We start from the raw sequence: 107,121 nt of genomic DNA on the forward strand, positions 1-107,121 counted from the left end.
GCGTTGACCGTGGAAGGCTGGACCAACCGCTCGATCAGCGCCGATGGCACCACCGGCTGCTACATGGCCGGCAATCCGAACCTGGAGCCGGAAACCAGCACCAACTACGAGCTGGGCGTCGGCTACGACAAGAACGGCTGGTCGGCCTCGGCCACCTACTTCCTGACCGACTTCGATGACAAGATCCAGCAGGTCCCGCTGCGTGACATCCCCGGCCAGACGACCAGCTTCGTCAACGGTTTCTGGTGGACGGTCGCGCAGAACATCCAGAAGGCCCGTACCCGCGGCGTCGAAGCCAGCGTCACCGTGCCCCTGCATGAGCGACTGAACTGGATCACCAACGCCACGCGCATGCTGGAATCGAAGAACCGCACCACCGGCGCCAGCCTGCTGGTGGTGCCCAAGCTGACCGCCAATACCTCGCTGGACTGGCAGGTCACCGATGACTGGTCGCTCAACCTGAGCGCGCAGCACATCGGCGAACAGCTGGTGTCCTCCACCAGCGCCACGTTCGCCAAGGCGTACACCACCTGGGATCTGGTCACCGGCTACGACGTCAACGAGCACCTGACGGTGCGCGCGGGCGTGCTCAACCTCGGCGATGTCTCCACCATCGAGGAAGGCAACAACTACGACGGCGGCGCACGCACCTTCTTCGTGGGTGCCACGGCGCGGTTCTGACCGCGCCGGGTCGAGTGCAGACCTGAAGCAACGAAGGGCGGCGCGGATCTAACCGCGCCGCCCTTCTGCGTTGTGAAGCAGCGCGTCGTTGCGCGCCACCGTCCATGCCCGCAACCCCATCACGGCCAGGCCGACGAACACCAGATACAGCACCGCGGTCACGTGCAGTGACTTGACCATGTACATGCCGACGTAGACAACGTCGACCAGGATCCACAGCCACCATGCGGCCGTGTGACGCCGCGCCTGCCACCACTGGGCGACCAGACTCAGCGCAGCCAGCATTGCATCCAGCCACGGCAACGCTGCATTGGTGAGGAAGTGCATCGCCGCGCCGAGCGCGATGCCGAAGGCGACGCCGATGCCGAGGTCACGCCACATGGCCGCCCGCGCCAGCGGCATGATCGCGACCCGGCCATCGTCCTCCACCTGCCCACGCCAGCGCACCCAGCCGTAGACCAGGAAGCCACCGAAGACGACCTGCAGCAGCGTGTCCGAGTACAGCCGGGCCTCGGCGAAGACCAGCGCGTACAGCGCCACCGAGATCAGACCGACCGGCCAGGCAAGGGGCACCCGGCGCGTCATCAGCCACACGCCGAGCATGCTGACACCGGCCGCCGACCATTCCAGGATCGCCGGGTTCATAGCGCGAACGTGACCGACAGCCTGGCCTGACGCGGTGCGCCCGGGAACAGGTAGTAGTCGCCAGAGCTGCTGCCGGTATCGCGCCAGTAGAAGCGGTTGAACAGGTTGTCCACCGAGAGATTCCAGGTCACCGGATGCTCAGCCAGCTGATGCTTGAAGCGCAGGCCGGCGTCGAACACGCTGTAGGCCGGTGCGCTCACGCGACCATCGGCAGTGGCCACGTTGGAGGCCGCGTAACGCCATCCGCCGGTCAGCCCCAGGCCGGTCACGAACGGCAGCTGGTACTCCGCGTGCACGGTCGCGCGCGTCTTGGGCACGTTGATCAGCTGGTGGCCCTCGTAATCCGGCGTGCCGGCATCGCGTGCGCGGGCGCGCAGCACACTGGCGCTGGCGGTCAGCGACAGGCGCTCGGTGAGCTGGCCCTGCGCGGTGAGTTCCAGCCCGGTATGGGTCTGCTGCCCCTCCTGGACGAAGGTGTAGCCGGCATCACTGCCGTCCGGCTTGGCGTACTGGAACGGCTGCGAAGTGCGGAACAAAGCGGCACCCAACGTCAGCGCATCGCTGGACACATACTTGACGCCCACTTCGGTCTGGCGCGACAGCACCGCAGGCAGGAACGCGCCGTCATTGGAGGTCCAGAACGGCGCTTCCTGGCCGAGCGAAATGCCACGCACGTAGCTCACATAGGCGTTGACCTCGTCGGTCGCCTTCCAGACCAGCGCGGTCTGCGGCAGGAAGCGCGACAGGCGGCTGTGCCGCTCGGGGTTGCCACGCTTGTCGTAGGCACGCTCATCCAGGCGCACGAAACGCCCACCGGCCAGCCACTGCCACTCGCCGAAGCTCATCCGGTCCAAAGCGAACACCGCCGTCTGCGCGCTGTCCAGACGCCGCGCGGACGGGCCCGGCATCAGCGGCGACGGTTCGAACTGCGGCACCTGTGCATCGTGGATGTTGGCGGTGCCCACGTATTCGTTGACGTTGCGGCGCTTGTCCACGGTGCGCTCGAAACGGTCCGCACCCACGCTCAGCGCGTGCCGGATATCGCCGGTGGCGAAACTGCCGCGCAGTTCGCCACGGAATTCCAGGTTGCGGCGGGTATCGTCCGGGCTGCGGTAATCGTAGATGTCGTAGTCGCCGTTGGGCGCGAAGTAGTTGCCCGGCACGCTGCCATCGGCACATCCGGCGGCGTAGTAGCAGCCGTAGGCGAAGGCGACGTTGTCGTCGATCACCGAGCGGCTGTAGCTGGCCGATACCCGCGACTGCCAGCCCGGGCTGAAATCGTAGGTATGCAGCGCGGTCAGGTTGGTGCTGTCGATGCCGACCGGCCGCTGCCAGGCCTGATAGCCCAGCAGGTGTTTGCGGTCCACGCCGCGCGGCAGCTCGGTGGCCCCCAGCAGCTGATAGCCCGAGGCCGAGCGCTGCGCGCTGGTCTGGTAGTTGGCATCCACTTCCAGCTTGCCGCGTTCGCCGATCAGCCAGTCGGTGGCCAGCGAGTAGAAGTTGCGGCGGCCGTCGGCATGGTCGATGTAGGAGTCGGTGTCTTCCCACGCGGCATTGAAGCGCACGCCGAAACGCGGCGACAGCCAATGGCCGAGATCCACCGCGGTGTAGCGCGAGCCTTCCGAATCGGTGCCGAGGGTGACGTTGCGGACCTCGGCCGGGCGCTTGCCCACGTAATTGATGATGCCGCCGGGCGCCATGACGCCCGCGGCGAGGCCGGCCTCGCCTTTGAGGATCTCCACCGACTGGAGGTTCTCCAGCGCCAGGCGTTGCTCGCCGGTGATGGACAGCCCGTTGAAACGGTAGCCGGTACCGGTATCCAGCGGGAAGCCGCGGATCGCGATGTTCTGGTAGTAACCGACCGGTGCATAGCTGTCGCCCAGCGAGGCATCGTTGCTGGCCAGCTCGGACAGCGTACGGATCTGGCGGCTGTCCAGCAGGTCGCGATCCAGCACGTTCACCGACGCCGGGGTGCTCTTCCAGTCACCCGCGCCGAAACTGCTGGTCTGCGTGGCGGTGGCTGCCGGCTGGTGCGCCTGCACGCGCACGGCGGCAAGCTCGGTCGGCGAGCGCTCGGGCGCGTCCGCGAGATCGTTGGCATGAAGAGGCAGCGCGGCGCAGAGGGCGGCGGACAACAGCGTGGGGCGGAAGCAACGGTTCATTCGATTCGTCATCAGCTGGGGGAGACGAAGCGAAGGCGCGCACGCGCACCGACCCATCACGGCGGTATGCCTGCTGCTCAAAGCTCCCTACGCCGGTGCAAACCGGATCAGGTTCCAAGGGACTCTCTCAGCCTGGTTTCGCCAGGCACCCCCGCTTCTGTGACTATTTCACTACAAACCGTACGGATTTGCGAGCCTGCCCTCAGGCGGCGGCGTGCAGCGCCTTCAGCAGGCCCTGCCCCGCCGCGGTGCTGAACCAGTCAGCATGCCCGAGCAGGAAGGTGTGGTAGGCCACGTCGGCATTGGCCGGGGAGTGGGTCACGGCCTCGAAGTACTCCACTTCCGAGAGTGCGAAATCCAGCTGCACGATCGGCAGCAGATCGGCCAGCAGGTGTACGCGCTCGGCAGACAGCGGCACGATCCCGCGGTAGCCGGCCAGCAGCGCCAGTGCGATATCCACGCGCACCGCCGCCTCGCCGCTTTCCAGCGCCAGCCAGGCAATGGCGTTGCGTTCGATGGCGGTGGCCAGATCGAACAGGGCACTGGTCGGTGAGGCCAACCCGAGATCGAGCACGGTATCGACCACGGTGGACCTGCCGTCCTGGCGCCACAGCAGATTGGACACGTGCCAGTCGTTGTGCGCCCACAGGCGCGGTTCGGCCTGCAGCCGCTCGGCCAGGCCGTCATGCCATGGCAGCACCGCCCGCTGCAGATCGGCCTGCCAGTCCTGCCGCGCAAGATAGGCCGCCAACCCGGGGCGATCGTCGAGCCCGGCCTGGAGGGCGGCGATGGGATCGGCGGCACGGATCAGGTCATCGCGGGCGACCAGCAGATGGGTGCTGCGCTGGGGCGCGTGGTAGGTGGCCGATGCAAGATGCAGTCTGGCCAGCATCCGCCCTGCTTCGTGCGCCTGCGCGGTATCAGTCAACAGCGTCCAGGAGGGCGCATCGCGGTACAGATCCTGGCCATGGCCCACGCCATGCAGTTCGTAGGTCCACCCCTCGTGCTCCACCGCAGTGGCGCCATCGCGGTCACGCAGCACCTCGACGACGGGCACGCCGTGATCGGCCAGGTGCTGGATGAAACGATGCTCTTCGCCCAGGCCAGCCGCACTGCGGACGCTGCCATGGTGGCGCTTGACGAACACCCGGCCCGCGTCGCTCTCGACAATGGCCGCGGCGGACATCGGTCGCGGGCTGTGCCACAGCAGCCGGCACGCGCCCGCCAGCGGCGCGAAGCGTTCGCTGAGCCAGGTGATCTCGCGGTCGGTGATGGCGGGCCAGTCGGCGGCCACCTCATCGTTGTTGAGGCCTTGGACGCGGTGGGTGCTGTTGCTCATGGGATGACGGGTCGATGACGGCGAAAAGGCACGCTGTCACCAGACAGTGGGCGCGGCGAGGATACCAAGCCACGCCCGGCCAGGGGGGAACAGATGCGTCCCGTCAGCGCCTGCCGCTACCCTGCTTCGTTGCGGCGAGCGTGGCCGGCAGCAGCCGCGGCTGCTCCGCATACCAGTCGCGGGCCCCGGCAAGGTGCCACTTGCGCTGCTCGCCCTGCAGCTCGATGCCGGCCCCCAGCACGCCCCAGCGCAGGTAGAGATCGCCACGCCGCTTGCCATGACTCAGATCCAGCCGCGCCTGCAGGGACAGTCGCTCGTTCTCGGCCTGCAGATCCTCCACGATCAGCTCGCCACTTCGCCAGCGCAGTTGCCCACTGGCCTGCACCTCCCCGGAATCCAGCATCCCGAGCACCCAGCGCGGGTATTCGCTGCGCTGGGCGAACACGCCGAGCAACGGCCCGGCATCGCGCAGGCGCAGGTCGGCCAGGCCATCCACCTGGAACGGCGCGGCCGCATCGATGTGGCCACTGCGGATCGCCACCTTGCCCCACCAACGCCCGTCACTCTTTTCATCGCCGACGTGGATGTTGCGCAGGTCCACCGTGGTGCCACCGAGATCAAACTGGCGGCTGTCGAAATCCGCACGCTGCAGACGCGCCTGCAGCTGCGCATCGCCGCGCATCGCGATGCCCGCCACGCTGAGCCGGGCTCCGGTGCCACGAAGATCGGCACTGCCCTTGCCTACCCGGCCGGAGGCATCCAGCGACACATCACCGCTGAGCAGACCGGTACCGCCGAGCAGGCGCACGTTGTCGTTGCCCAGATAACGGTTGTAGGCGGTGAGGTCGGGCACCCGCGCATCGGTGAAGCGCAGCTGGGCGCGCATGCCGTCGCTCAACTGCTTCAACCGCGCATCCCCGCGCAGGGTCAGCGCCAGTTGGCGGCCATCGAACAACACCGCCTTCGGCGCGTTGCTTGGCGCAGCCTGGAAGCGCGGGATCTGCACCTTCAGCTCCGCCTGCGGCGGTTCGCCTTCCACGATCCGCCCCTGTGCGTGGGCGTCGCCGCGCATCCGCACCCCTGCAACCTCGGCGACGGCGGCCACCTGCGGGATATCCACCGTGCTGCCCGGCGCCAGTTCACCGTCGGCAATGACGACGTCTGCCTTGAGCAGTCCACCGCCGTCGAGATGGAACCAGGGTTTCTTCACGAACAGATCGCTGATCCAATTGAGCGACTGGAACTGCCAGGCGCCCTGCACGTTGCCAGACAGCCGTGGAAGCACTTCGGCCGGGGCCTGGAACGGAATCTTCCGGCCGGTCACGCGCAGATCGGCATTGAGTTCGCTGCCCGTTTCCGGATCACGCGGGAGCCGCGCCTGGACCCGCATGTCCTGCGCCACGTCCAGCTGCAGTGCCAGCAGACCGCGGTCATCGGCGTGGACGCCGGCATGCAGCGGCAGCCGCCAGACCAGTCGGCTGCCGGGGCGCAGCGCGCCTTCCTCCAGCGTTACATCCGCGGTCAGGCGCGCGTTGGAAACCGCGCTGCCCACCTTGACATGCGGGCCACCCGTATCGATGCGAAGGCCCTGGCTGCGCGCGTCGATCTGCAGCTGCGCCCAGGTGATGCCGAGTTTCTGCAACCCCGGCGCGTCGTCACGATAGTGCCGCGGGAAGTGGAAGCGCGCGGCGATCTGGGCATCGTCCAGCACGTTGACCCCGTCGAAACTGACCTGGGCATCATCGAAGCCGGCCGTGGAATCAAACAGCTCCGACGGCCCGCCCTTGAGCTGCTTGAGGAAACCGACATTGCCGCGCCCCTGGCCGACGATCAGCAACTTGCCGAAGCGCCCACTGCGGATCGTCTCGCTGTGGATCGCATCGAACCGCAGCGTCCAGCCGCGGTCACCCCGCGGCGGCGGTGGGATGGCCTTTTCGACACGCTCGACCTCGGCTTCAACCCCCGTGGCATCAATGCGCGGAATGCGCACTTCCTTGCGCAACAGCGCCGGCAGATCGATCCAGGCACTCGCCCGGTCGGCGCGGAACACATACTGCGTTCGATTGGCCTGGCCACGCATCCGGATATTCCAGACCACGGCCTGCCCGGGCATCAGGGTCAGCGCGGGCCCGGTCTGCATCGTGAATTTTTCAGGTTTGCGGTTGGTCACCGCATCGAACAGCGGCGTATTGAGGAACACATTGCCCGCCAGCAGGTACAGCGCATACAGCGCCAGCAGCGACAGCAACGCCACGCGCCACGGCCGGGGCCAGCGCTGCACGCGCTCGGGAATCAGGGGCATGTGGGTCCGCAACAGGAAGCAGGATGACGGCCCACTATCGGCAAGATGCAGCCGTCATCGCGTGAAGGCCCTGCCGCAAGACCTTTCATGACCCGACCACGGCTCAGGAACGTCGTGCTGCCTGCTGCGCCTGGAAGAACGCTACCGTCGGGGCCAGGCCCAGATGCGAAAGCTGGGTCGCAGCGCCCTCGGCCGAGCCCTGCGCAGCCTCGATGACGCGCTCGAACATGTGCGCCTCGTAGGCTGCCACGGCGCGCTGCCAGTCCGGCCCCTGACCGAGTTGCGCGGCCAGCTCCGCGGCATCCAGCATCGCCGCGTTGACACCCTCACCGCCGAAGGGGGACATCAGGTGCGCCGCATCGCCGATCAGGGTCAGCCCCGCACGTGGATTCCAGCGGTGTCCGACCGGCAGCGCGTGGATCGGGCGCGCCACGAATCTGGTGTTGCTGGCCCGGAACAGGTCGCGGATCGTTTCGGCGAATCCCTCGAATTCTTCCAGCAGTGACGTGCGCATCGCCTCGGGCGAGGTGAAATCGAACCGCGTCGCCGCCCAGTCGACGGGGACGCGGAACACCGCGTAGCCGCGCACGTGCGAATGGCCGTTGCGCTGGGCGATGATCATGCGGCCGTCGCCTTCGATGCCGACCTTGCCGCGACCGACCAATGCAGCCAAGCCGGGATGGGCCCGGTCGATGTCGTCGATGCCGAACTCGATGAAGGTCAGCCCGCTGTACTGCGGCCGATAGGGCGAGAGTAACGGGCGCACCCTGGACCAGGCGCCGTCGGCGCCGATCACCAGATCGAACGGTCCTTCCACACCGGTGTCGAACACCAGCTCCCAGCGGTCGTCCGCACTGCTGCGTACGTCCACCAGTCGCCTGCCCCACTGAAGGGTGTCGGCAGGAAGCGAATCGATCAACAGAGCGCGCAATGTCGTGCGATCGACCTCGGGGCGGCTGCGATCGGCGCCTTCGTTGTCCTCGAACAGCACCTGACCGGTCTTGTCGAGGAGGCGCTCGCCCTGGTCGTCGTGCCGTGCGATCGCCTCGAATGCCGCGCTGAGTCCGGCACGCTCAAGCGCCAGCAGGCCGGACTCGGCGTGCAGGTCCAGGCTGCCCCCTTGCGGGCGTTCATCGGGATCGCGCTCGGCCTCATAGACGGTACTCGGCAGACCGTGGGTGTGGAGAATCCGCGCCAGGGTCAGGCCTGCGGGGCCGCCGCCGACGATGGCAATACGAGGGGGGCTGGGCATGGCATCCATCCGGGACTAACATAGGGGCCTATATTTATAGATAGCCACCTATGGAAAGTCAATCCTCACCTCCCCCGCTGTCCACCGACAAGCCCCTCAAGCTGCTGGGCGTGGCCTACCGCGGCTTCCAGAGGATCGTGGATGCACCGTTGCGCGAACTGGGTTTCGCGATGAGCCAGCTCCCCGTCCTGGTGTCACTGAAGCATGGCAACGCCCTGCCGCAGAGCGAACTTGCCCGGATCGCCGGTGTCGAGCAGCCGAGCATGGCGCAGCTGCTCAATCGCATGGAGCGCGACGGGCTGATCCAGCGTCGCCCGGACCCGGACGACCGCCGCAGCCGGTTGATCGCGCTGACCCCGCAGGCACGCGAACGGCTGCCTGCCGCACAGGCGGTCATGGAAGCGGCCAGCGCAACAGCGACCGCCGGTTTCAGCGCCGCCGACATGGCGCAGTTGCAGTCGCTGATGGTGCGCCTCAACGCCAACCTCGAGGCGAGCGGCTGATCAGGCCAGGCTGATCGCATCCATCAGCGCGGCCGTTGCTGATCGGCCACCCGGAGGTCGGGACGCGCCTGACCCGCACGGTCCTGCGGCCAAGGCTGGATCGCAAGCCTGCTGCCACGGCAGGCATCCACGTCCTGGTAGACCTGGGTCCTGCCGTTGACGAAGGTGAAGCGCAGATCGAAGCGGCAGCCCTCGCCAGCCAGGTCCACCGTCACCGCATCGCCGCCCCCGGACAGCCTGCGCACCAACGCACGGGGCGCGAACGCGTCACTGCCGGCAGGCGCGACCTCCACCGCACTCACGCTGTCATGCGCGCGGTTGACCAGGGTCAGATAACGGGCGTTGGCAGCGCCGGCAAGCGGTACCGTCATGGTGGAGAGCAGTCCGGCAAGGGCAACGGCGCGGGTCAGGGTCATGGCAGCGGTCTCCAGCAAGGAAGGGATACCGGCAGCGGCTGCATCGCAGGGCGCGTTCCGGTCGTCCCATCTCGCCGTCGCGACGGCGGCCCGGCAACCGGTCCGGGACCAATCGTCGCCACGCGCGGACCAATCGTAATGAGGCCTCATGGCGCTTCCCGCACGCACGTCCGCCTGCCTAAGATGACGTCCGCCAGAAGCGCCTGGCCCGGAACCCACCATGCACATTCGCCTCGGCAGCACCCGGATTCGCCTGTCCCGCTACCTCGCCCTGTGGACGGCGGTGGCCGTGGTGTTCGCCCTGCAGACCTCGATCAACGCCGGCCTGCCGAACAGTCAACAACCCCTCTGGGATCTCCTGCGCTGGTCGCTGATCCAGTGGTACACGTGGGCTGCCCTGGCACCCACGGTCTTCCGCCTCGCCGAGCGCTTTCCAGTACGCGGCAGCGGGCGCCTGCACGGGCTGGGCGCACAGGTGGTGGCCAGCCTGTGCATGACGTTCATTGCGATGGTCGTGGGTGCGATGGTCTCCACCCTGTTCGAGCCCAGCGGTTTCTTTCAGCAGTTGGGCTACTTCCTGGAGCAGCACTTCGCCATCGGGCTGCTGACCTACTGGACGCTGTTCGCGATCCAGCAGGCCATCCATTTCCATGCCGAAAAAGCCCGGCGCGAACTGGAAGCCAGCCAGCTGGCCACCGAGCTGGCGCAGTCGCGGTTGCTCTCGCTCAAATCCCAGCTGCAGCCGCACTTTTTGTTCAACACGCTGCACGCGATCATTACCCTGCTCGACGAGGACAAGGTCTCGGCCGAAGACATGTTGCTGCGCCTGAGCGAACTGCTGCGCGCCTTCCTGGAAGACTACGACGGCCAGGAGATCAGCCTGCGCCAGGAACTGGACCTGATCGAGCTGTATCTGGGCATCCAACGCACCCGCTTCAAGGATCGGCTCACCACCCGCACGTATATCGCCCCGGACACGCTGGCCTGCGCGGTGCCCAGCCTGATCCTGCAGCCGTTGGTGGAGAACGCGCTACGCCATGGCATCGGCCAGCGCGTGGGCAGCGACACCATCGAGATCGAGGCTCGCCGCGATGGCGACACGCTGTGCATCGAAGTGCGCAACCGCAACAGCACCCTCTCGGCCGAACCGACCGCATCGGCGGGGCACGGCATCGGCATGTCCAACACTCGCCTGCGCCTGAAGGAACTGTACGGCGATGCCGCCGAGGTAAGGCTGGACCTGATGTGGCCGGAAGGTGTCGTGTGCCGCATCCGCGTTCCGTTCCGGGAACTGGAGAGCGCCGACGATGCACCCGAGTTCTTCCCGGGTAGTGCACCGGCATGAGTCTCACCGTGCTCGTGGTGGATGATGAGCCGATCGCGCGGCATGCGGTCATCCGGTTGCTGCGCGATGACGCGGATATCGAGATCGTCGGCGAATGCGGCGATGGCGTATCGGCGGTCAACGCCATCCGCAACCAGTCGCCGGACCTGGTGTTCCTGGACATCCAGATGCCGGCGATCACCGGCCTGGACGTGGTCGCCACCATCGGTGCCGAGCGGATGCCGGCCACGGTGTTCGTCACCGCCTACGAGCAGTACGCCGTGAAGGCCTTCGAAGCCAATGCCGTGGACTATCTGGTCAAACCGTTCAGCCGGGAGCGCTTTGCCGCCACATTGCAGCGTGCCAAAGCGCGGTTGTCCACATCCGCCGCGTTGGGCGCACAGGCCTCGACGCAGATCCTGCAGGCGCTGGATGCGCTGCGGCAGCGTGACGACTACCTGCAGCGCATCCCGGTGCGCGTGGATGAGCATGTGGTGCTGGTGGCGGTCGATGACATCGTCTGGATCAAGGCGGCGCGCAACACGGTGGAGATCCACCTGGTCGGGCACATGCATGAGCTGCGCGAGACCATGGCCACCCTCGCCGCCCGGCTGGACCCGCGGCACTTCGCGCGCGTGCATCGCTCGGCGATTGTGAATGTGCGCCGGGTCAAGGCGATCCATCCCTGGTTCAACGGTCACCACGTGGTGACCATGGACACCGGCCAGCAGCTGCGCATGAGCCGCTATCAGAACGAGGCGTTCCTCAAACTGGTGTCCACGCGTAGCGAATGAGGCCGCCGAGCATGGCCCGGCGGCCCGGTTCAGTCGGGCATCCGCTCGCCCGTGCGCAGGGTCAGCACCTCCACCCCATCGGCGGTCACAAGCACCGTGTGCTCGGCCTGCGCCGACAGCTTTCCATCACGGGTGGTCACGGTCCAACCGTCGTCGCTCATGTCGATGGCGGCGCGGCCCTGGTTGATCATCGGCTCGATGGTGAAGGTCATGCCTTCTTCCAGTTCCAGCCCATCGCCACGGCGACCGTAGTGCAGCACCTGCGGCTCTTCGTGCATCTCCTGACCGATGCCATGACCGCAGAATTCGCGGACCACGCTGTAGCCATGCGCTTTTGCATGCTGCTGGATCGCAAAACCGATGTCGCCCAGCGTCGCGCCCGGGCGCACCACGCCGATCCCCTTCCACATGGCTTCGCGGGTCACACGCACCAGCCGCTTGGCCGCGTAGTCCACCTCGCCGATCAGATAGGTCTTGCTGGAATCGGCGATGTAACCGTCCTTCTCCAGGGTGATGTCCAGGTTGACGATGCTGCCGCTGCGCAGGATCACATCCGCTGAGGGCACGCCGTGACAGACCACGTTGTCGATCGAACTATTGAGTACGTAGGCAAAGCCGTACTGGCCCTTGCTCGCCGGGCGGGCGTGCAGCTGATCGACGATGAAACGCTCGACCCAATCGTTCACCTGCAGCGTGCTCATGCCCAACAGCGGCAGCTCATCCAGCGCGTCGAACACCTGCGCCAGCAGGCGTCCCGATGCGCGCATCAGCGCCTGTTCTTCACCGGTCTTGATCATGCTTCGGCCACCCGCAACGCGCCCGGTTCGACCCCGGCGGCACGCAGTTCACGGCTGACGATCTCCTGGTAGCTCATACCCGGATTCATCTCGCACAGCATGCCGATCTTGATCCAGAACCCCGCCTGGGCATTGATCGAGCGACCCGAGACGCCGCTGGCGCGGCGCAGGTTGTCGTGCAGTTCGTCATCGATGTTGACGATACCCATGGGCGAGCCCTCTGAAGTGATATACACATCATATATGTTTCGTATATCAGATGAAAAGGCCCGCCCCGGATCGCTCAGCCGGTGTACGCCGTCGCCTCAATCTCGAACAGCATGCCTTCCAATGCCAGCCGCGGCACCGGAATCAGCGTGCAGGTCGGCGCACGGCCCAGCGGCCAGCGGCGGCCGATCTGATCCGACAGAATGCCGAGCCGGTCCTGATCGTGATCCACCACCAGCACGGTCAGCTTGGCCACGTCGGCCAGGGTGGCACCGGCCGACGCCAGTGCGAGGCTGAGGTTGTCCAGCGCCTGGGCGACCTGCGCCTCGAAGCGCGGCGACAACGCGCCATCGGCGGTCTCCCCGCCCTGCCCGGCGATGTGGATCACGCGGGCCGGCAGCCGTATCACCGCAACGTGGGAATAGCCGTTCGCGGTCGGGTCGTACAAACCGGACGGATTGATGAAGCCGAACAGGCCGGCGGGCGCAACAGGGGCATCGGTCAACATGGGGGAGACGTCGTCGGGGAGTGGGTGCGCAGTCTCCGGCCTCAACCGAGGTTGAGGTCAACGCAGCGCCTTGGAACGCTGCGGTACTGTCGTTGACGTTCCGCTTGCGCGCCTCAGGTCCAGGCGGGATCGGCCGTGAAATCGATGGTCAACCAGAACTCACTGCCGCGCGCATCCAGGCGCTCGGCGATCTCATCACGCAGCCGATCCACGTTGCCGATGGTGCCGATCACCGTTTCCGGATGGGTCAGGATATGAATCTCCACGAAGCGCATGCGGCCCATCTTGGCCACGTGGCTGGTGAAATCCAGATAGCCATGCTCGGCGACGAAGTCCTTCATCACCGCCTGGACGCGCGCATCCAGCGTATCCGGCGCCACCTGCAGCACTTCGCGCATGGCCTTCCAGGCGCTGCGCAGCGGTACCGGCAGCACCGCGACACTGATCGCGGCCAGCACCAGTGGATCCAGGTAGGGAATCCAGTGGGCATGCTCGCCACCGCGCAGCAGCAGCGCGATCGCAAACGCCAGCACCACGGCCAGGCTCATCAGCCCGCTGAGCAGCCAGGCGCGCACGTCCAGCCACAGCAGGGCCGAATGCAACTGCATCGCGCGGGTACGCACGAACGCCGCCATGGCCAGATTGCTCACGCACAGTACGGCGGCCCACAGCAGCGCAGGCCCCGCCTTGACCTCATGCCCCCCGGTGGTCAGCCCGATCACCGAGTTGGCCAACGCATAGATGCAGGCCAGCGACAGGATCGCCCCGCCAAGCGCCTCCACCATCGGCTCCAGGTGCCAGTAGCCATACTGGAAGCGCGGGCTTTCTTCCCGCGCCACCAGCCGCAGCACCGACAACGCCACCAGGGTCAGCGCCACGTCCACCAGGCTGTAGACACCGTCGAACAGAATCGCCTGCGACCCCACCAACAGGCCGCCGATGAAGCCGATGGCGCTGACCGCCATCGTCACCCCGATGGAGAATGTGAGGACCCGCTGCTCGCGTGCTGTATCCATCGCTGGCCGAGGGTCCTCCGCGCGGGCGTCAGACCTTCAGCACCTCCACCTTGTAGCTCGGCGCATCGCCGTCGGTATCGATGATAAGCCCGTGCACATCCGACTCGAAGCCCGGGAAGCGCGCATTCTGCTCGCGGGCGATCCGCAGCGATTGGATGATCGGCTCATCGCTGCTGCCGAAGCGCTCGCCCGGCATGATGGTCGGGATGCCCGGCGGGTATGGCACCAGCATGGTGCCGGCGATGCGGCCGCTGATCTGCTCGATGTCGACCCGTTCGATCTGGCCGCGGACCAGATGGTCGTAGGCCTCGGCCGGGGTCATCACCGGCTCGGGCAGGTCCACGTACATCGCGCGCATCACCTGGGCCACGCCGAACTCGTCGTTGAAGGCGTGCAGCGCATCGCACAGATCGCGCAGACCCCAGCCGGCGTAGGCGATCGGGAACTCGGCGGCGAGCTGCGGCAGCGCACGGGTCAGCGGCGCGTTGCCGTCGTAAAGCTCCTTGAAGGCCATCAGCTCGGTGACCAGGGTGCTCCACTTGCCCTTGGTGATGCCCATCGAGAACAGGAACAGCACTGAATAGAGATTGGTCTTCTCCACCGTGATGCCACGCGTCCACAGGAACTTGCTCAGTACCGCAGCCGGGATACCCCGCTTGCCCATTTCGCCGTCCATCGACAGCCCGGGCGTGAGCAGGGTCACCTTGATCGGATCGATCAGCACGTAGTCGTCGACCAGGCCATCGAAGCCGTGCCAATGCGCATCCGGCTGCAGGTACCACTCGCTGCGCTTGGCCACCATCGGGGCCGGGGCATCGCCCTTGGCCAGCGAGCGCTCCAGCTTGTCCGGCTGCCAGACGCTGAACCACCAGTCGTCGCGGCCCAGGTCCTCGCGCACGTGCAGCATCGCGCGGCGGAAGGCGATCGCTTCGTCATGCATCTCCTGCACCAGCGATTCGCCTGCCGCGCCCTCCATCATCTTGGAGGCCACATCGCAGGCCGCGATCACCCCGTAATGCGGGCTGGTCGTGGTGTGCATCATGAAGGCTTCGTTGAAGCGCTCGGCATCCAACTCGCGGGACGCCGCATTGCGCACGTGGATCATCGAGGCCTGCGAGAACGCGGCCAGCAGCTTGTGCGTGGAGTGCGTGGTGAAGATGATCGCATCCTGCTCGCGCGGCTTGCCCTTGGCCATGCCGTAATGGTTCTCGTAGAACGGATGGAACGCGGCGTAGGCGTACCAGGCTTCGTCGAAATGCAGGAAGTCCACCGCGCTGCCGATCTCCTCGGCGATCTTCTCTGCGTTGTAGCAGAGCCCGTCATACGTCGAGTTGGTCACCACCGCGATGCGCGGCTTGGACCCGGCCTTGTACGCCTTGCTGGCCAGCGGGTTGGCGGCGATGGCCTGTTGCAGCGCCGCGGGGGTGAACTGATCCAGGCTGATCGGGCCGATGATGCCGTGTGCGTTGCGGCTCGGGGTGAAGTACACCGGAATGCCCCCGGTCATGATCAGCGAGTGCAGCAGCGACTTGTGGCAGTTGCGGTCGACGAACACCACATCGCCGCGCCCCACGGTCCCGTGCCAGACGATCTTGTTGGCAGTGGAGGTGCCGTTGGTGACGAAGAAGGTATGGTCGGCGCCGAAGTTGCGCGCCGCCTCGTTCTCGGCCTCCTTGATCGGGCCGGTGTGGTCCAGCAGCGAGCCCAGTTCCGGCACCGAGATCGACAGATCGCTGCGCAGCGTGTTCTCGCCGTAGAACTGGTGGAACGCACGCCCGACCGGCGACTTGGTGAACGCCACGCCGCCGGCATGCCCCGGCGTGTGCCAGGAGTAGTTGGACTCGGCGGTGTGGTGGATCAGGGCCTTGAAGAACGGCGGCAGCAGATTGGCCATGTAGTCTTCGGCCGCACGCATCACCTGGCGCGAGATGAAGCTCTTGGTGTCTTCGAACAGGAAGATGTAGCCGTGCACGAACTTCAGCAGCTTGCTCGGTACCTTCTCGATCGTGCGCCGTTCGCCGTACAGGAAGACAGGCAGGTTGGCGCGGCGGGCCGTCTGTTCGCGCAGGAAGCCCAGCAGGCGCTGGAACTGCTCCGGATTCTCCTCGGTGCCATCGATGGAGATCAGCACTGCCGAGGCCGCCACATAGGTGCGCGCACCGGCCTGCGCGTCGGCCAGGGTCAAGCCGCACAGCACGCGCTGGTCGTTCTTGCGCAGCTCGTCCACCAGCGCACGGATCAGGATGCCGCCGATGCGCGGGGATTCGTAGTCGTCGTCGATGACGATGATCGGGTAATCAAGGGACTTGAAGTACACAGGGATTCTCCTGGGGGAAGATCACGAAAGCGTCGTGCGGACGGCGGCGTCGAGCGCGGGCAGCTGGCCGCGCTGGCGGCGACGCTCCTCGCTGAAGAACGGATAGAACACTGTGATGAACAACACGAACAGGAAGGCGTACTGCACGATGTTGCCGGCCGAGCCGAAGATCGCCCACAGGCAGTACACGACGGTGACACTGGTCAGCAGCCAGAACGCGCCGGTATGCACCAGCGTGTGCGAGCGCTCCACCACGAAATAGCAGGCCACGCACGAGTAGATGTAGGGCAGCAGGGTCAGCACCACCGCGGCCGAGGTGATCACGTCGAACTGGGCCGAGGCGGTCTTGGAGGTGGAGGTGACCAGTACCGCCAGGGTCATCAGCACGGCCACGATCAGCACGCCTTTGACCGGCACATCATCCTTGTTGGTCTTGCTGAAGATGCTCGGGAACAGGCCGTCATCGGAGGCCGCCTTGGCACTCTGCGCGGTGAGCAGGATCCAACCGCCGAGCGAGCCGGCCGCACCCACGAAGGCACACAGGCTCACCAGCGCACCGCCCCAGCCACCCACCGCATTGGCAGCAGCCAGTGCAAACGGCGCATCGGAGACCTGCAGGTCGCCGTTGGGCACCATGCCCATGATCACCGAGGAGCTGGCAATGTAGGCGATCGCCGCCAGGAACACGCCGGCCAGCGTCGCGCGGGCCACGTTCTTCTCCGGGTTCTCCACCACCCCGGCGGTGACCGAAGCCGATTCCACGCCGATGAAGGCCCACAGCGTCAACGCCGCTGCGCTGGAGATCGCGCCGAAGTTGGATTCACCGGAGACGTTGTAGGCGCCCTTGAAAATGGTCGGATCGAAGAAGAACCAGCCGAAGATCGCGATGCCCAGGATCGGTACCAGGGCGAAGCTGGTGGTCACCGTCTGCAGCTTGCTGACGAACGACGGGCCGATGACGTTGGCGAAGCTCAGCGCCCACACCAGTGCCAGCACCGCGATGCAGCGCGGCAGCGGCTCGGAGAGGATCGGAAAGAAGTAGCTGAAGTAACCCACTGCCGCGATCGGGATGGCAACGTTGCCGATCCAGTTGGCGAACCAGTAGATGGTGTTGGTCTGGAAGCCCATGTAAGGGCCGAACCAATCGCGTGCATAGGCATACGGGCCACCGGCCTTGGGCGCGAGCCTGCCGAGCTTGGCGAACACGAACGCCAGCAGCAGCGCGCCGGCCGTGGTGATCAGCCAGCCCCAGATCGAGGCGGTGCCGATCTTGGCCAGGCTGGAGGGCAGCAGGAACACCCCCGACCCCATCATGTTGCCGGCCACCAGGAAGGTGGCACCGACGACCCCGATTTTTTTTGCTTGTGCCATGACGTTTGCTCCTTTGCCAGGCAGGGACCCGGTCGTGCCGGGCGGTGGGAGTTACTTGATGAAGTTGTATTGCAGGCTGCCCTGCAGCCGCATCGTGTCGCCGCGTTGCCCGCTTTGCTGTTCCAGTTGTCCGTAGAGCAGTTCCATGCCCATCGTCCAGGACGGTGCCGGACTCCAGAGCAGGTTGAAGACGCCATAGCGGCTCTGGCGGAACGCATCGGCAGCCAGTGCCGCGTTGCGCCCGCTGGTGAGCTGGCCGTAGATCAGGTTCGAACGCCATAGCGGCGACCAGTAGTGCGTGTACCCGACGAAGCCGCCGTACAGCGACAGCGCCTGCAGGCGGCCATCGGCGGTCACCACCGCATCCATGCCCGAGCCGGTCAGGTCGGCTGTATAGCGGGCCAGGCCCTTGCCACCGAGCATCCCGAACAGCAGCAGGTCCTGCTCGCCCACCGCGGCCGAGCCACTGAGTTGCAGGCCACCGGCGAAACGGCGGCCATCCCCTGCATCGCCGTCGTAGCCCAGGCTGCGGGCGACCGCGCCCAGCTGCAGATGGCCCCAGTCGCGCTCCATGCGGGCGGTAACGGTGACATCCGGCAGTTGATCGACCGGCATGATCCCCTCGGCGGGGGTGCTCAACTGGGTATCGGGATCTTCGGCAGCCACGGTCAGCGTGTTGCCCTTGCCCATCGCGAAGCTGTGGTGGATGCCGGCCACCAGCAGGTAGCCCGCCCCACCCGGCCCGGCGAAATCCAGCGTATCGGGCAGGCTGTCGGCATCCATGAAGGTCGAATAGCCATAGCCGGCGTAGGTATTGCCGAGCTGCCCGTAAGCATGGCGCAGGCGGAACTGATAGCTGTCGCTGCTGCCGAAGAAGTCGTTCTCCAGATAGAAGCGCAGGTTGCCATGGGTGGTCGGCCGCCGCGCTTCAAAGCTGAAGCGGGTCTGCTTGGCGTGCAGGGTGAAGTTGGAGACATCCCGGTGCGCACTGCCGACGGGGATCGAGGAGGTAATGAACTGCTCCTGGTCGCCGGCCGCGCGTGAATCAGCGATCGCATCGAGCTTGGCGTAGCCGCCGATGCGGATCAGGGTGTCGGTGTTGGGGATCGCGAAGAAGCCTTTCAGCTCGGGATCGGTCGGGCCAGCGGCGCTGTCCGGGCGGGATGCGGCGGTGGACGGATCCGCAACGGAGTCGCGTTGCGGGAGGATGGCCTGGCCCATGCCGGGCACCTGTGCCTGGGCGGTCAAGGGCGCTGGCGAGGGTGCAGGACGTGAGCCCGTGCTCGGCGCAGGCGCCGCCGTGACCGTCGGTGACGCGGGCGGAGGTTTGCCGGATTCGATGGCCTGCAGGCGCGCTTCCATCTGTTCCAGCGCCTGCCGCAGCGTCTGGATGTCCTGCCGCAACGCGGCAGCCGAATCCTGCGCATATACCGGCGCCGCAGCCAAGGCTGCCACGCATGAGACCGTCAACACAGCCAAGCGCATCACGTCCTCCTTGAGCCGTACACAGTCCCGCGGGTCCACACCGGCTGACGACCAGAACGTCGCAGGTGGTGAGCACGCAGCCCGGCACTGCAATGCGGGCGACCTCTGCCGACGCGCGGTCCGGTGGCGGTCACGCCATCGGCCACATCGCCTGCATGGGTACGCTCGCACGGGATCCCCTCATCCCTGATGACCGCCGCGTTGACGCGCGGCAGCCAGCGCTCTGAGTACCAATCGCAAAGTGAGAACCCCGTGAACGTTCTCAGGCAGTTTTCTGACTGGGCGGCCACGCGTCCGCTTTGTGCGGGGAAATCCAGGAGATAGCGCATGCAGGGCAGCGTAGCGACGCAGGCGATTTCAGCCTTGATCCAAATCAAGCCGAATGCGACAGCGTGTGACGTCACCCACTACCAGGCGGATATCCGGCCGCCCAAACGCAGCGCGCCGGGCAATGCCCGGCGCGCTGTGACACTACGGTCGCCAGTGCTCAGCGCGGGCCGAGCACCACGGTCATATCATCCCCCTGCGGCATGCCGGAACGGCGCTGCACCATTCCCTGGGCGTCCTTGAACAAAATGCCCGGTGTGCCCTGGAATCCGAGCTCGATCATCAGCACCTGATTGGCATCGAGCTTGTTGGCGACCTCCGCCGTCAACGACGCTGCCGGCTTGATACCGCCCTTGTCGAACAGGCGCTCGTTCTCCAGCAGCGCAGCGCTGGGGTTGGGCGCGGTGAGGATGGCAGCCGCCTTGGCAGGGCTGTCTTCGCGGATCACACCGACCATCACGTGGCGCAGCTGCACCTTGCCCGCGTCCACCCACGGCCGCGCGGCCTCCCAGAAGCGGTGGCAGTACGGGCAGTTCGCATCGCTGAAGGTATAGACGACGCGCGGCGCGTCGGCCTTGCCGTCACGCACCCACGCACTCTCGTCGAGCTTCTTCCACGAGCGCTCGGACATCGGCTTGGCCACCAGCTTCTCCAGCGGCGCGGCGCCCACATCCTCGCCGTTGGCATCGAACAGACTGCCCACCACGACGTTCTTCCCATCAGCCGTCACATACGCCGCCGCCGGTTGTTGGCCACCGACCACACCGGCGAAACCGCGCAGGCCGCCGGGTGCGTCGAACTCGCCGATCACCTCGAACCCATGCTTTTCGATGCCCTTCAGCACCGCCGGCCGTTCACCGCCGGCCTTCTCTGCCGGGGCCTTCGGCGTCTGCGCCTGGCTGCAGCCGGCCAGTGCGATCAGCAGCGCGGCGGACAGCGCGGTGATCAGCGTGCGCGAGGATTTCAACGTCATGGAGACTCCTGGATTCATGGAATAAACGACCCGCGACCCTTACAGGTCGTCGAGCTTGGATTGCAGGCCGGCGGCCGTCAGCTCGCCCAGGTGCAGGTGCCGCAGCCGGCCCTGCCCATCGAAGAACAGGGTAGTCGGATACGCATGTACCTGCAGCCGTTCGGCAACACGTGCTTCTTCGTCGAGCAGCACATTGCGCAGCGACAGGTGTTCGGCCGCCATGAAGGCATCCACTTCGTCGCGCGTTTCGCCCTGGTTGACGAACAGGAAGCGGATATCAGGATGGCGCTGCTGTGCGCGTGCCAGTACCGGCATCTCGCGGCGGCAGGGGCCGCACCAGCTCGCCCAGAGGTTGATCACCACCGGCTCGCCCCGGGCCTCGTCAAGCGCGACGGGCGCGCCCTGCAGCGATGTCAGGGTGATCGCAGGCAATGACACCCGCGATTGCTGCAGCCAGCCGGCGCCGGTGGACAGCACGGCCCAACCGAGAAGGCCTGCCAGCGCAGCGGCAGCCACGGGGCGGCGCAGTGTGGGCCAGCGACGCAGGCGCCACCCGCCCCACCCCAGCCCGACCAGCAGTGCCGGCCACAGCACAAACCCGCCATCGCCGATACGCAGCACTGCCCAGGGATCGGCCACATAGTCGGCTGCATGCCAGATCACGAAACCTGCCCGCCCGGCGAGCAGGCCCAGCAGCAGCATGTCCACCACCACCGATCGCGGACGCGGTGCGCCCTCGATTGCCGGGGCACGCACCACACTGGCCACCAGCATCGCCATGCCCAGACCCACCAACACCCACACGACCGCAAGCGGTACCGGGCCTACACTGCTGATCATTGCTTCTCTCCGCCGTCGCCCGGGACACACCAACTGCGACGGCTGTTGCATCGGGCCCGCCCGCATGGTCCCAGCAAGGCATCAATGGATCAAGCGTGCCGGTACCGCGCGATTCAGGCCACCGAACGGATCGCCTCGACCCCTCGGCCGACCGGTCGTACTGCTGCATGCTCGCGCTGCTGCGCCGCCAGCTGGCGGCGATAGCGTGCCGGCGTCAGCCCGACGATGCGCAGGAACAACCGCCGGAACGCACTCTGGTCGGAATAGCCCACCGCACACGCCACCTCGTCCACGACCCCGCCCGCCTGCAGCAGCAACTGCGCCTTGGCGATGCGCAGGCGCTGGCAGTACTCGATCGGACGCATGCCGGTGGCTTTCAGGAACCGTCGCTGCAGCGTCCGCGGCTCCAGACCGGCCTGTGCGCAGATGTCGTCCAGCCCCACGCCGCGTGCGGCGATACCGTGCAGCCAGCGCTGTGCCTTGAGGATGCAGCGGTCGCCGTGGGCGAAATTCGGGCTGAAACGTTCCAGATCATCCAGTTCGGTGCGCGGGATCACCAGTTGCAGCTGCTGGATGACGGTGTTCATCACACCCTGCCCGTACACCCGTGCCAGCAGGCGCAGGCTGAGGTACTTCCAGGCCTCCTGGCCTGCTGCGGTCAGCAGGTCACCGTCATCGACCAGCGTGCGCTCGCTGGGCAGCCAGCTGGGCACCATCGTACGCAGCGCCGGACAGCGCGCGGGATCGGGAACGCTGACCGAGCGCCCGGCCAGCACGCCGGCGGCAGCCAGCAGCAGCCCGCCCTCGTCGCAGCCGGCGAGCAGGCTGCAGCCATCATGACATTCCCGCACCCAGGCCAGCAGGCGCTCGTCCGGCGGCGCCATGGTCCAGCTCGATTCGCTGCCTGGCACGACAATGATCGCAGGCAGGGCCTCGCCGAACAGCTCCGCCCCCGCGACCCGCTGCATGCCACGGGCGGACATCGTCCAGCGCGTGACCAGCATGCGTGGGCCGGTGCGGCGCCCGGCCGCCACGGTGCGGTTGCAGCGCTGCGCCAGCTCGGACAGTACGGGCGCGGCGGCACGCAGGCTGCCGGGGAATTCCACCACGGCGACTTCCATCAGGGTCGGCGTGTCCGGCCGGCGGTCCGGCTGCAACGTGTTGCGGGGTGCGTCCATGGCCCTTCTCCTGGGACAGTGCCTGCCGGCGTGGGGCCGGGCAGAACAGGTCGATACATAAGATCGCCTGAGGCTACGGGCGTCCCGGGAGAACGACCATGCAACTAGTTGTAAATTTCACGCCAACTGAATTTCCAGTGGGGTTTCGGCTTGACTCTGGAGCAGACTCCAAGGTTCAGAATGGAGCGTCATCCACGAGGTGCTCATGAACATTGGACAGCTCGCGCGCCAGGCCGGCGTGCCCATCGACACGGTGCGCTACTACGAACGGCAGCAGCTGCTGCCCACCGCACGGCGCAGCGCCGGCGGCTACCGGGTCTTCAGCGAGAGCGACCTGACCCGCCTGCAGTTCATCCGCCGCGCCAAGGCACTGGGTTTCAGCCTGGATGAAATCGCCGATCTGCTGGCCTTCAGCGATCAGCGTGGCCAGGACATGGCGCAGATCCGCGACAGTGCGGTGAACAAGCTCACCGACATCGAACAGCGCATCAGCGAACTGCAGCGGATGCACGGCGCGCTCAAGCAGCTGGTCGATGCCTGCCCCGGGCATGGCGATCAGCAACAGTGCCCGATCCTGACCGCGTTGACCGAGTCACGCCAATGAACGCCAGCCACGGCCACAGCAAGGTCTCCCGTGCGGACGACGGCCCTTCCACCGACCCGGTCTGCGGCATGACCGTCGACCCGGCCGCCACGGCCCACCATGCCCGCCATGACGGCAGCGACTACCACTTCTGCAGCGATGGCTGCCGGCGAAAGTTCATCGCCGACCCCCAGCGCTATCTGGAACCGGCATCACACATCGGCGACCCGGCCCCCACCGGCACGCTGTACACCTGCCCCATGCACCCGGAGATCGTGCAGGAAGGCCCCGGCACCTGCCCGCTGTGCGGCATGGCGCTGGAGCCGAAGATGCCCAGCCTGGATGAGGGCGAGAATCCCGAGTTGATCGACTTCCGTCGCCGCTTCTGGTGGAGCCTGCCGCTGAGTGTGGCGACGATGGCCCTGGCGATGCTGGCGATGACACCCGTGCTGCACGGCCTCGCGCCCGATCTGAGGGTGTGGATCGAGCTGGCCCTGGCGACGCCGGTGGTGCTCTGGGCCGGTTGGCCGTTCCTGCAGCGCTGGGCGCAGTCGATCGGCAACCGCAGCCCGAACATGTGGACCCTGATCGGGACGGGCGTACTGGCGGCCTACGGCTACAGCGTGGTAGCCACCGTCGCGCCCGGTCTGTTTCCGCCGTCGTTCCAGCAGCATGGACATGTCGGCGTCTACTTCGAGGCGGCGGCGATGATCATCTCGCTCACGCTGCTCGGCCAGTTGATGGAGCTGCGCGCACGGGCGAAGACCTCTGCCGCGATCAAGGCGCTGCTCGGCCTGGCACCGAAGACCGCGCGCGTGCTGCGCGGGGATGGCCGCGAGGAAGACGTCGACATTACCGCGCTGCAGCCCGGCGACCGCGTGCGCGTGCGCCCCGGTGAGAAGGTGCCCGTGGATGGCACGGTCGTCGAAGGCCGCTCCTCCATCGATGAATCGATGCTCACCGGTGAGCCGGTGCCGGTGGCCAAGGCCGTGGGCGACACGGTGATCGGCGCGACACTCAACGGCACTGGCAGCCTGGTCGTGCGCGCCGATCGCCTTGGCGATGACAGCATGCTGGCGCAGATCGTGCAGCTGGTGGCGCAGGCGCAGCGCTCACGTGCCCCCATGCAGCGCATGGCCGACACCGTCGCGTACTGGTTCGTACTGGTGGTGTTGTCGGTGGCGGTGCTGACGTTCTTCGGCTGGGGGCTGTTCGGTCCGGCGCCCTCATGGACACATGCGGTACTGAGCGCGGTCGCGGTGCTGATCATCGCCTGCCCGTGCGCATTGGGGTTGGCCACACCGATGACGATCATGGTCGCCACCGGTCGCGCCGCGCAGCACGGCGTGCTGTTCCGCGATGCCGAGGCGATCGAGGCACTGCGCCAGATCGACACGCTGGTGGTCGACAAGACCGGTACGTTGACCGAGGGCAAGCCAGCATTCCGCGACGTGCGGGCGGTGGCGCCCTTCGCTGCCGCCCAGATCCTGCAGTGGGCGGCCAGCCTGGACCAAGGCAGCGAGCATCCGTTGGCGGCTGCGATCGTGGCCGAAGCGCACGCGCGCAGGATGCCGCTGGCCAGCGTGGACGATTTCGATTCCCTGACCGGCATGGGTGTGCACGGCGTGGTGGACGGCAGGCGGCTGCTGCTTGGCAATACCGCGTTGATGGACGAACACGGTGTCGCACTGGAGGCGCTGCGCGAAGATGCCGAGCGCTTGCGCAGCACCGCCGCCAGCGTGATGTACCTCGCCGTCGATGGCCAGCTTGGGGGCGTGCTCGCGGTGGCTGACCCGATCAAGGCCTCCACCGCCGAAGCCATCGTGCAGCTGCACCGCGATGGCCTGCGCATCGTCATGGCCACCGGCGACGGCGCGGCCACCGCGAAGGCCGTCGCGCGGGAACTCGGCCTGGATGACGTCCACGGTGAGATGCGCCCCGCCGACAAGGCCGCCTTGATCCGTTCGCTGCAGGCACAGGGCCGCAAGGTGGCGATGGCCGGCGACGGCATCAACGACGCGCCGGCGTTGGCAAGTGCGGACGTTGGTATCGCGATGGGCAACGGCACCGATGTGGCGATGTCGAGCGCACAGGTCACGCTGGTCAAAGGCGATCTGCGCGGCATCCTGCGTGCGCGCCAGCTGTCCACCGCGAGCGTGCGCAACATGCGGCAGAACCTGGGCTTTGCGTTTCTCTACAACGGCCTCGGCATTCCCGTGGCGGCCGGCGTGCTGTATCCGCTGGGCATCGTGATGTCGCCGATGTTGGCGGCGGTGGCGATGAGCCTGAGTTCGGTCTCGGTGATCAGCAATGCACTACGGCTTCGCCATCAACGACTGCCCGGCGAGTGACAACGGATTGCATGACGATATTTCTTCACTTTTTTCTTGCCAATCGAAAACGTCGTCGCTATGATTTCGCTCCTCACGACGTGGGGCCATAGCTCAGCTGGGAGAGCGCCTGCATGGCATGCAGGAGGTCGGCGGTTCGATCCCGCCTGGCTCCACCAATCCGATCATTAGGCCGATCAGATTGCAGTGACAAAATTTGAAGTTTTCGTGCGTCCCCATCGTCTAGAGGCCTAGGACATCACCCTTTCACGGTGGCGACCGGGGTTCGAATCCCCGTGGGGACGCCAGTTTCAAACAAACAGCCCTGACTTCGGTCGGGGCTTTTTGTTTCTCACGCATCGATCAACACTCGGCATTGGCCGCCTGTTATATCGCGTGCGTGTTGATGCGCTCGCCCACGCAGACGTCGGCCTCTGCAGATGGATGCCTGCGTGCATTCTTTCTTCGGTATTTCAGAAAAAAGACTTGGCGAATGCTTCACGGCCGCGTAGAATTCCGCCTCCAGCATCGTGGGGCCATAGCTCAGCTGGGAGAGCGCCTGCATGGCATGCAGGAGGTCGGCGGTTCGATCCCGCCTGGCTCCACCACTCCGGACCTTAGGCCGTTCGGGTGTGCTGAACAATTTGATGAGTTTATGCGTCCCCATCGTCTAGAGGCCTAGGACATCACCCTTTCACGGTGGCGACCGGGGTTCGAATCCCCGTGGGGACGCCACTCATCAGAAGAACACCGAGGCCCGGCATGCCGGGTCTTTTTGTTCACCGCCTACTGCGGTTGCGATGCGGATGCCCGAAAGGCTTCCACAAACGTGAACAGGCAGATACACTAGGCGGCTCGCGGTACAACGTGGGGCCATAGCTCAGCTGGGAGAGCGCCTGCATGGCATGCAGGAGGTCGGCGGTTCGATCCCGCCTGGCTCCACCACTTCTCCGGACACAGGCCGTCCGATAGAAGCCAAAATTCGGTTTAACGCGTCCCCATCGTCTAGAGGCCTAGGACATCACCCTTTCACGGTGGCGACCGGGGTTCGAATCCCCGTGGGGACGCCAGCTTCAAACAGACAGCCCTGACCTCGGTCGGGGCTTTTTGTTTGACGAGCCCCTTCCCATTCGGCAAGACCGCCGCTATGATAGGCGGCTCGCAGCACAACTGTGGGGCCATAGCTCAGCTGGGAGAGCGCCTGCATGGCATGCAGGAGGTCGGCGGTTCGATCCCGCCTGGCTCCACCACTTCTCCGGACACAGGCCGTCCGATAGAAGCCAAAATTCGGTTTAACGCGTCCCCATCGTCTAGAGGCCTAGGACATCACCCTTTCACGGTGGCGACCGGGGTTCGAATCCCCGTGGGGACGCCAGCTTCAAACAGACAGCCCTGACCTCGGTCGGGGCTGTTTGTTTATGGGCCTACGCCACCACCTTCGCCATGCCCACCGAGCGCGGCGCGGTCACGCTGAAACCGAACTGCGCATACAGCCGGTGCGCCTGGCCATCGGCGATCAGGCTCACATAGGCACCTTGGGCATTGGCGTGCAGCCAGGCATCGAGCTCGGCCATCACCGCCTTGCCCAGGCCCTGACCCTGGCGGTCCGGGACCACGGCGATATCCACCACCTGCAGGAAGCAGCCGCCGTCGCCGATGAGCCGCCCCATCGCCAGCAACCGGTCGCCCTCGCGCAGGCTCACACCGAAGACCGTGTTGGGCAGGCCACGCGCCGCCGCATCGGCCGTTTTCGGACTCAGGCCGGCCAGCACCCGCAGCGCGCGGTATTCCTCCACGCTCGGCGCCAGGGGAATGCAATGAACACCAGCAGGCAGCAACATGAGACCGGTCCGGCAATGAATGGACGCTCAGCATGCCCGAACGTATTCGCAGCATGTGCGACCCACCGGCCTATCCTGTCCCCCTGCCCACCCTGTTATGCCGCCATGTGCTATTCCGCCCAGATCCGCGCCGATTACACCAAGCTGGTCCGTGAGTACGGCGCCATGCTGTCCCTGGACGAGTTCGCCCAGCTGTATGCCCATGACGCCGGCAAGCAACGCCCGAAAACCCCCAAGGCGATGGACGATGGCTTCGCCGGCGCGCGCACCGCGCAGGGCCAGCAGATCGTGGCGCGGATACAGCAATGGCATGCCGAGGAGATGCAGGCGCTGGATGAGGAGGTGCGCCTGCAGAGCGCCCGGCTGAAGGCGGCCGAAGAACACCTGGCCGACCGTCCCACGCAGAAGGCGCGCAATGAACTGCGCGTGGCTGGCAATCGGATTGAACGTGCGCAGACGCGCCTGTCCGATCTGCAGCGTGCCGGCCTGGTACCGCGCGACAGCCGCATTTTCCCCGGCGTCTACGCGCCGGTGATCGTGTCCGAGCAGGGCCAGCGCGTGATCAAGCCGATGCGCTACCAATGCCGGCTGCCGGACAAGCCCGCGCGCAACGACGTGCTGTATCCGGGCACCTACAACGCGCGCCGCGACAGCCTGGAGGCGTACTGGAAATCCGCGTTCGGCCACCAGCATGGCGTGGTGGTGGTGCAATCGTTCTACGAGCACGTGCCGCGGCATGCACTGGAGCAGCGCCCGCTCTCACCCGGCGAGAAAGCCGAGAACGTGGTGCTGGAATTCAGCCCGCAGCCACCGCGCGATCTGTTGATCGCCTGCCTGTGGTCGGCGTGGGAAGGACCGGAAGGCCGCCTGCTGTCGTTTGCCGCGATCACCGACGCGCCACCGGCCGATGTGGCACGCACCGGCCACGACCGTTGCATCGTGCCGATCCGGCGCGAACATCTGGATGCCTGGTTGAACCCGGACCCCCGCGACCTCGCTGCGCTGTACCGGATCCTGGACGATCGCGAGCCGGTAACACTGGCGCACGCCGAAGCGGCGTGAACGCTGCTCAGCCGGCGACCGAATCGCCTATCCGTGCCCGCCCCAGCGCGGCATTCAACTCGGCCGTCAGGTAGGGCTTGGTCAGGATGATGCCTGCCCGGAAGGCCTCGGGCAGATGCTCGGTCGCCATGCCGGTGGCCAGCACGAAGGGAATCTGGCGCGCGGCCAACGCCGCAGCAACCGCTTCACTGGTTTCATTGTTGGCCAGGCGGTAATCCAGCAGCACCACGTGTGGCTGGGTCTCGCCGAGCAGCCGCAGCGCCTCGGATACCGACGCCGCCAGCCCCACCACCACCGCGCCGGACTGCACCAACTGCATCTGCAGCAGGGCGGCACTCATTTCGTCGTTCTCCACCACCAGCACCCGAAGATCCTGCAGCGCGCTCATGACGACTCCCTGTATGGTTCAGCGCGATGAGTATAGCGTCCTGCGTAGGTGAAACCCTGACAGGAACTTAAGCATTCAGGTCTGCACAAATGCCGACATCTTGTATACACTACGCGGCCAGCCAGCCGAAGTGGCGGAATCGGTAGACGCAGCGGACTCAAAATCCGCCGCCCTTAAAAGCGTGTGGGTTCGAGTCCCACCTTCGGCACCAATGGTTTGCGGGGTTTTCGAGCGGTGGTTTTCGCTCCGCAATAAACGAACCGCTCCGCAATTCGATCAGGCCTCGCTCACGCGGGGCCTTTTCTTTGGGCGCTCAGCTCCCCTTCTCCCACCACTTCGAGCGCCCCCTGCCCGAGCGCCTGGCTGACTCTTTCAGCGACGCGGCCAGCTTTTCCTCGGGCGTGCGGGTGTCATGAAGCAGCAGGTGGGAATAGCCCGGCGCCATCTTGGTGGGGTCCGGGCGGTCTTCGGGTTCGGGGGTGTCTGGGGCGTCCATGCCATGACTCTATCCCCCAGCCGTCTCAGTGGATGTGACGCAAATCTCGTCAGGGCCGGTCGCGGGCGGTCCACATAGCTGCAACCTCGGCGGCCGAGATCGCTTTGTTGAAGAGCATGGCGCTGTTCACGTTGCCCATCAGATAGTCATTGCCGGATCGCGCACCAATCCACCCAAAGGTGGCCGCAATCGGCGTCAACGTCACAGCCGTCGTGGATTGGGCAACCACTGAGCCGTTCACATACAGCTTCAGCCGACCATCTGCCGCTGCCAGAGAGGGGTCGTATACGAACCCGACCATGGCGGGCTGGCCAACCGTGAACACTGCCGGGGCGGTCACCGTGAAAACCGAAGGCATGATCCCAACGAATTCCAATGCAGACCCGTTGTGGCGCAGCTGCCAACGACGGGCACCGGACTCATCGGCGGAGATCAGCATCTTGATGCCAGTAGCGTCTACCAGGTTGACGGACAGGAACCCAGACTGCCCCACGTCAGCCGTGATGCGCAGGCCTGGCGTCCGGATCTGGGTGCTGCCGCGCAATGCCGCCGACCTCGGCCTGGCCGCGAACACGCCGGCTCCATTCGCGGCGCTTCCTTCATACGTCCCGTTTCGCGCGTTCCCTGACGCGTCCGGAGCAGCAGCTCCACTTGCTGGGGTGGTTTCCTCCAACTTCCAGTACGCCCATGGGGAGAGTGCCACTACCGTCTGATCGAAGGTCAGGGACGGGGCAGGCGCATCTGCCATCTGAACCGCCAGGGCCGCGATGATGCTCACGCTGCGACCCCCTTCATGCTGTAGGCCCAGCGCGCTCCCTGGTCATGGCTGGTGACGATCAGCTGGGTGTAGGCGTTCGCCGCGGCCTGAACCGCCGTGTCGCTGCCGGTGATCGCCTTGAAGCTGCTGGGCAGCGCAACTGTCCGCGCACCAGTCGCGTCCTGCCGAATGCGGATCGACAGTGCTGCACCGATGCCTGATGCAGGGAGATTGGAGAACGTGATGCTGGTGACGTTGGCGGTCAGCGACAATGTGAAGTAGTCGCCCAGCGCACAGTCGATGTTGACCACGCCCGATGCGATGGCAAGGGCCGTGACAGCGCGGCGATCGCTGCCGCCCCCTCCAGCAAGCGCAGCGATCTGCCCCGCAGTTGCTTTCTTGTCGACGCCTGCCTGGACGATTTGGAGCAGATCAGCACTACCGACAGTTGTTGCGGCGGGGAAATCAGCGTACTTGGCCATGGTGTATCACCTATCGAAGTCGTAGCCGACCAGCGCGATCGACGCCGAGCCAGTCAGCAGGCCCAAGATCGGGCCGATGAGGGGGAGAGAGGCGTTCAGCAAGACGGTGAACTGCCGGTTGGCGTCGAGCGTGATGTCGAGAACCGGCGAGGAGCCAGGCACTGCCGCGTACTGGAAGTTGGTGGCCGATGGCGCGCCCACGTCGGACCGGGAGGTGTAGAGGGTGAAGTTCGTAGGATTCAGCACCTGGACGATGGCCCGATTGGCCGTCACCGGCAGCACTGCGGACAGGTCAATCGTCTGGGCCGTGGTGGCCACCAGCCCCGAGAGCAGCATGATCGGCACGCTGCCCGCGGCCGTCGCTGCGTCCAGCATCACCCGGTTCCCCATCTCGGACGGCCGGGTGTGCTTGCCGGGGCGCAGCACGGAGCTGGCGTTGGTCCGGCCGCTGATCAGGTAGCGCCGCGTCGGATCGCCAGTCTTGCACCGAGCGGTGCCAAGGTACGGAGCATCTGGGCCGATCGTGGAAGCCTCCAGCCCCATCAGGCCGCCGCCCATGTCGTAGGCATACAGGTGATAGAACGTGTTGGCTGTCGGGCTGCTCAGCGTCACAGAGGCGGTGCCATCGCTCAGCACACGGCCAGTCCCAGGCACGTAGCACATGCCGGGGGAAACGCTGACCGTCAGGCCGTTGAGGCCCACCGACGCCTGCAGGCCGCGGATGATCGAGATCGAGGGGTCGAGGGCCATCAGTTCGCGATGCTCCGGTCAGAGAAGCGGCGCCATTTCGTGCCGCTGGCCACGGTCGAGTCGTACCAGCAAGGCTCGCGCCCGCCGGCCAGGTCGGTGATCGCCACCATCTGGAAGTCGGCCACGCCAGTGAGCGCGTTGGCCACGACCAGCGTCATCGGCGGCAAGGCGTTGAGCGTGGACAGCGACCACACGCCCGATGCGTCCCGCTGGAGGAAGCCAGTGCCCGGGCCGGTGAGGTACTCGTAGGGTATGGATGGCGTGTTCTGGCGAAGCGGCCTTCCCTGCTGGTCGGTCAGCGCCTCCCCGGCCTGACTGAAGAGCTGGGGGTATAGAAAGGCCGTTGAGTCTGTCGAAATGATCGGGCGCTGCGGGTCGGACGAGTCTACCTCCACGCCCTCGCCTTCGATGATCTGCTGAACGGCACTGTCGGCCAGCGCCAGCGACTCAAGCGCTTCCGTGCTCAGGCCGACCGCCGGATTACCCGTGGCACCGTCGCCATTGGTGACCTGGACGCCGGTCCCCTGCTGAATCGTCCGAGTGTGGAACTCGCCGTCATCCGATCGAGTCACGAACCCCATGCCGATCAGCGCCGCCAGATTCTTGATATTGGTCGGCACCTCGCGGATCAGCTTCCACACAGTGGCGCCAATGGAGGAGCTGCCGCCAGATAACCCTCCAGCAGGGTTTATCACCTGCGCCGCGGTCAGCAGTTGCCCGTCGGGCCCGTACAGGTTCCTTCCCACCTGCGCGCCATTGGTCGCCTCAGTGTCGACCGTGGCGAAATTGCGCGGGTTCTGGTGGAGCGGGACGCGGACCTTGGGCATTACTTCCCCAGCGCGCGAATCTCGGACATGCGGCCATCGCAGTCCTCAAGGGTCGCGATGTTGGCGTTGTAGGCGGCGACCACGGCCTCGACGGTGCGCGACGCGGCGCGCTTGGCCGGACAGGGCTTGGTCAGACGCTCATCGACCGGGACGAGCTTCTCGACGGACACGTGCACGACCTCGGGAAGCTTGGGCTTCTCGGGCTTGTGCGCGCAGCCGGTGAGCAGCGCCAGGGCGATCAGAGCAACGGAATGGATTCGCACAGCTGCACCTCCAGTTGGGACCGGCACGCCGGCGTGGTCTTCGCGTCCTGCAGCGCCTTCTCAGCGGCAGCGGCGCGGCGCTGGCCGGCAACTGCTGCCGCCTCCGCCCGGCTGGCAGCCACTTCCGCTGCCAACTTGGCGCGGGCAGCGTCGTTGATCGAGCGCTGGGTCTGGTCGTTGATGTCACTCAGGAGCTGGCCGCAGGCGTTGGCCGCCCGCAGGTTCTCGGCGGCCTCAGCTTGGGCGCCGTCGCGCGCGCGGACCAGGTTGTCGATGCGCCCCTGATCCTTTGCCGCCTGGCGGTCCTCACCCCTGTGGCAGCCGCTGACGAACACGACCGAGACCACCAGTACGGCGGCTCCGGCCTTCAGGGCCCAGATGTACGGGCGAAGCGGATCGAGGCTCAGCATGGCGGCTTCCTCCGAGACTTGAGCACGCGCGCGACAACGCCCAAGGCGCCAAGGCCGCGGATCGACCACTTGGCAGGCTCGGGCAGCTCGTCCATCCAGCCCATCGCGGCGATCGCGTCGTAGATGTCGGGGAACACAGTCACGAGGCCGAAGACCCAAACCGACGCCAGCTTCCACGCGCGGTGCCACCCATCGATCAGTTGCAGCTTCATTTGATCCCCCTGAGCTGCTTCAGCTCTCGGATGTCCTGCTTGTTCTGTTCGGTCTGGATGGCGATCTTCGCCATTTCGATCTTCAGCGCCGGCACGTCCGCCAGCTGGGTGTTCATGACCTGCAGCTGCTGTCGCAGGCCGCTGATCTGCTCACTCGTGACCTGCTGCTGGGCCAGCATCGACTGCACCGACGTGACCAGCCAGATGCACCCGAGGAGGATTCCGGCCCCGAACGAGCCGACCATCCATTTCTCGACCGTGCCGAGCGAAATGCGGGTGCGGCCGTCCTGGCTCGGCTGGGCTTCCATGCTCATCAGGCCCCCAGACCTTGGCGGTAGACCGTCTTGCCACCCTGCTTCACTGCCGTGAGCTGCTGCCGGCGGTTGCGCGGACCGTAGCTGACGTGGGCCCAGCGGCCGAACTCCTCGATCACCTGGTCGAATGGCAGGTTGAGCAGCACGATCTTTCGGGCCAGCTCCTTCGAGCTCATGCCCTCGACGCGGATGTCCGCAGCCTGGCCGAGGCGGTGCTGGCTGGTAGCCGTGCCGCCCACCGATCGGTTCACGGCCTCAGACCGGAACGCCGAGTTGATGATGACGGGCTTACCCAGCGAATCCCGCAGCGGCTGCAGAATCTTGGCCGCCAAGGCTCGTAGGCTCGCCACCTCGGCCTCATTCGGGGTGTTGATCAGCCCCGAGTTGGTCACGGTCAGCTCTGCCAGCGTGAAGTTGGCGGAGAGCCGTACGGTTGTTGATGCTCCAGCCATTGGGCTGCCCCTGTATTCGTTGGGGCCATGCTGCCGGGGCTGGGCCGGGCTTCAACGGAGGATGGGAACTAAGCACCATCCTCCGTTGAGAATGCGTACTACCAAGTCTTCCGATGCTTTACTTGGCTAGTTGCCCAGCGGGCAACGAGCAATTCGTACTCTTGGAAGATCGTCGGCTTCCCGTACTTGCCTCGCATTGCTTCAACAAGCGGCTTCGAGTACTCAAACGTGTTGCACATCATCGTGCACCAAGCATCTTTGACCATCTTCTCATCGTAGATGTCGTTCTTGATCCCGACGCTTACTGTTTCGAAGTGATTAAGCACATACAGGATTTCGTTCGTCTCTTTTGTATGCTCCGGGTCATCGAGCATCATGCGCAAATTCTTGTTCTTGGCTTGATGGAGATCTCGGGCTACCCGGCACCCCACCTGAAGCTTGTCATCCCCGCGACTTGCGAACAACATGTCTGCAACTTGCTTCCGCTTGGCAATTTTGCGGGAAGTCAACACCGACAGAATTGCCACTACCACACCAAGCCCAATCATTGCGCCGCGAAATGCCTCACTCGCAAGCAATTCCTTAAGCCATTCCATAGCCACCCCCTGAGCAAAAAAAAACCACCCGCCGGTCAGGCGGGTGGCATGGTTAAAGTTAAGAACTACTGTTACAGGCCACCGATAACTTCACGCATGCCACTTCCTCCTTGGTGAAACCAGCTCCTGCTGGCGATTAGCGAATGCTAACACCGCTTAGGCTCTCGGTGTCGCTCTGGACCGGGCTGGTTCATGCCGCATCACCAGATGTCACGAAACAGTGACCGTGAAACATTGCCATGAACTATCGTGGAACACTTTGAGCTTGGATTTAACATCCAGCATTTCGGGCGCCACTTTCGGATCGGCTACGATGCTCTGGGCCCTGGATTGGCCGGGGCTACCAAGGAGATGGTGATGAGCGAAGTCGATCAAAGCGTTACGCGAGAGGAAAGGGAGCTGGCCAAGGCCATCTTCACGGCTGCTGCAGCTATCGCTATAGCGAACAACCACAACCCTGACTTGGCCGGCCTGGCGGAGCGTGCATTCAATGCTGCTGACGCGTTTTCCGGTTCATCTGGATCTAGGCCGAAGCCGAAAGGCGTGATGGATTACCTCTGAGTGACCCACCGGCCGCCCAGCGCGGCCGGTGGTAGGATGCCGGCCATGCCCTGTCGCCTGATTGCCACTATCGCGTTGACGCTCCTCTTTTCCGGCTGCAAGAGTGAGCCAGAGGTATGGACCGCGTTTGTCTATCCGCCGGGACAGTCACTGGCGGCTGAAGATGCGCACCGGGCCATTTACGGTAGGTTCTCAACCTTCGAAGACTGCCAGTCTGCCGCGATCGGATCATTGCGGCAGCACCAGAACGCTTTGACCGATGAACAGACTGACGAGCTGGGAATGGGCGAATACGAGTGCGGTGTTGGCTGCCGCTACGAGAGCCAATACGACCTCTACATGTGCAAGGAGACACGCAAATGAGCGCACCCTGGGATAAGCACACCGTTTCGCCCGAGGCCGAGCGCCTTGTGTCGCGCAACCAGGCCGAACTGAACCTGGAGCGCTCGATGCCTAAGCGCTGGTGGCACGACATGCTGTTCGGCTGGGCCGGGTGGGCCGTCATCGCACTGGTCGCGGTGTCAGTTTTCGCCTTGGGCTGGCTGCTGCTCTCGGGCCTGACTCAGTAGTTCCGCAGCTTCAGCGATATCTTGGTCGCCCTTCTCGGTTGCGATTCGCTTCAAAACATTGATCTGCGCCGGGAGTGCTCCGATCGGCAGTTCCGTCGCCTTCGCAAGCCACTTGACCCAGCTCGGGTTCGTAACAAGCCGCGCCGCAATATTGGAACCAACGCCGCCCGCACCGAGCCAAAGCGCCGGCGCAAGGTTCCCCGTCATGATCGAACCGCCAAGACCGCCCCAGTAGGCGAAGTTGGACCCCTGCCGCGCAGTGCCGGATGGGTTCGCCAACGCTTTACCGCCATCCTTGATCCGCTCAGCGACCTTCGAAATCTTGTCCAGGTCCTGACTGAAGCCGGGGCCGTAGCGGTCAAACAGCGCCCGGCGTGCTTCGGGGCTGGTCTTGTTCCAGTTCGTCAGGAACGTGGCGGCGCTGAACGCATCACCAGCGGCGTCTTGGGCGCCCGGATTGGCCAGGCCCATGCGGCGCAGCGCCGCCGCAGTGACCGCCTTCTGCCCCTCTTCCGGCAGCGACTGCATGACCGAACGCAGCGTGGACCCGCCATCTTTAACCCCGCCCATGACCGCCTGGTAGATTTTCTCTGGACCGCCGTTGCGGTCGATCACGCGGTCAATGTCGTCGATTCGAGTGGCGCGCGCGTTGAAGTAGCGGTTGGCGCGGTCCAGAGCCTGTCGGGCCTCTGGAGTGGTCGCCGCCGCCTCCATGTCCTGGCTCAGCGCGGCATACACGGCCTTCCACTTACTGCGCGGCACGTCGGACACCAGCGAGGTGTTCTCCAGCTCCCCGCCGACCAACGTCCGCAGCTTCCGCAGTGCCTCGTAAGGCAATTTCCCGTCGATCTGGCTGGTCAGGTAATCGTTGACCTGCTTCTCCACGTAGTCGCTGCCGAAGTTCTGTTGATTGATGGCCGAGTCCGGCGTCACACGCTGATCGATGGCCTGCGGCGACATCACCTGCGCGTCGAGGTCCGCCCGCGACATCATCTGCGCCTCGATATCAGCCTGCGTCGGCAACCGGGCATCGATGCTTGACCGGGTAGGCACCTGGCGGGCGATTTCCTCGTCGCTGATGACCGGCATGAGGGTCTTGCTGGTCTCGGGGAACATGGCGCGGCGCTGGTTTTCCGCAATGGCAGCCTGCTGCTGAGCCCGCAACTCCAGCTGCAACTCGTCCGCCTCCTGATACAGCTGCGCGCGCCGCCCCTCGATCATGCTGGCCATGCGATCGCGGACGCGATCCTGCTCTGCCGTCAGAGCATTGCGCTGGTTGCCGGCTTCGGCCACCAGATTCTGCCGCTGTACGTTCGTCTCCTGCGCAAGCTCTGCACGCCGCAGCTGTGCCTGCTCCGTCAGGTCGGCCCGCATTTGGTCCACCTGGGCGCGCATCCCCGGCCGCGACAGCACGCCTTCAATTCCGCCCGCATCCTTGGACAGGGCGCTTTCGATACCTTCGAGGCGAGCGTTCTGGAAGAAGCGCGAAACACTGGGCGCGCCCGGGATTTCCTCGTTCAGGGAGGCCAGTGCGGCGCGTACGTTGTCGATGCCCACGCGCTCGTTGTTCGGAAGCAGGCCGTCCAGCCGATTGTAGAGCTGGTCGGCGCGTTCGCGGCTGGTGCGGATAAAGCCACCCTCGCCGCGAATGCCCTGCTCGATCGCGCGACCAGCGCGTTCAGCACTGGGATTCCGGAACAGGCTATCCGCCTGCTGCTGCAGACCGGACCCGATAGCGTCAGCCTGGCGATCGGCAAATCTCGCCATGACGCCCGCGCTTGTCGGCCCAGCGCCAAGCAGCGTTTCAGCGCCCTGCCGGGACCAGGCACCCGTGCCCTGCCCGACCGAAGGCGTAGCGCCGAGCACCCCAAAATCGTCAATGGCCTGCGCCAACTGCTGGCGGTTGCTCTCACCCCCTCGCAGAGCGCCACGCAGCGCCGCAGGTGCGCCGGCCGTGACCAAGGACGGCCCAAGTCCACCCAGCAGCCCGGCGGCGATCTGCGCCCCCGCGCCGCCACCGCCCTCGCGCACTGCTCCGCTCGCACCCGCCCCGGCGCCAGCGCTGATCGCCTGCAGTACCGGCTGTGCCGTCAGAATGTCGCCGGCCCGCCCGCCGAGAGTGGGAGCGTTGGCCGCCACCTGCTGCAGCGGAGAAGCGGCCGCGCGCGCGGGATTGATCAGCGCCCCTTGGCTTGCTGCGAGCGAAGCACCGGAACGGCCAGCGTTGAGGCCGGCACCAGCGCCAAGAGTCAGGCCGGTGCCGGCGATAGCCTCACCCACATCGCCAAGCACCCGGTCGCCAGCCGTCTGTGCCTGAGGCAGACCCAGGGTGTCGGCCAGTCGGCCGGCATTGTCGCGGAAGCTGGCAACGGGACGCCCTGTTACTTTCGTTTCCAGGGCGCCGAGCGCATCGCCACCGACGGCGCCAAGCAGGCCTCCACCCGCCTGGATGATCGAGCGCAGGCCGAACATGGCGTCGCGGACCTTGCCTGCTTTCCAGCCATCCGCCTGCCGGCCGTCCGCCGTTGAATCGACAGTAGCGGTGACTCCGGAGAAGTCTGGTGGAAGGGCGTTCACCGTGCCGAGCGTGGGAATCGATTGGTCCTGGTACTCGGTCCAGGGGCCATCCGCGTACATGTCAGCCTGCTGGTTATGAAGACTCTCCGCGTAGGCGGTTGCATTCTCGGGGGTGTCGAAGACGCCGAGATTCCGCCCAGTTTTCTGGTAAGCGGCGATCGCATCCTCGTCACTCAGGATTCGGCCGTCGTCCGAAACGGTCGGGATTAGAACCTCGTTGCCATCGAAGTTTGCGGAGATCGAGCGGACAGTGGAGATTGATCCATCCGGATTGCGCACCACCGGCCGCTTCGTCAGGTCTATGTTCCCGGCCGCACGTTGGCCACGAGCTAGCTCGGGCGCAGATGAGGCCTGCTGGTACTCCTCCCAAGGCATCGGACCCGCCATTAAATCTTCTCCCAACTGTTGCGATCAGCGGGATTGCCGCCGCGGAACCGGTATCCATTGCGGACCGTTCCTGCCGCTGGCGCCCCGCCCTGAGCCGGCAAGCCCTGCGCGCGCACCGGCGCAACAACCGAGGGTTCGCCCAGTGTCGGTTGCCGCCCGTAGTTCCCATTGATCAGAGCCTGCTTTCGCTGCTGCAACTCGACAGCCCGGCGGTTGAACCCGGAGAGACGCTGAAGCGCAGATGCAACCGTCTTCTGGTCGCTTGCCCCCATGAGCTCTTCTGCTGCACGCTGCGCGTCGCCTTCGGTCTGAACACCCTTGTTGAGCCGCAGCGACTCGTTGACGATCTTGGTCAGGTCAGCTTGCCATTCCTTGCGAGCCACGTCGGCGTCAGTCGACATGTTCAGCGAAGTGCGCAAGTTGGCGCCAAGCGTGTCCGCAGGGCCAACCTTCAGCGTTCCATTTTTGATGCGCTCTGCATTCTTCTGGATGATGTCGTTCAGCACTTCGGTGCTGCCAAGAGCATCCTCAATGCCGAGCAGCTCCTTCAGCGCTCCCACCGGAAGTGTCTTGTCACCAAGCGTTCCGCCTGCCGCCTTGCCACCGGGATTCCACTGTCCAGTACGCTGCATGCCGAACTGCGCCGCGTCGATGCCGGCCGCCTGCCGAGTGCGCGCCGCGGATGCATTGGAGCTGTTGGCACTGGCGTAGCTTGCCGCCGCACGGGCAGCGTCTGCAGCCATTCCGGCCCGGCCCTGCTCCGTGGTCGAGATACCACCCCCGCCCTCGCGGAACTGGTTTCGAATGAGGTTCTGGCCTTGGACTGCGGCCAGCTCCTGCGGGCCATTCGCCACGCCGAGCATCGACGCGTTGGCGCCATCCCAATCACCCAGGGTGGCCCGATTCACAGCATCGCGCCGGTAGGTCGCCCCCTCGATGTCGCCCAGGGTCGAGAAGTCGAGCTTGTCGTTGCCCCTGATCCCAGCCGTGATGAGCTGGTTGGTAGCGTCAACGTCGCCAGCCCTGTAACGAGCCATCAGCTCTGGGGTGATCTGGAAACGCTGGTCGTTCAGATCGTTGGCGAGAATCGCATCCGATCGCGACTTGCGCGCCTGCTGCAGCGCCTGTTCGACCTTGTAGGCCCGGCCAAGCTCGTCGTTGTACGTGCCCCGGGTGTTCCCGAAGAGAGCGCTGCCGAGCACCTGCCCAGCGCTGTACGGATCGGCCATTACGCCCTCCCCATGGTCATGGGGTCGTAGACCCCGTAGTAGTTGGCGCCGAGCTGCGGCGAAGAGGCTGCACCGGCCATGCCACCACCGCCGGCCATGGCGCCGCCGGCAGCAGTAAGGCCGCCAGCGATCAGGTCAACCTCCGGGCGCCGGCGAATCTGGCGCAGGCGCAGCTGGTCGATGTAGCGCTGCCCGGCGCTCTCGCGCGCGGCCAGGCCGATATCGGTGGCGAGGTTGCCGTAGCCGAACGCCTCGCCCTGCCGCTGCATCTGCGGGGCGTCGATACGCGACATCAGGCCGGCGGTCGTCTGGGCGCTATCTGCCGCGCCGGTACGCGCCGCGGCGCTGTCTGCCTGGAACGCGGTCCCGCCCACCGGCGAGCCGAAGCTGCCGTCGGTCTGGCGCTGCCCACGGCGCAGCGTCTCCATGTACTGACCCAGCCGCTGGGCGCGCTCGTCCTGCGCGGTACTGGCTGCGACGTTGGAGATTTCGTCGTTGACGCGGCGATCGACGTCCTGCTGCTTTCGGGACTGGCTGAGCAGGCCCTGCGCCGTGGCCTCGTCCTGCTTGCGCAAGACGTTCTGGGTTTCCTGCTGCTGCATGGCGGTGCCAGCGACAGCCAGGGCGATTGGAATGAACTGACCCATGGCTCAGGCGCCTCCGCCGTAGAGATTGAAGTTGGCATCGCGGTTGGCCTGCCGACGGGCGGCCTCCTCGCGGCGCTGTTTGACGAACCCGCCGATCGTGGCGAACTGGTCGCCCAGCTGCTCGCCGTAGGCTTGCGACTTGGCGCTCTCGAAGTTGGAGCGCAGGCCGGCCGCCGCCTGAGTCGCCGCGGTGGTCGCGTCAAGGCCGGAGGTCGCCAGCTGGATCAGGCGCGCGCGTGCATCCTGGTCGGCTGCCTCCAGCTGCGCGCCGGCGCCCTGCGCCCTGCTCTCAACATTGAGCAGGCCGCGGTTGTAGTCGTCGGCCATCCGCCGGTTCTGGTCCACGTTGACGCTGCCGCCGGTGAGGCCGCCTCGCGCCAGCGAGAACCGCAGCTCGCGGCTGGCGTCGGTGTTCTGGCGATTCAGGTCCTCCAGCGCGCGCGTGCGCACCGCAGACACGAAATCGCTGATATCGCGCTCGCGGGTCGGGTCGTTGAAGACCTTGTTCACCCGCTCCTGCGTCGCCTTGATGTTGGCCTGACGCTCCATCTCCAGGCGCGCGGCCACGTCAGCGGCGGACTCGCCCTGCTTCTGGGTCTTCGTCAGGCCGAGCGGATCGAGCCACTTGCCCGCACCGGACTTCTGGATTGTCCCGGTCGGGTCGGCCCAGTTGCCCTTGCCGATATTGCCGCCGCCCGCCATCAGGCCTTCTCCTTGGTTCGGGAAAACACCACCGCGTCCGCGCCGTTGGCGCAGTAACCGCGCAGGGTTGCCTCTCGCGTGTAGCCGAGCGACCGCTCGTACCACTCGAACGTCTTTTCACGGCCGGCCAGCCCGATGAGCTGCAGTCGGTGCACCTCGGGGCGCGCCAGCATCCGGTCATTGAGCCTGCGGGTGACCTTCGTGATGGTCCGCCAGTGCTTCTCCCATCCATCCATCGTTCCGAGCTGCCAGCCCTCCCAGACGCCCGGGCGCACCTGCCAGAACCCACCGGCCACGACGGGCACGTTGTCGGCCAAGATGACGAACTTCGGTCCATACACCGCCGCCATGCGCAGGACTGCCGGCTGCGGGTCGTACTCGGTATCACCGGTGACGGCCAGGTCCTGCTCGATCTCGTCCGGACGCATGTGTCGCGCCAGATAGGCGAGGTCTTCGATCAGAACCTGTTCGGACGTGATGATATGGGTCACGGACCGTTTCCAAAGTCATAGAAGGACAGCTGCGACTGCTGCAGGCTCCAGCGCTGACCTGGCGCAAAGTCAATGCGCAGGCTGAAGGTCGGGGCGGCCATCGGCAGCGGGATCACACCACCCGGCAGTGTGTCCGGATCAATGGCATATGGCTCGGTGAAAGCTGCCAGGTTGCGCTGGTCATATCCGATGCTCACGCTCGGTGCGCCTTGGCTCACGATGTCGAACCCCTCCATCATCTTGGTCACTCCCGGCGTGCCGAAATCGAGCCATGGCCACTGGACCGCGCCGCCAAACGGGATCGCCTGGCCGCCGACGTCATCGCTGACCGCAAAGTCCGTAACAACGCTTATTTCATCGCCGTGGCGCACATACAGATCGTTGCCGAGTTGCGTGAACGCATCAACGGAGAACGGGAACAGATAGCGACTCCACGCCCCCTTTTTCCCTGATCCAACCATGGTGTAAACAAATACAGTGGAACTATGCGAATAGACCTTTCGTTCAGGCCGATATTCGATACGGCCGACCCAGTTGCGGCACTGGATGTAGCAGGACTCGTCATCGAAAAGAACTCGCGTCGCTTCGGCCCCATCCATCGACGCATGCAGGACTCGGGGACCTGCTAGCGTCCAGCTGACGATGTTGGCGAACTGAGCGCCAGCAGCCGCACCGCCCGGGATAGCCGCATATATGGCACAGATGGTGTCGCCGTCTATGCCGAACCCACGGAAAGCGCTCAGCGTCAGGCCGAACGCCCGTTCATGCACCAGAACGAGGTCTGCGGAGTACTCCTGGAACCGACCGTCCTGCGTCACAACAAAAATGCGGCCGTCGCGCGCTCTCGTCATCCAAAAGCGTGGGTTTACTGTGGTGCCGACACCTTGGACTACCGCTGATTGGGGGATGGCAGCGCCGGTAGGGCTCAACGGGAACCTGTAAATCACGTTGTTGGCCTGCGAGGTCATACGTACGCCGATGTAGACCTCCGACTCAGTCATCCAGACGAGACCGCCATACTCTGGCGCGTACCCATCCTCATTAAACCACCAGGAAGCGGCTTTCCCCTGCGGTTGGTAGTAACCGGTGTACAGACCTCCAAGAATCGTTTTGCAATAGCCAAACTGGCCATCCGCGCTGATCCCAACACGGCTCTCGTTCATCGCGCGCAGATAGAGCCGGGCATCGCCAAACGTAGAGCCATTCCAAATGACAACTTGGCTTTCGTCGTTGGGCGCGAGGAGGTAGTTGTAGTGCCTGTAGCCGAACGCTCCGCTCGGAGCCAGCGTGTCAGGCGAATAAGCAGCGCCGATCCCCCCACTCTTCAGCGGGTAGATGTAGGCGCTTTTGTATGTGCCGCTCAAGGTCAGGGTGTTTGTGACCGAAACGCCAATGACACCGGGGATTACGCCGGTCTCAGCAGGCGCGGGAACTTCGGAAATCGAAAGCCAGTATTGGCCGGCACCTGGGTAGTAGGTCCCGACCACCTTCCCCCCGTTCTGTTCGCCAACTGCCATTGCGGCACGGATCAGCGTGTCGATCGGTGCCCCGACGTCGCCCGCAGATAGATTCTCTGCTGCGTTGGCGATACCGACGGTCCTGACGCCAAGCTGGGACAGGTAGAACATGTCATTTGCAACCGGGATTGCTGCTTTTGGCCATACAGAGCCAATACCATCCATCTGGTCGAGAATTGCCATCGCCGCAGGGTCGGGATCGACTTGCCAGTTCTGGAAACTGCTGGCGTTGAAGGCGACCAGGTTGGCGCGGTACTGCTGGAGCACGGCCATATCGTTGGAGTTCGCCTGCTGCAGTCCGGTCGGCAGGTATCCGGCGTCATCAGCAGTACTCCAGTCCAAGGGGTTGGCAGTGGCACAGAACTTGACGATGTCCTTGTCCACGGCAAAAACCTTGCTCGCCACAATCGCGACCACCTTCGAATTGGGGCAGCGCTCATCCTCGACGCGCCGGGATACTGCCTCCCAATTGATAGTTCCGTCTCGCACCATGCCACCGATGCCATTTGGCCAGGTCGGCTCGGTTGCGCCGCTTACGTACCGCGGCGATGCCGTCCAAGTTATGCGACTGGTGGTGACCGCCTCCCAGATGACGTCGTTGTCCACAACCTGCAGGCCCAGGATGCCCGGCCAGGCCGGCTCATTGGCACCCGAGGTGCCCGATTCGGGCTGCACCGCGCGATACACCAGTCCATTCGGCAGTCCAGCGCTGGCCCCGGACACGGAGAGGTTGTCGCCGAAGATCGCATGGTTGTGGTCGGCGACTGACGTCAGGTGGATTGCCGCGCGCGCGTACGCCGCGCCAGCAGGACACACAGCATCGACCTTCGACTGATGCCAGGCGCCGCCCGAGCCACTGTCGACCACATTGCCCTTGTCGATCGACAGCTCGACGTTGGTGGCGCTGTACCAGCGGACCTCCGCCCAACCGGCAGTGGCACCGGCGACCGACGCGCCCTGCTGGATCATTGCCGTGGCCGTCAGCGTGGCGCCTACGGGCACAACCAGCTGCGCGTTGTTGAGCGCCACGCCATCAGGCTGATTGCCGGGGAGCTGTACGCACCCGCCGCCGCCATAGCCGCCTGACGCCGTGTAGGCGGCCGAACCGCTGAAGGTCCAGCCCGTCGCTCCGGCGAAACCGCCGTTCGTCACCTGCGGGTTATTCGGCGCCGGCGCGGTGACAGGCTGCACCAGATCGCCCGGGAGGTAGAAGTTACCGGCCTGCCAGAAGGGAGCAGCCATTATTGAGCCGCCTGGGAGCCGCTGCCGGAGCTGCCGCTGAACTTGTAGCGGTCAACGATCTGCGGCGGCAGCGAGATGTTCGGGTTTTCCGGGTCGATGGCGGCGGGAACGGCCACGTCGCTGTCCTCGAAGGTGGTGGCGCCATCCGCAGCCGGCCACGCAGGCTCCGTCGGGCCAGACTTGGGAGACGGGCCGAACACGTCGGTCGCGGTGTATTTGAAGCCGTTGTCGACGGTCGGAACGATCACATCGCCGAGCGAGCGAGCCACGTTCTTCACCCAGACCTGGAAGGACTGCGTGCCACTGGACAGACGGTAGGCGATGCCGTTGGCGGCGCTGGGCGTGACCAGCGCGCCGGGCAGATAGGACTTATTCGGCTGCCAGACGGTGCCGCGCTCGAGCCAGTAGTGGAAGACGTCGCCGTTGGCGAACTCCGGCACCACGTACAGGTAGCCGAGGAACGGCCCAGCGAAGTGGATGTCCTTGAGCGGCATGTCGGGGATCGAGGGGTGATTCAGCACTTCGCACTCGACCGTCGGCGATGCGGCGGGAATCGTGCGGGTAACGTGGCTGAAGACGATCAGCTTTCCGTCGTAGGCGCACATGCCCTTGGTCCCCTCGGGCAGCGTGATCTTGTTCTGCGTGCCAGGCCGCTGCCGGATGACGCCAGCCTGATCGACGTAGCCGTCCACCAGGTCATAGAGGGTGTTCGGGTCCGCGCCGCCCTTCGTGCGCAACCGGTTGATGCCGCCCTTGGCCGCATTGAGCGTGACGAGACGGCCGGTCATGCGAATGGCACCTCAGGCTTCGGGGGCACATAGACCCACGGCGAGCCGACCGGCGGACCCGGGATGTAGCGCGCCGTGGCGTGCGTGCCAGCAACTAGGTTGGCGATCATCACCTCCAGCTGCTGGACGTAGGTCTGCGCGTCTGCCTGCCGGTAGTGCTGCTTGCCGTTGTAGAGCGCCAGCAGGAACACGATCTCGCTGTCGATCGTGGTCTTGTCCGTGTCCTCGGTGAAGCGGTCGAGGTCGAACTTGCCCTTGATGACAAGGTTGCCCAGCGTCTCGTCCGGCGCCGGCGAAATCTCGATGCAGTTGCGGAACTCGTAGCGCTGCGGCAGGCCCGTCAGCTCGTTGGTCGTGTACGCGCGCGGGTTGATCCCGGGCAGCATCTCGCTCCACACGCCGTCGCGCTCGCGTCCGACCCACGTCACCTGGCGCGGGTTGATGATCTTGGAGCAGGACTGCGGGGCGCTCTGCTCGTCGTTGTCGGGGTAGTCGTACAGGCGCTGCCCGGCCACCAGCGGCCAAGAGAACCAGCGTTCCGTCTTGAACTCTCCGTTCGGACGGCGGTAGAGCGCCACCTGGGCGCTCTGCAGGATGTCGTTGAGCAGCTCTTTCATGCCCGGAGGCGGGTTGGCCGCCTGTGCAGCGAAGCCCAGCCGGACCATCAGCCGCTTGCGCAGCTCGGCCAGCGTGGCGTTTCCGTCATTGCTGGCGCAGGCGCACTGGATGGGATCGGTGATGCTCATGGGCCGCCTCTTGAAGGGCGGGCCAGGTTCCCCCAGCCCGCCGGATTGCTACTTTCCGCGGTGGATCAACCGCCCAGGGTGCCGTGCGCGCCGGCCTGCGCCGCGTCGTACAGCGCCTGCAGCTCGGCCTTCGGGGCGTTGCCCTTGTGCTCGACGCCCAGACGGGTCAGTTCCTCGCGGAGTTCGGCGTGGGACAGCTCCGGCTGTTCCTCGCTGACATCGGCAGTGCCGCCGGCCTGCGCCGCGTTGGCCGACTGCTGCCGACCCTTCTGGCCCGGACGCGCCGGCAGACGGCTTTCGACGACAGCCTCGGACTGCTTCGAGAACGTGTCGCGGCCCTGGACCATGCCGAGCTCCTTCGCCACGTCGGCAATGCCGCGCGGGAAGACCTGATCGACGATCGGGCGGTACTTGTCGCCGTACTTGGTGACGAGGCGCTGATACTCCTGCGCACCATTGTTCGGCAGTTCGATGGCGTGATAGTCGTCGTTGAGGACGGTGATGTTGTCCTCGCCATGGATCAGCTCGAGGATCGGCACTTCGTGCTCGAAGAACGAGTCGGTGATGGTCACCTCCGAGCTGCGCTGGATGGCGATCTGCTGCAGGGTGACAACTACGGTGTCGTTGCTCATATTCCCTCCTCGGGAATCTGTGAGCGGCCCTGTCGCGCAGGGCCGCGAAGGGGGATCAGCCGGCCGACATGTAGACCGTGCCGGCGGCGGACAACTTGATCCACTGCGGCAGGTTCTGGACTTCGGTCTGGCTGTTGGCGGCCAGGGTGGCGAGCGTGGTGTAGGTGCCGGCCTGCGTATCGGCGCCCTGCAGCGTCGCCGCGGTGCCGGTCAGGTTGGCGAACGTGGCGCTGCCGCCGCGCAGGAACGGGCTGGTGCCAGTCTTGAAAGCGGTATCGGTGACGGGAGTGGACTTCATGGGCGGTTCCTCTGTATCCGGGGGAAAGCCCCGGCCGAAGCCGGGGCTACCAGGTCAGGCGATGGACAGCACGGCGTGCGCGTTTCGCTTCTTCGCGGTCAGGCCGTACTTGCTGGTCTGGGCGTAGTAGGTCACGTAGCGATCCGGCAGCTTTTCCGGCTTGCGCTTCTTCATCCACTGGCCCGGCAGCGGACGGAACTTCAGGAAGTTCTCGTTGATGAAGTAGCAGCGCTTGGTCCACGGGTAGGTGATCGCACCCAGCTTCGCGTCGAGCAGTTCGAAGGTCGGGTCCCACACCACCTCGAGGCCCTTGTAGTAGACCGTCGAGACGCCCGGATCGAGCGCGGTGCCGCCCTTGGGGGTGACGATGATCTGCCGGTTGACCTCGATCTTCGCCTCAGCCTTGTAGGCGTTGAGGAAGGCCTGGCCGCACACGATCTTGGTCGGCAGGCCGCCGCCATAGCGCATGCAGGCGTCCCACATGGCGTCCATCGCAGCCACCACGCCATTCAGCGGGATCGCCATGCTGGCGTTGTTGCGCCAGTAGGTGCTGGTGCTGGCGTTGATGCCGCCGACCACATCGCCGGTGCCAGGGGTGGTGGAGATGATGTGGTCAAGGCCGGGGACAGCCTTGGCGGACTGCGAGCCGTTCTGCAGGACTTCCAGCGCCAGACCTTCCTGCGTGCCCTGCTTGAGGGCCTGCCAGCTGGTCTTGAACAGGTTGACCAGCTGCACCTTCTCGGTCGAGCTCGGCACGGCGACGCCCTCGTCGTCGATGCTGATGCCGTTGGCGATCAGGCGGTCCTCGTCGAACCAGAAGCCCTCGTGGTTGCTGTAGTACTGGAACTTGGCGAAGCGGTTCGGGTCACGCTCGTTGTAGGTGACCTGGTCGGCGCCGCTGTAGTTCTGGTAGTTGCTGTCGTTGGAGACAAACAGCTTCTCGTTGAAGATGCCGTTGCCGAAGATCGACTCTTCCTTGCCCTGGATCAGGATGTCGAGGGTTCGGTGGGCGACAGTGATCTGGTCGATCGGGTCGTTCTTGGCGTAGCTCTCCAACGTGTAGTTGGCGCCAGCCGCAATCTGTGCGGTGCTGAAAGGCATGAGGGTGTCCTCGAATGGGGAATGGTTTTGAGATGTCCATCCACGTTCGAGGGGGCGAGGCCTCTTACTGCCCTACCGGGCGCGACTCCGGCGTACTGCATGCGTGGCGCGGTTGTCAGCCGCAGGGGTAGATTGCCCCCACAGTGAAACGCGTCAACGGATACAAGAAACCCCGCCGGAGCGGGGTCTTGTTGGGTCAGGCTGCAGCGTTGTTCGCCTGCTCGATGCCGAAGTCCAGCGCCTTCATCGGGTCATCGAACGCCGGGGCCATCGCCGGGCGCGGACCAGTCGGACGCAGCGGGCCGGGTCGCGGCAGTGCAGGGGCGGCGGGAGCCGCAGGAGCAGCGGCCGCCGGCGCCTGGATGCGTGCATACGCAAGAGCCGTTGCCTGCGGCCACTGACTCGGATGCAGCGTGGCGCGGATGTGGGCCACGGCCTCGTTGAGCGCCGGTCGCTTGGCCAGGTAATCCGGGTCCCGCGCACGTGCATCAGCGTCGAACTCTTGCAGCCAAGCAATGCCGCCCTGCTCCGCCTGCTGCTGCGCCTGGCTCTGTTCCTGCTCACGCTGCTGGGCCTGCGTGGTGACGGCCGACTTGGCGCGCTGGCCAGCGATCTCGACCGCGCGCGCCTTGGGCAGATCACCCGCCTCGACTTCCGCGCGGAGGTCCGGATGCGCGGCAAGCGGATCGTGCACCCCCGGGACTTCCTTACCGAGCATGGTGGCCAACACGCGGAGTTCCTGCTCCATGACGGAGTAGGCCTTCTCCGCCGAGGCGACATCACCCTTGCTCGCCTTGGCGATCAGGCCCAGATAGTCCAGCGCCTGCCCGTACTGCTCGGGGTTGGCGCCGGTGTCCATCACCATCTTGACCATGTCCTCGCCCACCTGGGAGCGCTGGATCAGGTCGGGCAGCTTGGAGATGTCCTCGATGCCGGCCTGCTTCAGCGCGTCACGGATCGGGGCCAGCTCTTTGACGTCGGCGGCCAGGGCGCGGAACCGTTCGGCCGACTTCTCCTTCAGGCCGAGTTCGCCGATCTCCTTCTCGGTCTCTGCGTCCGCAGCAGGCGGCGCGGCAGGCTCGGTGGGCGGCACTTCCGGGTCCGCTGCGGGATCGGCCGGCGGCGGATCACCTGCGGGCGGGTCCTGCGGCGCCGGGTCGGCGGGTGCGGGATCAGCGGCCGGCGCCGGATCGACCGGCTCGGCTGCAGGGGCAGGATCGGGCTGGCCTTCATCGGCCGATGCGATGCCTGCGTCCAGCGCAGCCAGTGCATCGGCGGTGGCGTCTACCGGTGCCGGATCGGTGCCCGGCTGGATGTTGTCGTTCGGGTCCATCACTTGCTCCAGGTTGCGAATACCCGCCAGATGGCGAGCGAGAGTGGGTGGTGTTGCGCCGTCCAGGCGGTGTAGATGCGGCTCATGCGGCCGCCGGACTTTCGGGTCGCTCGTACTCGCCACGGGCGCGATACACACGGATCAGCAGCACATTCCAGTAGGCGATCATGCACTTGGCCTGCGTCACGAGATCGTTCCGTTCGTCCTCGGAAAGGCCGGCATAACGCTCCGTGGTCAGGAAGGCATTGAGTTTGGCGATCCGGTCGTCCAGCTCCGTCTGCTCGGCGACCATGCGTTGCACATGCGGCGGAAGGTGGCCGACGTGCCCCATGGGCAGGTATGCGGCCTCGAACGTGTCTTTCGGCGACCAGCTGATATAGCCGTCTTCGTACTTAACCGAATAGCCATCGACGCCGTCCTTCTGCGCCGGCCACGCCTCGATGATCTTGGTCCCTACGTAGTGCTGGGTCATTTCGTGCTCCTATCAGGCTGCGAGTGGATCGGCGGACGGATCACCGCCGGGAGGTGCTGATTCCATGGGCGGCTGCTGACCGCCAGGACCGGCCGCCGGCTGAGGCTGCGGCGGCTGGACAGGCTGCGAGCCGTCGTTCTGCGGGATGAGTTGGTCGATATCGATGCGCTCGCCGCTGCGTTCGGCGGTCAGGCGCATGAGCTGCTCGATGGCGTCGGCCATGGACTCGGGCGATGCACCGCGCAGCTGGCCGATCTGGGTGATGCCCTGCTGCAGCAGCGGCAGCAGGTTGGCCCACGACTGGCGCTCGAGCGCGGTGTTCGGCTTGCCGGACGAACCGGCCCGAATCTCGATGCGCACGAACTCGGTGAGGTCGTCCGGGCCCATGTACGGCGGCCAGAACGCCGACGGGCCGGCGATGAAGCGCACGTCCTCGTCGGTCAGATACACGCGCGAAATCTCGCAGGTGTACTGGGCAAGGTCGCTCAGGACCGATTCGAGGCTGTCGCGACGGCTGCTGCTGCGCGCCTGGAAGCCCTGCTGCTGGATGTCCGCCTCGGTTGCGGTCTTGGCCGTATTGACCGAGCCGGACAGCGCCTCCTGGATACCCCAGATGCGCTCAAGCTCGGTGGTGATACCGACGCGGCTGTAGACCGCCGGGTCCATCTGCGGGTAGCTGATTGGCATCAATAGGTTGCGCAGATCGACGTTCGGCTGCGTCGTCTTGATCGCCACGTACTCGCCGCTCTTGGCCTTGACCAGCTTCTGGACCTCCTCCGCCTCCATGGCGCCAGCGTTGAACCCCATCTTGGGGATGATGCGGCGGCGATGCTCAGCCTCAGCCGAGCCGATGCGGTTGTACTCGTCCATCAGCTTCGTGGAGCGGGTGACCAGGCTCTGCGGGTGGCGCTGGCCGTCGACCTCGGATGTGCACAGCACGAAATACGGATAGAACCGGGTCGTGGCCGGCGGGTTGAACCCCGGCTTGACCCAGTACGGCACGCCGGTGATGCCGGTCAGGACCGTGTTGCTTACCGAGTCCCACAGCTCGACCACACGCAGGAAGCTGGTGGCACCGGTGGTGGAGTTGGTCGTGTAGGCGTCGGCATCCGCCGCGGTGACGCCCTCGGACATGGCGCTGACGCTCTCGTCCTTGCCCATGCACGGCTTGCGCGGGTAGTACCTGGTCGCCTTGCCCAGAATCTCCTCGGCGCGGCCCTTCTCGTCGTACTGCGCGAGGTACGGGCCGAACTGCGCCAGAGCGTCCTCGTAGGAGATGAACGACAGTTCCCCGTTCCACGGCGCGTCGAGGTGGTTGGCGATGGTGAAGCCCGGCGCTACCTGGAAGTTCTCGCCGTCCACGTTGTCGATGACGTAGCCGCGGGCCACCACACGCTCGGCACCGCTTTGGATCGTCTCCAGCTGGCGCTCCAGATCAGCGATTTTGGCCTCCTGGTCATTGCCGAACACACCCTTGACCGTGTCCCAAGCACCGGCGATCACACCGGCCGAGCCATCTTCCAGCTCGGTCTGGAGCGCCCGCGCCCGCGAGATGTTCTGCTGAAGGTCGTTGATCGCCGTCTGCGTCTCGGGCGAAATCTCGGTCCGCTCCTGCCATGAGGCCTTGAGCACGCCGGGGCCGATCGTCAGCGAGGAACGCACCCACGGCCGGCCGCGGCGCTTGAGGTTGGCGTCCTTCCACATCTGGGTGCCGACCGCTTCCATCGTTTCGCAGAACTGCTTCATCTCGCGGGAGCGGCGGGCGTACTGCTTGCGCAGCTTCATCACCTCGATGCTCACCAGCTTGTCCACCCCGCCCTGCGCGGCGAATGAGTCCTGCGCCTGCTGGCTCTGGGCGAGCGCTTGGTCTTCCGGCACACCGGCGGCGACCAGCTCGACCGCCACGCGGCGACCAACTTCCATCGCCTCATCCTCAGCCTGCTGCTGCAGCTGGGCCATGAGCTGCTCGTTCGACTCGACCACGTCGCGCAGCTGCTCAGGCGTGGGCATCCGGTGCGCGGGCCCGGGCGTGACGTCGAAGTCCGGGTTGCGGGCGTAGAGGAACGACTCCTGGATGTCGATGTAGGTGCCGATGAGGTTGGCATCGACCAGGAACCCGGAGTCGCCGCGTGCCTGGCGACGGTCGCGGGCGTACTGCCGCCGGGCGTCCACGTCGTACTCCCGGGCCTCCTCAAACCGCGCCATCCAGCGCCTCACGTCCGCCTGCTCGCGGCTCAGCTTCTTGGCACGCGCAGGATCAGGGTCTGCGGCCATCGCAATGCCGGTTTCGAGGGCGGCAATCGGCTGGTCAGTCATGGCGGATTCGCGAGGTCATTTGTCCTCACGTTGCCCGTTCTGGCTATGGCTTCAACGGTAGTAGTTGGCTGCGCGCTCTTCGTCGGCGCGGTCTGCGGCATCGCGCTGGGCGAACCACTTGTCGGTGAACGCCGCCGCCGGCGCCGCTTTCTTCTCGGGCGGCAGGCTGCCGTCGCTCATCAGGTCCAGGCCGCGAGCCAGCAGGCTGCCAACGTCGACCATGTCATCCCGCTTGCCGTCCTCACCGGTGAAGGCGCACAGCTGGTCGATCAGGCGATCTCCCCAGTCGGTGTTGGGGATGTGCACCGAGCCGGTGGCCGCGCGGGCCGCGAAGCCCAGGGCGCGATCGGCCTTACTGCCGGCGCTGGCCAGGCCCTCACGGTGGATGAAGGTCTGCTTCTCCCGCATGGCCTTGTTGATGGCGCCATCGACCGCGCGCAGGATCACGCCCTTCTCCTCGAAGGCGATCAGCGGCTTGCTGCGGCGGATCATCTGGAGCCACGCATTGATCCATACGGAGGGGTCTTCCTGCCCGCTCCACCAGTCGGTGAACCAGATGTCGCCCACGTGGTCCAGACCGGCGCAGCCATGCTCGGTCCAATCGGGGTCGGCCTCAGGGTCGTCCGCGTCGGGCGCGCCGGCGTAATCGCTGGCCAGGTACTTGCGCAGTCCGCCCGGCTCCTCGCCCAGGTTGAAGCGCTTGAACCAGTGCCGCTTGAACAGGATCCCGGCCCTGGCGCGAGGCTGGCCGCCGAAGATGTGGTCGTGCAGGTCCTGCGAGATGGCCAGCGTCTTGAGCCGCTCCGTCTCCATGGCAGGGTTCCACCACGGGTTGTCCTTCCAGTTGATCTGGATGACGGTGGCGTCCGGGTCATCCCCCAGCACCCAACGCTTGTACGCGTAGTCATCTTCCTGGTCGGGGTTGAACGTCACCCAGATTTCGGCGCCGGTGGTGCGCACGATGGTCGGGATCAGCTTGTTCCAGCTGTTGGCCGAGACGTTGGACGCCTCTTCCACCCACACCAGCGTGGCCCCTTCGAACGACTTGATGCTGTCGGCCGTGTGGTCCTGCAGGCCGGAGAAGCTGAAGGTCGAGCCGGTCAGCAGGCAGGTGATCCCGTCCTCGGCCTTCTTGTTGATCTTGAAGTAGGCCGACAGCCCCATCCGGTGGATGTAGTCCTCGATCACCCGCTTGGACGACTGGCTGATCGACTTTTGGATTTCGCGCACGCACAGGATGCGGTGCTTGGCCTGCATCGAGAGCATGACCAGTATCTGGGCCACGCTGTGGGACTTGGCCGAGCCTCGCCCGCCGTACAGCACCTTGAACTGCCGCGGCTTCAGCACCGGTATCAGCTTGACCGGAAGCGTCAGCGGCGTATGCGGCTCCAGCTTCCGAGGCTGAGGCGGCTTGGCGGCCCGCTTCATTTGTCCCTGGCGGGCGGGGCCACCGGCATGATGTAGAACGGCGGCGGGGCCGGCAGCTTGTCGCCGTCAGCGTCAGCCAGCTGGACCTTCTCACCCCACTTCTTTGGCGTCCGGCGGGCCATCTGCCACTTCAGGACGTCGATCATCACCCGCTTCTGATCAGGCGGGATCTCCAGATCGAACGCGATTTCACGCATCCGCTCAGCGTCCAGCTCATCGCCCTGTTCACGCGCGCGGGCGTACATCTCGCGGAACTCGTGGCGCTCAGCCAGCCACCGATAGGCCGTAGCCTCTGACGGCATGCCCGGCTGCTTCAGCGCTTCTCGCAGAGTCTTGTGCTCAGCGATGAGGGTGCAGATGTCCGCCGCCAGCCTGGCGCTGTAGCCGTTCGGGCGGCCTACGGGCTTGGCGGCCTTCTTGGCCTTCGCGGCAGCTGGCTTTTTACTGGGCATTCCTCGCCTCGAACAGCTTCAGCGGAACCCCGCACAAGAATGCCTCACCCTTCCGGATGCTCTCCATGAAACCGCCCGGTGACCGCAAGATGCGGGTTCGCGCCGAGACGGCCTCCATCAGGCTGATCGCCTGCGTGGGCGTAACCAGGAAACACTCCGGCTTTACTCTGTGGTTCGCCTCATAGGCTCTGATCTGGTCGCACGCCCAGTCCATGATGGTGTAGGTCATGACGCCACCTGATCAGCCAGCCGCTCCCGGCCAGCCTTGGTCACAGCGAACCGGCCGCCCTTCTCCTGCACGTAGCCGTGGCTCACCAGTGCATCGAGCAGCCCGTCCCCACCCTGGTGGTGATCGCGCCACTCCTGCCGGTCTACCGAGAACTCGCCTGCGAGGTAACGCAGGGCCTGGGTGATCTCGTTCTCCATCACCGCAGGCCCTCCTCGGTCGCACGGGCGGAGATGGTCACGGTTCCGGGCTGCAACCCTTCCCCGCCGCCGCAACGCGGCAACCCGTTCCCTCGGTGCTGGCTGTTGCCCACCTGCCAGCTGGGGCTACCGATACGTCCCTCGGTAGACGGGTTGATGTGACTGGTCATGCGGCGGCGTCCATGGCGGTGAACAGATCGAGCTGCAGGGTCAGGCTGGGCGCTGCCGGGGGCGGAGGGGCGATGCCCAGGTGCTCCCGGATGTCGTCCAGCACAGATGCCGCTGCCGATGCGTCGGCCTTGGTGAATCGGTACACCCCCACGAACCAAGGCCAGTACGGCGACCGCGGCCCCTGCCGGAGCATCTCCACGGCCACCGGCTTGTCCTCGGCAAGCACGAAGGCCTGCGAGGTGCTGGGGTCGATGAGCAGGCAGCTGGTCAATCCGCATGAGCGCTGGTTCTCTGTGATCCGGGGAACGATCCGGGAAACCGCCTCGATCGGGCTGGCTGGGTCCACGACGCAAAGCGGCCGCGGCTTCCACACCTGCCTGAAAGCGACACCTGTAGTTCTACCGGGACGGGCTTTGGCTTCAACGGATTTGCCCATGTTTCGATCTCCCCTGCGGAGTGGGATCACGGTTGTCATGCACGCACCTGTCGTTCGAGTTTTCTTGCCGCCCGGCGGGACTGGAACCGCATGGTTCCCCTGTGACCGGCCGATGCCAGAATCCCTGCCGTCGCCATGTTGCTGAGGCTGCGGGCGAACTTGGCGCGCAGCGGCGCATCGCCGATCCCCAACCCATCGCACACGTCGCCGGAGAAGTGCCAGCCCGGGTTGTCGGCCAGCCACTGCCTGATCTGTGCGGCACGGGTCAAAACTCCTCCCTCACCCAACCGCCGCCGCGAGACTTCGCGACTGCCTTGAATGCGATGAAGCGGAACGGGTACTGGTCGGCGGCGACCTTGATCTTCACGCGAGCGTCGTCGGTCCAGAAGCCTTTGATCTCGTGCATCTCCATGACGCCATTTCCGGACATGACCGCGAAGTCAGGGGTGTAGAACGTGCTGTCGGCCAGGCGCAGCTTCACGCCCTCGAAGCGGAACCACTCGACATCGCCGGACAGACGCAGCCGCTCCAGGTGCGCCGCATAGGCTGCCTCGGTCTTGTTCATCTGGCCGGGCTTGAGGCGGCCGAGGGCGTAGTGCTTCATACCGCAACCTTCACAGGCTTCGCGGATGCGATCAGCTCCTTCTCCCTCGCATCGAAGACTGCGATGCAAGCGGCTGTCGATGCACGGACCATGGATGCACAGGCCACAAGCTCTGTCGCACGCTCTGGCGGAAGCGTCTTCGCGATTTCCATCACCTCTTGGTAGGCTGATTCGATCTCGCTCATGCCGCCAGCCTCCCCTGTCCGTTGAGCCTGGCCAAAGTCACCGCCAGCGCGTCGATCTCGTCCATCTTCATGACGGTCCACATCACCCGTCGGCCGTGCAGCCCGTTGGCGCTGCCCTGGTGGCAGTCCTTGCACAGGGCGACCACCGTGAAGTGCTGGCCCTGCTTGATGTGGTGGGCGTCGGATGGCGCCGGAGCGTCGCAGACCGAACATGGCAGCCACTTCACCGCCTCGATGTGGGCTGACTCGGCAGCGGTGAAGGCCTTGGAGTTCTTGGATCGCATCAGGCGGACTCCTGCACCATGCAGCCGGCCATCGACTCGATCTGCTCGGCGGTGCACTTCGGCCAGTAGGTCGCTGCCAGGTGCCGGCACAGCCCGCGCATGACCTCGCGAAACTGGCCCTCGTCCATCGACTCGAACGACAGCGACTGCGGGATTCGGGCCACGTAGGAGCCGCCGCCGCTGGGTAGCAGACAGGCGATCTCCTCGCAGCCCACGCCCGACTCGACCTGTAGCCGCTTGAGCACCTTGTGCGGGTCCATGCCGGTGAAGGCGTCCAGGTTCTCGGCGCACAGGGTGCCCAACTGGTGGGCCAGCCGGTGGAACTTCGGGTTGCGCGGCTTCTTGAACTCGGCGAATACCAGATCGCCCACGCTGTAGGAGCGCTGGCGCAGCCGGGCGGCAGTGGTGGTGTCGGCTACCCGGAAGCATCCCTTGTCGACTCGAAGGGCAAAGCGCTCGGGCGCCGGGGATTTACGGAGGGCGGTCATCGGGATATCTCTGGCGCTGCCGGGAGCGGCTGCCAGTGGGTCAGCCCCTGAATGTCGTCGTGGTGATCGCCGTCGTCCCAGGTGGCATAGCCGACGTTGAAATAGGCCGCGACCATATCTCCGTCTCCGAACAAGAGGAGACGCGTTCCGTCCCGTGGCGCGGTCTCGATGGGCTGCCACCGCAGTTTGAGCGCGGCGCGCAACGCGCGCATCACCGCATGAAGATTGATCACCGTCATCATCGAGCCGTACTCGAACGCCTCGTCCCGAATGTCCGGGCACTCGGCCTTGAGCAGCTCCCGCGCCTTCTTCTCGATGTCGCTCATGCCGCCCTCTCCCTCTTGATCTCGCTGTCTCGCTCGTCCCCGATCCACGTGCGGATGAACCACGCCACGTTGCGCCGGGCCATGTGCACCGCTGCGGCGATCTCGTCCACGCTGCAGCGCTCGGCGTGCAGCAGCCGGATTGCGGATGCCTTGCTCATCCCCGGCCTCCAACCTTGCGGCCAGGCCGCAGGTCCCAGCCCAGCTCCGCCGCTGCCGCTTCGGCACGCTCGGGATTGGCGGGGATCGGAACCTTCGCCAGAACCAGCTGCTCGCGCGGCGGCATCGCCTCCAACAGGTCGGCCGGCGTCGGCCACGTCTTGCGCTGGCGGCACAGCACAGCGAACCCGCGTTTGAACCGCGGCGAGTCAAGCTGCGCGTCGTACTGCCGGCCCTCAGTGATTGCCTCCAGCCAGACGGCGGCGGTCAGCTGGATGACCTCCGCTGCCGGCGTACGCTCCAGGCCCAAGCACATCAAGCGCTTCAGCCCCTCCGAAATTTCCCGTTTGATCCAGTCCGCCATTTCCAAAATCCTCCAATGCCATCAAGCCCTGCGCCGTTTTGCCCATCTGCTGCGGTTGTCGCCCACCGGGTCCGGCGCGCTGTTTTGCCCTCGATGCCGCCGCCATTAGCCACGGAGCGGGATCGCTGATGTCCTCGGATTCGGCTCGGTACAGCAGTGCGCCGAGCTCAACGTCACCAGCGGACTGCCGCAGCTTCCCCAGCAGGCTTCGAGCCTGTTTCTCGGGAATGCCCTTGCGCAGCAGGAAGCCGAGCCCTGAGCCCCAGATCGGATCGACCGGGACCAGCTCCACCGTGGCGACGACAGGCGCCGTAGCGTCAGCTACGGAGGAATCAGGAATCAGGAAAGGGGAATCAGGAATCAGCCCGGCTCCTTCCGGAAATTCCTCGGCTTGTCCCGGATTTTCCGGAACAAGTCCCGGACTGACCTCGGCATGCCCAGAAGGAGGCGGAAATGAGCTGGCCGCCTCTTTCTTGTGTGGGTTCTGGTGCTTGGCGAAATTCAGGATTTCGATGTAGCCCCTGTCATCAACCTCGTAGCGCACGATGAACCCAGATGCCGCCAGTGCAGAAAGCCCGGCAGCCACGTCGACGTTGTCGTAGGGGAAGATCTCCGCCTTGAGCCGCTTCGGACGGTCCTCAAGGCGGCCTTCGCGGTCGGCCTCGCACCACAAGCCTTGGAACAGGATGCGGTACTCGAACGGAAGCTCCGACAGTTCCTCGTTCTTGAAGAAGCCTGGCTTGATGTTGCGAGAGCGGCTCATATCAGGCTGCTCGCGGCGCGTCATCTGTGACGCGGGTGATCGGGAACCACGTGCAGCCGTTGCGCCCGTTGCTGGCCGAACACTTGCGAACGGCGCCCCGCACGATCAGCCCGTTGCGGGCCAGCTCCGGCAGGCGGCGGGCGAGCATGAAGCGATCGAGGCCAGTGGCGCGCGCCAGTTCCAAGCTGGTGAGGCCTGGATGCTTGCGTACTGCAGAGGCGGCGACGGAGTGCTGCTGGGCCTGCAGTCCAGACGACACGATGTGCGCAGCGGCCTCGTGGCTGCTGCTGGGATCGGCGGTACGTGCGGGATGATTCATTGCCAGCTCCTCAGCCCTTGATCGGGCGGGCATGCAGCGGGATGACACGATCGGCGCGGGCCTTCTCGGCGCCCTTCTTCAGGCTGCCGGGATTGAACGCGCGCCACGGGCGGTTTTTGGCGGGAGAGCTCACGGCCACTTCACTCCTGCCTTCTCCAGCGCGCCGGAGAGCTGGCCGACCAGCTTGGTCAGTTCCGCCATCGCCTCAGCCTGTGCAGCCTCAGGGCAGGTCAGGTACTTCTCGATCAGGTAGTGGATCGGGCTGAAATCCTTGGTCGCCGCGAAGTAGCGCTCCAGTTCGTCGATCGTCATGCCGCGCAGCTTGCCGCCGCTGTCCTGGCCGGCCAGCTTCTCGGTGAGCTTGGAAGGAGACATGTCCAAACGCCCCGCGGTCTCGACCAAGCCGCGGTCATAGACCACGGTGGTCATGTGGTCACGAAGGCTGCGGTTCCTTGTCAGGCCGGATTGATAAGTGAGGCTCAGGTGGCGCATCGGGGCTCTCTTGGGGTTCTTGGGAATTCGGGGGACGACGTGTTCCCCTGAATTCCCCTGCTTGGTCGTGAAAATGGCCGCTCACCGAAACGGAGAGCAGCCAGTTGGAGATTCAGATCAGGGACGAAGCGGCCATGTCAGGCGGCCTTCTTGCGGCGGGCAGCCTTGCGGATCTCAGTAGCGGCCAAGTCGATCAGGGCCTTCCCGGTCTCGTAGGAGGGAGTGACCACGCTCCTGCGGATACGGTTGACCGTGGTCTGGTTGACGTTGAGCTCAGCGGCGATGGCCTGTTCGGTCATCCCGCCAGCCAAGAGGATCGCGATGGCGTCGGATGGGTTCATGCGCACGATTATGCATTGTTGCATTCCCACGTCAATGCATCATTGCATTCGACCCGACGAACGGTCATGTCTCACCATCTCCGCATGACATTCCTCGCGAAAAACCTCCGGTTCCTGGCGCGTAACGCTCACATCAAGCAGGCTGCACTCGGCGAGCGACTCGGGGTTCAGCAATCAACGGTGCAGCGGATCATGTCCGGGGCCACGGAATACCCTCGCCTGGACAGCTTGCTGGCGATCACCTCTTTCTTTAACTGCAGCCTGGACGACCTGATCTATCGAGACATGGAGCTAGACGGTCCCGGCTCGTCTCAGGTTATGGGATTCGCCGATGACACCATGGCTCAGGCGGTGGAGCTGCTGCACATGCTGGCCGAGCTTAGGCCAGACGACGCGAGGTTCCGCCGGGTTTCATGGCGTGCAATCCAGGTGACAGCGAAGGCCATTACCAAGGCTGAGGGCTCTCAGAAGGATGCAGTGCGCATGATCTTGGAGGAGTTGGTAAAGGAGTGAACTTGTGGCGCTGGATTCAATAACGTTAAAGACCCTTGCTATCGAACTGGCGGCTGCGCTGCCGCCAGTTGCCCCTGATGTATCGCAGGGCGCGCCCCTAGACATCTCTTCCAGAGCCAAGAAGACCAGGTCCATCCAGCGCATCGCGGATGCTTATAACTGGCATTCCGCCATCGTCCACTTCTTGGACATGAAAGACGCCTCCTACATCTCAGACCTCTCCGAACCCCAGTTGGATGACCTTCTGGAGCGGATGACAGGCTATGTAGACGCCGCAGAGATGGGCTGCAGCCTCGCGGACAGCCTTCCCGCCTACTAAGCGGGAGCCAACCAGCTTGGCAAAACCCGGGCGAAGCTGAATCTGCAACTACCGTTCGTCGGCTCGTTGAAAATAAATGCATTGATGCATTGACATGGAAATGCATGGATGCATAATCACTCCATCGCCCCACGACACCCTCACAACGAGGCGGGGCTGGAGAACGAAGATGAGCCAGCAGTCGCAGCAGCGCTTCACCCAGACCCACGGCGGCGTGCTGACCGTCATCGATTCGACCACCGGCCTCGAGTGGATCGCCAAGCCGCTGGCTGGCGAGTTCGAACACCAGAAGGCCATCGACGCCTGCGCCGCGCTGGACTTCGCCGGCCACAAGGATTGGCGCCTCCCGACCCGCGCCGAGCTGCTCACCCTGGTCGACATCACCCGCCACGAGCCGGCGATCGATACCGCGGCCTTCCCTGACTTCCCCAAGCGCGGCTGGTTCTGGACCTCCGACCTGTGCGCCTGGTCTTCGGCGTCCGCGTGGTTCGTCCTTTTCAACTACGGCTACGTCGACAACCACCCCCGCGACTACGACGGGTTCGTGTTGGCCGTGCGTCGTGCCGGTCAGTAATTGGCCTTTCTGACATAGGGGTCACGACATGCCAGCCGACTACCAGATTGCCCGTAACGACGACGCTCCGGAGCAGAACGACGAGGCCTACCAGTTCGCCTGCGATCAGGTGGCGGCCGAGCTGGAGTCCGCGGCCGAAACCGCCGACATGGTTTCGGCGTTGAGTGGATCGCGGCACGTCGTTCACTTCCTGATGTCTCAGAAGATTCCGCCGCACCTGCTGCCCTATGCCCGTGACCTCGCCGAGTTGGTCCGCAATATCTCCGACCGCGTGGATGGGCAGATGCAGACGTTGACCAGCTCCGACATGAGGGACGCCGCATGAACACCTTCGAGAACACCCGGTTCCGCCAGCTGGTCCAGAAGCGCGCCGAGAGCTTGGGCTACTGCCCGATGACTGTCCGCCAGATCGTGCGGGTGGCCGTTGCTACCGGCCTCGGCACGCTCGCGGCGCAGGCTCACCAGGTTGTGCCCTACCCGGCCAGCTCGGCGACGTGCGGTGATGCGGCATGAGCGCCTTCGCCCTAGCGGCCATCGACACGCAGATCGAAGACTGCCGCGCCACCGGGCACACCGGCAACGTTGAGAACCTGATGAAAGCCCGCGCCGCAGTCGCCGAGCTGATCGAGGCAGATGAGACTCTGGACGCTTGTCGGGATGAAATTCGACGCCTCCGCGAAAGGATGGATAACGACCGCCCGCTGCATCCCGACACTCCAGCGCTGCACCGCCTGGAGGCAGCCATCAAGCGCCGCGCTACCGCCCTCGCCCGCGTCCGGGGTGCCGCATGACCGCCGCCGACCGCGCCGCGCACCGCTACGCCATCGGCCACATGGCCGCCTACTTCCTCGCGTTCTGCCTGGGTGTTGCGTTCGCCCTGGTGGTGGGAGCGATCGCATGACCGACACCGACTTCATCCGCGCGATGCAGCAGGGCCTGCCGCCGATTGCGCCTCCTACCACGCCCGGCCTGTCCGTCACCGAGTACCGCATGGACGGCGTGCTGCTGGGCAACTCGGATATCGAGATCAACAACCACGAGGCCCTGTGGGGCATCTGCGCAGAGGAAACGAACGATGAGCAGTAAGCGCTGGAAAATCTGCGACGAGCAATGCGTTGGCGGCCTCCGAATCGTACCGGCAGAAGGTGGCCGCGGCGTTGCTGTCGTCATCCAGCGCGACCCGGACGCGCTCGGCCAAGGCGGCATCAGCGCGGAAGAGGCGCTGATTAATGCCCGCCTGATCGCCGCTGCGCCCGAGCTTCTGGCCGAGTTGGAAATGCTTTCCAGTGTCGTTGAGGGCTGCGGCATGGCCGCGATGCCGGAGGTCGAGTGTCGCCTCGTATTCGCCCGAGCCGCCATCGCCAGAGCCACGGGAGACGCCTGATGCGCCATCTGACCGCTGCCTTCCTCTGCGCCCTGGTCGCGTCTTTCTGCGCCGCCGTGGTGCTGCGCGCCCTGATCACCAATGCCGACAGTTTCATTCTGATCGGCGGTGTCGGGGTCTTGTTCTTCACCTACCGCTGCTGGGCTGAGGTCCGCCAAGCATGGCCGGCCTTCACCCGCCATCTGGCTCACCGGCGCGCCATGCGCCGCGCCGCCCCGCTGGTCCGCATCAATCTGCCCAAGGAAGATCTGCAATGAGCGCTCAGCTCCAAACCATCGCGCCGGAAGACCACGACCGCCGCCGCTTCCTGGGTGGGTCGGACATCGCGGCGGTGCTCGGCATCAGTCCGTGGAAGACCCCGCTGCAGCTATGGGAGGCGAAGACCGCTCAGGCCCTGCCGCATGACAAGCCCACTGGTGTGAAGCGCCGCGGTCACCGCTGGGAGGCTGTGGTGGCGGAGATGCTGGTCGAGCACCTTGAGCAGCAGGGCCACACGGTCGAGATCGTGGACAGCAACAAGCGCTACATCGACCCGCAACGCCCGTTCCTGGCTGCCGAGATCGACTTCGAAGTCCGTCTGGATGGTGAGAAGGAGATCACCAACGTTGAGCTGAAGACGGTCCACCCGTTCAAGGCTGGCGAATGGGGTGAAGGCGGCACTGACGAATCCCCGGTCTGGTACACCGCGCAAGGCATGCACGGCTTGGGCGTCACCGGCCGCAACCGGTGCTTGATCGCGCCCCTGTTCGGTGCCGACGAAATCCGCGCATACCCGGTACTGCGGGACGACGAAACGCTCGATGCCATGCGCCAGCGTTGCGACGCCTTCTGGCACCTGGTCACCAGCGGCGTGCGCCCTGACCCCACCACCCTTTCCGACCTCGACCGCCTTTACAAGGGCGACGAGCAGTTGCCTGCCCTGATCGCTGACAGCGAGCTCACCCGGCACGTCCTTCGCCTCCGCGCTATCAAATCTGAAATCAAAGCCCGCGAGCTGGAAGCCGAAGTCCTTGAGTTCGACGTGAAGCAGTTGATGCGTGACGCGGTGGAGCTGGTGATCCCCGATGACGACAAGAAGGTCGCGGTGGTCTGGAAGGAGCGAGCGCATTCCTGGCTGGACCAGGCCGCGCTGAAAGAGCAGCACCCCGCCGTCCACAAGCAGCTGATGCGCAAGAGCAGCACGCGCGTTTTCACCGTCAAGTAACTGAGGATTCCGATGAGCACTTCCGCACTGAAGGCTGCCGCCACCGGCACCGCCGCCCAGACCCGAGCCGAGCGCCCGGCCACCATCGCCGGCCTGCTGACCGATCCGAAGATCAAGGCGCAGATGGCGCTAGCGCTGCCCAAGCACATCAGCCCGGACCGGTTGGCGCGCATCGCCCTGACCGAGGTCCGCAAGATTCCGAAGCTGGCGCAGTGCGACCAGACCTCTTTCCTGGGCGCGATCATGCAGTGCGCCGCGCTGGGTTTGGAGCCGGGCGGTGCGCTCGGTCATTGCTACCTGATCCCCTTCGAAAACCGCCGGCAGAACCGTACCGAGGTCCAGTTCATCGTCGGCTATCGCGGGATGATCGATCTCGCCCGCCGTTCGGGCCAGATCGTCAGCCTTGAGGCCCGTGCGGTTTACGCGAAGGACCATTTCAAGGTGCGCCTTGGGCTGGATTCGAGCATCGAGCACGAGCCGGATTGGGAGGCTGACGATCGTGGCGAGCTGACGTTCGTCTATGCGGTGGCCAAGCTTCGCGATGGCGGCGTCCAATTCGAGGTGATGAGCCGAAAGGAGATCGAGCGGGTCCGCAACGAATCGCAGGGCTACAAGACCGCTGCGCGCCTCGCCAAGCCCGGCCAGGAGCCGAACTCGCCGTGGGCCAGCCACTTCGAAGAGATGGCGAAGAAAACGGTGATCCGCCGCCTGTTCAAGTACCTGCCTGTGTCCATCGAGATTCAGCGCGCTGTCGGGCTGGACGAGCAGGCCGACGCCGGTGTGCCGCAGGACAATCCGCTGGTGATCGACGGCGAGTTCTCCCACGTCGAGCAGCAGAGCCTGCAGGACAGCGGCGAGCAGCCGGATGGGCTGACCGCGCAGGACGTGCTGGCCTCGATCACCGCCGCGCAGGACCGGGACGCGCTCGACTCCGCCTGGGACATGGCCAGCCTGTTGCCGGCCGGCCTTGACCGCAAGCCCATCCACGACGCCTACCAAGCCCGCCTGAGCGAGCTGGAAGCTAACTGACTCCCCAGCTGCCCGCTCCCCTCGGGCAGCGACACCCGCGCCGGCCGGGTTCCCCAACGCCGGCACCCACACACAGGAGTCCAGCATGAAAGGCCAGCTCGACATCTTCGACCATGATCCCGCCCGATTGGCGGCCACGCACCGTGAGGCGGCTCAGCACGCCTTGGGTGCTGGCGACCAGGGCTACTTCACAGCCCGCGAGCGCTACGAATTCCTGACGGCCGAGGCCGAGCGCCTGGAGCGTCAGGCTGGGATCAGGGAAGCCGCATGAGCAACCGGCATCCCTTCGTTTGCCCGAAAGCACCGGTCGGCCGACCAATCCTCTACCCACGCGACGTGCGCACCGTCCGCGACCACCTCCGCCGGCACCTGCGCGAGGAAGGTCAGAAGATGCAGAACCTGGCAGCAGCGTGGGGCGTCTCGAAGCACACCGTCTATGCGCTGTTCAACGTGGACCGGCCGCTGCCGCCGCAGCACGTCGAGGCATCCATCGTCCACCTCGGGCTGGACGACTTCGACGCCAACGAATTGAGGCTGCTGGCCGCCCGTGAGGCTGGCTGGCAGATCGACCCGAAGTACCTGATCGACAACACCACCAACCGTAAGGAGACGCAATGAACACCGTCACCATCCGTACCGAAGGAACCGAGATCACCGTCAGTGGCGGGAATGTCGCCGTGCAGCGCATCCAGGCCGGGCCGCAGCCGGTCAACGTAGGCGCCGCCGTGAACAGTGCCTCGCACACGAAGGTCTTCGCCAACGGCTCCCAAGCCGAAAACGGCTCAATCGACTTCAACCGCACCGACCACGTTGCAATCATCGATCACGCCACCGGCCTGATGTGGGCGGTCAAGTCCATCGGAGACAGCGACGGGGATCCGATGAGCCAGGCCGACTGCGAGAAGGCGTGCGGCGAACTGCGCCTGCTCGGCCACGACGACTGGCGCCTGCCAACCCGCGCAGAGCTGGCCGGCCTGGTCGACGACACCCGCCATGAGCCGTCCATCGACACCAACCTCTTCCCCGGCGTGCTGCCGCGCTGGCACTGGACCAGCACGGCGGCCGCCTGGTCTTCGGCGTCCGCGTGGGTCGTCGGTTTCAGCGGCGGCTACGTCTACAGCTCCCACCGCGACGGCAGCGGGTTCGTGTTGGCCGTGCGTCGTGCCGGTCAGTAATTTGATCTTCTGCTGAGGCCTATCGATGACTTCCCGCTTCCAGCTCCCGCCCATTCTCAAAGCATGCGAACGGCTCCTGCTCGAAATTGAGCAGGCCGTCCGGCAGTTCCCGCGCTATCACCGCTACATGATCGGGTCGGACCTGCGCCGCCAGATGATGTCGGTATACAGCACGGCGAACCGTGCGTGGCGCGACCGCACCAACCAGCCGAAGTTGGTCGGGCAGCTGGTGTGGGATATCGATGACCTCAAGCAGCACCTGCAGGCCGCCAAGCTGTTCAAGGCGTTCCGCAGCTTCCGGCAGTTCGAGATGCTGATCCGCCTGGCTGAAGAGCTGGGCGCACAGGCCGGCGGTTGGCGCCGCCGCCTGGTCAATCCCCAAGCCCAGAATGCGCAAGCCTCTAGCGTCGCGCAGCGTGGCAAGAAACTGAGTACCCATGGCGCCTCTGCGGGGGCCAATTCATGACGAAGCTTCGCTACCAGCACGGATGCGCTGACGGGTCGAAAGTTCATGGGGAGGCGGCCGCCTGGTCTTCGGCGTCCGCGTGGAACGTCAATTTCAACAACGGCAACGTCAACAACAACCACCGCAACAACAACGGGTTCGTGTTGGCCGTGCGTCGTGCCGGTGAGTTTCAGGGGGAAGTCTCGCTGCAGGATATCTACCGGGCATGGCGGCGTGCGCGCCGCCAAAAGGTGCCCAGCTTCAACCAGCTCCGTTTCGACGTGCGCTGGGCCGATGGGCTGCTGAGGCTCGAACGAGAGCTGATCAGCGGCACCTGGTCGCCGCGCCCGTCCACCTGCTTCATCGCCACCCGGCCCAAGGCGCGCGAGATTCACGCGCCGGACTTCGCTGACCGCGTAGTGCACCACTGGCTGGTCCCGCAGCTGGAGGCACTGTGGGAGCCGACCTTCATCCATGACAGCTATGCCAACCGTAAGGGCCGCGGAAGCCACGCCGCCGTCCGCCGGGCTCAGGAATTCAGCCGGCAGGTGCATTCGGGCCAGGGTGGCGGCTACTACCTGCAGCTGGACGTGGCCAACTTCTTCAACAGCATCCATCGGCCGACGCTGTGGGCGATGCTCCGTAAGCGCATGCAGCGCCGCGGCCTGTCCGCTACGGCGCAGAAGGCCACGCATGCCCTGCTCCGCCGGTCGCCGCTGCATGCAGGTGTCCAGTACCGGGCGACTGAGGCCGAGCTGGCGCAGGTCCCGCCGCACAAGCGGCTGGTCAACGCTCCGCCCGGGCGAGGCCTGCCGATCGGCAACCTGTCCAGCCAGTTCTTCGCCAACGTCTACCTGGACGCCCTCGACCATTTCGTGAAGCACGAGCTCAAGGCAGCGCGCTACCTGCGCTACGTCGACGACTTCGTGCTGTTCCACCAAGATCGCGAGCAGCTGGCGGCTTGGCGGGATCAGATCGAGGCGTTCCTGGCCGACCGGCTGGGCCTGCGGCTCAAGGCCGAGCAGCACCTGCGGCGGCTGACCGACGGCCTCGACTTCCTCGGATACGTGATCTACCCGACCCACACCCTCGCCCGTCAGCGGGTAGTCGGCCACGTGCGCCAGGCGCTCGCCGAATGGGAGGGTGTGCACGTCGACGGCAACAAGCTGCGCGGCCGTCCCTCTGCATTCCGTGACCTCCGGGCTCGGCTTGCCAGCTACGAGGGCCACCTGCGCCACGCGAACAGTCACCACCTTCTGGCCTCGCTGCACCAGCGTTTCCCATGGCTGGCTTGCGCTGCCACGCCACGGCGCTTCAGCTACCGAGCCGAGCGCCAGACCATTTCAATCACTTTCAAGAAGGACTGTTCTCATGGCTGATGGCTCCCGCTCGTTCAATTTCCCGCTGCCGCAGCGCTCGCGCCTGCGCGCCGGTGAGATCGTGGTCGATCTGTTCGCCGGCGGCGGCGGCGCCAGCGAGGCGCTGAAGCAGGCGCTGGGGCAAGATCCGGCACTGGCCTACAACCATGACGCGCTGGCGATCGGCATGCACGCGGCGAACCACCCGCTCACCAGCCATCACCGCGAAGACATCTGGCACGCGGACCCGCGCGTCGATGTCGCCCGGCGACCGATCGGCTGGTTCCATGCATCCCCGGACTGCACCCATTTCAGCCAGGCCAAGGGCGGCCAGCCGCGCAGCCGGAAGACCCGCGCACTGTCGTGGGTCGTGCTGAAGTGGATCGGCATGCTGCTGCGCGCCGACCTGGTCAACGGCACCAGTACCGCCCCGCGCATCTTCTCCATGGAGAACGTGTGGCAGATTCTGACGTGGGGCCCGCTGATCGCAAAGCGCTGCAAGTCCACCGGCCGAGTGCTGAAGATGGACGGCACCGTTGCAGCCACCGGCGAGCGTGTTCCGGTCGAGCATCAGCAGCTGGTGCCGGACAAGAGCCGAACCGGCCGCACTTGGCGGCAGTTCGTCGCCGCACTGCGAGCGCTGGGCTACGTGGTCGAATGGCGAAAGCTCGTGGCCAGCGACTTCGGCGCCGGCACCAGCCGGGAACGCCTGTTCCTGCTTGGTCGCCGCGACGGCGAGCCGATCGTGTGGCCTGCGGCAAGCCACGGCACTGCGGCGGGGCAGAAGCCGCGCGTATCCGCCGCCGACTGCCTGGACTTCAGCATCCCCTGTCCGTCCATCTTCGGGCGCAAGCGGCCGCTTGCCGACGCCACGATGCGCCGCATCGCCAAGGGCACCATGCGCCACGTCATCCAGTCGGCGGACCCGTTCATTGTACCGGTGACTCACCAAGGCGCCGATCGCGTCCACGACGTGCACGAGCCGCTGCGCACCATCACCGCAGCGAACCGCGGCGAGCTGATGCTGGCCATGCCGGAACTGGCGCCATTCATCACTGAGCACGCCAACGCCAGCACCCAGCGCACCATGGCTGCGAGTGATCCGCTGCGCACGATGTGCGCCGGGGTGAAGGGCGGCCACTTCTCCGTGGTCACCCCGATCCTCGCCGGCGTCGGCGGCCGTGCCGGGCAATCGGAGCCGCGCTCCGGTGGCGAACCGCTCTACACCATGACCACCAAGGCCGATACCGCGCTGGTGGCGCCGCACCTGGTGAAGTTCCGGGGTGACAGCATCGGAACGCCGGCCACGGAACCGGTGCCCACCATCACATCTGGCGCAGGCGCTGCCAGGCCGGCGGGAGCTGCGCACGCGCTGGGCGTGTCTGCCGCTACGCTGGTCACCCTGCGCAACAACATGGCCGGCGCGGACCCGCAAGAGCCGCTGTCGACCATTGCTGCACAGGGTGAGCACCACGCGCTGGCCACTGCATTCCTGGAGCAGGCCAACGGTGGCTTCTACGAGGGCGGCGGGCGCGATGCGCGCGACCCGGTCAGCACGATCACCGCCACCGGCAGCCAGCAGCAGCTGGTAACCGCAGACCTGGCCAAGCTGTCGCCGGAGCATCAGGAAGGCGCGTTGCGTGTTGCCGCGTTCCTGGTGAAGTACTACGGCACCGGCGCCAACGTGCCGAGCCTGACCGACCCGGCCGACACCATCACCACGAAGGACCGGCTGGCGCTGGTCACGGTGGTGATCAAGGGCACCCCCTACGTCATCGTCGACATCGGGCTGCGCATGCTCAAGCCACACGAGCTGTACCGCGCACAGGGCTTCCCAGCGGGCTACATCATCGATCGCACCGCCAACGGCACCCCGCTGACCACCAGCGCCGCCGTGCGCATGGTCGGCAACAGCGTCAGCCCGCCGCCGCTGCGCGCACTGGCCGAGGCCAACCTGGACCCGGTGGCGCTGCCGCTGGCGGAGGCGGCCTGATGGATTCGACCACCCAGGCCAAGCACACAGCGAGCGTGCTGATCGGCGAGGCGCGCGCACGGCGGCTGGTCGGCCACGGCTTCTGGTGCATGTTCCGCATGGCCCAGTCCGCCCGCCGCCGCGCCGCCTTGCCCCAACCCGTTGCGATCGCCGATCAACCACCGGCTCGTTCCGCCCAACTGGAGCTTTTCTCATGAGCACCAACGAACTGTGCCTATCCCGAAAGGAAATGCGCGAGCTGTGTGGCACCCCGCTAAAGGACCGCCAGTTCGCCTTCTTGCGGGCCAACGGCATCCGCCACTACAAGGGGCTGGACGACCGGCCCCGGGTGCTCCGCTCCACGGTCGAAGGCGTGGGCGATGAGGCAGCCGCCAAAGCGATCGCCACCTGGAAACCGAACAAGGCCGCGTGATGGGAAGAAAGCCGACCAAGCCGGGGGCCATCCCCCGGTTCCGCGCCCGCAAGCAGAAATCGGGCGTGGTGCACTACTACTACGATCTGGGCGGGAAGCCGAGACGGGAGATGCCGCTGGGCGCCGACTACGGCCTGGCCATCAAGCAGTGGGCCGAGATCGAGGGTGATCGCGATGCGCCGGCCGCCGCGGTGCTGACGCTGCGGGTGGTGTGTGATGCATATCGCCGAGAGGTGATGATCACGAAGGCGCCCCGAACCCAGCAGGACAACGCGAAGGAGATGGCGAACCTGCTGGAGTTCTTCGACGACCCCCCAGGCCCCTTGGACGCCATTCAGCCGGTGACGGTCCGGCAGTACCTGACGTGGCGGACGAAGGACGGCAAGGGACTTGTGCGCGCGAACCGCGAGAAGGCCCTGCTGTCGCATATCTGGAACTTCGCGCGGGACAAGGGCTATACGGCGCTGCCGAACCCCTGCGCCGGCATCAAGGGCTTCAAGGAGACTGGCCGCGACGCCTACATCGAGGACGACCAGTACCAGGCTATCCGGGCCAGCGCCGATGTCGTCGTCCAAGGCGCCATGGACTTGGCCTACCTTACCGGGCAACGGCCGGCCGATGTCCTGGGACTGACAGAGATGGATGTACGGGATGGGGTGATCAACATCCGGCAGGCGAAGACGAAGGCTAAGCTGCGCATCGCGGTGGAGGGAGAGCTGGCCACCCTGCTGGATCACCTACGCGCACGGAAGGCCGGACACAAGGTCCGCAGCACCCGCCTGATCGTCAGCGAACGCAGGCGGCCTGTGACCGTGGCGATGATGTCCCGGCGGTGGGCCAAGGCGTGTGCGGCGGCCGGCGTGACCGGCCTGCAGTTCCGCGATCTGCGCGCCAAGGCGGCGACGGACAAGGCAGATTCCGCCGGCGATATCCGTCAGGCGCAGCGCCAGCTGGGCCATACGACCATCACGATGACCGAGCAGTACACCCGCCAGCGGAGGGGCCACAAGTCGAGCCCGACGCGGTAATTCCGCTCCGCAATGGCTCGGCGCCTATTGGCGCACAATGCTCCCGAAGGACTAGCAGATAGTCGTTTGCGGAGCGCAAATAGTCACGAAACCCTTGTGCCGCAACGAATCTTGTTCGGACTCAAAATCCGCCGCCCTTAAAAGCGTGTGGGTTCGAGTCCCACCTTCGGCACCATGGAAAACCAGAACGCCCCGGATCGACGGATCCGGGGCGTTTTTTCATTCTGCTCGGCAGCGCCGCGACCGTTACCCGGCCGGCTCGATCGGAGGCAGGGTATGTGGCGGGATCGGGGGAACCGGCGGCACGGACGGGGCCACCGTTTCTTCGCGCCACAGCAGCGCCAGCCGGCAGTCCCCTGCTTTTCGCCGGCACATCGCCTCGGCCTTGCGCTGAGCAGCGGCATCATCCTGTGCGGACAGGGCAACACCCATGGCACCCGTGCCCGTATACAGCGCCGAGTAACCGCCTTCCGACGTGCTGGCCACAGTGCTGCAGTTGGGTGAGCGCTGCGCGCAATACCCCAGCGCCTGTTGCATGGCCGTGCTGACGCTGCGGTTGTTCATCGAATAGCCGTAGGCACCGGTGTCGGCGTCGTAAAACACCGCCGACGCCGCGCCCGCAGTGCAAGGCAGGGCCATCCCCATGACCAGCAGCATGCTCAACCGTGGTGCAATCCGCATTGTGATACTCCGACCTGTCCTTGGAAGATCGAGTATCCCAAAGCCGCGCGCCGTATGCATCCCGCACGGCAGTCAGACCAGACGCAATGCGGGCTGGCCAGTAGTGGGATTGAGGTGCACCGAGCGATGCGTGCCCGCCCCCGCCACCCGGAACGCCGCCACCGTCTGCAGCAACTGGGTGGACTGCTCTTCCATGCTGCGGGCCGCCGCGGAGGCCTCTTCGACCAGCGCGGCATTCTGCTGGGTGCTCTCGTCGATGTGCTCGACCACCTGGTTGATCTGCTCGATGCCCTCGCTCTGCTGCTGGGCCGCCGCGCTGATGTCGGCCATGAGATCGCTCACGCGTTTCACGCTGACCACGATCTCGTCCATGGTGCGGCCCGCGCTTTCGACCTGGCGCGTGCCCGCCCCGACCTTCTCCACCGAGTCGCCGATCAGCTGCTTGATCTCCTTGGCGGCTTCGGCAGAACGCTGCGACAGCGAGCGGATTTCCGAGGCGACCACCGCAAAGCCGCGGCCATGCTCGCCGGCACGGGCCGCTTCCACGGCGGCATTGAGGGCCAGGATATTGGTCTGGAACGCGATACCGTCGATCACGCCGATGATGTCGACGATGCGCCGCGAGGAGTCATTGATCAGCGACATGGTGGAGACCACCTCCTGCACCACGTGGCCACCCTGCGCCGCCACCTCGACCGCGCCACCGGCCAGCTCATTGGCCTGGCGGGCGTTGTCCGCGGTGCGCCGCACGGTTGCGGTCAGCCCCTTCATCGAGACGGCGGTCTCCTCCAGCGAGGCCGCCTGCTGCTCGGTGCGCACGGACAGGTCGCTGTTGCCTTCGGCGATCTCGCTGGCACCCACGGCGATGGTGTCGGCCGCCAGCTTGATCTGGGTGATGATGCCGGCCATCGCTTCGACCAGCGCATTGATGCCCTCGCACAACTCGGCGATCGGGCCGGTCTTGTCCTGGGTGGCGATATGGCCGGTCAGATCGCCACCCTGCGCGGCCGCCACCACTTCACGCGTCTGCGCGACGGCCTGCTGCAGCGCCAGGGAGTCACGCACCTGGGCCGTGATGTCGGTAGCGTACTTGACCACCTTGAACGGCCGTCCGTTCATATCGTAGATCGGGTTGTACGAAGCTTGGATCCAGACCTCGCGCCCGCCCTTTCCCAAGCGCTTGTACTGGCCGGCATCGTACTCGCCGCGGCCGAGCTTCGCCCAGAACGCACGGTATTGCGCGCTCTCGCGATACGCCGGTTCGGCAAACATCGCATGGTGCTGCCCGCGCACCTCCTCCAGTGCATAGCCCATGGCAGCGAGGAAGTTCTCGTTGGCGGCCAGGATGCGGCCCTCGAGGTCGAACTCGATCACGGCCTGCGATGTGTTGATCGCGGCGAGCTGGCCGGCAAAGTCGGCCGCCTGCAATTTCTGCGCGGTGATGTCGGTCGCGAACTTGACCACCTTGTACGGTCGTCCGTTGCTGTCGAACACCGGGTTGTAGGACGCCTGGATCCAGATCTCGCGTCCACCCTTGCCAATCCGCCGGTACTGGCCGGCGTCGAACTCACCGCGGCCCAGGTTGGCCCAGAAGTCCCGGTACTCCCCGCTCTTCGCATACTCGGCATCCACGAACATGGCGTGGTGCCTGCCCTGGATCTCCTCCAGCGTGTAGCCCAGTGTCTGCAGGAAATTGTCGTTGGCATGCACGATGGTGCCATCGAGGTGGAACTCGATGACGGCCTGGACTCTATGCAGCGCCTTGATCTGCTCTTCGAGCTCGGCCTGCCGTTGCAGCGCGGCCGATGCCGCGCTGCCATGGGCCGCGCGACGGGAAACGAACCATGCCGTGAGCGTTCGCCACAACGACCCGGCGTCGGCGTCGGCGTCGCTGGCGCGACCTGGCACATGCGTGTGCAAGCCTGAAGTAATCATCGTTAGACCTCGGTGTCCGGTTAGCGAATAGGTCAGCGCCGGGCGGTGGCCCGGTGGCGGTATTCCGTTGGCTGGGACTCACGAAGATCGTCAGTGGGGATGACGCAACTTCGATGGGCTTCAAACACCGGGCGGGCCGGCGAACATGAACCATTTAAAAAAGGTGTACGGCCAGATATCCACGTGAGCAGACGGGCAGCAACTGCGAGTCATATAACGGCGGAGATTCTGAAACCTTTAGGGCGACCATCGGGCCGGCGCCGCGCAGGGCCGGCCGTGCTCATTCGCCACTTTCGCTCGCATCCAGGGCGTCGAGGGGATCCACGGCCCCGAGCGCGTCGGCCTCCACCTGGACGTTGTCGCGTCCCATCGCTTTGGCCCGGTAGCACTGTGCATCGGCCGCGGCGACCGCGTCATCCACGCTCATGCCCCCGAACAATGGCGCGATGCCGATGCTGGCGCCCACACTCAACCGCCGCTGGTCCCAGGGGATCGACAACCCCCGCATCGCCTCGAGCAGATCGCTGGCGATGCGGCGGGCACGCTTGAGCGAACAGCCGGCCAGGATCACCGCGAACTCGTCGCCCCCCAAGCGCGCCACGATGTCCGAATCGCGCACGCCGTGCCGCAGCACGCTGGCCACCGCCCACAGCACGGCATCGCCGGCCAGATGGCCATGGGTATCGTTGACCGGCTTGAAGTGGTCCAGGTCGATATACATCAACGAGGCCGACTGCCCGGTCCGCGCGACCCGGGTGATGGCCTGCTGCAGGTGCGCTTCGAAGCCGCGCCGGTTGCTCAGCTCGGTCAGCGGATCGATTTCGGCCAGATGCCGGGCTTCACGCTGGCGCGCACGCTGCTGGGTGACGTCACGGATCACCCAGACCGCGCCGGTGGACTGGCCGTTTTCATCGCGCAGCCAGGCGCGGGTCAGGTCGACCGGCAGCAGATGCGCCCCCACTGACAGCAGCAGGTCCGAATGCAGGTCGACCGCATTGCTGTCCGGGTCGAGCAGCACGGCCACATCCAGCGGGGAGCGCGGCGCGTATTCGGTCGTGAGCTCCATCACCTCCTGCAGCTGGCTGCCCGCCAGGGCCCCGGCGCCCTCCCCGGCCAGCGCGCGGGTGGCCGCGGCGTTGGCGTACTGGATGCCGCCGTGCAGGTCCAGGGTCAGCACCATGTCGGCCACCGCATCCAACGTGACGCGGGTGCGCTGCTCGGATTCGCGAAGTTGCTGGCCGCTGAGCCGCTGGGCGGTCACGTCCTGGATCTGCGAAACGAAATGCAGCGGCTCGCCATTTTCCGTGCGCACCAGCGACACCGACAGCCGCCCCCAGACCAGGTTGCCGGCCTTGCCCAGGTAACGCTTCTCCATGTGGTAATGCTCGCGGCGCCCGGCCAGCAGGTCGCCGAGCAGGGCCAGATCGGTATGCAGATCGTCCGGATGCGTCAGCGTCTGGAAATCGATCTGCAGCAGTTCGGCACGGGTGTAGCCGAGGATGCCGCACAGCGAATCGTTGACGTCCAGCCAGCGCCCTTCCAGCGATACCAGGGCCATGCCCAGCGCCGCCGAGGAGAACGCGCCGGCGAACTTCTCCGCCGCGACGAAGGCCTGCTCGCGCACCTGCAGCAGGGGCGTAAGGTCAACCGCCATGCCGACGTAGCCGATCCGGTTGCCGCCGGCGCAGTCCAGCGGGCTGATCGACAGGCGCACCTGGCGCCGCTCGCCGTCCTTGCGCAGGAAGGTCCACTGGTGCGACCAGGTGCCCTGCGCGGCGCGCGCGGTCAGCGCTTCGAAAATGGTCGGCATGCGCCCGTCCGCGCCCACCTGGGGCTGCAGGTAGGCGCGCATCTCATCCGGATCGTGGAACAGCCCCGGGTTGACCCGGCCGATCACTTCATCGGCGCGGTAACCGAGCAGCTTCTGCGCACCGGTGTTGAACAGATTGACCACCCCATCGACATCGGTGGCGATCACCGCCACCTCATCAGACGCATCCACCACCGCCTGCAGGCGTTGGCGCATGTTGGCCGCCTCCTGGCGGGCCTGCTGCAGTTCGGTGACGTCGGCGTGGGCACCGGCCATCCACAGCGGGCGGCCCTGCGCATCGCGCTCGTAGACGCGGCCACGGTCCTGCACCCAGATCCAGTGGCCCTGTTTGTGGCGCATCCGGCACAGGCTGTCGTAATGCGGCGAGCGACCTTCGAGATGATCCTCCAGCAGCGCATTGGACTGGGCCAGATCGTCGGGATGCACCAGCTTGAAGAATGTCTCCGGCGTGATCGGCGCAAGTTCCTCGCGCGTATAGCCGACGATCTCCGCCCAGCGCTCGTTGACCCGCATCTGATTGCCCGGGATGTCCCAGTCCCAGGTGCCCGCCGCGGTGCCTTCGATGATCATTTCCAGCCGATGCCGCTGCTCGGCCATGTCGCGCAGCGCGGCGGCCGCATCAAGGGGGGCGTCCGGTTGCCGGCTCATGCGTGCGCTCCGGTCCGACACGCCGCGCACAGCCCTGCGCCAGCGCGGTGATCGGCGCTGCGGCCCGCCCGGTTGCCCGGTCCTGCCTGGTCGTCTGTCATCTGGGCTCCCCGCCGTCCACCCACCCTACGGGCATTCAAGGGGAAGTGTGCGTAAACGCGCGTCAAACCAGAAGTGCCCCCGGCCACCGGGACCCCGGGAAACGCCAAAAGCCGCCCGAAGGCGGCCCCTGGCAGGCACCAACAGCGCTGTCAGCCGCCGCGCTTGGCCCGGGCGAAGGCGTCTGCCAGCGCGTTGTTGGCCGGCGGTGCGGCGCTGCCCGGGCGCGGCCCGGGCGGGTTGCCACGACCGCCACCGCGCGGACCATTGCCCGCCCCGCCGTCACGGCGGCCACCCCCGGCCGGGCGCGCATCGCGCTCACCGGGGGCCTTGGCCGGGGCGGGAGTGTCATCCAGGCGGCGGGTCAGCGCGATGCGCTTGCGCGCCACGTCGACCTCCAGCACCTTCACCTTGACGATGTCACCGGCCTTGACCACGTCACGCGGGTCCTTGACGTAGGTATCGGACAGCGCGGAGATGTGGATCAGGCCATCCTGGTGCACCCCGATATCCACGAAGGCACCGAAGGCGGCCACGTTGCTGACAACGCCTTCCAGGATCATGCCGACCTTGAGGTCTTTCAGTTCCTCGACCCCGTCGGCGAAGCGCGCGGCCTTGAACTCCGGGCGCGGATCGCGGCCGGGTTTCTCCAGTTCCTTGAGGATGTCGCGCACGGTCGGCACACCGAAGGTGGCGTCGGTGAACTGTTCCGCCTTCAGGCCGCGCAGGAAGCTGCCGTCGCCGATCAGCGCCTTGATCGGGCGTGCGGTGGCGGCCACGATGCGCTCCACCACCGGATAGGCTTCCGGGTGCACGGAGGACGCATCCAGCGGCTGGTCGCCATCGGCGATGCGCAGGAAGCCGGCGCACTGCTCGAAGGTTTTCTCGCCCAGGCGCGGCACCTTGAGCAGGTCCTTGCGGCGCTTGAACGGGCCGTTGTCGTCGCGATGCCGCACGATGTTCTCGGCCACGGTGGATGACAGCCCGGACACGCGCGACAGCAGCGCCGCCGAGGCGGTGTTGACGTGCACGCCGACCGCGTTGACGCAGTCTTCCACGCGCGCATCCAGCGCGCGCGCCAGGCGGTACTGGTCCACGTCGTGCTGGTACTGGCCCACACCGATCGCCTTGGGCTCGATCTTGACCAGCTCGGCCAGCGGATCCTGCAGGCGGCGCGCGATCGACACCGCACCGCGGATCGACACATCCAGGTTCGGGAATTCCTTGGCCGCGAATTCCGAGGCCGAGTACACAGACGCGCCGGCTTCGCTGACCACGATCTTCTGCAGTCTGGTGTCGCCCAGCGCCTTGATCACGTCACCGGCCAGCTTGTCGGTCTCGCGGCTGGCAGTGCCGTTGCCGATCGCGATCAGTTCCACGTTGTGCTGCACGCACAGCTGCTTGATCGCGTGCAGCGACTGGTCCCACTGGCGGCGGGGCTCGTGCGGGTAGATGGTGTCGGTGGCGACCAGCTTGCCGGTGGCATCGACCACCGCGATCTTGCAGCCGGTGCGGATCCCCGGGTCCAGGCCGAGCACAGCCTTGGGGCCGGCCGGGGCGGACAGCAGCAGGTCCTTGAGGTTGTCGCCGAAGACCGAGATGGCTTCGGCCTCGGCCTTCTCACGCGCCTGGTTGAACAGATCCAGCAACAGGTGCATGTGCAGCTTGGCGCGCCAGGTCAGTCGGCAGGCGTCCAGCAGCCAGCGGTCGCCCGGACGGCCGGCATCGCGGATGCCTGCGTTGTGCGCGACACGGCCTTCGGCGTACAGATTGCCGGCCTCCGCATCGCTGCCCGGATCCAGTTCCAGGAACAGGATTTCCTCGCGGCGCGCGCGGAACAGTGCCAGCAAGCGGTGGGACGGAATCTTCGCCAGCGACTCGGCGTGTTCAAAGTAATCGCGGTACTTGGCGCCCTGCTCTTCCTTGCCCTCGGCGACACGTGCGCGGATCACGCCGTTCTCGCCCAGCCAGGTGCGCAGCTCGCCGACCAGCGCGGCATCTTCGCCCCAACGCTCCATCAGGATCGCGCGCGCACCTTCCAGGGCCGCCTTGACGTCGGCCACGCCCTTGTCGCTATCGACGAAGGTCGCGCCAAACACCTGCGGGTCCAGGCCCGGATCGGCCAGCAGGCCATCGGCGAGCGGCTCCAGGCCGGCTTCGCGCGCGATCTGGGCACGGGTGCGGCGCTTGGGCTTGTACGGCAGGTACAGATCTTCCAGGCGCGACTTGGTGTCCGCGCCGAGGATCTCGTTACGCAGTTCGTCGCTGAGCTTGCCCTGTTCGTCGATGCTGGACAGCACCGCGGCGCGGCGGTCTTCCAGCTCACGTAGGTAGGTCAGGCGCGTTTCGAGGTTGCGCAGCTGGGTATCGTCCAGGCCGCCGGTGACTTCCTTGCGGTAGCGGGCGATGAACGGAACGCTGGCGCCTTCGTCCAACAGGGCGATGGCGGCGAGGGCCTGGGCGGTCTGGGCACCGATCTCATCGGCGATGGTCTGGGCGATCTGCTGCGCGAGCTTGATGTCAGGCATTGCTTCCGGCCGGAGCCGCTTTTGCGGAAAGAACCCATTCTGGCGATGCGCGGCGGCGGGGGAAAGCCGTTGACAGGTCGGGCCGAACCTGTCGCCCCGTGGCGATGACCACACGAGGGGTCCTGCGTTCACGCCGGCATCCTGCGTGGGGCTGGGATGCCGGCGCGGGCGCCCGTGACAACCGGGCACCTCTGCGGTGTGACTGGCTTACCGGTAATGCACGGCCGCGCGTTGGTGGACGATCTCGTCCTGCATCGACTCCAACGCCATCACCCGCACCTTGCCCACACCCTGCAGTTCCATGAACCGCTCGGTGTAGATCTCCGGACCCAGTTCGGTATCGGCCTGGGACTTGCTGAAACCATGGGGCACCAGGCCCTTGTCGCCATCCTTGCTACCACCGACATAAAGAACGATTGCCATGTGATGTATTCCTCCAGAAAAACGGTTGCTCATACAGCGCTGCAAGCTTACCCCGGTAAACCTGACTGGTTCGTCATGCAGGCTAATAACGTTTTTTTGCATGCAGATGACGTCGCGTTGTCGACGTTTTTCTTACATGGATTTAACGCTGAGATAACGTCACTGCGGATCACGAATGGATGGCCACCAGCCCCGCCCCTGCAGCGCATAGACATCGGCCGCGCGCTCGAACGGATTGCGCGCGCTCACCCCACCGCACAGCAGGTAGACGGGCAGATAGAGCGGCCCCAACACCAGATACTGGTAGACGTGCGCCCGCTCATGGTCGTGCAGGCCGATCACCGGTTCGGTGGCGTGGCCGGCCTGATGCGCATACGTCCGGCACGGCACATCCAGCACCGGCCCGGTGTGCAGGATGACGTTGCCCAGTGTGATCGCTCCGCCCGGGCCCCACGGAAATTCGCGGAACACGATCGCGCAGTCGCGCCCGTTCCATGACGGGCGCGCACCGGCCAGCATCCCGGCGGTGCCGGCGGCCAGGCCGATCAGGGTGTTGGGTGAGGTCCACAGCGCCCCGAGCACCTGCAGCGCGCGCAGCAGCACCGGTGACAGGCTCAATCGGCCTCGTTGGGGATCAACAGCCACAGGATCAGATAGATCAGAATGCCCGGGAAGGCCGCCGAGCCGATCGAGATCAGCACGAACAGCACCCGTACCAGGGTGACGTTCCAGCCGTAGCGATGCGCGATACCGCCCATCACCCCGGCGATCATGCGGTCGTTGAGCGAACGGGACAGCGGGCGCGGCGGTGTATTCATGCACGGGGTCTCGGTCCGGAATGCGCCGACTCTAGCGCGAACCGTGTCTACGGGGTGCGTTGGCGCAGGGCCTTCAGGCGCGCGCCGAACCACACCGCTGCGGTCTGCTCGGGCTGGCCCGGGCAGGCGATCCGGTAGGGCTTGCCGCTCATGCTGCTCTGGCTGGCGGCACGTTCGATGAACTGCTCGGCCGTGTCGACCTTGTCCTTCTTGAGCAGGTAGTCGTACTTGCGCTGCAGATGGGCCCGCGCCTCGGGCGCATCGTGCCAGCTGCCATTGCGCTGGAAGCGGCAACTGGAGCCATCCAGCGCGCCGATCAGGCCGGCGATCTCGCGGCGCGCGGTGTCGGTCGGGGCGGCCAGCGCCACGCTGGGGGCGATGAGGGCCAGTGCGAGCAGGGCTCGGGTGCGATGGGTCATGCGGAACGTTCCTTCAACCAATCGTTGATTGTACCGGGGACCTCGCGCTGGGCCCGCCCGGAGACATAGATACCGATGTGGCCACCGCGGAAACTGCTCTCGGTGTAATCCGTGCTGCCGATCCGGCTGCGCAACGCACGTGACGCATCCGGCGGGACCAGATGGTCCTGCTCGGCATAGATGTTCAACACCGGCAACGTGACCTGCTGGAGGTCGACGGTGTCCTCGCCGATGCGCACGCCGTCGTGCATCAGGCCATTGCCCTGGTAGAACTGCTTGATGAAGTCACGGAACGCTTCGCCGGCGAGATCGGGCGAGTCGAAGATCCACTTCTCCATGCGCAGGAAATCCTCCAGCGCATCCTTGTCGTCCAGGATGTCCAGCAAACCCACGTATTTCTGCACGTTGAGGCGGAACGGCTTGAGCATCAGGTAGCTGGCATTCATCAGGTCGGCCGGGATGTTGCCCAGCGTGTCCACCAGCAGGTCCACGTCCACCTGGCGCGCCCAGTGCGAGAGCATGTTGTCCGGCGTATGGAAATCGACCGGGGTGACCATCGTGATCAGGTTGGCCAGCTTGGCCTGGCGCAGCGCCGCATAGCACAGCGCGAACACGCCGCCCTGGCAGATGCCGAGCATGTTGATCGGCTCGCCGCCGTTGTGCGCCTGCAGGTGATCCACCGCGCCATCCACGAAGCGCAGCAGGTAATCCTCCAGCGTCTGATAGCGCTCGGAGCGGTCCGGGTAGCCCCAGTCCAGCACGTAGACATCGTGACCCAGTGCCAGCAGTTTCTGCACCAGCGAGCGGTCGGTCTGCAGGTCGACCATGTACGGCCGGTTGACCAGCGCATAGACGATCAGCAGTGGTGTGGCATGCAGCGGCGGCTCGCTGCCGACGAAGCGGTACAGCGTGACCTTGCCGTCGCGCCAGACCTCCTCGCGGGTGGTCGCGCCGTAATCGACATCGTCCACCGAGGGCAGCAGCTTCAGCCCGTCCATCAGCTTGCGCTGCATGGCCAGGGTTTCCTGCAGAAGGTCTTCGGCGTTGAAGCCCAGGGGGCCCTTCATACGCTGCGCTTCCTTGGCTTGGTCGGCTTGGTCGGCGTGGTGGCGGGCTTGGTGACCTTGGTGACCTTGGAGGCCTTGGAGGGCTTGGCGGTGGCCTTGGCCGGCCTGGAAGCGCGGGTTGTGCGCTGGCTCGCGGCGGCGGGTTTCACTGCGGGCTTGCGCACCTTGGCCGCACTGGCAGGTGCCGCACCCGCGCCGGCGGCCATGCGCCGCACCAGCCGCTCCAGCTCGGCGATCCGCCGATGCGCCGCGTCCATTTCGGTGCGTGTCGGCAGCCCGAAGCTCTCGGTCAACCGTTCGATTTCCTGCTGGGTGGCCGCGCGCAGCCGCATCTGGGCGTTGCCCAGCGCGGCGTAGACCGCCTGGAACGGCTCGGACAGCGCGACCTTCGCGTACGCCTCTTCGGCCGCGTCGATCCACAGATCGAACATCGCCCGCGCACTGGTCAGCTGGTTGCCGGGCTGTTCGTGCTCGGCCAGGCGCTGCTCAAACAGGGTGAACGCATCGTCCAGCGCCTGCTTGATCTGTTCCACGTAATCGCGCGAGCGTGCCTGGAAGTCCTGCTGGGCGCGCAGCAACGCCTGCCAGCGCGCCTGGTGCTCGCGGCCGGGGCCGAACGCCGGGCTCTGCAGCCACGGGCCAAGCTGGCGCTGCAGGGTTTCCAGCAGCTGCAGCAGGTCCGGCCCCTCGGCATGGGTGTGCCCACGCGCGCCTTGCAGCATCCACTGCAGCAACCCGTCGCCCTGGCCCAGCACTGCCGTACGCCACGCCTGCGCGACTTCCGCACTGGTGGTGTCGCGGCCGGCAAACTGCGCGGCCACCTGCTGCATGGTGCCGTACCAGCCACCGGCCTGCTCACGGAAACGGTGCACGGCTTCATCGGCCGGGCCGCTGGCGGCGTTGGGCATCATCTGCGCCCACCAGTCGATCGCCTGCTGCCAGTTGCCCTGCCCCTCGGGGCCGGCGGTATGGCCGGGCGGTGCCGCAGCATGCCGCAGGGCATCGCCCCAGGCACTGAAATACTGCCGCGCCAGGGCCTCTACATCGCCTGCGCCGCTGCCGCTGCCCGCCGTGGTCATGACCGTCCTCCCGTCTCGGGAAACGATGATAGCAATGCCGCGCTGCCCTGCCTCACGGCTTGGGGATGCGCAGGGTCTTGCTGATCATCAGCGAGCCGGACAGCGCGAACAGCAGCACCAGCGGGTGCAGCTGCCACGGGCCCAGCTGCCACTGGCCCAGCCACAGATCCGCGCCGGTGGCCCCGACGCTCGCCGCCACGGCCAGCACCACCACCAGCGCCAGGCTGGTCGGGATCGGGGTGCCCTCGAAGTACGGCACCTTGTCGCCCTCGCCGGCCAGTGCTTCGGCGGTCACGTTGTAGCGGGCCAGGCGGCTGACGCCGCAGCAGACGAAGTAGCTCAGCACGAGCCAGTCCCAGCCGCCCTGCATGCCGCAGGCGTAGGCCAGCGCGGCCGGGGCGACACCGAAGGAAATGATGTCCGACAGCGAATCCAGCTCACGGCCCAGCGTGGAGCTGGACTTGCGCCAGCGCGCGATGCGCCCGTCCAGCGCATCGAAAATGAAGGCCAAGGGGATCAGGGCCATGCCGAACAGCAGATAGCTGCGCTCGCCATCCTGCAGATACCGCATGGCGGCAAAGACCGCCCCGGTGCCACAGAACGCGTTGGCCAAGGTGAACCAGTCAGCCAGGTGGAACTCGCGCAACATCGAGAAGTGACGTTTCATGAAGGATCAGGTGGCGGCAATCGCAAGAGAGTACCGCGAGCGGCCCGCGCCGGGACAGCGTTCCCTACGCCACCGTACTCCCGCTTGCCGCGCCGTTCACGCCAGCACGATCTGCGGTGAATTTTTGGCCACCCATCTTGACAGCGAGTACCGGCGGGGGCCGGCGCGGCTTATCCACAAACTTGCCCACGAGTCATCCACACCCCCTGTGGACAACTCGATCTCAATAGACGCGACGCTGGTGATTTCTTGATCACCGATCCTCATTGCTGCGGCGCGATCCCCCTTCACGCGCGCGCCCATCGGTGCCATCCGTGGGCTAAGCTGGTGGATGGACTCCGCCGCCGCCAGGTCCTGCCGCCCACCGACAGGAGTCTTGCGCGTGCTTTCCCCCGACCATCTGGCCGCCCAGCTGCGCCACCCGCACGGTGAGCACGCGCTCGTCGTGGCCGAATCGATGAACCGCAGCAACGGCGACCTCAACCGGGCCGCCATCGCCCTGCTGTCAGTGACCCCCGGCGAACAGGTCCTGGAGATCGGCCCGGGCAATGCAGCCTTCGCACCCGATCTGTTGCGTACACCGCACAGCCGCTATGTGGGCGTCGATGTTTCAGCGGCGATGGTCGAGGCGGGCACTGCGGTGCTGGCCATGCATGGGCTGCAGGATCGTGCCGAGGTCCACCTGGGCGATGCCCACGCCCTGCCCCTGGATTCGGCCTGCATCGATGCGGCGCTGGCAGTGAACACGCTGTACTTCTGGGACGAACTGAAATTCCCGTTCGCCGAGCTGGCCCGCGTGCTGCGGCCCGGCGGCCGGCTCTGCCTGGCCTTCGGCGATGCCGCTTTCATGCGCACGCTGCCGTTCACTGCGCATGGGTTCCACCTGCACGAGCTGGCCGAGGTCGAGCAGGCCCTGCGCAGCGCTGGGTTGACCGTACAAGGCTGGCGCGCCCATCACGAAACCGGGCGCAGCAACGATGGGCGCGAGGTGACCAAGCACTTCCATCTGCTACTGGCCCGCCGGTAGTACCGGCCGTTGGCCGGCCCTACAGCCGGGTGTAACTCCAGGACTGCATGGCGCCATCGCGGTACGGCATCACGCCATGGAAGGCGCGCGGCTCATCGTCGAAGACCAGCGGCAGGAAGCTGCGGTCGCCTTCCCACAGCGGCAGGCCGTCGATCTTGTCCACGTCCACCCACTCCAGCGTGCCCTCCGGGTTGGAGGTCAGCGGCGTGCCGGTGAAGTCATCGATGACGAACACGAAGCCGAACCAGTCCTCGCCGTTCCTGCCGAAGCCCGGCCAACTGATCGTGCCGCGCAGGCGCATGGTGCCGCACTCGATGCCGGCCTCTTCGCGGATCTCGCGGCGCATGCAGGCGGCGGCGTCTTCATCGCGCTCCATCTTGCCGCCCAGGCCGTTGTACTTGCCCAGGTGCAGGTCACCGGGCCGGGCGTTGCGGTGGATCATCAGCACTTGCTTGCCGTCGGCGGACAGCACGTAGCCCAGGGTGGCCACGATGGGGGTATAGGGCATTTCGCACAGGCTCTGGAACACAGACCCCCGATTATGCGCGATCCGCCCGGGGCCGGCTCAGCGCACCCGGCTCAGGGCACCACGCTGGTGCGGCGCGCGTCGGCCGGTGCCGCCACCGCGCCATCGCGGTGCAGCGTGGCCACGCCGTGGCCGCGCTCGGCCAGGTATTCCAGCCATTTGCCGAGGAAGGTGTTCATCCGCATGCGGTGGCTGATCAGTTCGGCCGGCGGCGGGTACATGCCCATCACGTCCTGCCAGCGGCGACCGACGTAGCAATGCGTGGTCTCGGCCTGGCGGGCGTCACGGTACAGGCGCACATAGGCCGAAGGATCCGGCTGCCCAGTGACCGGGTCGGCGAAGTCGTAGGTCAGGCGCAGCTCGACCGTATAGCGGTGGCACTCGATCACGTCCAGGCGCACATCGAGCCCATCGCCGATCGAGGAGACGTAGCTGCCGGGCATCAGCTCGGACGGTGCGAACAGGCGCACCAGGTGCTGGTAATTCTCGGCGTACAGGCCCATCAGCCAGCTCAGGCGGCTGAGCCGGGGGATGCGTTCGATACGGGGCGATGCCTGGGCCATGGGTCGATCCTACACGTTGATCTCCCAACGTGGGGGCGGCACCGGCCCGGCCAAAGGGGCGGCCCGCAGCCGGTTCACGGACGCAGGGTAGTCCCGGCCCCGGACGAAGGAAGAGCCCCCTTGTTGTTCAAGGGGACGCGCCGGATCAGTACATCTCGCGCTGCAGCCCCAGCGTGCCCAGCACCTTGCTCGAGATCTCCTCGATCGAGGTATGGGTGGTGCTCAACGTCGGGATCCGCTCCATCCGGAACATGGTCTCGGCGGCGGCGACCTCGCGGCGGCAGGTCTCCAGATTCGCGTAGCGCGAGTTCGGGCGGCGCTCCTGGCGGATCTGTTGCAGGCGGTCCGGGTCGATGGTCAGACCAAACAGCTTTTTGCGGTACGGGCGCAGGCGCGGCGGCAGGCGGTCCTGCTCCAGATCCTCATCCGTCAGCGGGTAATTGGCCGCGCGGACCCCGTAATGCAGGGCCAGGTAGATGCAGGTCGGGGTCTTGCCAGCCCGGGACACGGCGACCAGGATCACGTCGGCATCGTCGTAATTGATGGCGATGCCATCGTCATGGGTCAGCGCGAAGTTCATCGCGTTGATGCGGCGGTGGTAGGTCTCGAAGTCGACCATGCCGTGGGCCTGGCCGACCCGGGAGTGGCGGTTGACCGCCAGTTCGCGCTCCAGCGGCTCGATGAAGGGGGCGAACACGTCCAGCATCAACCCGCCACTTTCGGCCAGGATGATGCTCAGCCCGCTGTCCACGCAGGAACTGACCACAATGGGCCGAACCTGGTATCGCTCACCCGCTGCACGGATCCTTTCACAGGCTTCCCGCGCTTTTTCCGGATCATCGATGAACGACATTCGGTCGGTGATGAAGCTGAACCCGGAGAACTGGGTCAGGAGGCTATGCCCAATGGTTTCAGCGGTGATACCGGTTCCATCGGACACGTAGAACACCGGACGGATCGTCGACATACGGCTTTTACCCCCTCCGAAGCTTAAAAAGGCCGTCGATACAAGCTTGTGCCGACAGCGGTCTGCCCGGCATCATATCGGCTTCTTCCTACGGACGTGGCCATCCAGCCCGCCTCGGGCGATGGCCAAACGGAGCATCGCGCTTGAACGAGAACATCCTGTGGTTGCACGAACTGCGCCTGGCCGACCTGGCCCGCGTAGGCGGCAAGAATTCGTCGCTTGGCGAAATGATCGGCAATCTTGCCGGTCTGGGGGTGTCTGTCCCCGGCGGTTACGCAACCACCTCTGAAGCCTTCAAGGACTTCATCGCCCACAACGATCTGTCCAAGCGCATCTTCGACAAGCTGGCCACGCTGGACGTGGAAGATGTCGGTGCCCTGACCGTGGCCGGCAAGGAGATCCGCGGCTGGGTGATCGATGCCCCGCTGCATCCGGCACTGGACCAGGACATCCGCACTGCCTATGCCAAGCTCTGCAGCGAAAACGGCGGCGGTGACGTGGCCGTTGCGGTGCGCTCTTCGGCCACCGCCGAAGATCTGCCCGATGCGTCCTTCGCCGGCCAGCAGGAGACCTTCCTCAACGTGACCGGCGCCGACGATGTCGTGCTCAAGGTCAAGGAAGTGTTCGCCTCGCTGTACAACGACCGCGCGATTGCCTACCGCGTCCACCACGGCTTCAAGCACGAGGACGTGTTCCTGTCGGCCGGCGTGCAGCTGATGGTGCGCTCGGGCGTGGGGTCCTCCGGCGTGCTGTTCACCCTGGACACCGAGTCCGGCTTCCGCGACGTGGTGTTCGTCACCTCCTCGTTCGGCCTGGGCGAAATGGTCGTGCAGGGTGCGGTCAACCCGGACGAGTTCTACGTCTACAAGCCCACGCTGAGCGCGGGCAAGCCGGCGATCCTGCGCCGCTCGCTCGGCAGCAAGGCGATCCGCATGGTGTATTCGGATGTCGCCGGTGAGCGCGTGCGCATCGAAGACACCCCGGCCGAGCTGCGCAACACCTTCTCCATCAGCGACGAGGACGTGCAGGAACTGTCCAAGCAGGCGCTGGTGATCGAAAAGCATTACGGCCGCCCGATGGATATCGAGTGGGCCAAGGACGGTGTCAGCGGCAAGCTGTTCATCGTGCAGGCGCGTCCGGAGACCGTGAAGTCGCGTGGCCATGCCACCCAGATCGAACGTTTCGCACTGAATCAGAAGGACGGCAAGGTGCTGGCCGAAGGCCGCGCCGTCGGTGCCAAGATCGGTGCCGGTACCGCCCGCGTGGTGCGCACCCTGGAGGACATGGCCCGCGTGCAGCCCGGCGACGTGCTGATCGCCGACATGACCGATCCCGATTGGGAGCCGGTGATGAAGCGCGCCTCGGCCATCGTGACCAACCGTGGCGGCCGTACCTGCCACGCGGCGATCATCGCGCGTGAGCTGGGCGTGCCGGCCGTGGTCGGCTCGGGCAACGCGACCCAGCTGATCCAGGACGGCCAGCAAGTGACCGTCAGCTGCGCCGAGGGTGACACCGGCTTCATCTACGACGGCATCCTGGAGTTCGAGCGCACCACCACGGACCTGGGCAACATGCCGCCGGCGCCGCTGAAGATCATGATGAACGTGGCCAACCCGGAACGTGCCTTCGATTTCGGCCAGCTGCCGAACGCCGGCATCGGCCTGGCCCGTCTGGAAATGATCATCGCCAGCCATATCGGCATCCACCCGAACGCGCTGCTGGAGTACGACCGCCAGGACGCAGCGACCAAGAAGAAGATCGACGAGAAGATCGCCGGTTACGCGGATCCGGTCAGCTTCTACGTCGGTCGTCTGGCCGAAGGCATCGCCACGCTGACCGCCTCGGTCGCCCCGAACCCGGTGATCGTGCGCCTGTCGGACTTCAAGTCCAACGAGTACGCCAACCTGATCGGCGGTACCAACTACGAGCCGCACGAAGAGAACCCGATGATCGGCTTCCGCGGCGCCAGCCGTTACGTCGATCCGAGCTTCTCGGCCGCCTTCGCCCTGGAATGCCAGGCCGTGCTGCGCGTGCGCAACGAGATGGGCCTGGACAACCTGTGGGTCATGATCCCGTTCGTGCGCACTCTGGAAGAAGGCCGCAAGGTCGTCGAGGTGCTGGAACAGAATGGCCTCAAGCAGGGCGAAAACGGCCTGAAGATCATCATGATGTGCGAAGTGCCGTCCAACGCACTGCTCGCCGATGAGTTCCTGGAGATCTTCGACGGCTTCTCGATCGGCTCCAACGACCTGACCCAGCTGACCCTGGGCCTGGACCGCGATTCCTCCATCGTCGCGCACCTGTTCGACGAGCGGAACCCGGCGGTGAAGAAGCTGCTGTCGATGGCGATCAAGTCTGCGCGCGCCAAGGGCAAGTACGTCGGCATCTGCGGCCAGGGCCCGTCCGATCACCCGGACCTGGCCGAATGGCTGATGCAGGAAGGCATCGAGTCGGTATCGCTGAACCCGGATACCGTGGTGGATACCTGGCTGCGTCTGGCCAAGCTCAAAGCCAAGGGGTGATCCTTTTGGCAATGTGATGAACAGCAGAACCCCGCTCAGGCGGGGTTTTGTTGTTCAGCGTGGCACTACCGTCAGGCTTCAGCGGGCTCGACCACCTCGGCCGCCGGGTAGTCGGTGAATCCTTCCGCCCCACCCCCGAAGAACGTCGCTTTGTCCGACGGGTTCAACGGCAGGCCCTGCTGCAGCCGCTCCGGCAGGTCCGGGTTGGCGATGAACGGACGGCCGAAGGCGATCAGGTCGGCCCAGCCCTTCGCCAGGGCCTCTTCCGCACGTTCCACCGTGTACTTGCCGGCGTAGATCAGCGTGCCGCGGTAGATCATGCGCAGCGCTTCCTTGAAGGCCACCGGCATCACCGGGGCGTCTTCCCAGTCGGCTTCGGCGATGTGCAGGTAGCCCACCCCGATCGCATCGAGCAGATGCGCAGCGGCCAGGTAGGTCGCCTGCGGCGTGTCGTCCACCGCGCCCTGCAGCGTAGTCAGCGGCGCCAGACGCACGCCGACGCGCTCGGCACCGATCTCCTCGGCCACCGCTTCGGCCACCTCGCGCAGGAAGCGCAGGCGGTTCTGCAGCGAGCCACCGTAGGCATCGGTGCGCTGGTTGGCCTGGGAATCGATGAACTGGTTGATCAGATAGCCATTCGCACCGTGCAGCTCGATGCCATCGAACCCCGCCGCGATCGCATTGCGCGCGGCGGCCGCGTAGTCGCGCACGATCCCGGCGATCTCGTCGATGGCCAGTGCCCGCGGCATCGAGTGCTGCACCATCTCGCCGACGCCGCTCAGCGGGCCACGGCCCTCGGGATCGACGAACACCTTGACGCCCTCGGCCAGCAGCGCTGACGAGGACACCGGGGCGGCACCGCCCGGCTGCAGGGCCACATGCGAAACGCGGCCGACGTGCCAGAGCTGGGCGACGATGCGCCCACCGGCAGCGTGCACGGCATCGGTGACGCCGCGCCAGCCGGCCACCTGGGCCTCGTCGTGGATGCCCGGTGTCCAGGCGTAGCCCTGGCCCTGCTGGCTGATCTGGGTGCCTTCGCTGACGATCAGGCCGGCCGAGGCCCGCTGGGCGTAGTACTCGGCCATCAGCGGCGTCGCCACGTTGCCCTCCCCGGCCCGCGAGCGGGTCATCGGCGGCATCACGATACGGTTGGGCAGCGCCAGGGCGCCGCGGGTATAGGGGGAGAACAGCATGGGAAATCCTTGATCGGGAGAGCCGCCGCAGCGGTGATGCCGACAAGGATGGGGACAGTGCAGACCGGTCAACAGAGCTGCGGCGGCAAAACAGTTGTGCCGCCAGTGCAACGATCGCTCAGCTGCGCTCGGCCGCCAGCATCGAGTAGGCCGCCCGCACGGTCTCATACCCGTAGGTTCGCTCCAGGCGGCGCACGATGAAATGGCCGCGTGCCACGTCCTGGTAGTAGTCGGTGAACATGGTGTTGAGCGTCGCGCCGGCCACCGCCCCCACGATCGGCACCGCCTGCGCGGCGAACTTCTCGGTGACCACCACGCCGAAACGCGCGGCGACCTTCTCCACGAGCTTGGCCAGCCACTTGCCGGCTTCCTTCGGGGTCAGCCCGATCATCACCGGGCTGCCGCCGACCGCGCGGCCGGCCAACTCGGCCGACAGGTGACGCATCACCTCGGCAGTGAAGCCACGCGTGATGTAGTAGCCGGTCTCGCTGGCATCGTCCTTGCCGGAGTTGCCACCGAGCGCAAACACCTCCAGGCAGGCATGCCGGGTGCTCATCTCGCGCAGGTCGAAGCCTTCGCTGCGTGCCACGTCAGCTACCGAGCGCATCATGATCGTGGTGGACACCGGCAGTTCGATGAACAGCGTGGTGAAACCGAAGGCGCCGCCGACTGCACCGGAGGTGGCCGCGGCCAGCTTGTGCCAGCGGGTGGACGCCGCTTTGCCCGGCGTGTTGTCCATCGTCCACAACGCCGCCTGGGCGGATTTGAACAGCGCCGCTTCGACCGCGCCGTGGATGCGGCGGGACACCGAATCCGGCAGGCGTTTGACCGCGAACTCCAGCGGCGAACCGATCAGGTTGGCCATCTTGGCGGTCAGCGTGGGCGATTCCAGCAGGTCCACCGCACGCTGCAGGTCGCGCCAGTCCTGCGAGGTGGGCAGGATCGAGGACTCCAACGGCGGCGGTTGTGGCGAGGTCATGGCGTTCATGGCCGCGATCATAGCGCCGCCGATGTATACCGCTCGTTGCCTCGCCTGCCAGTGGCTGAACGCCCGCGTACAGGCCGCGTCGCCGGGCGACGCCCGGCATTCGGGTCAGGCCGGCAGGCCCGACAGCGCGCCCATGAACTGACGGTAATGGCGCAACTCTTCGATGGAATCATGCACATCGCTCAGCGCGGTATGGCTGGCGGTCTTGCCCACGCCGGCGGCCACGCCCGGGGCCCAGCGCCTGGCCAGTTCCTTGATCGTGGAAACGTCCAGGTTCCGGTAATGGAAGTACTTTTCCAGACGCGGCATTTCACGGTGCAGGAAGCGACGGTCCTGGCAGATCGAGTTGCCGCACATCGGCGAGGCGCCCGCCTTGATCCACTGCTGCAGGAAGGCGATCGTCTGCGCTTCGGCCTGCCCAAGCGTGACGGTGCTCTCGACCACGCGCTGCCACAGGCCGGAACGACGATGCTGGTTACGGTTCCACTCGTCCATCGCTTCCAGCCGCTCGAGCGGATGATGGATCGCGAATTCCGGGCCTTCGGCCAGCACCTTCAACTGCGCATCGGTCACCACGGTGGCGATCTCGATGATCGCATCGTTGTCGGTGTCCAGACCGGTCATTTCCAGATCGATCCAGATCAGTCGCTCGCCTTCTGCGCCGTTGTCCGCCATGTGTTCGCCTTGTGCTGGGCCGCCGCTTGCGCCGCGACCGGAAATGGATAAGGCGCCCATGATACCGCCAACCCGTCACGACCCTGTCGCCGTGGAGGCCTTATTCCAGCAGCAGCGGCGGCTTGCCGCGCTTGGCGCGGAAGTAGTTGGTCAGCCGGGTGCTGGCGTCCTTGGCGAGCACGCCACCGTGGATCTCCACGCGGTGGTTGTGGCGCGGATCGCCGATCAGGTCGAACACGCTGCCGCAGGCACCGGTCTTGGGGTCTGTGGCGGCATACACCAGCCGCGCCACGCGTGCGTGCACGATGGCCATGGCACACATCGCACACGGCTCCAGGGTGACGTACAGCGTGCTGCCGATCAGCCGGTGGTTGGTGATCGCCCTGCCCGCCTGCCGCATCGCCACGATCTCGGCATGCGCGCTGGGGTCATGGTCGGCGATGTTGAGGTTCCAGCCTTCGCCGAGCACGGTGCCATCGGCACCGACCAGCACCGCGCCGACCGGAATTTCATTGAATTCACGCTCGGCACGCTCCGCCAGGCCCAACGCGTGGCGCATCCAATGCTCATCCTGGTCGTGCACCGGCACGCCCAGTGGTGGTGGCGGGGCGAGGCGCTCAACCATGGCCGTTGGCCGTGCGCACATAGGCCTCGAATGCGGCCAGGGTGGCCTCGCTGACGTGGTGCTCGATCCCTTCCGCGTCGCGGCGCGCCGAATCGGCGTCCACGCCCAGTGCCAGCAGGAACTGCTCCACCGTCTGGTGGCGGGCGCGCATCTCCACCGCCAGCTGCTCGCCGGCCGGGGTCAGGAACACGCCGCGATATGGCCGCTGGATCGCCCAACCCTCCTTGACCAGCCGCTTGAGCGCCTTGGCCACCGTGGGCTGCGCAACCCCGAGCCGGGTGGCGATATCCACCTGGCGGGCTTCGCGGCCATCGGCGATCAGGTCCGCGATCAGCTCCACGTAATCCTCGACCAGCTCGGACCGGCGCGCCTCACGCACCTGCACGAAGCCCTCGACATGCACCTGGGCATCGATCAGGGGCGAGGTGGCTTTACGGGTCGAGGACGGCATGGTGGCTCCAGCAATAGGCCGGTGGCGAAGGGCTGCGGCGCCCGCACAGTTTACCTCACGGGGGTTTGCGACTGATCCGGGCCGGCCTGGGGCGGCCGGGGCGCCCCGGCCAGCGATAGATGGAGAGCAGAATCAAACCGACGTCTCATTCACAGGATCTTTTGTTTGACAAATGATTTTTGGTGCCGGATATATACCCCACCTACTCAGCCATGGACCCGGCCGAAGGCCAAGGAGCAGCATGGACGCATCCGCGCTACGGAAGTACGGCAGCCTCGCTCTGATCATCGTGTTGGCCGCGCTGATGACGGCGCTGGCCGTGCAGAACCGGCAGCTCCGCCAGCAGCAGGCCGTGCTGGTGAGCAAGGTCGAACAGATCTCCAAGGCCGCTCACGGCCTTCCGGAAGGCGCCCAGCCTGAAGCACTCCAGAGCACCGCACTGGACGGCCAGGCGGTCACCCTCGCCGGCCCGGCCAGCGGCCGCCAGGTCCTGTATTTCTTCTCTCCCGCCTGCAAGTTCTGCCTGGCCTCCGTGCCGCAGATCCAGGCGCTGGACGCCGCCGGACGGAACAACGGGAACCGCGCCTTCGAGATGCTCGGCGTCAGCCTGCCGCCCCATGAAACCGCTGCGGACTACGCGCGCCAGCATGGCTTTGCGTTTCCCGTAGTGAACGATACCGATGACCGGATCCGGCAGCGCTACACCGCGACCATGGTGCCGATGGTAGTGGTGATCCAGGACGGCAAGGTGATCTATCGCCACGTCGGCCAACTCAAGGACAGCTCGGTCAATGCCATCACCGGCGCCTTCGTGGTGAACGCTGCGCGCAGTGCGGTGCCCGCCCCGGCAGGCTGAGTCCCTCTGACGCCGCTCCCGGCGGCGTACCCAAGGTCTGTCCGCACCGGCTCATGGAGCGGATCGACAGTTCGTCGATTTTCCTTCCCATCCGAGGAGTTGAACGATGACGTCGAAACACACGCTGTCCCTGCTTGGCGGCCTCGCCGTCGCCGGCATGCTCGCCTTTGCTTCGGCCCAGGCCTTCGCCACCGCTGCCACGCCCGCCGCGTTGTCCGGCTGCAAGGCGGCACCGCACTGCGACTATGGCGCCAATCCGGACGGCACGTGCTGCCCGCTGACGGATCCACCGGCCCGGTAAACCGCATCGCGCACCACCCGTTGCATCCGCATGATCCACAACAGGAGAAACACCATGAAGTCCAAGAAAGTCGTCTCGGTCTTTGGCGGTATCGCTGTTGTCTGCGCCTTGGCATTTGCTTCGAGCCAGGCGGTGGCAACCTCCAGCCAGCCCAAGCAGCTGGAAGGTTGCCCCTACAAGCCCGGCTGCACCTATGGCGGGCACAGCGAGATCCGTTGCTGCCAGCCGGTGTAACACCCCAGCTGCAGCCACACGCTCCGCCCGCATCATCCTTGCAAGGAGAGAGTGACCATGATGTCCAGGAAACTGTTGTCGGCCTTCGGTGGCATGACGCTGATCTGCGCACTGGCTTTTGCCTCCGGCCAGGCGCTGGCGACCTCCAGCCAGCCCACGCCACTGGCGGGCTGCGAAGATCAGCCCGGCTGCACCTACGGCGGCCACGGCCTGTATCTGTGCTGCGAGCCGCTGTAAGCACCACGACCATCCCGGCGCCATGCCGGGATGGTTCTATCGGCGTCAGCGTGGTCGACGCTGAAGCGCAGTCTCAAACAGCACGGTGCCTTCGCGATTCTGCGCCACCAGTGTGCCGCCATGCGCACGCGCGAACTCGCTGGCGATGAACAGGCCCAGCCCCAGCCCGCGGCTATCGTGGAAACTGGCCTTGAACGGTTCGAACAACCGCGGCAGCAACGCCTCGGGAATCTGCCCGGCATTGCGCACCTGCAACCGCAGCGGCGCGCTGCGCTCGCCCTCCAGGCGCACCACCACCGGTGCATCACCACCATGCAGCACCGCGTTGCCGATCAGGTTGGACAGCAGCTGCGCCAGGCGATCTGGATCGCCCTGCAGGTGGGCATCACCCTGGACCTGCAGCTCGATGGTCGCCTGCGGATGCGCACGCCCGATCTCGGCCACGACCGATGCGGCCACGTCCGCCAGATCGCATTCGGTGCTGTGCAGGCGCAGGCCACCGGTGCGGATCTTCGAGAAATCCAGCAGCTGATCCACCATCCGCGCCATCCGCTGCGCACTGTTCTCAAGGTGGCCAAGCGTGCGCTGCACCGCGCCATCGTCGGGCAGGTCCAGCGACAACTTATCGGCGCACAGCAGGATCGATGCCAGCGGCGTGCGCAGATCGTGCGTCAACACGGCCATCATCGTCTCGTTGAGCTTGAGCGCATGCTCCAGCGCCTCGTTGCGCGTCTTCAGCAGCTGCTTCTGCTGGTAGAGCTCGATGAACACATTGACCTTGCTCATGATCACCTGCGGCTCGATCGGCTTGTGCAGGAAATCCACCGCGCCGGATTCGTAGCCCTTGAAGGCACGCACGGGGTCGTTCGGTGAGGCGGTCAGGAAGATGATGGGTACATCGCGACTGCGCTGCGAGCCACGCATCAGCTCGGCCAACGAGAACCCGTCGATCTCCGGCATGTGCACATCCAGCAGCGCGAGCGCGACCTCATGCTCCAGCAGCAGCTCGAGCGCCTCGGCGCCGGACAGCGCGCACAGGATCTCCAGGCCGGGGCGGCGCAGCAGCGCCTCCATCGCGACCAGGTTCTGCGGGATGTCATCGACAATCAGCAGCTTCACGCAATCGGTGGTGGCAGTCGACCCGGCGGGTTCGATCAGGTTCATCGGGTAAGACCTTTCATACGCATGCAGATGGAGGTGAGCGGGAGCACGGCATCGGCACCGGCGTGCGCCAGGGCGGATGCGGGCATCATCGAGGAATATGCCTCCTCAGGGCATTGGATCCAGGCTTCGCCACCGGCCTGGCGGACAGCGGCGACGCCATCACTGCCATCCGCGCTGGCGCCGGTCAGCAGGATCGCCAGCACGCCATCGCCGAACACATCGGCGGCGCTTTCAAACAGCGGATCGATGGCCGGACGCGAGAACAGCACCGGCGGGTCCACCGACAGCGCCAGCGTGGCACGGTCCTCGACCAGCAGATGGTAGTCCGGCGGCGCGAAGGTGACCGTACCCGGCTGCAGGGGCTGCTTGTCCTCGGCCTCGCGCACCGGCAGCGGGCAGCCGGCGTCGAGCAGGCCGGCAATGCGGCTCGGCCGATCACGTGGCAGATGCAGCACCACCAGCACGGGCAGCGCCAGTGTGGTCGGCAGCGATGACAGCAGCGCCTGCAGCGCGCTGACCCCACCGGCCGACGCGCCGATGACCACCAGATCGAACCGGCTGCGTTGCGACGCGCCGCTCATCAGGCCAGCTTCCGATACAGGCGCTGGTCGCGCGCGCAGGCCTCGAACAGGTCGGCATGCGCGCCGAACTGCAGCGATTCCTTGCTGCCCAGCCCGAGGAAGCCGCGATGGACCAGCGCCTCATGGAACAGGCCGATGGCACGGTCCTGCAGGGGCCGCTGGAAATAGATCAGCACGTTGCGGCAGGACACCAGGTGGACTTCGGAGAACACGGTATCGGTGGCCAGACTATGGTCGGCGAACACGATGTTGCGCTTCAGGCGGCGATCGAACACCACGCTGCCGTAGCCGCTGCTGTAGTAATCGGAGAGCGAGCCGGTGCCGCCGGCGGCCAGATAGTTGCGGCTGAACTGCGCCAGCCGGTCCAGCGCGAACGCCCCGGATTCGGCCGCCTGCAGTGCTTCGGGGTTGATGTCGGTGGCGTAGATGATCGCGCGGTCCAGCAGGCCTTCCTCATGCAGCAGGATCGCCAGCGACCACACCTCCTCGCCGGTACTGCACCCGGCGATCCACAGCTTGATCGACGGATAGGTGCGCAGCACCGGCACGGCGTGCTCACGCAGCACCCGGAAATACGGCGGGTCGCGGAACATCTCCGAGACCTGCACGGTGAAGTACTGCATCGCCTGGGCGAAGGTCTCCGGCTCGTGCAGCAGCCGGTGCTGCAGCGCCCCCATGGTCGGGCAGTCGAAGCGCGCCATGGCATGGCGCATGCGCCGCCGCAGCGATGCCAGCGCATAGTCACGGAAGTCGTAGTGGTAGCGCTGGTAGACCGCCTCCAGCAACAGCTTCAACTCCAGGTCGAACAGCTCCGTTTCATTCATCGGCGCGAGCACCACACCCGGCACAGCGAGACCAGCTTGTCCACATCGATCGGCTTGGCGATGTAGTCGTTGGCACCGGCCTGCAGGCAGTGCTCGCGGTCGTCCGGCATCGCCTTGGCGGTCAGCGCGATGATCGGCAGGTCGCGCCAGCGGTTGTCGGCACGGATCTCGCGCATGGCGGTCAGCCCGTCCATCTCCGGCATCATGATGTCCATCAGCACCAGGTCGATTTCCGGGCGCAGCTTCTCCAGCGCCTCGCGGCCGTTGCGGGCGATATCCAGGGTCACGCCCAGCGGCTCGAGCACGCTGGACAGCGCGAAGATGTTGCGCACGTCGTCCTCGGCCAGCAGCACGGTGCGGCCATCCAGCACCGCATCGCGGCGGCGGGCCTCGCGCAGCAGGCGCTGCTGGTCGGTCGGCAGCGAGGCCTCGACACTGTGCAGGAACAGGGTCACCTCATCGAGCAGGCGCTCGGGCGAGCGCGCGCCCTTGATGATGATGCTCTTGGAATAGCGGCGCAGGCGCTGCTCTTCATCGCGGGTCAGCGCGCGGCCGGTATAGACGATCACCGGCGGGAACGCGACGGCGTCATTGCCGGCCATGCGTTCGAGCAGGTCGTAGCCGGTGCCGTCAGGCAGCGCCAGGTCGGTGACCATGCAATCGAAGGTGGAGCCGGCCAGTTCGGCCATCGCCTCGGTGATGGTGCCGACCGCCGTGATTTCCAGCTGGTCACGGCCGAGCAGCAGTTGCAGGTTGGAGCGCAGCTCGCTGTCGTCCTCGACGATCAGCAGGCGGCGCATGTCGCGCTGGCTGGTGGCCTCCAGCTGCTGGATCGCGCCGAGCAGGCGCTCGCGCGTGGCCGGCTTGATCACATAGCCGATCGCACCCAGCTCCATCGCCACCTGCGAACGTTCCAGCCCGGACACCACGTGCACCGGGATGTGGCGCGTGGCCGGGTCGCGCTTGAGGCGCTCCAGCACGCTCAGCCCGGAGACATCGGGCAGGCCGATATCGAGCAGGATGCCGTTGGGGCGCAACTCGGCAGCCAGACTCAGCGCTTCCTCGGCGGTGCCGGCGACCACGCAATCAAAGTCCAGTTCATGCGCCATCGAGACCAGCGCGCTGGCGAACGCCGTATCGTCCTCGACCACCAGGATCATGCGGCCCGCGCGGCTGCGGCGGCCCCGGTCATCCATCACCTTGGCCGCGGGTGCGGGTGCGGGGGTGGATTCGGCGTGGGCACGGCCCAGCGAAGCAGCGGCAGGCACGGCCGGTGCTGCCACGGCGGCGGGACGTACGTCGTGCACGACGTTGTGGGCGCTGCCGGTACCGCCACCGGCCAGCAGCGGCAGCTCCAGCGTGAAGCAACTGCCCCGGCCCGGCTCGCTGGAGACAGCGATGCTGCCGCCCATCCGGGCAGCCAGATCGCGCGAGATCGACAGTCCCAGCCCGGTGCCCCCATAACGGCGGCGGGTGCTGCCATCAGCCTGGCGGAAGGCTTCGAAGATGACCGCGGTCTGTTCGTCGGGAATGCCGATGCCGGTATCGGACACGGCGAACTGGATCCGCCCTGCCCCGGCACTGCGCACCTTCAACGACACGCTGCCGTGTTCGGTGAACTTGACCGCATTGGCCAGCAGATTCTTCAGGATCTGCTGCAGGCGCTGGCTGTCGGCCAGCAATTGGGCCGGCGCGTCCGGCGCGGCGCTGATCTCCAGGCTCAGGCCCTTCTGCACGGCCATCGGCTCGAAGGTTTCCTTCAGGCGCTGCAATACGCTGGACACCGCGAGGTTTTCTTCGACCAGCTCGACATGGCCAGCCTCGATCCGCGACAGGTCCAGAATGTCGTTGATCAGCGCCAGCAGGTCGTTGTTGGAGGAATGGATCGCCTGGGCGTACTTGACCTGCTCGGCGGTCAGCGTGCCGTCCTTGTTGTCGGCCAGCAGCTTGGCCAGGATCAGCGAGCTGTTGAGCGGGGTGCGCAGCTCGTGGGACATGTTGGCCAGGAATTCGGATTTGTAGCGCGAACTGGCCTCCAGTTCGGCGCTGTTCTGCACCAGCTGCGCCTGGGCCAGCAGCAGGGCCTGCTGGCGCGACTCCAGCTCATGGGTGCGCTCTTCGAGCTGCACATTGGTCTGTTCCAGCTCGGCCTGCTGCTGCTCCAGGTTGGCCTGGGAATGCAGCAGGCTGCGGCTCTGCTCTTCCAGCTCCTCATTGGCCACGCGCAGTTCTTCCTGCTGGGTCTGCAGCTCTTCGCTCTGGCGCTGGGTTTCCTCCAGCAGTTCCACCAGCTGCGCATTGAGCAGCGCCGCGCGCAGCGCGATGCCGATCGGCTCGGCGCACTGCAGCAGCAGCGCCATCTCCAGGCCACGCGCAGGCGAGACACCTGCCCGGCCCAGCTCGATCACGCCGATCACCACGCCATCGGCGGTGATCGGCCCCAGCAGGCGCTGGTGCACGGTAGTGCGGCCCAGGAGGGTATCGATATCCAGCGGGCTGTCACTGTCCTCCAGCCGGCGCGCGCGGCCTTCGCGGATGATCTCGCCCCATTGCCCGGTATGCGCCGGCAGCGTCTCCGGCAGCTGCGAAGGCAGCGCGGCACCACCGACCAGCACCAGCCGCTCGCCCTGCAGGCGATACATGGCGCCGACATCGGCATTGAGCTGCGCGCACAGCGCGCGCATGGCCGCATCGGCCAGTTCACGCGGGGTGGGATCGCCCTGCAGGCTGGTGCCCACCACGTTCTCGCCGGCCTGCAGCCACAGCGCATCGGCCGCTTCACGGCGCGCACTGATGGCCTTCATCACGGTCAGCGCCATCATCAGGAAAGCAACGCCGCCGATGCTGCGGTTGACGAAGGAGAACGCCGAGTTGCTGCTGGACGGGGCCACGTTGTAGCCCACCGCAAGCAGGATGCAGGACCCGATCGCCACCAGCAGAGGCACTTCCATGCGGCGCTGGAACAGCGTGATGCCGACCGCCATGAAGTAGGTCAACCAGACCGCGTAGCCCAGCGGCACCACCATCTCCGTGCCCAGCGTGGCGGCCATCAAGGCGGCCGACGCAAGCCAGATCCAACGGTCACGGGCGGTAGGCGCAGAATTCATACCGTGTTCCAGCTCAAAAGGGGCCTGATGGTACCCGAAGCGGTAAACGGGTGTTAAGCGCCAGAAGTCAGCGTGTTTGACGCACGTTCTTGACACTTTCTTCACATGGACGCCCCTACGGTTCGGTCCCTTATCGGGGGAGTCGATAACCGTCGTGGTCCAGGCCGTATCCAGCGTTGCACCGCTCGCCGACGAAAGCCGGCAGCTGAAGCTGTTGATCGACAACGTGAGCGATCACGCGATCTATCTGCTCGATACGCAGGGCAGTATCTGCAGCTGGAACCGTGGCTGCGAACGGGTCAAGGGCTATGCCGCCGAGGCCGTCATCGGCAAGCACGTAAGCCTGTTCTATACCCCCGAAGACCAGCAGCTGGGCGTCCCGGAGCAGGCGCTGGCGTACGCGCGGGACCATGGCCGCTTCGTCGGTGAAGGCTGGCGGGTGCGCTGCAACGGCGAGCGGTTCCGCGCCGGCGAGGTGATCGAACCTGTCCGCGAAGACGGCTGCCTGCTCGGTTTCGTCAAGGTCACCCAGGATGTCACCGAACGCTACCAGGCCCAGCGCCTGCTGCAGGATGCGCAGCGCGCGCACGTGCAGCAGCGCCAACTGGACAATGTGGGCCGGCTGACCCGCGGCCTGGCCCATGAATTCAACAACCTGCTGACCACCATCGGCAACGCCCTGGATCTGATCGCCCTGCGCCCCGGCGCCGACGGGCGTACCCAGGAGCTGGTGGACCTGGCCCATGCCGCCGCCGACCGCGGCTCGCTGCTGACCCGCCAACTCTTGGCCTTCTCCGCTGATCAGACGCTGGTGCGCGAGCCGATCGTGGTGCAGGACTTCCTGCTCGATGCCCTGCCCGTACTGCGCCGCGCCTGCCCGACGGGCATCGAGGTGCAGCTGGATCTGACCTCGGATCTGCCCCCGATCGTCACCGATGGCGTACAGTTGCACAGCGCCGTGTTGAATCTGGTGCTCAATAGCGGCGAAGCGATGCCCCAGGGCGGCACGGTCACGATCACGGCCGAGGTCGAACAGCGGCTGGCGCCGGGTCTGTCCCAGCCCATGCGCCGCCACTATGTCGCCATCGCGGTGACCGATCAGGGCAATGGCATGCCCCCGGACATCGCCGAGCGCGCCAGCGAGCCGTTCTTCACCACCAAGGAAATCGGCAAAGGCAGCGGACTGGGGCTGAGCCAGGTGTTCGGCTTCGTTTCCCAGTGCGACGGCTTCGTCGACGTACAAACCGCCCCCGGACGCGGGACCACCGTCCGTCTGTTGTTACCTGTCATTGAGGAAGTCGAGCATGTCTGAGCCCCTACGCGTATTGATGGTCGAAGACCAGCAGGACCTGCGTGAACTGATCGGCCAGGCGCTGCAGGACTTCGGTATCGAAATCCACACCGCCGACGACGGCCCGGCCGCGCTGCGGCTGATGCAGGACCCGGGCGGGTTCGATGTGGTGTTCAGCGATATCAGCATGCCCAACGGCATGAGTGGTGTTGAGTTGAGCGAGCATGTGGCCGATGTACTGCCCAATGCGCGCATCATCCTGGCCTCCGGTTACGCCCGCTCGCAGCTGCCGCCGCTGCCCGAGCATGTCGAATTCCTGCCCAAACCGTATCGTCTTCGCCAGCTGGTGACGTTGCTGCAGTCACCGGTCGCGCCCTGCTGAGCGAGCGCAATGCCGCCAGCGTGAACGCTTCATCCGCGCCGCTCGTGCTTCACATCGGTTCTGCATTCCACTGGGGATAGTCGTGGTGTAGTCGGAACAGGGCGCGGTAGATGCTGGACAGAAGTGATGATGTAGATCGGATGGCGCTGATCGAAGCGCTCAACGTGATGGACCCTGCGTTGGGTACTGCGCTGGACCCGATCACCGAACTGGCGGCGTTTACCTTCGGCGTTCCGATCGCGCTGGTGTCCATCTTCGATGCCGAGCACCAGCACATCATCTCGCGCGTCGGGCTGACGCTCACCCGCAACGAACGGCACGCATCGATCTGTGCCTGGGCGTTGGGCGCCAGCGACGTGCTGCAGGTGACGGACCTGCGCCTGGATGCGCGTTTTGCCGACAATGCCCTGGTGACCGGCCCGCAGCAGCTGCGCTTCTACGCCGGCGCCCCGCTGGTTACCAAGGCCGGCATCGCACTCGGCACACTGTGCATCATGGGCCGTGAGCCCCGTCAGTTGTCGGCCGAAGAACAGCTGCAGCTGCAGACGCTGTCACGGGTGGTGGTCGCGCAGATGGAGCTGAAGATGTCGCTGGGCCGGCGCGAGCAGATCAGCGGCCTGCCCAACCGGCAGCAGTTCCAGGCTGACCTCAATGCCCTGTCCCGCCGTGGCCAGGCGCATGCATTCACCGCCGTGCTGCTGGATGTATTCGATCTGCAAAGTGCCAACGAGGCCGGCCAGGCGCTGGGCATGAAGCCGGTGGAAACCTTGCTGCGCCAAGCGGCGCTGCGGGTGCAGGACGTGCTGCGCGATATCGCACAGGTCTATCACGTGGGGGTGACCCGCTTCGCCTTCCTGCTGCCGGACCACTCGCATCACCAGACCGAGGCACTGCTTGACCGCCTGCGCGTCCGCATGCGCCGGCCGCTGATGGCTGGCCGCATTCCGATGTCGCCGCAGTTCCATGCCGGTGTATGCGACTTCCTCCCCGTACCGGGCCAGACCGCGGATCTGGTCCGCAAATGCCTGGTCGCCATGCACCACGCCATCCAGACCGATGCCTGCCTGTGCTGGTACTCGCAGGAACGCGACGATGCCCTGCGCCGGCGTTACCGCTTGGCCTCCGACGCCGGGCGCGGGCTGGCCCAGCACCAGTTCAGCCTGGTGTACCAGCCACGCTTCGATCTGCTCGACGGGCTGCCGGTATCGGCCGAGGCGCTGCTGCGCTGGACCCACCCGATGCTCGGCCCGATCAGCCCCGGCGAATTCATCCCGGTGCTCGAGCGCACCGCGCTGATGCCCGCGATCAGCCGCTGGGTCATCGATCACGCCCTGGCCCAGGCCGCGCAATGGCAGGAGCGCGTGCCCGGCTTCAGCCTCTCCATCAATCTTTCCCCGCGCGACTTCGATGATCAGTGTGTATGGAGCGTGCTGTCCGAGCGACTGCACGCCTACGGGCTCGCCCCCGGCCTGATCGAGATCGAGATCACCGAAGGCCAATGGCTCAATCACCACCCCGCGGCGTTGCCGCAACTGCGCGACATGGCGGCGGCCGGCGTGCCCATCGCGATTGACGACTTCGGCAGCGGCTACAGCAATTTCGGCTACCTCAGCGAGGTGCCGATCAGCCACATCAAGATCGACCAGACGCTGGTCACCGGGCTGGCGCGCTCACGCACCGCGCGGCTGAAAGTGGAGGCCATCATCAAGCTCGCGCGGCAGCTCGGGTATCGCACGGTGGCCGAAGGCGTGGAGAACGAAGCCGAACTCTCGCTGCTGCGGCTGTGGGGCTGCGACGAAGCACAGGGCTATCACCTCGCGCGCCCCATGCACCCTGACGCGGTGCTGCAGCTGGTCAGTGGCTGCCGCGCGGGTCCCTTGCCGGATGCCGGCTGAGACCCCGCGACGCGATCGGCAGCCCGGGCGATAATGGCCAGCCCGCCTGCCTCGCTGCCAGACCATGACCGATCTCACCCCGCTGCCCACCCTGCCGCTCGGCCATTACCGCCATTTCAAAGGCGGCAACTACGAGGTCATCGGTATCGTCCGCCATAGCGAAACGCTGGCGCCGATGGTGCTCTACCGGCCGCTGGATTCGCAGGTCGGCCTGTGGGTGCGCCCGTACGAGATGTTCGTGGCACAGCTGGAGGTGGAGGGGCAGTGGCGTGCGCGTTTCGCGCGGGTTGAAGCAAAGGACTGAAAGGCGACCGGTTCGCCCATTCCGTGCGATCAGCTCAACGCGGCCCCACGCCCATCCACCAGTTCACGCAACCGCGCCGTCACCGCGCGGAACTGCGCCGGCAGCGTCGCGGCATCCAGTGCATCGACCTGGCGCGACAGCAGCGACAGCGCCTCGGCCATGCTGACCACCGCCTGCCCTGCCTCACCCTGCGCCTCCTGGACATCCAGGTGCGCGCCGATCACACCGGCCAGCACCTCGAAGGCTTTCACCGTAGCGCCATCGAGCCTGGAGGGATTCGGATCGAGCGCGCACAGGGTGCCGTGAAAACCGCCGTCGCGGCGGAACATCGGCACCGAAATGTAGCTTTCGAACCCGTACAGCGCCGGCGTGGGATGGCTCGAGAACACCGGGTGGGTGCTGGCCTGATCGAACTGCACCAGATGGCGATGTTCGCGGATCTCATCGCAGATGGTGGTTTCCAGCACGAGGTCATCGCCGGGTCGCAAGCCAAAATCAAGACGATCATGCACGGCGCAGGCGGTCCAGCGGTCTGCAGTGACGCGCGCCACCGCGACGAAGCGCATGCCGGTCATCGCACTGGCCAGTTCCAGCATGCCCGGCACCGCCGGCATGGCCATCAAAGCGGCCACGTCATCCAGGCGCGGATCCGTGGAATGGGCAAGCGATGCCGCCGGCGCCATGCCGGGACCATCATCGTCCAACGGGTTGTCCAGCGCGGCAAGCCGACGGTTGAGCACCTTCGCGTTGACCTCGTTGAACAGGCCGCGCACGGCGGCCGACAACGCCCTGGCATCGGCAATGGCACCGACGAAATGGATACCCTCCCCGACCAGGCGGATCTGCTCCACGCCGTGATCCACCCGCAGCAATGGCCAGGCCAGACGATGCAGCATTCGCATCCAGTCATTGCGTGGGGTGTCATCCAGCAGCGCGGTCACAATCACGCGCTGCGGCGCCGTGCCCGCTTGCGGACCGGGCAGATCAAAACCGATGAGGGCGGGAAAGCCCGGACGGGTGGACATCGCAACAACCTCTCTGGCGGCACTGCGCAGCCATCGAAGGGGTGGCTTTGGAGCGAAATTGTCGCATGAATGGGCGAGACCGGCCGTGATCGGCTGCCGATCCGGCCCGGAGGCGGACCGCTGACGCTCTCATCCAACGGACGCCCCCTCCAACCACAAGGACGTTTCGATAGGGGCCTGCTTGGGGTGTTGTGGATCGTCGTTCCGTTCGCCATCTTCGGGATCAAGGGGCTGCTGCGGCAGCTCGTGGCGGAGCAGCGACGGACCAATGAGATTCTCAGCCGCGTCCACGGCGACCGTATTCCGCCACCCGCGCCCGAACCGCAACCGTTCAGGGTCGCGCCGTATCCGTGAATGGGAGCGGTAAGCAGCGTCCGCCTGGGATACACGGGGGCATCGGCGGTGCGACCAGCGGGGGTGCGAATCCAGCGTTCCATGCGCCCCACTGATTAATGTTGCGCCGCAGCAGTACAATGCCGCGCTTCCCCGATCGACGCCGCCGCCTGCATGAGCTCCTCCTCCGTCCCTCTGGCCGCCCGGCTCTCGCCGCGCGAGCGCACTCTGATCCTGCTGGCCTTGTCGCTGGGCGGCTTCGCCATCGGCACCAGCGAGTTCGCCAGCATGGGGCTGATGCTGGAAATCAGCCGCGGACTGTCCATCAGCGAGACCCAGGTCGGCCACCTGATCAGTGCCTACGCCGTCGGCGTGGTGGTCGGCGCACCGGTGCTGGCCTTCGCCGGTGCCGGCTTCGCCCGCCGCAACCTGCTGCTGGCACTGATGGGGTTCTATGCCATCGGCAACCTGGCCAGCGCGCTGGCGCCGAACTACGGCACGATGCTGCTGGCCCGCTTCGTCGCCGGTCTGCCCCATGGCGCGTATTTCGGCGTAGCAATGCTGGTGGCTGCGGCGATCAGTCCCCCGGCCCAACGCGGCGCGGCGGTATCGAAGGTGCTGCTCGGCCTGTCCGTTGCCATCCTGGTCGGCAACCCATTGACCACGTGGCTCGGCCAGCAGCTCAGCTGGCGCACTGCGTTCGCGGTGGTCAGCGTGCTGGCGATTGCCACCGTGGTGATGATCGCGCGCTTCCTGCTGCCCGATCCGGATGAAGTCCGCACCTCGCCGATGCGCGAACTGCGCGCCTTCAACCGCACCCAGGTGTGGCTGGCGCTGGCGATCGGCTCGGTCGGTTTTGCCGGCATGTTCTGCGTGTTCACTTACCTCGCCCCGACCCTGGTGCAGGTCACCGGCCTGGCCGAATCGTGGATGCCGCTGGCCGTGGGCATCTTCGGTATCGGCGCGATCATCGGCAACGTAGCCGGTGGCTGGCTGGTGGACCGCTTCCAGTTCCGCGCTGCGGCGGTGGTGCTGGTGTGGTCGATCCTGGTGCTGCTCGCCTTCCCGCTGGCCGCGCAGTCGGTGTGGAGCGTGTTCCCGATGATCATCGCCGTCGGCACCATGGGCGCCCTGGCGGCCGTACTGCAGACCCGCCTGATGGATGTGGCCGGCGAAGCGCAGACGCTGGCGGCCGCCTCCAACCACGCGGCGTTCAACACCGCCAACGCACTGGGCCCGTGGTTCGGCGGCATGGCGATCGGCGCCGGCTTCAGCCCGGCGGTGACCGGTTACGTCGGCGCCGCCACCGCGCTGGGCGGCCTGCTGCTATGGGGCGTGGCGATGCTGGTGGACCGCCGCTCGCGCAGCGTGCCGGTGCTGCAGCAGTAAGCGCACCGCCAGCCCCGTCGGCCAATTCGAATCCCTGCCCAGGCAGGGATTTTTTTTATTTCCCCTATCATGGGCATCCGATCAAACCGCGCCACCCGTGCTGTTCCGGCCACGGCCGCAACGATGGCCGCACCTGGATACACCGATGACGTACGAATGGGCCCCGAGCGACTGGGGTCAACGCCTCACGCGATCACCGCACTGGCACCTGCGCCTGGAAGACGACCAGCTGGTCCTGACCGTTGACGGTCGCCCCTGCCCCGCGCCGCTGGAGGCACTGCAGGTGCACCCGCGTCTGCCCTGGGCACGGCTTACCCTGCAACGCGACGGGCATGCCCCGCTGACGCTTGGCGGCTTGAACACGGCTGCGGCTCGACAGTTGGCCTGCACCTTGGCCGAGCTGCGCGGTGAACAGCGCCAGCGCGACCATGTCGCTCTGTTCCAGCAGGCCCACGCCGCGATCCAGCGCTGGCTTGGCCAGGTGCAGACCGCCACCGAACGGGCCGACGAGGAAGCGCTGTGGCTGACCCACGAGCAACAGCAGGCGCTGCTGCAGGCGCGCCCCACCCTGCCACTCGAGGAAGAGGCGCTGTGGGCGGTGTTCGACAATGCCGCACTGCGCAGCCAACTCGACGGTGATCCCGCTGCGATCGAAGCAACCTTGATGCGGTGGCTGGCCGACTGGCCAGCGACGTGGGCGCGCCGCAATGAGGCGCATCAGGTGCGCGAGCGGATGGCCAGCCGTGCGCTGCTGGATCACGTGGAAAGCCGCCCGCTCACCGATGAGCAGGCCCGCGCGGTGATCTGCTTCGACAACCGCGTCCAGGTGGTGGCCGCAGCGGGTTCGGGCAAGACCTCGACGATGGTGGCCAAGGCGGCGTACGCGATCGAACGCGGGCTGGTCGCGCCCGAGCGCATCGTCATGCTCGCCTTCAACAAGGAGGCCGCCACGGAACTGCAGGCACGCGCCGATCGCGCGTTCCATCGCC

General features: G+C 66.0%; 127 protein-coding genes, 9 tRNA genes and 1 riboswitch (2 of these 137 only partly in view). Of the genes, 52 read left to right on the plus strand and 84 right to left on the minus strand.

Annotated elements, in window-relative coordinates:
- Positions 1-681 carry the end of a TonB-dependent receptor domain-containing protein gene (locus tag BCL79_RS02760; RefSeq protein WP_183073649.1) on the plus strand. It extends 1,374 nt beyond the left edge of the window, so the window shows 681 of its 2,055 coding nt (coding positions 1,375-2,055); its start codon lies beyond the left edge, outside the window; it ends in the stop codon at positions 679-681.
- 48 nt (positions 682-729) lie between these two features.
- On the opposite strand, the gene pnuC is transcribed toward BCL79_RS02760, so the two are convergent.
- The 5 genes from pnuC to BCL79_RS02785 form a co-directional block, all read right to left on the minus strand.
- Positions 730-1,326 (minus strand): nicotinamide riboside transporter PnuC, encoded by a 597-nt coding sequence (gene pnuC / locus BCL79_RS02765; RefSeq protein ID WP_121037118.1) that lies wholly within the window; start codon positions 1,324-1,326, stop codon positions 730-732.
- Positions 1,323-3,488 carry a TonB-dependent receptor gene (locus BCL79_RS02770; RefSeq protein WP_121037120.1) on the minus strand — a complete coding sequence of 722 codons (2,166 nt, stop codon included), beginning with the start codon at positions 3,486-3,488 and terminating at the stop codon, positions 1,323-1,325. The genes pnuC and BCL79_RS02770 overlap by 4 nt, the downstream gene beginning before the upstream one ends.
- A 67-nt stretch (positions 3,489-3,555) precedes the next feature.
- Positions 3,556-3,651: riboswitch (TPP riboswitch) on the minus strand.
- A gap of 39 nt (positions 3,652-3,690) precedes the next feature.
- Entirely contained in the window at positions 3,691-4,827 is a 1,137-nt protein-coding gene (locus BCL79_RS02775; protein WP_121037122.1) for a phosphotransferase enzyme family protein, read from the minus strand.
- Positions 4,828-4,930: 103 nt separating this feature from the next.
- On the minus strand, positions 4,931-7,129 hold the full coding sequence (locus BCL79_RS02780; RefSeq protein WP_121037124.1) for a hypothetical protein: 2,199 nt from the start codon (positions 7,127-7,129) through the stop codon (positions 4,931-4,933).
- 103 nt (positions 7,130-7,232) lie between these two features.
- Entirely contained in the window at positions 7,233-8,381 is a 1,149-nt protein-coding gene (locus BCL79_RS02785; protein ID WP_121037126.1) for an FAD-dependent oxidoreductase, read from the minus strand.
- 50 nt (positions 8,382-8,431) lie between these two features.
- On the opposite strand from BCL79_RS02785, the gene BCL79_RS02790 reads away from it, so the two are divergent.
- Entirely contained in the window at positions 8,432-8,884 is a 453-nt protein-coding gene (locus BCL79_RS02790; protein WP_121037128.1) for a MarR family winged helix-turn-helix transcriptional regulator, read from the plus strand.
- Positions 8,885-8,907: 23 nt separating this feature from the next.
- Here BCL79_RS02790 and BCL79_RS02795 read toward each other — a convergent pair whose 3' ends face one another.
- Positions 8,908-9,300 (minus strand): hypothetical protein, encoded by a 393-nt coding sequence (locus tag BCL79_RS02795; RefSeq protein ID WP_121037130.1) that lies wholly within the window; start codon positions 9,298-9,300, stop codon positions 8,908-8,910.
- Positions 9,301-9,520: 220 nt separating this feature from the next.
- Between BCL79_RS02795 and BCL79_RS02800 the strand changes: the two genes are divergently transcribed.
- Positions 9,521-10,645 (plus strand): sensor histidine kinase, encoded by a 1,125-nt coding sequence (locus BCL79_RS02800; RefSeq protein WP_121037132.1) that lies wholly within the window; start codon positions 9,521-9,523, stop codon positions 10,643-10,645.
- Positions 10,642-11,418, plus strand: a complete 777-nt coding sequence (locus BCL79_RS02805; protein ID WP_121037134.1) for a LytR/AlgR family response regulator transcription factor — start codon at positions 10,642-10,644, stop codon at positions 11,416-11,418. Before BCL79_RS02800 ends, BCL79_RS02805 begins: the two co-directional genes overlap by 4 nt.
- A gap of 29 nt (positions 11,419-11,447) precedes the next feature.
- Here BCL79_RS02805 and map read toward each other — a convergent pair whose 3' ends face one another.
- From map to BCL79_RS02855, 10 genes are all read right to left on the minus strand, one after another.
- A complete protein-coding gene (map, locus tag BCL79_RS02810) occupies positions 11,448-12,215 on the minus strand; it encodes a type I methionyl aminopeptidase (RefSeq protein ID WP_121037136.1) in 768 nt (255 codons plus the stop codon).
- Positions 12,212-12,424, minus strand: a complete 213-nt coding sequence (locus BCL79_RS02815) for a ParD-like family protein (RefSeq protein WP_088433419.1) — start codon at positions 12,422-12,424, stop codon at positions 12,212-12,214. The genes map and BCL79_RS02815 overlap by 4 nt, the downstream gene beginning before the upstream one ends.
- 74 nt (positions 12,425-12,498) lie before the next feature.
- Positions 12,499-12,930, minus strand: a complete 432-nt coding sequence (locus BCL79_RS02820) for a RidA family protein (protein WP_121037138.1) — start codon at positions 12,928-12,930, stop codon at positions 12,499-12,501.
- A gap of 113 nt (positions 12,931-13,043) precedes the next feature.
- Positions 13,044-13,946 carry a cation diffusion facilitator family transporter gene (locus tag BCL79_RS02825; protein WP_121037140.1) on the minus strand — a complete coding sequence of 301 codons (903 nt, stop codon included), beginning with the start codon at positions 13,944-13,946 and terminating at the stop codon, positions 13,044-13,046.
- A gap of 28 nt (positions 13,947-13,974) precedes the next feature.
- A complete protein-coding gene (locus BCL79_RS02830; RefSeq protein WP_121037142.1) occupies positions 13,975-16,263 on the minus strand; it encodes an Orn/Lys/Arg decarboxylase N-terminal domain-containing protein in 2,289 nt (762 codons plus the stop codon).
- Positions 16,264-16,284: 21 nt separating this feature from the next.
- Positions 16,285-17,634 (minus strand): arginine/agmatine antiporter, encoded by a 1,350-nt coding sequence (adiC, locus tag BCL79_RS02835; protein WP_121037144.1) that lies wholly within the window; start codon positions 17,632-17,634, stop codon positions 16,285-16,287.
- Positions 17,635-17,685: 51 nt separating this feature from the next.
- Positions 17,686-19,119: a DcaP family trimeric outer membrane transporter gene (locus BCL79_RS02840; RefSeq protein WP_121037146.1), complete on the minus strand. Its 1,434-nt coding sequence runs from the start codon at positions 19,117-19,119 to the stop codon at positions 17,686-17,688.
- Between the two features lie 487 nt (positions 19,120-19,606).
- A complete protein-coding gene (gene dsbG, locus BCL79_RS02845; protein ID WP_121037148.1) occupies positions 19,607-20,419 on the minus strand; it encodes a thiol:disulfide interchange protein DsbG in 813 nt (270 codons plus the stop codon).
- A 39-nt stretch (positions 20,420-20,458) separates the two neighbouring features.
- On the minus strand, positions 20,459-21,259 hold the full coding sequence (locus tag BCL79_RS02850) for a TlpA disulfide reductase family protein (protein ID WP_121037150.1): 801 nt from the start codon (positions 21,257-21,259) through the stop codon (positions 20,459-20,461).
- A gap of 113 nt (positions 21,260-21,372) precedes the next feature.
- Complete coding sequence (locus BCL79_RS02855; protein WP_121037152.1) at positions 21,373-22,437, minus strand: helix-turn-helix domain-containing protein; 1,065 nt, start codon at positions 22,435-22,437, stop codon at positions 21,373-21,375.
- Positions 22,438-22,642: 205 nt separating this feature from the next.
- Between BCL79_RS02855 and BCL79_RS02860 the strand changes: the two genes are divergently transcribed.
- The 10 genes from BCL79_RS02860 to BCL79_RS02905 all read left to right on the plus strand — a co-directional run bounded on the left by BCL79_RS02860 (position 22,643) and on the right by BCL79_RS02905 (position 26,725).
- Positions 22,643-23,041 (plus strand): heavy metal-responsive transcriptional regulator, encoded by a 399-nt coding sequence (locus BCL79_RS02860; protein WP_121037154.1) that lies wholly within the window; start codon positions 22,643-22,645, stop codon positions 23,039-23,041.
- A gap of 68 nt (positions 23,042-23,109) precedes the next feature.
- Positions 23,110-25,371, plus strand: coding sequence for a heavy metal translocating P-type ATPase (locus BCL79_RS02865; protein ID WP_428999439.1), 2,262 nt, complete (start codon positions 23,110-23,112; stop codon positions 25,369-25,371).
- An 82-nt stretch (positions 25,372-25,453) separates the two neighbouring features.
- Positions 25,454-25,529, plus strand: a tRNA-Ala gene (locus BCL79_RS02870).
- A gap of 53 nt (positions 25,530-25,582) precedes the next feature.
- Positions 25,583-25,658 (plus strand) — tRNA-Glu (locus BCL79_RS02875).
- A 224-nt stretch (positions 25,659-25,882) separates the two neighbouring features.
- Positions 25,883-25,958: transfer RNA gene (locus BCL79_RS02880), tRNA-Ala, on the plus strand.
- 51 nt (positions 25,959-26,009) lie between these two features.
- Positions 26,010-26,085: transfer RNA gene (locus tag BCL79_RS02885), tRNA-Glu, on the plus strand.
- A gap of 134 nt (positions 26,086-26,219) precedes the next feature.
- A tRNA-Ala gene (locus BCL79_RS02890) sits at positions 26,220-26,295 on the plus strand.
- 49 nt (positions 26,296-26,344) lie between these two features.
- A tRNA-Glu gene (locus BCL79_RS02895) sits at positions 26,345-26,420 on the plus strand.
- 104 nt (positions 26,421-26,524) lie between these two features.
- Positions 26,525-26,600: transfer RNA gene (locus BCL79_RS02900), tRNA-Ala, on the plus strand.
- Positions 26,601-26,649: 49 nt separating this feature from the next.
- Positions 26,650-26,725, plus strand: a tRNA-Glu gene (locus tag BCL79_RS02905).
- 49 nt (positions 26,726-26,774) lie between these two features.
- Here BCL79_RS02905 and BCL79_RS02910 read toward each other — a convergent pair.
- Entirely contained in the window at positions 26,775-27,191 is a 417-nt protein-coding gene (locus tag BCL79_RS02910) for a GNAT family N-acetyltransferase (RefSeq protein WP_121037158.1), read from the minus strand.
- Between the two features lie 105 nt (positions 27,192-27,296).
- Here BCL79_RS02910 and BCL79_RS02915 point away from each other — a divergent pair, with 105 nt between their 5' ends.
- Positions 27,297-28,253, plus strand: a complete 957-nt coding sequence (locus BCL79_RS02915; protein ID WP_121037160.1) for an SOS response-associated peptidase family protein — start codon at positions 27,297-27,299, stop codon at positions 28,251-28,253.
- Positions 28,254-28,260: 7 nt separating this feature from the next.
- On the opposite strand, the gene BCL79_RS02920 is transcribed toward BCL79_RS02915, so the two are convergent.
- Complete coding sequence (locus BCL79_RS02920) at positions 28,261-28,641, minus strand: response regulator (protein WP_121037162.1); 381 nt, start codon at positions 28,639-28,641, stop codon at positions 28,261-28,263.
- Between the two features lie 124 nt (positions 28,642-28,765).
- Here BCL79_RS02920 and BCL79_RS02925 point away from each other — a divergent pair.
- Positions 28,766-28,852: transfer RNA gene (locus BCL79_RS02925), tRNA-Leu, on the plus strand.
- Positions 28,853-28,954: 102 nt separating this feature from the next.
- On the opposite strand, the gene BCL79_RS02930 is transcribed toward BCL79_RS02925, so the two are convergent.
- The 11 genes from BCL79_RS02930 to BCL79_RS02980 form a co-directional block, all read right to left on the minus strand.
- A complete protein-coding gene (locus BCL79_RS02930; protein ID WP_121037164.1) occupies positions 28,955-29,137 on the minus strand; it encodes a hypothetical protein in 183 nt (60 codons plus the stop codon).
- Between the two features lie 49 nt (positions 29,138-29,186).
- On the minus strand, positions 29,187-29,915 hold the full coding sequence (locus BCL79_RS02935; RefSeq protein WP_121037166.1) for a LamG-like jellyroll fold domain-containing protein: 729 nt from the start codon (positions 29,913-29,915) through the stop codon (positions 29,187-29,189).
- A complete protein-coding gene (locus BCL79_RS02940) occupies positions 29,912-30,376 on the minus strand; it encodes a hypothetical protein (RefSeq protein WP_121037168.1) in 465 nt (154 codons plus the stop codon). The genes BCL79_RS02935 and BCL79_RS02940 overlap by 4 nt, the downstream gene beginning before the upstream one ends.
- 6 nt (positions 30,377-30,382) lie before the next feature.
- Positions 30,383-31,126, minus strand: a complete 744-nt coding sequence (locus BCL79_RS02945; RefSeq protein ID WP_121037171.1) for a hypothetical protein — start codon at positions 31,124-31,126, stop codon at positions 30,383-30,385.
- On the minus strand, positions 31,126-31,953 hold the full coding sequence (locus tag BCL79_RS02950) for a hypothetical protein (RefSeq protein WP_121037173.1): 828 nt from the start codon (positions 31,951-31,953) through the stop codon (positions 31,126-31,128). Before BCL79_RS02950 ends, BCL79_RS02945 begins: the two co-directional genes overlap by 1 nt.
- Positions 31,953-32,216, minus strand: coding sequence for an Rz1-like lysis system protein LysC (lysC, locus tag BCL79_RS02955; RefSeq protein WP_121037175.1), 264 nt, complete (start codon positions 32,214-32,216; stop codon positions 31,953-31,955). Before lysC ends, BCL79_RS02950 begins: the two co-directional genes overlap by 1 nt.
- On the minus strand, positions 32,192-32,626 hold the full coding sequence (locus tag BCL79_RS02960) for a hypothetical protein (RefSeq protein WP_121037177.1): 435 nt from the start codon (positions 32,624-32,626) through the stop codon (positions 32,192-32,194). Before BCL79_RS02960 ends, lysC begins: the two co-directional genes overlap by 25 nt.
- Positions 32,620-32,838 (minus strand): hypothetical protein, encoded by a 219-nt coding sequence (locus BCL79_RS02965; RefSeq protein WP_121037179.1) that lies wholly within the window; start codon positions 32,836-32,838, stop codon positions 32,620-32,622. The genes BCL79_RS02960 and BCL79_RS02965 overlap by 7 nt, the downstream gene beginning before the upstream one ends.
- Positions 32,835-33,152, minus strand: coding sequence for a hypothetical protein (locus BCL79_RS02970; protein ID WP_121037181.1), 318 nt, complete (start codon positions 33,150-33,152; stop codon positions 32,835-32,837). The genes BCL79_RS02965 and BCL79_RS02970 overlap by 4 nt, the downstream gene beginning before the upstream one ends.
- Positions 33,152-33,604 (minus strand): D-Ala-D-Ala carboxypeptidase family metallohydrolase, encoded by a 453-nt coding sequence (locus tag BCL79_RS02975; protein ID WP_121037183.1) that lies wholly within the window; start codon positions 33,602-33,604, stop codon positions 33,152-33,154. Before BCL79_RS02975 ends, BCL79_RS02970 begins: the two co-directional genes overlap by 1 nt.
- Before the next feature lie 98 nt (positions 33,605-33,702).
- Positions 33,703-34,200 carry a DUF4760 domain-containing protein gene (locus BCL79_RS02980; protein ID WP_121037185.1) on the minus strand — a complete coding sequence of 166 codons (498 nt, stop codon included), beginning with the start codon at positions 34,198-34,200 and terminating at the stop codon, positions 33,703-33,705.
- Between the two features lie 249 nt (positions 34,201-34,449).
- Between BCL79_RS02980 and BCL79_RS02985 the strand changes: the two genes are divergently transcribed.
- Genes BCL79_RS02985 through BCL79_RS02995 form a run of 3 tightly spaced genes read left to right on the plus strand, consistent with a single transcriptional unit; the run spans position 34,450 to position 35,330 of the window.
- A complete protein-coding gene (locus BCL79_RS02985; protein ID WP_121037188.1) occupies positions 34,450-34,761 on the plus strand; it encodes a hypothetical protein in 312 nt (103 codons plus the stop codon).
- Between the two features lie 45 nt (positions 34,762-34,806).
- Positions 34,807-35,124, plus strand: a complete 318-nt coding sequence (locus tag BCL79_RS02990) for a hypothetical protein (protein ID WP_147433839.1) — start codon at positions 34,807-34,809, stop codon at positions 35,122-35,124.
- Entirely contained in the window at positions 35,121-35,330 is a 210-nt protein-coding gene (locus tag BCL79_RS02995) for a hypothetical protein (RefSeq protein WP_121037192.1), read from the plus strand. Before BCL79_RS02990 ends, BCL79_RS02995 begins: the two co-directional genes overlap by 4 nt.
- Here BCL79_RS02995 and BCL79_RS20375 read toward each other — a convergent pair.
- The 31 genes from BCL79_RS20375 to BCL79_RS20250 form a co-directional block, all read right to left on the minus strand.
- Positions 35,283-38,189: a hypothetical protein gene (locus tag BCL79_RS20375; protein ID WP_220668893.1), complete on the minus strand. Its 2,907-nt coding sequence runs from the start codon at positions 38,187-38,189 to the stop codon at positions 35,283-35,285. The genes BCL79_RS02995 and BCL79_RS20375 overlap by 48 nt on opposite strands.
- A 104-nt stretch (positions 38,190-38,293) precedes the next feature.
- Positions 38,294-39,523 carry a hypothetical protein gene (locus BCL79_RS03005; protein ID WP_121037194.1) on the minus strand — a complete coding sequence of 410 codons (1,230 nt, stop codon included), beginning with the start codon at positions 39,521-39,523 and terminating at the stop codon, positions 38,294-38,296.
- Positions 39,523-40,170: a hypothetical protein gene (locus tag BCL79_RS03010; RefSeq protein WP_121037196.1), complete on the minus strand. Its 648-nt coding sequence runs from the start codon at positions 40,168-40,170 to the stop codon at positions 39,523-39,525. The genes BCL79_RS03005 and BCL79_RS03010 overlap by 1 nt, the downstream gene beginning before the upstream one ends.
- A 3-nt stretch (positions 40,171-40,173) precedes the next feature.
- A complete protein-coding gene (locus BCL79_RS03015; protein WP_121037197.1) occupies positions 40,174-40,872 on the minus strand; it encodes a hypothetical protein in 699 nt (232 codons plus the stop codon).
- Entirely contained in the window at positions 40,872-41,363 is a 492-nt protein-coding gene (locus BCL79_RS03020; protein ID WP_259462089.1) for a hypothetical protein, read from the minus strand. Before BCL79_RS03020 ends, BCL79_RS03015 begins: the two co-directional genes overlap by 1 nt.
- On the minus strand, positions 41,360-44,122 hold the full coding sequence (locus BCL79_RS20240; RefSeq protein ID WP_183073650.1) for a hypothetical protein: 2,763 nt from the start codon (positions 44,120-44,122) through the stop codon (positions 41,360-41,362). Before BCL79_RS20240 ends, BCL79_RS03020 begins: the two co-directional genes overlap by 4 nt.
- Entirely contained in the window at positions 44,122-44,910 is a 789-nt protein-coding gene (locus BCL79_RS03030; RefSeq protein ID WP_121037198.1) for a hypothetical protein, read from the minus strand. Before BCL79_RS03030 ends, BCL79_RS20240 begins: the two co-directional genes overlap by 1 nt.
- On the minus strand, positions 44,907-45,656 hold the full coding sequence (locus BCL79_RS03035; protein WP_121037200.1) for a hypothetical protein: 750 nt from the start codon (positions 45,654-45,656) through the stop codon (positions 44,907-44,909). The genes BCL79_RS03030 and BCL79_RS03035 overlap by 4 nt, the downstream gene beginning before the upstream one ends.
- A gap of 65 nt (positions 45,657-45,721) precedes the next feature.
- On the minus strand, positions 45,722-46,288 hold the full coding sequence (locus BCL79_RS03040) for a hypothetical protein (RefSeq protein WP_121037202.1): 567 nt from the start codon (positions 46,286-46,288) through the stop codon (positions 45,722-45,724).
- A 55-nt stretch (positions 46,289-46,343) separates the two neighbouring features.
- Entirely contained in the window at positions 46,344-46,586 is a 243-nt protein-coding gene (locus BCL79_RS03045) for a hypothetical protein (RefSeq protein ID WP_121037204.1), read from the minus strand.
- A gap of 54 nt (positions 46,587-46,640) precedes the next feature.
- Entirely contained in the window at positions 46,641-47,687 is a 1,047-nt protein-coding gene (locus BCL79_RS03050; protein WP_121037206.1) for a phage major capsid protein, read from the minus strand.
- A gap of 196 nt (positions 47,688-47,883) precedes the next feature.
- Positions 47,884-49,020, minus strand: coding sequence for a hypothetical protein (locus BCL79_RS03055; RefSeq protein ID WP_121037209.1), 1,137 nt, complete (start codon positions 49,018-49,020; stop codon positions 47,884-47,886).
- Between the two features lie 82 nt (positions 49,021-49,102).
- Positions 49,103-49,492, minus strand: coding sequence for a crAss001_48 related protein (locus BCL79_RS03060; RefSeq protein WP_183073651.1), 390 nt, complete (start codon positions 49,490-49,492; stop codon positions 49,103-49,105).
- A 12-nt stretch (positions 49,493-49,504) separates the two neighbouring features.
- Entirely contained in the window at positions 49,505-51,808 is a 2,304-nt protein-coding gene (locus BCL79_RS03065; protein ID WP_121037212.1) for a hypothetical protein, read from the minus strand.
- A 51-nt stretch (positions 51,809-51,859) separates the two neighbouring features.
- On the minus strand, positions 51,860-53,236 hold the full coding sequence (locus BCL79_RS03070) for a PBSX family phage terminase large subunit (protein WP_121037215.1): 1,377 nt from the start codon (positions 53,234-53,236) through the stop codon (positions 51,860-51,862).
- Complete coding sequence (locus tag BCL79_RS03075; protein WP_121037218.1) at positions 53,233-53,688, minus strand: ubiquitin carboxyl-hydrolase; 456 nt, start codon at positions 53,686-53,688, stop codon at positions 53,233-53,235. The genes BCL79_RS03070 and BCL79_RS03075 overlap by 4 nt, the downstream gene beginning before the upstream one ends.
- Positions 53,678-53,917 carry a hypothetical protein gene (locus BCL79_RS03080; protein WP_121037221.1) on the minus strand — a complete coding sequence of 80 codons (240 nt, stop codon included), beginning with the start codon at positions 53,915-53,917 and terminating at the stop codon, positions 53,678-53,680. The genes BCL79_RS03075 and BCL79_RS03080 overlap by 11 nt, the downstream gene beginning before the upstream one ends.
- Positions 53,914-54,114, minus strand: coding sequence for a hypothetical protein (locus BCL79_RS03085; protein WP_259462090.1), 201 nt, complete (start codon positions 54,112-54,114; stop codon positions 53,914-53,916). The genes BCL79_RS03080 and BCL79_RS03085 overlap by 4 nt, the downstream gene beginning before the upstream one ends.
- Positions 54,115-54,280: 166 nt before the next feature.
- Complete coding sequence (locus tag BCL79_RS03090) at positions 54,281-54,721, minus strand: hypothetical protein (RefSeq protein WP_121037227.1); 441 nt, start codon at positions 54,719-54,721, stop codon at positions 54,281-54,283.
- 35 nt (positions 54,722-54,756) lie between these two features.
- The gene (locus BCL79_RS03095) at positions 54,757-54,990 is read right to left on the minus strand and encodes a hypothetical protein (protein WP_121037230.1); all 234 of its coding nucleotides are present in this window, start codon (positions 54,988-54,990) and stop codon (positions 54,757-54,759) included.
- Positions 54,987-55,325 carry a DUF1064 domain-containing protein gene (locus BCL79_RS03100; RefSeq protein ID WP_121037233.1) on the minus strand — a complete coding sequence of 113 codons (339 nt, stop codon included), beginning with the start codon at positions 55,323-55,325 and terminating at the stop codon, positions 54,987-54,989. Before BCL79_RS03100 ends, BCL79_RS03095 begins: the two co-directional genes overlap by 4 nt.
- Positions 55,322-55,510 carry a hypothetical protein gene (locus BCL79_RS03105; RefSeq protein ID WP_121037235.1) on the minus strand — a complete coding sequence of 63 codons (189 nt, stop codon included), beginning with the start codon at positions 55,508-55,510 and terminating at the stop codon, positions 55,322-55,324. Before BCL79_RS03105 ends, BCL79_RS03100 begins: the two co-directional genes overlap by 4 nt.
- Positions 55,507-55,794: a hypothetical protein gene (locus BCL79_RS03110; RefSeq protein WP_121037238.1), complete on the minus strand. Its 288-nt coding sequence runs from the start codon at positions 55,792-55,794 to the stop codon at positions 55,507-55,509. The genes BCL79_RS03105 and BCL79_RS03110 overlap by 4 nt, the downstream gene beginning before the upstream one ends.
- The gene (locus BCL79_RS03115) at positions 55,794-56,282 is read right to left on the minus strand and encodes a hypothetical protein (protein WP_121037241.1); all 489 of its coding nucleotides are present in this window, start codon (positions 56,280-56,282) and stop codon (positions 55,794-55,796) included. Before BCL79_RS03115 ends, BCL79_RS03110 begins: the two co-directional genes overlap by 1 nt.
- Positions 56,279-56,608, minus strand: a complete 330-nt coding sequence (locus tag BCL79_RS03120) for a DUF551 domain-containing protein (protein ID WP_121037244.1) — start codon at positions 56,606-56,608, stop codon at positions 56,279-56,281. The genes BCL79_RS03115 and BCL79_RS03120 overlap by 4 nt, the downstream gene beginning before the upstream one ends.
- Positions 56,605-56,766 (minus strand): hypothetical protein, encoded by a 162-nt coding sequence (locus BCL79_RS20245; RefSeq protein WP_183073652.1) that lies wholly within the window; start codon positions 56,764-56,766, stop codon positions 56,605-56,607. Before BCL79_RS20245 ends, BCL79_RS03120 begins: the two co-directional genes overlap by 4 nt.
- Positions 56,767-57,000: 234 nt before the next feature.
- Complete coding sequence (locus tag BCL79_RS03130) at positions 57,001-57,891, minus strand: hypothetical protein (RefSeq protein ID WP_147433840.1); 891 nt, start codon at positions 57,889-57,891, stop codon at positions 57,001-57,003.
- Between the two features lies 1 nt (position 57,892).
- Entirely contained in the window at positions 57,893-58,210 is a 318-nt protein-coding gene (locus BCL79_RS03135) for a winged helix-turn-helix domain-containing protein (RefSeq protein WP_121037250.1), read from the minus strand.
- A gap of 10 nt (positions 58,211-58,220) precedes the next feature.
- Complete coding sequence (locus BCL79_RS20450; protein WP_259462091.1) at positions 58,221-58,343, minus strand: hypothetical protein; 123 nt, start codon at positions 58,341-58,343, stop codon at positions 58,221-58,223.
- Positions 58,340-58,639, minus strand: coding sequence for a hypothetical protein (locus BCL79_RS03140; protein WP_259462092.1), 300 nt, complete (start codon positions 58,637-58,639; stop codon positions 58,340-58,342). The genes BCL79_RS20450 and BCL79_RS03140 overlap by 4 nt, the downstream gene beginning before the upstream one ends.
- Before the next feature lie 200 nt (positions 58,640-58,839).
- On the minus strand, positions 58,840-59,043 hold the full coding sequence (locus tag BCL79_RS20250; RefSeq protein ID WP_183073653.1) for a helix-turn-helix domain-containing protein: 204 nt from the start codon (positions 59,041-59,043) through the stop codon (positions 58,840-58,842).
- 84 nt (positions 59,044-59,127) lie between these two features.
- Here BCL79_RS20250 and BCL79_RS20255 point away from each other — a divergent pair, with 84 nt between their 5' ends.
- From BCL79_RS20255 to BCL79_RS03240, 20 genes are all read left to right on the plus strand, one after another.
- On the plus strand, positions 59,128-59,556 hold the full coding sequence (locus BCL79_RS20255; protein ID WP_183073654.1) for a helix-turn-helix domain-containing protein: 429 nt from the start codon (positions 59,128-59,130) through the stop codon (positions 59,554-59,556).
- 4 nt (positions 59,557-59,560) lie between these two features.
- Positions 59,561-59,875, plus strand: a complete 315-nt coding sequence (locus BCL79_RS03150; RefSeq protein WP_121037259.1) for a hypothetical protein — start codon at positions 59,561-59,563, stop codon at positions 59,873-59,875.
- A gap of 169 nt (positions 59,876-60,044) precedes the next feature.
- Entirely contained in the window at positions 60,045-60,449 is a 405-nt protein-coding gene (locus tag BCL79_RS03155; RefSeq protein WP_220668894.1) for a DUF1566 domain-containing protein, read from the plus strand.
- 28 nt (positions 60,450-60,477) lie between these two features.
- Positions 60,478-60,774 (plus strand): hypothetical protein, encoded by a 297-nt coding sequence (locus tag BCL79_RS03160; RefSeq protein WP_121037265.1) that lies wholly within the window; start codon positions 60,478-60,480, stop codon positions 60,772-60,774.
- Positions 60,771-60,962, plus strand: coding sequence for a hypothetical protein (locus tag BCL79_RS03165; RefSeq protein ID WP_121037268.1), 192 nt, complete (start codon positions 60,771-60,773; stop codon positions 60,960-60,962). The genes BCL79_RS03160 and BCL79_RS03165 overlap by 4 nt, the downstream gene beginning before the upstream one ends.
- Positions 60,959-61,240 carry a hypothetical protein gene (locus tag BCL79_RS03170; protein WP_121037271.1) on the plus strand — a complete coding sequence of 94 codons (282 nt, stop codon included), beginning with the start codon at positions 60,959-60,961 and terminating at the stop codon, positions 61,238-61,240. The genes BCL79_RS03165 and BCL79_RS03170 overlap by 4 nt, the downstream gene beginning before the upstream one ends.
- A 106-nt stretch (positions 61,241-61,346) precedes the next feature.
- Entirely contained in the window at positions 61,347-61,535 is a 189-nt protein-coding gene (locus BCL79_RS03175; RefSeq protein WP_121037273.1) for a hypothetical protein, read from the plus strand.
- Positions 61,525-61,833, plus strand: a complete 309-nt coding sequence (locus tag BCL79_RS03180; protein WP_121037276.1) for a hypothetical protein — start codon at positions 61,525-61,527, stop codon at positions 61,831-61,833. Before BCL79_RS03175 ends, BCL79_RS03180 begins: the two co-directional genes overlap by 11 nt.
- Positions 61,833-62,090, plus strand: coding sequence for a hypothetical protein (locus BCL79_RS03185; RefSeq protein ID WP_121037279.1), 258 nt, complete (start codon positions 61,833-61,835; stop codon positions 62,088-62,090). Before BCL79_RS03180 ends, BCL79_RS03185 begins: the two co-directional genes overlap by 1 nt.
- On the plus strand, positions 62,087-63,037 hold the full coding sequence (locus BCL79_RS03190; protein WP_183073655.1) for a YqaJ viral recombinase family protein: 951 nt from the start codon (positions 62,087-62,089) through the stop codon (positions 63,035-63,037). The genes BCL79_RS03185 and BCL79_RS03190 overlap by 4 nt, the downstream gene beginning before the upstream one ends.
- A 12-nt stretch (positions 63,038-63,049) precedes the next feature.
- On the plus strand, positions 63,050-64,066 hold the full coding sequence (gene recT / locus BCL79_RS03195; RefSeq protein WP_121037284.1) for a recombination protein RecT: 1,017 nt from the start codon (positions 63,050-63,052) through the stop codon (positions 64,064-64,066).
- Between the two features lie 85 nt (positions 64,067-64,151).
- Complete coding sequence (locus BCL79_RS03200) at positions 64,152-64,337, plus strand: hypothetical protein (protein ID WP_121037287.1); 186 nt, start codon at positions 64,152-64,154, stop codon at positions 64,335-64,337.
- Entirely contained in the window at positions 64,334-64,684 is a 351-nt protein-coding gene (locus tag BCL79_RS20455; protein ID WP_259462093.1) for a hypothetical protein, read from the plus strand. Before BCL79_RS03200 ends, BCL79_RS20455 begins: the two co-directional genes overlap by 4 nt.
- Positions 64,681-65,241: a DUF1566 domain-containing protein gene (locus tag BCL79_RS03210; RefSeq protein ID WP_121037290.1), complete on the plus strand. Its 561-nt coding sequence runs from the start codon at positions 64,681-64,683 to the stop codon at positions 65,239-65,241. The genes BCL79_RS20455 and BCL79_RS03210 overlap by 4 nt, the downstream gene beginning before the upstream one ends.
- 25 nt (positions 65,242-65,266) lie before the next feature.
- A complete protein-coding gene (locus BCL79_RS03215; protein WP_121037292.1) occupies positions 65,267-65,707 on the plus strand; it encodes a four helix bundle protein in 441 nt (146 codons plus the stop codon).
- A complete protein-coding gene (locus BCL79_RS03220; RefSeq protein WP_121037295.1) occupies positions 65,704-67,065 on the plus strand; it encodes an RNA-directed DNA polymerase in 1,362 nt (453 codons plus the stop codon). Before BCL79_RS03215 ends, BCL79_RS03220 begins: the two co-directional genes overlap by 4 nt.
- The gene (locus BCL79_RS03225; RefSeq protein WP_121037298.1) at positions 67,058-69,037 is read left to right on the plus strand and encodes a DNA cytosine methyltransferase; all 1,980 of its coding nucleotides are present in this window, start codon (positions 67,058-67,060) and stop codon (positions 69,035-69,037) included. Before BCL79_RS03220 ends, BCL79_RS03225 begins: the two co-directional genes overlap by 8 nt.
- Entirely contained in the window at positions 69,037-69,234 is a 198-nt protein-coding gene (locus tag BCL79_RS03230; RefSeq protein WP_121037301.1) for a hypothetical protein, read from the plus strand. Before BCL79_RS03225 ends, BCL79_RS03230 begins: the two co-directional genes overlap by 1 nt.
- Complete coding sequence (locus tag BCL79_RS03235) at positions 69,231-69,449, plus strand: DUF4224 domain-containing protein (protein ID WP_121037304.1); 219 nt, start codon at positions 69,231-69,233, stop codon at positions 69,447-69,449. The genes BCL79_RS03230 and BCL79_RS03235 overlap by 4 nt, the downstream gene beginning before the upstream one ends.
- A complete protein-coding gene (locus BCL79_RS03240; RefSeq protein WP_121037307.1) occupies positions 69,449-70,477 on the plus strand; it encodes a tyrosine-type recombinase/integrase in 1,029 nt (342 codons plus the stop codon). Before BCL79_RS03235 ends, BCL79_RS03240 begins: the two co-directional genes overlap by 1 nt.
- Positions 70,478-70,723: 246 nt before the next feature.
- On the opposite strand, the gene BCL79_RS03245 is transcribed toward BCL79_RS03240, so the two are convergent.
- From BCL79_RS03245 to BCL79_RS03295, 11 genes are all read right to left on the minus strand, one after another.
- The gene (locus tag BCL79_RS03245) at positions 70,724-71,134 is read right to left on the minus strand and encodes a DUF4189 domain-containing protein (RefSeq protein WP_226956585.1); all 411 of its coding nucleotides are present in this window, start codon (positions 71,132-71,134) and stop codon (positions 70,724-70,726) included.
- A 96-nt stretch (positions 71,135-71,230) separates the two neighbouring features.
- Positions 71,231-73,093 (minus strand): methyl-accepting chemotaxis protein, encoded by a 1,863-nt coding sequence (locus BCL79_RS03250; protein WP_310793639.1) that lies wholly within the window; start codon positions 73,091-73,093, stop codon positions 71,231-71,233.
- Positions 73,094-73,373: 280 nt separating this feature from the next.
- A complete protein-coding gene (locus BCL79_RS03255) occupies positions 73,374-75,572 on the minus strand; it encodes a PAS domain-containing protein (RefSeq protein WP_121037316.1) in 2,199 nt (732 codons plus the stop codon).
- A 251-nt stretch (positions 75,573-75,823) separates the two neighbouring features.
- Positions 75,824-78,199, minus strand: coding sequence for a Tex family protein (locus BCL79_RS03260; RefSeq protein ID WP_121037319.1), 2,376 nt, complete (start codon positions 78,197-78,199; stop codon positions 75,824-75,826).
- Between the two features lie 207 nt (positions 78,200-78,406).
- The gene (locus tag BCL79_RS03265) at positions 78,407-78,622 is read right to left on the minus strand and encodes a hypothetical protein (RefSeq protein ID WP_121037322.1); all 216 of its coding nucleotides are present in this window, start codon (positions 78,620-78,622) and stop codon (positions 78,407-78,409) included.
- A 159-nt stretch (positions 78,623-78,781) separates the two neighbouring features.
- Complete coding sequence (locus tag BCL79_RS03270) at positions 78,782-79,240, minus strand: hypothetical protein (RefSeq protein WP_183073656.1); 459 nt, start codon at positions 79,238-79,240, stop codon at positions 78,782-78,784.
- Positions 79,237-79,440 carry a PspC domain-containing protein gene (locus BCL79_RS03275; RefSeq protein ID WP_121037325.1) on the minus strand — a complete coding sequence of 68 codons (204 nt, stop codon included), beginning with the start codon at positions 79,438-79,440 and terminating at the stop codon, positions 79,237-79,239. Before BCL79_RS03275 ends, BCL79_RS03270 begins: the two co-directional genes overlap by 4 nt.
- A gap of 47 nt (positions 79,441-79,487) precedes the next feature.
- The gene (locus tag BCL79_RS03280; RefSeq protein WP_121037328.1) at positions 79,488-79,859 is read right to left on the minus strand and encodes a YfeK family protein; all 372 of its coding nucleotides are present in this window, start codon (positions 79,857-79,859) and stop codon (positions 79,488-79,490) included.
- On the minus strand, positions 79,856-80,926 hold the full coding sequence (gene phaC / locus BCL79_RS03285) for a class III poly(R)-hydroxyalkanoic acid synthase subunit PhaC (protein WP_121037331.1): 1,071 nt from the start codon (positions 80,924-80,926) through the stop codon (positions 79,856-79,858). Before phaC ends, BCL79_RS03280 begins: the two co-directional genes overlap by 4 nt.
- Positions 80,923-82,005, minus strand: coding sequence for a class III poly(R)-hydroxyalkanoic acid synthase subunit PhaE (gene phaE / locus BCL79_RS03290; RefSeq protein ID WP_121037334.1), 1,083 nt, complete (start codon positions 82,003-82,005; stop codon positions 80,923-80,925). Before phaE ends, phaC begins: the two co-directional genes overlap by 4 nt.
- Positions 82,006-82,057: 52 nt before the next feature.
- Positions 82,058-82,672 (minus strand): CDP-alcohol phosphatidyltransferase family protein, encoded by a 615-nt coding sequence (locus BCL79_RS03295; RefSeq protein WP_070474651.1) that lies wholly within the window; start codon positions 82,670-82,672, stop codon positions 82,058-82,060.
- Positions 82,673-83,048: 376 nt separating this feature from the next.
- Between BCL79_RS03295 and BCL79_RS03305 the strand changes: the two genes are divergently transcribed.
- On the plus strand, positions 83,049-83,699 hold the full coding sequence (locus tag BCL79_RS03305) for a class I SAM-dependent methyltransferase (RefSeq protein ID WP_259462094.1): 651 nt from the start codon (positions 83,049-83,051) through the stop codon (positions 83,697-83,699).
- A 19-nt stretch (positions 83,700-83,718) separates the two neighbouring features.
- Here the strand turns inward: BCL79_RS03305 and BCL79_RS03310 are convergent, their stop codons facing one another.
- From BCL79_RS03310 to ppsR, 3 genes are all read right to left on the minus strand, one after another.
- Positions 83,719-84,207 carry an NUDIX hydrolase gene (locus BCL79_RS03310; protein ID WP_121037344.1) on the minus strand — a complete coding sequence of 163 codons (489 nt, stop codon included), beginning with the start codon at positions 84,205-84,207 and terminating at the stop codon, positions 83,719-83,721.
- Positions 84,208-84,278: 71 nt separating this feature from the next.
- Positions 84,279-84,788, minus strand: a complete 510-nt coding sequence (locus BCL79_RS03315) for a DUF1249 domain-containing protein (protein WP_121037347.1) — start codon at positions 84,786-84,788, stop codon at positions 84,279-84,281.
- A gap of 145 nt (positions 84,789-84,933) precedes the next feature.
- A complete protein-coding gene (gene ppsR / locus BCL79_RS03320; RefSeq protein WP_019184148.1) occupies positions 84,934-85,755 on the minus strand; it encodes a posphoenolpyruvate synthetase regulatory kinase/phosphorylase PpsR in 822 nt (273 codons plus the stop codon).
- A gap of 143 nt (positions 85,756-85,898) precedes the next feature.
- On the opposite strand from ppsR, the gene ppsA reads away from it, so the two are divergent.
- Positions 85,899-88,277, plus strand: coding sequence for a phosphoenolpyruvate synthase (ppsA, locus tag BCL79_RS03325; protein ID WP_121037350.1), 2,379 nt, complete (start codon positions 85,899-85,901; stop codon positions 88,275-88,277).
- Between the two features lie 71 nt (positions 88,278-88,348).
- Here ppsA and BCL79_RS03330 read toward each other — a convergent pair whose 3' ends face one another.
- The 5 genes from BCL79_RS03330 to mntR all read right to left on the minus strand — a co-directional run bounded on the left by BCL79_RS03330 (position 88,349) and on the right by mntR (position 92,209).
- A complete protein-coding gene (locus BCL79_RS03330; protein ID WP_121037353.1) occupies positions 88,349-89,470 on the minus strand; it encodes an alkene reductase in 1,122 nt (373 codons plus the stop codon).
- Between the two features lie 118 nt (positions 89,471-89,588).
- Positions 89,589-90,449, minus strand: a complete 861-nt coding sequence (locus tag BCL79_RS03335; RefSeq protein WP_121041096.1) for an EcsC family protein — start codon at positions 90,447-90,449, stop codon at positions 89,589-89,591.
- A 114-nt stretch (positions 90,450-90,563) separates the two neighbouring features.
- On the minus strand, positions 90,564-91,133 hold the full coding sequence (gene orn, locus BCL79_RS03340; protein WP_121037356.1) for an oligoribonuclease: 570 nt from the start codon (positions 91,131-91,133) through the stop codon (positions 90,564-90,566).
- Between the two features lie 100 nt (positions 91,134-91,233).
- Positions 91,234-91,758 carry a tRNA adenosine(34) deaminase TadA gene (gene tadA / locus BCL79_RS03345; protein ID WP_088435395.1) on the minus strand — a complete coding sequence of 175 codons (525 nt, stop codon included), beginning with the start codon at positions 91,756-91,758 and terminating at the stop codon, positions 91,234-91,236.
- The gene (gene mntR / locus BCL79_RS03350; RefSeq protein ID WP_121037359.1) at positions 91,751-92,209 is read right to left on the minus strand and encodes a manganese-binding transcriptional regulator MntR; all 459 of its coding nucleotides are present in this window, start codon (positions 92,207-92,209) and stop codon (positions 91,751-91,753) included. The genes tadA and mntR overlap by 8 nt, the downstream gene beginning before the upstream one ends.
- 241 nt (positions 92,210-92,450) lie before the next feature.
- Between mntR and BCL79_RS03355 the strand changes: the two genes are divergently transcribed.
- The 4 genes from BCL79_RS03355 to BCL79_RS03370 all read left to right on the plus strand — a co-directional run bounded on the left by BCL79_RS03355 (position 92,451) and on the right by BCL79_RS03370 (position 93,837).
- Positions 92,451-93,065, plus strand: coding sequence for a peroxiredoxin family protein (locus BCL79_RS03355; protein WP_183073657.1), 615 nt, complete (start codon positions 92,451-92,453; stop codon positions 93,063-93,065).
- 106 nt (positions 93,066-93,171) lie between these two features.
- Complete coding sequence (locus tag BCL79_RS03360; protein ID WP_121037365.1) at positions 93,172-93,366, plus strand: hypothetical protein; 195 nt, start codon at positions 93,172-93,174, stop codon at positions 93,364-93,366.
- A gap of 54 nt (positions 93,367-93,420) precedes the next feature.
- Positions 93,421-93,600 carry a hypothetical protein gene (locus tag BCL79_RS03365; RefSeq protein WP_121037368.1) on the plus strand — a complete coding sequence of 60 codons (180 nt, stop codon included), beginning with the start codon at positions 93,421-93,423 and terminating at the stop codon, positions 93,598-93,600.
- 57 nt (positions 93,601-93,657) lie between these two features.
- Positions 93,658-93,837, plus strand: coding sequence for a hypothetical protein (locus BCL79_RS03370; protein WP_121037371.1), 180 nt, complete (start codon positions 93,658-93,660; stop codon positions 93,835-93,837).
- A gap of 45 nt (positions 93,838-93,882) precedes the next feature.
- Here BCL79_RS03370 and BCL79_RS03375 read toward each other — a convergent pair whose 3' ends face one another.
- Genes BCL79_RS03375 through BCL79_RS03390 form a run of 4 tightly spaced genes read right to left on the minus strand, consistent with a single transcriptional unit; the run spans position 93,883 to position 99,513 of the window.
- On the minus strand, positions 93,883-95,001 hold the full coding sequence (locus BCL79_RS03375) for a hybrid sensor histidine kinase/response regulator (protein ID WP_121037374.1): 1,119 nt from the start codon (positions 94,999-95,001) through the stop codon (positions 93,883-93,885).
- Complete coding sequence (locus tag BCL79_RS03380; protein ID WP_121037377.1) at positions 94,998-95,582, minus strand: chemotaxis protein CheB; 585 nt, start codon at positions 95,580-95,582, stop codon at positions 94,998-95,000. The genes BCL79_RS03375 and BCL79_RS03380 overlap by 4 nt, the downstream gene beginning before the upstream one ends.
- On the minus strand, positions 95,582-96,430 hold the full coding sequence (locus BCL79_RS03385) for a CheR family methyltransferase (protein ID WP_183073658.1): 849 nt from the start codon (positions 96,428-96,430) through the stop codon (positions 95,582-95,584). Before BCL79_RS03385 ends, BCL79_RS03380 begins: the two co-directional genes overlap by 1 nt.
- Positions 96,403-99,513, minus strand: coding sequence for a response regulator (locus BCL79_RS03390; protein WP_121037380.1), 3,111 nt, complete (start codon positions 99,511-99,513; stop codon positions 96,403-96,405). The genes BCL79_RS03385 and BCL79_RS03390 overlap by 28 nt, the downstream gene beginning before the upstream one ends.
- A gap of 154 nt (positions 99,514-99,667) precedes the next feature.
- On the opposite strand from BCL79_RS03390, the gene BCL79_RS03395 reads away from it, so the two are divergent.
- The 4 genes from BCL79_RS03395 (at position 99,668) to BCL79_RS03410 (ending at position 103,385) form a co-directional block, all read left to right on the plus strand.
- Entirely contained in the window at positions 99,668-100,825 is a 1,158-nt protein-coding gene (locus tag BCL79_RS03395) for a two-component system sensor histidine kinase NtrB (protein WP_121037383.1), read from the plus strand.
- On the plus strand, positions 100,818-101,186 hold the full coding sequence (locus tag BCL79_RS03400) for a response regulator (protein WP_121037386.1): 369 nt from the start codon (positions 100,818-100,820) through the stop codon (positions 101,184-101,186). Before BCL79_RS03395 ends, BCL79_RS03400 begins: the two co-directional genes overlap by 8 nt.
- Positions 101,187-101,326: 140 nt before the next feature.
- Positions 101,327-103,081 carry a putative bifunctional diguanylate cyclase/phosphodiesterase gene (locus BCL79_RS03405; RefSeq protein ID WP_259462095.1) on the plus strand — a complete coding sequence of 585 codons (1,755 nt, stop codon included), beginning with the start codon at positions 101,327-101,329 and terminating at the stop codon, positions 103,079-103,081.
- A 64-nt stretch (positions 103,082-103,145) separates the two neighbouring features.
- Positions 103,146-103,385 carry a DUF1653 domain-containing protein gene (locus BCL79_RS03410; RefSeq protein ID WP_121037389.1) on the plus strand — a complete coding sequence of 80 codons (240 nt, stop codon included), beginning with the start codon at positions 103,146-103,148 and terminating at the stop codon, positions 103,383-103,385.
- Positions 103,386-103,414: 29 nt separating this feature from the next.
- Here the strand turns inward: BCL79_RS03410 and BCL79_RS03415 are convergent, their stop codons facing one another.
- Positions 103,415-104,410 carry a GAF domain-containing protein gene (locus BCL79_RS03415; RefSeq protein ID WP_259462096.1) on the minus strand — a complete coding sequence of 332 codons (996 nt, stop codon included), beginning with the start codon at positions 104,408-104,410 and terminating at the stop codon, positions 103,415-103,417.
- A gap of 69 nt (positions 104,411-104,479) precedes the next feature.
- On the opposite strand from BCL79_RS03415, the gene BCL79_RS03420 reads away from it, so the two are divergent.
- The 3 genes from BCL79_RS03420 to BCL79_RS03430 form a co-directional block, all read left to right on the plus strand.
- A complete protein-coding gene (locus BCL79_RS03420) occupies positions 104,480-104,764 on the plus strand; it encodes a hypothetical protein (protein WP_121037392.1) in 285 nt (94 codons plus the stop codon).
- 153 nt (positions 104,765-104,917) lie between these two features.
- Entirely contained in the window at positions 104,918-106,132 is a 1,215-nt protein-coding gene (locus BCL79_RS03425; protein ID WP_121037395.1) for an MFS transporter, read from the plus strand.
- A 145-nt stretch (positions 106,133-106,277) separates the two neighbouring features.
- Positions 106,278-107,121, plus strand: partial view of a UvrD-helicase domain-containing protein gene (locus BCL79_RS03430; protein ID WP_121037398.1) — the 5' portion only. Its footprint extends 1,901 nt past the window's final position; the window shows 844 of its 2,745 coding nt (coding positions 1-844); its start codon is at positions 106,278-106,280; its stop codon lies off the right edge, out of view.

The sequence above is a fragment of the Stenotrophomonas rhizophila genome, assembly GCF_003651185.1.
Classification (GTDB): domain Bacteria; phylum Pseudomonadota; class Gammaproteobacteria; order Xanthomonadales; family Xanthomonadaceae; genus Stenotrophomonas; species Stenotrophomonas maltophilia_Z.

Bases quoted from the DNA above. Each gene is read 5' to 3' on its own strand.
- BCL79_RS03065 (WP_121037212.1), bottom strand. From the start codon at position 51,808: ATGACTGACCAGCCGATTGCCGCCCTCGAAACCGGCATTGCGATGGCC.
- BCL79_RS03230 (WP_121037301.1), top strand. From the start codon at position 69,037: ATGGATTCGACCACCCAGGCCAAGCACACAGCGAGCGTGCTGATCGGC.
- BCL79_RS02865 (WP_428999439.1), top strand. From the start codon at position 23,110: ATGACCGTCGACCCGGCCGCCACGGCCCACCATGCCCGCCATGACGGC.
- adiC (WP_121037144.1), bottom strand. From the start codon at position 17,634: ATGGCACAAGCAAAAAAAATCGGGGTCGTCGGTGCCACCTTCCTGGTG.
- BCL79_RS03165 (WP_121037268.1), top strand. From the start codon at position 60,771: ATGAACACCTTCGAGAACACCCGGTTCCGCCAGCTGGTCCAGAAGCGC.
- BCL79_RS03390 (WP_121037380.1), bottom strand. From the start codon at position 99,513: ATGAATTCTGCGCCTACCGCCCGTGACCGTTGGATCTGGCTTGCGTCG.
- BCL79_RS02975 (WP_121037183.1), bottom strand. From the start codon at position 33,604: ATGGCTGGAGCATCAACAACCGTACGGCTCTCCGCCAACTTCACGCTG.
- BCL79_RS03420 (WP_121037392.1), top strand. From the start codon at position 104,480: ATGGGCGAGACCGGCCGTGATCGGCTGCCGATCCGGCCCGGAGGCGGA.
- BCL79_RS03210 (WP_121037290.1), top strand. From the start codon at position 64,681: ATGAACACCGTCACCATCCGTACCGAAGGAACCGAGATCACCGTCAGT.
- BCL79_RS03080 (WP_121037221.1), bottom strand. From the start codon at position 53,917: ATGACCTACACCATCATGGACTGGGCGTGCGACCAGATCAGAGCCTAT.
- BCL79_RS03370 (WP_121037371.1), top strand. From the start codon at position 93,658: ATGATGTCCAGGAAACTGTTGTCGGCCTTCGGTGGCATGACGCTGATC.
- BCL79_RS02990 (WP_147433839.1), top strand. From the start codon at position 34,807: ATGCCCTGTCGCCTGATTGCCACTATCGCGTTGACGCTCCTCTTTTCC.
- BCL79_RS03040 (WP_121037202.1), bottom strand. From the start codon at position 46,288: ATGAGCAACGACACCGTAGTTGTCACCCTGCAGCAGATCGCCATCCAG.
- BCL79_RS02915 (WP_121037160.1), top strand. From the start codon at position 27,297: ATGTGCTATTCCGCCCAGATCCGCGCCGATTACACCAAGCTGGTCCGT.
- BCL79_RS03085 (WP_259462090.1), bottom strand. From the start codon at position 54,114: ATGGAGAACGAGATCACCCAGGCCCTGCGTTACCTCGCAGGCGAGTTC.
- BCL79_RS03355 (WP_183073657.1), top strand. From the start codon at position 92,451: ATGGACGCATCCGCGCTACGGAAGTACGGCAGCCTCGCTCTGATCATC.
- BCL79_RS03225 (WP_121037298.1), top strand. From the start codon at position 67,058: ATGGCTGATGGCTCCCGCTCGTTCAATTTCCCGCTGCCGCAGCGCTCG.
- BCL79_RS03335 (WP_121041096.1), bottom strand. From the start codon at position 90,449: ATGACCTCGCCACAACCGCCGCCGTTGGAGTCCTCGATCCTGCCCACC.
- BCL79_RS03060 (WP_183073651.1), bottom strand. From the start codon at position 49,492: ATGACCCAGCACTACGTAGGGACCAAGATCATCGAGGCGTGGCCGGCG.
- BCL79_RS03030 (WP_121037198.1), bottom strand. From the start codon at position 44,910: ATGACCGGCCGTCTCGTCACGCTCAATGCGGCCAAGGGCGGCATCAAC.
- BCL79_RS02820 (WP_121037138.1), bottom strand. From the start codon at position 12,930: ATGTTGACCGATGCCCCTGTTGCGCCCGCCGGCCTGTTCGGCTTCATC.
- BCL79_RS03185 (WP_121037279.1), top strand. From the start codon at position 61,833: ATGCGCCATCTGACCGCTGCCTTCCTCTGCGCCCTGGTCGCGTCTTTC.
- BCL79_RS03170 (WP_121037271.1), top strand. From the start codon at position 60,959: ATGAGCGCCTTCGCCCTAGCGGCCATCGACACGCAGATCGAAGACTGC.
- BCL79_RS20250 (WP_183073653.1), bottom strand. From the start codon at position 59,043: ATGAACCCATCCGACGCCATCGCGATCCTCTTGGCTGGCGGGATGACC.
- BCL79_RS03175 (WP_121037273.1), top strand. From the start codon at position 61,347: ATGACCGACACCGACTTCATCCGCGCGATGCAGCAGGGCCTGCCGCCG.
- BCL79_RS02770 (WP_121037120.1), bottom strand. From the start codon at position 3,488: ATGAACCGTTGCTTCCGCCCCACGCTGTTGTCCGCCGCCCTCTGCGCC.
- BCL79_RS03275 (WP_121037325.1), bottom strand. From the start codon at position 79,440: ATGAATACACCGCCGCGCCCGCTGTCCCGTTCGCTCAACGACCGCATG.
- BCL79_RS02860 (WP_121037154.1), top strand. From the start codon at position 22,643: ATGAACATTGGACAGCTCGCGCGCCAGGCCGGCGTGCCCATCGACACG.
- map (WP_121037136.1), bottom strand. From the start codon at position 12,215: ATGATCAAGACCGGTGAAGAACAGGCGCTGATGCGCGCATCGGGACGC.
- BCL79_RS03090 (WP_121037227.1), bottom strand. From the start codon at position 54,721: ATGGGCAAATCCGTTGAAGCCAAAGCCCGTCCCGGTAGAACTACAGGT.
- BCL79_RS02970 (WP_121037181.1), bottom strand. From the start codon at position 33,152: ATGAGCATGGAAGCCCAGCCGAGCCAGGACGGCCGCACCCGCATTTCG.
- BCL79_RS03240 (WP_121037307.1), top strand. From the start codon at position 69,449: ATGGGAAGAAAGCCGACCAAGCCGGGGGCCATCCCCCGGTTCCGCGCC.
- BCL79_RS03155 (WP_220668894.1), top strand. From the start codon at position 60,045: ATGAGCCAGCAGTCGCAGCAGCGCTTCACCCAGACCCACGGCGGCGTG.
- BCL79_RS03075 (WP_121037218.1), bottom strand. From the start codon at position 53,688: ATGCCCAGTAAAAAGCCAGCTGCCGCGAAGGCCAAGAAGGCCGCCAAG.
- dsbG (WP_121037148.1), bottom strand. From the start codon at position 20,419: ATGACGTTGAAATCCTCGCGCACGCTGATCACCGCGCTGTCCGCCGCG.
- BCL79_RS02965 (WP_121037179.1), bottom strand. From the start codon at position 32,838: ATGAAGCTGCAACTGATCGATGGGTGGCACCGCGCGTGGAAGCTGGCG.
- BCL79_RS03425 (WP_121037395.1), top strand. From the start codon at position 104,918: ATGAGCTCCTCCTCCGTCCCTCTGGCCGCCCGGCTCTCGCCGCGCGAG.
- recT (WP_121037284.1), top strand. From the start codon at position 63,050: ATGAGCACTTCCGCACTGAAGGCTGCCGCCACCGGCACCGCCGCCCAG.
- BCL79_RS20255 (WP_183073654.1), top strand. From the start codon at position 59,128: ATGACATTCCTCGCGAAAAACCTCCGGTTCCTGGCGCGTAACGCTCAC.
- BCL79_RS02855 (WP_121037152.1), bottom strand. From the start codon at position 22,437: ATGGACGCACCCCGCAACACGTTGCAGCCGGACCGCCGGCCGGACACG.
- BCL79_RS03130 (WP_147433840.1), bottom strand. From the start codon at position 57,891: ATGAGCCGCTCTCGCAACATCAAGCCAGGCTTCTTCAAGAACGAGGAA.
- BCL79_RS03360 (WP_121037365.1), top strand. From the start codon at position 93,172: ATGACGTCGAAACACACGCTGTCCCTGCTTGGCGGCCTCGCCGTCGCC.
- BCL79_RS03035 (WP_121037200.1), bottom strand. From the start codon at position 45,656: ATGAGCATCACCGATCCCATCCAGTGCGCCTGCGCCAGCAATGACGGA.
- BCL79_RS03255 (WP_121037316.1), bottom strand. From the start codon at position 75,572: ATGAGCCGGCAACCGGACGCCCCCCTTGATGCGGCCGCCGCGCTGCGC.
- BCL79_RS02980 (WP_121037185.1), bottom strand. From the start codon at position 34,200: ATGGAATGGCTTAAGGAATTGCTTGCGAGTGAGGCATTTCGCGGCGCA.
- BCL79_RS03105 (WP_121037235.1), bottom strand. From the start codon at position 55,510: ATGAGCGAGATCGAATCAGCCTACCAAGAGGTGATGGAAATCGCGAAG.
- BCL79_RS03250 (WP_310793639.1), bottom strand. From the start codon at position 73,093: ATGATTACTTCAGGCTTGCACACGCATGTGCCAGGTCGCGCCAGCGAC.
- BCL79_RS02930 (WP_121037164.1), bottom strand. From the start codon at position 29,137: ATGGACGCCCCAGACACCCCCGAACCCGAAGACCGCCCGGACCCCACC.
- BCL79_RS03115 (WP_121037241.1), bottom strand. From the start codon at position 56,282: ATGACCGCCCTCCGTAAATCCCCGGCGCCCGAGCGCTTTGCCCTTCGA.
- BCL79_RS02775 (WP_121037122.1), bottom strand. From the start codon at position 4,827: ATGAGCAACAGCACCCACCGCGTCCAAGGCCTCAACAACGATGAGGTG.
- BCL79_RS02945 (WP_121037171.1), bottom strand. From the start codon at position 31,126: ATGGCCCTCGACCCCTCGATCTCGATCATCCGCGGCCTGCAGGCGTCG.
- BCL79_RS03070 (WP_121037215.1), bottom strand. From the start codon at position 53,236: ATGAAGCGGGCCGCCAAGCCGCCTCAGCCTCGGAAGCTGGAGCCGCAT.
- BCL79_RS20455 (WP_259462093.1), top strand. From the start codon at position 64,334: ATGAGCAACCGGCATCCCTTCGTTTGCCCGAAAGCACCGGTCGGCCGA.
- BCL79_RS02850 (WP_121037150.1), bottom strand. From the start codon at position 21,259: ATGATCAGCAGTGTAGGCCCGGTACCGCTTGCGGTCGTGTGGGTGTTG.
- BCL79_RS03045 (WP_121037204.1), bottom strand. From the start codon at position 46,586: ATGAAGTCCACTCCCGTCACCGATACCGCTTTCAAGACTGGCACCAGC.
- BCL79_RS03330 (WP_121037353.1), bottom strand. From the start codon at position 89,470: ATGCTGTTCTCCCCCTATACCCGCGGCGCCCTGGCGCTGCCCAACCGT.
- BCL79_RS03375 (WP_121037374.1), bottom strand. From the start codon at position 95,001: ATGAACCTGATCGAACCCGCCGGGTCGACTGCCACCACCGATTGCGTG.
- BCL79_RS03365 (WP_121037368.1), top strand. From the start codon at position 93,421: ATGAAGTCCAAGAAAGTCGTCTCGGTCTTTGGCGGTATCGCTGTTGTC.
- BCL79_RS03315 (WP_121037347.1), bottom strand. From the start codon at position 84,788: ATGGCCCAGGCATCGCCCCGTATCGAACGCATCCCCCGGCTCAGCCGC.
- BCL79_RS03100 (WP_121037233.1), bottom strand. From the start codon at position 55,325: ATGAAGCACTACGCCCTCGGCCGCCTCAAGCCCGGCCAGATGAACAAG.
- BCL79_RS03055 (WP_121037209.1), bottom strand. From the start codon at position 49,020: ATGGACCCGAACGACAACATCCAGCCGGGCACCGATCCGGCACCGGTA.
- BCL79_RS03215 (WP_121037292.1), top strand. From the start codon at position 65,267: ATGACTTCCCGCTTCCAGCTCCCGCCCATTCTCAAAGCATGCGAACGG.
- BCL79_RS02950 (WP_121037173.1), bottom strand. From the start codon at position 31,953: ATGCCCAAGGTCCGCGTCCCGCTCCACCAGAACCCGCGCAATTTCGCC.
- BCL79_RS02920 (WP_121037162.1), bottom strand. From the start codon at position 28,641: ATGAGCGCGCTGCAGGATCTTCGGGTGCTGGTGGTGGAGAACGACGAA.
- BCL79_RS03140 (WP_259462092.1), bottom strand. From the start codon at position 58,639: ATGACCACCGTGGTCTATGACCGCGGCTTGGTCGAGACCGCGGGGCGT.
- BCL79_RS02785 (WP_121037126.1), bottom strand. From the start codon at position 8,381: ATGCCCAGCCCCCCTCGTATTGCCATCGTCGGCGGCGGCCCCGCAGGC.
- BCL79_RS20240 (WP_183073650.1), bottom strand. From the start codon at position 44,122: ATGGCTGCTCCCTTCTGGCAGGCCGGTAACTTCTACCTCCCGGGCGAT.
- BCL79_RS03380 (WP_121037377.1), bottom strand. From the start codon at position 95,582: ATGAGCGGCGCGTCGCAACGCAGCCGGTTCGATCTGGTGGTCATCGGC.
- BCL79_RS02795 (WP_121037130.1), bottom strand. From the start codon at position 9,300: ATGACCCTGACCCGCGCCGTTGCCCTTGCCGGACTGCTCTCCACCATG.
- BCL79_RS02960 (WP_121037177.1), bottom strand. From the start codon at position 32,626: ATGCTGAGCCTCGATCCGCTTCGCCCGTACATCTGGGCCCTGAAGGCC.
- BCL79_RS03235 (WP_121037304.1), top strand. From the start codon at position 69,231: ATGAGCACCAACGAACTGTGCCTATCCCGAAAGGAAATGCGCGAGCTG.
- BCL79_RS03295 (WP_070474651.1), bottom strand. From the start codon at position 82,672: ATGAAACGTCACTTCTCGATGTTGCGCGAGTTCCACCTGGCTGACTGG.
- BCL79_RS03190 (WP_183073655.1), top strand. From the start codon at position 62,087: ATGAGCGCTCAGCTCCAAACCATCGCGCCGGAAGACCACGACCGCCGC.
- BCL79_RS03220 (WP_121037295.1), top strand. From the start codon at position 65,704: ATGACGAAGCTTCGCTACCAGCACGGATGCGCTGACGGGTCGAAAGTT.
- BCL79_RS03245 (WP_226956585.1), bottom strand. From the start codon at position 71,134: ATGCTGCTGGTCATGGGGATGGCCCTGCCTTGCACTGCGGGCGCGGCG.
- pnuC (WP_121037118.1), bottom strand. From the start codon at position 1,326: ATGAACCCGGCGATCCTGGAATGGTCGGCGGCCGGTGTCAGCATGCTC.
- BCL79_RS03280 (WP_121037328.1), bottom strand. From the start codon at position 79,859: ATGACCCATCGCACCCGAGCCCTGCTCGCACTGGCCCTCATCGCCCCC.
- tadA (WP_088435395.1), bottom strand. From the start codon at position 91,758: ATGGTTGAGCGCCTCGCCCCGCCACCACCACTGGGCGTGCCGGTGCAC.
- BCL79_RS02780 (WP_121037124.1), bottom strand. From the start codon at position 7,129: ATGCCCCTGATTCCCGAGCGCGTGCAGCGCTGGCCCCGGCCGTGGCGC.
- BCL79_RS02805 (WP_121037134.1), top strand. From the start codon at position 10,642: ATGAGTCTCACCGTGCTCGTGGTGGATGATGAGCCGATCGCGCGGCAT.
- BCL79_RS02825 (WP_121037140.1), bottom strand. From the start codon at position 13,946: ATGGATACAGCACGCGAGCAGCGGGTCCTCACATTCTCCATCGGGGTG.
- BCL79_RS02815 (WP_088433419.1), bottom strand. From the start codon at position 12,424: ATGGGTATCGTCAACATCGATGACGAACTGCACGACAACCTGCGCCGC.
- BCL79_RS02790 (WP_121037128.1), top strand. From the start codon at position 8,432: ATGGAAAGTCAATCCTCACCTCCCCCGCTGTCCACCGACAAGCCCCTC.
- BCL79_RS03010 (WP_121037196.1), bottom strand. From the start codon at position 40,170: ATGGGTCAGTTCATTCCAATCGCCCTGGCTGTCGCTGGCACCGCCATG.
- BCL79_RS03410 (WP_121037389.1), top strand. From the start codon at position 103,146: ATGACCGATCTCACCCCGCTGCCCACCCTGCCGCTCGGCCATTACCGC.
- BCL79_RS20245 (WP_183073652.1), bottom strand. From the start codon at position 56,766: ATGAGCAAGGCATCCGCAATCCGGCTGCTGCACGCCGAGCGCTGCAGC.
- mntR (WP_121037359.1), bottom strand. From the start codon at position 92,209: ATGCCGTCCTCGACCCGTAAAGCCACCTCGCCCCTGATCGATGCCCAG.
- BCL79_RS02995 (WP_121037192.1), top strand. From the start codon at position 35,121: ATGAGCGCACCCTGGGATAAGCACACCGTTTCGCCCGAGGCCGAGCGC.
- phaC (WP_121037331.1), bottom strand. From the start codon at position 80,926: ATGAAGGGCCCCCTGGGCTTCAACGCCGAAGACCTTCTGCAGGAAACC.
- BCL79_RS03265 (WP_121037322.1), bottom strand. From the start codon at position 78,622: ATGGCAATCGTTCTTTATGTCGGTGGTAGCAAGGATGGCGACAAGGGC.
- BCL79_RS03400 (WP_121037386.1), top strand. From the start codon at position 100,818: ATGTCTGAGCCCCTACGCGTATTGATGGTCGAAGACCAGCAGGACCTG.
- BCL79_RS02840 (WP_121037146.1), bottom strand. From the start codon at position 19,119: ATGCGCTTGGCTGTGTTGACGGTCTCATGCGTGGCAGCCTTGGCTGCG.
- BCL79_RS03200 (WP_121037287.1), top strand. From the start codon at position 64,152: ATGAAAGGCCAGCTCGACATCTTCGACCATGATCCCGCCCGATTGGCG.
- orn (WP_121037356.1), bottom strand. From the start codon at position 91,133: ATGGCGGACAACGGCGCAGAAGGCGAGCGACTGATCTGGATCGATCTG.
- BCL79_RS02910 (WP_121037158.1), bottom strand. From the start codon at position 27,191: ATGTTGCTGCCTGCTGGTGTTCATTGCATTCCCCTGGCGCCGAGCGTG.
- BCL79_RS03405 (WP_259462095.1), top strand. From the start codon at position 101,327: ATGGCGCTGATCGAAGCGCTCAACGTGATGGACCCTGCGTTGGGTACT.
- BCL79_RS03015 (WP_121037197.1), bottom strand. From the start codon at position 40,872: ATGGCGGGCGGCGGCAATATCGGCAAGGGCAACTGGGCCGACCCGACC.
- BCL79_RS03160 (WP_121037265.1), top strand. From the start codon at position 60,478: ATGCCAGCCGACTACCAGATTGCCCGTAACGACGACGCTCCGGAGCAG.
- BCL79_RS03415 (WP_259462096.1), bottom strand. From the start codon at position 104,410: ATGTCCACCCGTCCGGGCTTTCCCGCCCTCATCGGTTTTGATCTGCCC.
- BCL79_RS03005 (WP_121037194.1), bottom strand. From the start codon at position 39,523: ATGGCCGATCCGTACAGCGCTGGGCAGGTGCTCGGCAGCGCTCTCTTC.
- BCL79_RS03050 (WP_121037206.1), bottom strand. From the start codon at position 47,687: ATGCCTTTCAGCACCGCACAGATTGCGGCTGGCGCCAACTACACGTTG.
- BCL79_RS03310 (WP_121037344.1), bottom strand. From the start codon at position 84,207: ATGCCCTATACCCCCATCGTGGCCACCCTGGGCTACGTGCTGTCCGCC.
- BCL79_RS03110 (WP_121037238.1), bottom strand. From the start codon at position 55,794: ATGCGATCCAAGAACTCCAAGGCCTTCACCGCTGCCGAGTCAGCCCAC.
- BCL79_RS02940 (WP_121037168.1), bottom strand. From the start codon at position 30,376: ATGGCCAAGTACGCTGATTTCCCCGCCGCAACAACTGTCGGTAGTGCT.
- BCL79_RS03260 (WP_121037319.1), bottom strand. From the start codon at position 78,199: ATGCCTGACATCAAGCTCGCGCAGCAGATCGCCCAGACCATCGCCGAT.
- BCL79_RS03135 (WP_121037250.1), bottom strand. From the start codon at position 58,210: ATGAATCATCCCGCACGTACCGCCGATCCCAGCAGCAGCCACGAGGCC.
- phaE (WP_121037334.1), bottom strand. From the start codon at position 82,005: ATGACCACGGCGGGCAGCGGCAGCGGCGCAGGCGATGTAGAGGCCCTG.
- BCL79_RS02800 (WP_121037132.1), top strand. From the start codon at position 9,521: ATGCACATTCGCCTCGGCAGCACCCGGATTCGCCTGTCCCGCTACCTC.
- BCL79_RS03120 (WP_121037244.1), bottom strand. From the start codon at position 56,608: ATGAGCGACATCGAGAAGAAGGCGCGGGAGCTGCTCAAGGCCGAGTGC.
- ppsR (WP_019184148.1), bottom strand. From the start codon at position 85,755: ATGTCGACGATCCGTCCGGTGTTCTACGTGTCCGATGGAACCGGTATC.
- BCL79_RS03180 (WP_121037276.1), top strand. From the start codon at position 61,525: ATGAGCAGTAAGCGCTGGAAAATCTGCGACGAGCAATGCGTTGGCGGC.